General features: G+C 72.6%; 98 protein-coding genes, 2 tRNA genes and 1 riboswitch (1 of these 101 running past the window's edge). Of the genes, 62 read left to right on the forward strand and 38 right to left on the reverse strand.

Annotated features, from left to right (window positions below; translation table 11 throughout):
* Positions 1 to 244: 244 nt before the first annotated feature.
* The 5 genes from ACIRQY_RS29465 to moeZ all read left to right on the forward strand — a co-directional run bounded on the left by ACIRQY_RS29465 (position 245) and on the right by moeZ (position 7,031).
* Positions 245 to 2,053 carry a glycosyltransferase gene (locus ACIRQY_RS29465; RefSeq protein WP_403930815.1) on the forward strand — a complete coding sequence of 603 codons (1,809 nt, stop codon included), beginning with the start codon at positions 245 to 247 and terminating at the stop codon, positions 2,051 to 2,053.
* A gap of 13 nt (positions 2,054 to 2,066) precedes the next feature.
* A complete protein-coding gene (locus ACIRQY_RS29470; protein ID WP_403930817.1) occupies positions 2,067 to 3,914 on the forward strand; it encodes a hypothetical protein in 1,848 nt (615 codons plus the stop codon).
* 178 nt (positions 3,915 to 4,092) lie between these two features.
* Positions 4,093 to 5,064, forward strand: a complete 972-nt coding sequence (locus tag ACIRQY_RS29475; RefSeq protein ID WP_351781639.1) for an NAD-dependent epimerase/dehydratase family protein — start codon at positions 4,093 to 4,095, stop codon at positions 5,062 to 5,064.
* The gene (locus ACIRQY_RS29480; protein WP_351781641.1) at positions 5,052 to 5,789 is read left to right on the forward strand and encodes a spherulation-specific family 4 protein; all 738 of its coding nucleotides are present in this window, start codon (positions 5,052 to 5,054) and stop codon (positions 5,787 to 5,789) included. The genes ACIRQY_RS29475 and ACIRQY_RS29480 overlap by 13 nt, the downstream gene beginning before the upstream one ends.
* 63 nt (positions 5,790 to 5,852) lie before the next feature.
* Positions 5,853 to 7,031: an adenylyltransferase/sulfurtransferase MoeZ gene (gene moeZ, locus ACIRQY_RS29485; protein WP_351781643.1), complete on the forward strand. Its 1,179-nt coding sequence runs from the start codon at positions 5,853 to 5,855 to the stop codon at positions 7,029 to 7,031.
* Between the two features lie 99 nt (positions 7,032 to 7,130).
* Here the strand turns inward: moeZ and ACIRQY_RS29490 are convergent, their stop codons facing one another.
* Positions 7,131 to 8,708 (reverse strand): alpha/beta hydrolase, encoded by a 1,578-nt coding sequence (locus ACIRQY_RS29490; RefSeq protein ID WP_403930819.1) that lies wholly within the window; start codon positions 8,706 to 8,708, stop codon positions 7,131 to 7,133.
* A gap of 398 nt (positions 8,709 to 9,106) precedes the next feature.
* Positions 9,107 to 11,752 carry a lysylphosphatidylglycerol synthase transmembrane domain-containing protein gene (locus ACIRQY_RS29495; protein ID WP_351781647.1) on the reverse strand — a complete coding sequence of 882 codons (2,646 nt, stop codon included), beginning with the start codon at positions 11,750 to 11,752 and terminating at the stop codon, positions 9,107 to 9,109.
* 180 nt (positions 11,753 to 11,932) lie between these two features.
* On the opposite strand from ACIRQY_RS29495, the gene ACIRQY_RS29500 reads away from it, so the two are divergent.
* The 6 genes from ACIRQY_RS29500 to nudC all read left to right on the forward strand — a co-directional run bounded on the left by ACIRQY_RS29500 (position 11,933) and on the right by nudC (position 24,196).
* Positions 11,933 to 12,298 (forward strand): MGMT family protein, encoded by a 366-nt coding sequence (locus ACIRQY_RS29500; protein WP_366440184.1) that lies wholly within the window; start codon positions 11,933 to 11,935, stop codon positions 12,296 to 12,298.
* A gap of 494 nt (positions 12,299 to 12,792) precedes the next feature.
* Positions 12,793 to 16,647: a UvrD-helicase domain-containing protein gene (locus ACIRQY_RS29505; protein WP_403930821.1), complete on the forward strand. Its 3,855-nt coding sequence runs from the start codon at positions 12,793 to 12,795 to the stop codon at positions 16,645 to 16,647.
* 200 nt (positions 16,648 to 16,847) lie between these two features.
* Positions 16,848 to 17,657 (forward strand): hypothetical protein, encoded by an 810-nt coding sequence (locus ACIRQY_RS29510; RefSeq protein WP_351781653.1) that lies wholly within the window; start codon positions 16,848 to 16,850, stop codon positions 17,655 to 17,657.
* A 254-nt stretch (positions 17,658 to 17,911) separates the two neighbouring features.
* Entirely contained in the window at positions 17,912 to 21,784 is a 3,873-nt protein-coding gene (locus ACIRQY_RS29515) for a UvrD-helicase domain-containing protein (RefSeq protein WP_403930823.1), read from the forward strand.
* Between the two features lie 10 nt (positions 21,785 to 21,794).
* Complete coding sequence (locus tag ACIRQY_RS29520; RefSeq protein ID WP_403930825.1) at positions 21,795 to 23,213, forward strand: dipeptidase; 1,419 nt, start codon at positions 21,795 to 21,797, stop codon at positions 23,211 to 23,213.
* Positions 23,214 to 23,248: 35 nt separating this feature from the next.
* Positions 23,249 to 24,196: an NAD(+) diphosphatase gene (gene nudC / locus ACIRQY_RS29525; RefSeq protein WP_351781659.1), complete on the forward strand. Its 948-nt coding sequence runs from the start codon at positions 23,249 to 23,251 to the stop codon at positions 24,194 to 24,196.
* A 248-nt stretch (positions 24,197 to 24,444) separates the two neighbouring features.
* Here the strand turns inward: nudC and ACIRQY_RS29530 are convergent, their stop codons facing one another.
* Entirely contained in the window at positions 24,445 to 24,699 is a 255-nt protein-coding gene (locus tag ACIRQY_RS29530) for a glutaredoxin domain-containing protein (protein ID WP_351781661.1), read from the reverse strand.
* Positions 24,700 to 24,846: 147 nt separating this feature from the next.
* Between ACIRQY_RS29530 and ACIRQY_RS29535 the strand changes: the two genes are divergently transcribed.
* The 5 genes from ACIRQY_RS29535 to ACIRQY_RS29555 all read left to right on the forward strand — a co-directional run bounded on the left by ACIRQY_RS29535 (position 24,847) and on the right by ACIRQY_RS29555 (position 28,735).
* Positions 24,847 to 27,021: an ATP-dependent DNA helicase UvrD2 gene (locus tag ACIRQY_RS29535; protein ID WP_403930827.1), complete on the forward strand. Its 2,175-nt coding sequence runs from the start codon at positions 24,847 to 24,849 to the stop codon at positions 27,019 to 27,021.
* Between the two features lie 173 nt (positions 27,022 to 27,194).
* Complete coding sequence (locus tag ACIRQY_RS29540) at positions 27,195 to 27,533, forward strand: hypothetical protein (protein WP_351781665.1); 339 nt, start codon at positions 27,195 to 27,197, stop codon at positions 27,531 to 27,533.
* A gap of 172 nt (positions 27,534 to 27,705) precedes the next feature.
* Positions 27,706 to 28,074 carry a WhiB family transcriptional regulator gene (locus ACIRQY_RS29545; protein ID WP_384856680.1) on the forward strand — a complete coding sequence of 123 codons (369 nt, stop codon included), beginning with the start codon at positions 27,706 to 27,708 and terminating at the stop codon, positions 28,072 to 28,074.
* Entirely contained in the window at positions 28,071 to 28,394 is a 324-nt protein-coding gene (locus ACIRQY_RS29550) for a hypothetical protein (protein ID WP_351781668.1), read from the forward strand. The genes ACIRQY_RS29545 and ACIRQY_RS29550 overlap by 4 nt, the downstream gene beginning before the upstream one ends.
* A gap of 158 nt (positions 28,395 to 28,552) precedes the next feature.
* A complete protein-coding gene (locus tag ACIRQY_RS29555; RefSeq protein WP_351781670.1) occupies positions 28,553 to 28,735 on the forward strand; it encodes a hypothetical protein in 183 nt (60 codons plus the stop codon).
* Positions 28,736 to 29,187: 452 nt separating this feature from the next.
* Here the strand turns inward: ACIRQY_RS29555 and ACIRQY_RS29560 are convergent, their stop codons facing one another.
* Positions 29,188 to 30,591, reverse strand: a complete 1,404-nt coding sequence (locus ACIRQY_RS29560) for an ABC1 kinase family protein (protein ID WP_403930829.1) — start codon at positions 30,589 to 30,591, stop codon at positions 29,188 to 29,190.
* 41 nt (positions 30,592 to 30,632) lie between these two features.
* Positions 30,633 to 32,009 carry a ThiF family adenylyltransferase gene (locus ACIRQY_RS29565; RefSeq protein ID WP_403930831.1) on the reverse strand — a complete coding sequence of 459 codons (1,377 nt, stop codon included), beginning with the start codon at positions 32,007 to 32,009 and terminating at the stop codon, positions 30,633 to 30,635.
* A 287-nt stretch (positions 32,010 to 32,296) separates the two neighbouring features.
* Here ACIRQY_RS29565 and ACIRQY_RS29570 point away from each other — a divergent pair, with 287 nt between their 5' ends.
* The 4 genes from ACIRQY_RS29570 (at position 32,297) to ACIRQY_RS29585 (ending at position 36,147) form a co-directional block, all read left to right on the forward strand.
* Positions 32,297 to 32,872 (forward strand): M48 family metallopeptidase, encoded by a 576-nt coding sequence (locus ACIRQY_RS29570; protein WP_351781676.1) that lies wholly within the window; start codon positions 32,297 to 32,299, stop codon positions 32,870 to 32,872.
* A 128-nt stretch (positions 32,873 to 33,000) separates the two neighbouring features.
* The gene (locus tag ACIRQY_RS29575) at positions 33,001 to 34,680 is read left to right on the forward strand and encodes a TerD family protein (protein ID WP_403930833.1); all 1,680 of its coding nucleotides are present in this window, start codon (positions 33,001 to 33,003) and stop codon (positions 34,678 to 34,680) included.
* Between the two features lie 14 nt (positions 34,681 to 34,694).
* Complete coding sequence (locus ACIRQY_RS29580) at positions 34,695 to 35,375, forward strand: AIM24 family protein (RefSeq protein ID WP_403930834.1); 681 nt, start codon at positions 34,695 to 34,697, stop codon at positions 35,373 to 35,375.
* A 16-nt stretch (positions 35,376 to 35,391) separates the two neighbouring features.
* The gene (locus tag ACIRQY_RS29585) at positions 35,392 to 36,147 is read left to right on the forward strand and encodes an AIM24 family protein (protein WP_351781681.1); all 756 of its coding nucleotides are present in this window, start codon (positions 35,392 to 35,394) and stop codon (positions 36,145 to 36,147) included.
* A 69-nt stretch (positions 36,148 to 36,216) separates the two neighbouring features.
* Here the strand turns inward: ACIRQY_RS29585 and ACIRQY_RS29590 are convergent, their stop codons facing one another.
* Together ACIRQY_RS29590 and ACIRQY_RS29595 are read right to left on the reverse strand one after the other, a co-directional pair.
* The gene (locus ACIRQY_RS29590) at positions 36,217 to 36,741 is read right to left on the reverse strand and encodes an NUDIX hydrolase (RefSeq protein WP_351781682.1); all 525 of its coding nucleotides are present in this window, start codon (positions 36,739 to 36,741) and stop codon (positions 36,217 to 36,219) included.
* The gene (locus tag ACIRQY_RS29595; RefSeq protein WP_403930836.1) at positions 36,738 to 38,216 is read right to left on the reverse strand and encodes a zinc-dependent metalloprotease; all 1,479 of its coding nucleotides are present in this window, start codon (positions 38,214 to 38,216) and stop codon (positions 36,738 to 36,740) included. Before ACIRQY_RS29595 ends, ACIRQY_RS29590 begins: the two co-directional genes overlap by 4 nt.
* A gap of 222 nt (positions 38,217 to 38,438) precedes the next feature.
* Between ACIRQY_RS29595 and ACIRQY_RS29600 the strand changes: the two genes are divergently transcribed.
* From ACIRQY_RS29600 to ACIRQY_RS29615, 4 genes are all read left to right on the forward strand, one after another.
* Positions 38,439 to 39,548 (forward strand): SDR family oxidoreductase, encoded by a 1,110-nt coding sequence (locus ACIRQY_RS29600; RefSeq protein WP_351781685.1) that lies wholly within the window; start codon positions 38,439 to 38,441, stop codon positions 39,546 to 39,548.
* A gap of 521 nt (positions 39,549 to 40,069) precedes the next feature.
* Positions 40,070 to 40,531: a molybdenum cofactor biosynthesis protein MoaE gene (locus ACIRQY_RS29605; RefSeq protein WP_351781687.1), complete on the forward strand. Its 462-nt coding sequence runs from the start codon at positions 40,070 to 40,072 to the stop codon at positions 40,529 to 40,531.
* A 257-nt stretch (positions 40,532 to 40,788) separates the two neighbouring features.
* Positions 40,789 to 40,923, forward strand: a complete 135-nt coding sequence (locus ACIRQY_RS29610) for a hypothetical protein (RefSeq protein ID WP_403930932.1) — start codon at positions 40,789 to 40,791, stop codon at positions 40,921 to 40,923.
* Positions 40,924 to 40,988: 65 nt separating this feature from the next.
* Complete coding sequence (locus ACIRQY_RS29615; protein ID WP_403930839.1) at positions 40,989 to 42,077, forward strand: PDZ domain-containing protein; 1,089 nt, start codon at positions 40,989 to 40,991, stop codon at positions 42,075 to 42,077.
* Between the two features lie 177 nt (positions 42,078 to 42,254).
* Here ACIRQY_RS29615 and ACIRQY_RS29620 read toward each other — a convergent pair whose 3' ends face one another.
* Positions 42,255 to 42,806 carry a PPA1309 family protein gene (locus ACIRQY_RS29620; protein WP_351781693.1) on the reverse strand — a complete coding sequence of 184 codons (552 nt, stop codon included), beginning with the start codon at positions 42,804 to 42,806 and terminating at the stop codon, positions 42,255 to 42,257.
* 136 nt (positions 42,807 to 42,942) lie between these two features.
* Here ACIRQY_RS29620 and ACIRQY_RS29625 point away from each other — a divergent pair, with 136 nt between their 5' ends.
* The 4 genes from ACIRQY_RS29625 (at position 42,943) to ACIRQY_RS29640 (ending at position 48,264) form a co-directional block, all read left to right on the forward strand.
* Entirely contained in the window at positions 42,943 to 45,846 is a 2,904-nt protein-coding gene (locus ACIRQY_RS29625) for a UPF0182 family protein (protein WP_403930923.1), read from the forward strand.
* Between the two features lie 45 nt (positions 45,847 to 45,891).
* Positions 45,892 to 45,965 (forward strand) — tRNA-Met (locus tag ACIRQY_RS29630).
* A 201-nt stretch (positions 45,966 to 46,166) separates the two neighbouring features.
* Positions 46,167 to 48,122 (forward strand): sel1 repeat family protein, encoded by a 1,956-nt coding sequence (locus tag ACIRQY_RS29635; RefSeq protein ID WP_403930841.1) that lies wholly within the window; start codon positions 46,167 to 46,169, stop codon positions 48,120 to 48,122.
* Positions 48,123 to 48,190: 68 nt separating this feature from the next.
* A tRNA-Met gene (locus tag ACIRQY_RS29640) sits at positions 48,191 to 48,264 on the forward strand.
* Between the two features lie 162 nt (positions 48,265 to 48,426).
* On the opposite strand, the gene ACIRQY_RS29645 is transcribed toward ACIRQY_RS29640, so the two are convergent.
* Positions 48,427 to 48,846: a Fur family transcriptional regulator gene (locus ACIRQY_RS29645; RefSeq protein WP_351781696.1), complete on the reverse strand. Its 420-nt coding sequence runs from the start codon at positions 48,844 to 48,846 to the stop codon at positions 48,427 to 48,429.
* 151 nt (positions 48,847 to 48,997) lie between these two features.
* On the opposite strand from ACIRQY_RS29645, the gene ACIRQY_RS29650 reads away from it, so the two are divergent.
* Positions 48,998 to 50,467 (forward strand): catalase, encoded by a 1,470-nt coding sequence (locus ACIRQY_RS29650; RefSeq protein WP_351781698.1) that lies wholly within the window; start codon positions 48,998 to 49,000, stop codon positions 50,465 to 50,467.
* A gap of 122 nt (positions 50,468 to 50,589) precedes the next feature.
* Here the strand turns inward: ACIRQY_RS29650 and ACIRQY_RS29655 are convergent, their stop codons facing one another.
* Entirely contained in the window at positions 50,590 to 50,979 is a 390-nt protein-coding gene (locus tag ACIRQY_RS29655) for a CBS domain-containing protein (protein ID WP_351781700.1), read from the reverse strand.
* 427 nt (positions 50,980 to 51,406) lie between these two features.
* Positions 51,407 to 52,216, reverse strand: coding sequence for a histidinol-phosphatase (gene hisN, locus ACIRQY_RS29660; RefSeq protein ID WP_351781702.1), 810 nt, complete (start codon positions 52,214 to 52,216; stop codon positions 51,407 to 51,409).
* Positions 52,217 to 52,364: 148 nt separating this feature from the next.
* Between hisN and ACIRQY_RS29665 the strand changes: the two genes are divergently transcribed.
* Positions 52,365 to 53,003, forward strand: coding sequence for a TetR/AcrR family transcriptional regulator (locus ACIRQY_RS29665; RefSeq protein WP_403930843.1), 639 nt, complete (start codon positions 52,365 to 52,367; stop codon positions 53,001 to 53,003).
* Here ACIRQY_RS29665 and ACIRQY_RS29670 read toward each other — a convergent pair.
* The 4 genes from ACIRQY_RS29670 to ACIRQY_RS29685 all read right to left on the reverse strand — a co-directional run bounded on the left by ACIRQY_RS29670 (position 52,895) and on the right by ACIRQY_RS29685 (position 56,363).
* Positions 52,895 to 53,218 (reverse strand): multidrug efflux SMR transporter, encoded by a 324-nt coding sequence (locus ACIRQY_RS29670; protein WP_351781706.1) that lies wholly within the window; start codon positions 53,216 to 53,218, stop codon positions 52,895 to 52,897. The genes ACIRQY_RS29665 and ACIRQY_RS29670 overlap by 109 nt on opposite strands.
* A gap of 92 nt (positions 53,219 to 53,310) precedes the next feature.
* Positions 53,311 to 54,324 (reverse strand): ribosome small subunit-dependent GTPase A, encoded by a 1,014-nt coding sequence (gene rsgA / locus ACIRQY_RS29675; RefSeq protein ID WP_351781708.1) that lies wholly within the window; start codon positions 54,322 to 54,324, stop codon positions 53,311 to 53,313.
* A gap of 3 nt (positions 54,325 to 54,327) precedes the next feature.
* Complete coding sequence (aroA, locus tag ACIRQY_RS29680) at positions 54,328 to 55,659, reverse strand: 3-phosphoshikimate 1-carboxyvinyltransferase (RefSeq protein WP_403930846.1); 1,332 nt, start codon at positions 55,657 to 55,659, stop codon at positions 54,328 to 54,330.
* Positions 55,660 to 55,679: 20 nt separating this feature from the next.
* Entirely contained in the window at positions 55,680 to 56,363 is a 684-nt protein-coding gene (locus ACIRQY_RS29685) for a M50 family metallopeptidase (RefSeq protein WP_351781711.1), read from the reverse strand.
* Positions 56,364 to 56,411: 48 nt separating this feature from the next.
* Between ACIRQY_RS29685 and ACIRQY_RS29690 the strand changes: the two genes are divergently transcribed.
* From ACIRQY_RS29690 to def, 8 genes are all read left to right on the forward strand, one after another.
* Positions 56,412 to 57,302, forward strand: coding sequence for an SOS response-associated peptidase (locus tag ACIRQY_RS29690; protein WP_403930848.1), 891 nt, complete (start codon positions 56,412 to 56,414; stop codon positions 57,300 to 57,302).
* Positions 57,303 to 57,626: 324 nt separating this feature from the next.
* Positions 57,627 to 58,259 carry an alpha/beta family hydrolase gene (locus tag ACIRQY_RS29695; RefSeq protein WP_403930924.1) on the forward strand — a complete coding sequence of 211 codons (633 nt, stop codon included), beginning with the start codon at positions 57,627 to 57,629 and terminating at the stop codon, positions 58,257 to 58,259.
* Between the two features lie 244 nt (positions 58,260 to 58,503).
* On the forward strand, positions 58,504 to 59,160 hold the full coding sequence (locus ACIRQY_RS29700) for a sigma-70 family RNA polymerase sigma factor (RefSeq protein WP_351782287.1): 657 nt from the start codon (positions 58,504 to 58,506) through the stop codon (positions 59,158 to 59,160).
* A complete protein-coding gene (gene rsrA, locus ACIRQY_RS29705) occupies positions 59,157 to 59,474 on the forward strand; it encodes a mycothiol system anti-sigma-R factor (protein ID WP_351781714.1) in 318 nt (105 codons plus the stop codon). The genes ACIRQY_RS29700 and rsrA overlap by 4 nt, the downstream gene beginning before the upstream one ends.
* 151 nt (positions 59,475 to 59,625) lie before the next feature.
* Complete coding sequence (locus tag ACIRQY_RS29710; protein WP_403930926.1) at positions 59,626 to 60,996, forward strand: HD-GYP domain-containing protein; 1,371 nt, start codon at positions 59,626 to 59,628, stop codon at positions 60,994 to 60,996.
* Complete coding sequence (locus ACIRQY_RS29715; protein WP_403930850.1) at positions 60,993 to 62,288, forward strand: HD-GYP domain-containing protein; 1,296 nt, start codon at positions 60,993 to 60,995, stop codon at positions 62,286 to 62,288. Before ACIRQY_RS29710 ends, ACIRQY_RS29715 begins: the two co-directional genes overlap by 4 nt.
* Before the next feature lie 79 nt (positions 62,289 to 62,367).
* Positions 62,368 to 63,348, forward strand: a complete 981-nt coding sequence (locus tag ACIRQY_RS29720; protein ID WP_351781716.1) for a hypothetical protein — start codon at positions 62,368 to 62,370, stop codon at positions 63,346 to 63,348.
* A gap of 67 nt (positions 63,349 to 63,415) precedes the next feature.
* A complete protein-coding gene (gene def / locus ACIRQY_RS29725) occupies positions 63,416 to 64,051 on the forward strand; it encodes a peptide deformylase (RefSeq protein WP_351781718.1) in 636 nt (211 codons plus the stop codon).
* Positions 64,052 to 64,127: 76 nt separating this feature from the next.
* On the opposite strand, the gene ACIRQY_RS29730 is transcribed toward def, so the two are convergent.
* Positions 64,128 to 64,670: an ATP-binding protein gene (locus ACIRQY_RS29730; RefSeq protein ID WP_403930852.1), complete on the reverse strand. Its 543-nt coding sequence runs from the start codon at positions 64,668 to 64,670 to the stop codon at positions 64,128 to 64,130.
* Between the two features lie 116 nt (positions 64,671 to 64,786).
* On the opposite strand from ACIRQY_RS29730, the gene ACIRQY_RS29735 reads away from it, so the two are divergent.
* Together ACIRQY_RS29735 and ACIRQY_RS29740 are read left to right on the forward strand one after the other, a co-directional pair.
* A complete protein-coding gene (locus ACIRQY_RS29735) occupies positions 64,787 to 65,332 on the forward strand; it encodes a GntR family transcriptional regulator (protein WP_403930853.1) in 546 nt (181 codons plus the stop codon).
* Complete coding sequence (locus ACIRQY_RS29740) at positions 65,329 to 66,096, forward strand: GntR family transcriptional regulator (RefSeq protein ID WP_403930855.1); 768 nt, start codon at positions 65,329 to 65,331, stop codon at positions 66,094 to 66,096. Before ACIRQY_RS29735 ends, ACIRQY_RS29740 begins: the two co-directional genes overlap by 4 nt.
* Positions 66,097 to 66,160: 64 nt before the next feature.
* On the opposite strand, the gene ACIRQY_RS29745 is transcribed toward ACIRQY_RS29740, so the two are convergent.
* The 6 genes from ACIRQY_RS29745 to ACIRQY_RS29770 all read right to left on the reverse strand — a co-directional run bounded on the left by ACIRQY_RS29745 (position 66,161) and on the right by ACIRQY_RS29770 (position 73,472).
* Positions 66,161 to 67,177: a ribonucleotide-diphosphate reductase subunit beta gene (locus ACIRQY_RS29745; RefSeq protein ID WP_403930857.1), complete on the reverse strand. Its 1,017-nt coding sequence runs from the start codon at positions 67,175 to 67,177 to the stop codon at positions 66,161 to 66,163.
* Positions 67,177 to 69,552, reverse strand: a complete 2,376-nt coding sequence (locus tag ACIRQY_RS29750; protein WP_403930859.1) for a ribonucleoside-diphosphate reductase subunit alpha — start codon at positions 69,550 to 69,552, stop codon at positions 67,177 to 67,179. The genes ACIRQY_RS29745 and ACIRQY_RS29750 overlap by 1 nt, the downstream gene beginning before the upstream one ends.
* A 131-nt stretch (positions 69,553 to 69,683) precedes the next feature.
* Positions 69,684 to 69,827: riboswitch (cobalamin riboswitch) on the reverse strand.
* Positions 69,828 to 69,869: 42 nt separating this feature from the next.
* Positions 69,870 to 70,370 (reverse strand): GNAT family N-acetyltransferase, encoded by a 501-nt coding sequence (locus ACIRQY_RS29755; protein WP_351781730.1) that lies wholly within the window; start codon positions 70,368 to 70,370, stop codon positions 69,870 to 69,872.
* Between the two features lie 86 nt (positions 70,371 to 70,456).
* Positions 70,457 to 72,079, reverse strand: coding sequence for a monocarboxylate uptake permease MctP (mctP, locus tag ACIRQY_RS29760; RefSeq protein WP_403930861.1), 1,623 nt, complete (start codon positions 72,077 to 72,079; stop codon positions 70,457 to 70,459).
* On the reverse strand, positions 72,076 to 72,330 hold the full coding sequence (locus ACIRQY_RS29765) for a DUF3311 domain-containing protein (RefSeq protein ID WP_351781734.1): 255 nt from the start codon (positions 72,328 to 72,330) through the stop codon (positions 72,076 to 72,078). Before ACIRQY_RS29765 ends, mctP begins: the two co-directional genes overlap by 4 nt.
* A gap of 161 nt (positions 72,331 to 72,491) precedes the next feature.
* On the reverse strand, positions 72,492 to 73,472 hold the full coding sequence (locus ACIRQY_RS29770; RefSeq protein WP_351781735.1) for a LuxR C-terminal-related transcriptional regulator: 981 nt from the start codon (positions 73,470 to 73,472) through the stop codon (positions 72,492 to 72,494).
* Positions 73,473 to 73,696: 224 nt separating this feature from the next.
* On the opposite strand from ACIRQY_RS29770, the gene ACIRQY_RS29775 reads away from it, so the two are divergent.
* A complete protein-coding gene (locus ACIRQY_RS29775; RefSeq protein ID WP_403930864.1) occupies positions 73,697 to 74,629 on the forward strand; it encodes an aldo/keto reductase in 933 nt (310 codons plus the stop codon).
* 352 nt (positions 74,630 to 74,981) lie between these two features.
* Here the strand turns inward: ACIRQY_RS29775 and ACIRQY_RS29780 are convergent, their stop codons facing one another.
* Positions 74,982 to 76,157 carry an endonuclease/exonuclease/phosphatase family protein gene (locus tag ACIRQY_RS29780; protein ID WP_403930865.1) on the reverse strand — a complete coding sequence of 392 codons (1,176 nt, stop codon included), beginning with the start codon at positions 76,155 to 76,157 and terminating at the stop codon, positions 74,982 to 74,984.
* A gap of 123 nt (positions 76,158 to 76,280) precedes the next feature.
* Here ACIRQY_RS29780 and ACIRQY_RS29785 point away from each other — a divergent pair, with 123 nt between their 5' ends.
* The 7 genes from ACIRQY_RS29785 to ACIRQY_RS29815 are packed head-to-tail and all read left to right on the forward strand — an operon-like array spanning position 76,281 to position 84,205.
* On the forward strand, positions 76,281 to 77,324 hold the full coding sequence (locus ACIRQY_RS29785; RefSeq protein ID WP_403930867.1) for a glycosyltransferase family 2 protein: 1,044 nt from the start codon (positions 76,281 to 76,283) through the stop codon (positions 77,322 to 77,324).
* Positions 77,321 to 78,559 (forward strand): lysylphosphatidylglycerol synthase domain-containing protein, encoded by a 1,239-nt coding sequence (locus ACIRQY_RS29790; RefSeq protein WP_403930869.1) that lies wholly within the window; start codon positions 77,321 to 77,323, stop codon positions 78,557 to 78,559. The genes ACIRQY_RS29785 and ACIRQY_RS29790 overlap by 4 nt, the downstream gene beginning before the upstream one ends.
* Positions 78,546 to 79,946, forward strand: coding sequence for an aminotransferase class III-fold pyridoxal phosphate-dependent enzyme (locus tag ACIRQY_RS29795; RefSeq protein ID WP_351781744.1), 1,401 nt, complete (start codon positions 78,546 to 78,548; stop codon positions 79,944 to 79,946). Before ACIRQY_RS29790 ends, ACIRQY_RS29795 begins: the two co-directional genes overlap by 14 nt.
* Positions 79,940 to 80,962 (forward strand): NAD-dependent epimerase/dehydratase family protein, encoded by a 1,023-nt coding sequence (locus tag ACIRQY_RS29800; protein ID WP_403930871.1) that lies wholly within the window; start codon positions 79,940 to 79,942, stop codon positions 80,960 to 80,962. The genes ACIRQY_RS29795 and ACIRQY_RS29800 overlap by 7 nt, the downstream gene beginning before the upstream one ends.
* A gap of 11 nt (positions 80,963 to 80,973) precedes the next feature.
* A complete protein-coding gene (locus ACIRQY_RS29805) occupies positions 80,974 to 81,954 on the forward strand; it encodes a UbiA prenyltransferase family protein (RefSeq protein WP_403930872.1) in 981 nt (326 codons plus the stop codon).
* 32 nt (positions 81,955 to 81,986) lie between these two features.
* A complete protein-coding gene (locus tag ACIRQY_RS29810; protein WP_403930874.1) occupies positions 81,987 to 82,994 on the forward strand; it encodes a glycosyltransferase family 2 protein in 1,008 nt (335 codons plus the stop codon).
* On the forward strand, positions 82,991 to 84,205 hold the full coding sequence (locus ACIRQY_RS29815) for an endonuclease/exonuclease/phosphatase family protein (protein WP_403930876.1): 1,215 nt from the start codon (positions 82,991 to 82,993) through the stop codon (positions 84,203 to 84,205). Before ACIRQY_RS29810 ends, ACIRQY_RS29815 begins: the two co-directional genes overlap by 4 nt.
* 246 nt (positions 84,206 to 84,451) lie before the next feature.
* Here the strand turns inward: ACIRQY_RS29815 and ACIRQY_RS29820 are convergent, their stop codons facing one another.
* From ACIRQY_RS29820 to ACIRQY_RS29835, 4 genes are all read right to left on the reverse strand, one after another.
* On the reverse strand, positions 84,452 to 85,201 hold the full coding sequence (locus ACIRQY_RS29820) for a BTAD domain-containing putative transcriptional regulator (protein ID WP_403930878.1): 750 nt from the start codon (positions 85,199 to 85,201) through the stop codon (positions 84,452 to 84,454).
* Positions 85,202 to 85,226: 25 nt separating this feature from the next.
* On the reverse strand, positions 85,227 to 85,487 hold the full coding sequence (locus ACIRQY_RS29825; protein WP_351781753.1) for a hypothetical protein: 261 nt from the start codon (positions 85,485 to 85,487) through the stop codon (positions 85,227 to 85,229).
* Between the two features lie 73 nt (positions 85,488 to 85,560).
* Complete coding sequence (locus ACIRQY_RS29830) at positions 85,561 to 85,782, reverse strand: hypothetical protein (RefSeq protein ID WP_403930880.1); 222 nt, start codon at positions 85,780 to 85,782, stop codon at positions 85,561 to 85,563.
* Between the two features lie 455 nt (positions 85,783 to 86,237).
* Positions 86,238 to 87,002, reverse strand: a complete 765-nt coding sequence (locus tag ACIRQY_RS29835; RefSeq protein WP_351782293.1) for a GntR family transcriptional regulator — start codon at positions 87,000 to 87,002, stop codon at positions 86,238 to 86,240.
* A gap of 284 nt (positions 87,003 to 87,286) precedes the next feature.
* Between ACIRQY_RS29835 and ACIRQY_RS29840 the strand changes: the two genes are divergently transcribed.
* The 4 genes from ACIRQY_RS29840 to ACIRQY_RS29855 all read left to right on the forward strand — a co-directional run bounded on the left by ACIRQY_RS29840 (position 87,287) and on the right by ACIRQY_RS29855 (position 92,143).
* Positions 87,287 to 88,585 carry an extracellular solute-binding protein gene (locus ACIRQY_RS29840; RefSeq protein WP_403930882.1) on the forward strand — a complete coding sequence of 433 codons (1,299 nt, stop codon included), beginning with the start codon at positions 87,287 to 87,289 and terminating at the stop codon, positions 88,583 to 88,585.
* Positions 88,586 to 88,722: 137 nt separating this feature from the next.
* Entirely contained in the window at positions 88,723 to 89,745 is a 1,023-nt protein-coding gene (locus ACIRQY_RS29845; RefSeq protein WP_403930884.1) for a carbohydrate ABC transporter permease, read from the forward strand.
* Positions 89,742 to 90,608, forward strand: a complete 867-nt coding sequence (locus ACIRQY_RS29850) for a carbohydrate ABC transporter permease (protein ID WP_403930886.1) — start codon at positions 89,742 to 89,744, stop codon at positions 90,606 to 90,608. Before ACIRQY_RS29845 ends, ACIRQY_RS29850 begins: the two co-directional genes overlap by 4 nt.
* 8 nt (positions 90,609 to 90,616) lie before the next feature.
* A complete protein-coding gene (locus tag ACIRQY_RS29855; RefSeq protein ID WP_403930888.1) occupies positions 90,617 to 92,143 on the forward strand; it encodes a glycoside hydrolase family 3 protein in 1,527 nt (508 codons plus the stop codon).
* A 95-nt stretch (positions 92,144 to 92,238) separates the two neighbouring features.
* Here the strand turns inward: ACIRQY_RS29855 and nagB are convergent, their stop codons facing one another.
* Positions 92,239 to 93,024, reverse strand: a complete 786-nt coding sequence (gene nagB, locus ACIRQY_RS29860) for a glucosamine-6-phosphate deaminase (protein WP_351781763.1) — start codon at positions 93,022 to 93,024, stop codon at positions 92,239 to 92,241.
* Positions 93,025 to 93,700: 676 nt separating this feature from the next.
* Between nagB and ACIRQY_RS29865 the strand changes: the two genes are divergently transcribed.
* Positions 93,701 to 95,167, forward strand: coding sequence for a histidine kinase N-terminal domain-containing protein (locus tag ACIRQY_RS29865; protein ID WP_351781765.1), 1,467 nt, complete (start codon positions 93,701 to 93,703; stop codon positions 95,165 to 95,167).
* A gap of 218 nt (positions 95,168 to 95,385) precedes the next feature.
* Here the strand turns inward: ACIRQY_RS29865 and ACIRQY_RS29870 are convergent, their stop codons facing one another.
* Complete coding sequence (locus ACIRQY_RS29870) at positions 95,386 to 95,643, reverse strand: WhiB family transcriptional regulator (RefSeq protein ID WP_003953983.1); 258 nt, start codon at positions 95,641 to 95,643, stop codon at positions 95,386 to 95,388.
* Positions 95,644 to 95,961: 318 nt separating this feature from the next.
* Positions 95,962 to 96,930 carry a diacylglycerol kinase family protein gene (locus tag ACIRQY_RS29875; protein ID WP_351781767.1) on the reverse strand — a complete coding sequence of 323 codons (969 nt, stop codon included), beginning with the start codon at positions 96,928 to 96,930 and terminating at the stop codon, positions 95,962 to 95,964.
* Positions 96,931 to 97,037: 107 nt separating this feature from the next.
* Between ACIRQY_RS29875 and ACIRQY_RS29880 the strand changes: the two genes are divergently transcribed.
* A complete protein-coding gene (locus ACIRQY_RS29880) occupies positions 97,038 to 97,454 on the forward strand; it encodes a hypothetical protein (RefSeq protein WP_351781770.1) in 417 nt (138 codons plus the stop codon).
* A 140-nt stretch (positions 97,455 to 97,594) separates the two neighbouring features.
* On the opposite strand, the gene ACIRQY_RS29885 is transcribed toward ACIRQY_RS29880, so the two are convergent.
* From ACIRQY_RS29885 to ACIRQY_RS29895, 3 genes are all read right to left on the reverse strand, one after another.
* Entirely contained in the window at positions 97,595 to 98,614 is a 1,020-nt protein-coding gene (locus ACIRQY_RS29885) for an RNA polymerase sigma factor SigF (RefSeq protein WP_403930889.1), read from the reverse strand.
* Positions 98,611 to 99,024 carry an anti-sigma regulatory factor gene (locus ACIRQY_RS29890; protein WP_351781772.1) on the reverse strand — a complete coding sequence of 138 codons (414 nt, stop codon included), beginning with the start codon at positions 99,022 to 99,024 and terminating at the stop codon, positions 98,611 to 98,613. The genes ACIRQY_RS29885 and ACIRQY_RS29890 overlap by 4 nt, the downstream gene beginning before the upstream one ends.
* 519 nt (positions 99,025 to 99,543) lie before the next feature.
* The gene (locus ACIRQY_RS29895; RefSeq protein ID WP_351781774.1) at positions 99,544 to 99,804 is read right to left on the reverse strand and encodes a UBP-type zinc finger domain-containing protein; all 261 of its coding nucleotides are present in this window, start codon (positions 99,802 to 99,804) and stop codon (positions 99,544 to 99,546) included.
* 39 nt (positions 99,805 to 99,843) lie between these two features.
* Between ACIRQY_RS29895 and ACIRQY_RS29900 the strand changes: the two genes are divergently transcribed.
* The gene (locus tag ACIRQY_RS29900) at positions 99,844 to 101,439 is read left to right on the forward strand and encodes a Na+/H+ antiporter (protein WP_403930891.1); all 1,596 of its coding nucleotides are present in this window, start codon (positions 99,844 to 99,846) and stop codon (positions 101,437 to 101,439) included.
* Here ACIRQY_RS29900 and ACIRQY_RS29905 read toward each other — a convergent pair.
* Both ACIRQY_RS29905 and ACIRQY_RS29910 read right to left on the reverse strand, forming a co-directional pair.
* Positions 101,415 to 102,380 (reverse strand): 1-aminocyclopropane-1-carboxylate deaminase/D-cysteine desulfhydrase, encoded by a 966-nt coding sequence (locus tag ACIRQY_RS29905; RefSeq protein ID WP_403930892.1) that lies wholly within the window; start codon positions 102,378 to 102,380, stop codon positions 101,415 to 101,417. The genes ACIRQY_RS29900 and ACIRQY_RS29905 overlap by 25 nt on opposite strands.
* Positions 102,381 to 102,606: 226 nt before the next feature.
* Positions 102,607 to 103,197, reverse strand: coding sequence for an N-acetylmuramoyl-L-alanine amidase (locus tag ACIRQY_RS29910; protein ID WP_351781780.1), 591 nt, complete (start codon positions 103,195 to 103,197; stop codon positions 102,607 to 102,609).
* Between the two features lie 271 nt (positions 103,198 to 103,468).
* Between ACIRQY_RS29910 and ACIRQY_RS29915 the strand changes: the two genes are divergently transcribed.
* Together ACIRQY_RS29915 and ACIRQY_RS29920 are read left to right on the forward strand one after the other, a co-directional pair.
* Positions 103,469 to 104,881 (forward strand): family 2B encapsulin nanocompartment shell protein, encoded by a 1,413-nt coding sequence (locus tag ACIRQY_RS29915; RefSeq protein ID WP_403930895.1) that lies wholly within the window; start codon positions 103,469 to 103,471, stop codon positions 104,879 to 104,881.
* Between the two features lie 103 nt (positions 104,882 to 104,984).
* On the forward strand, positions 104,985 to 106,028 hold the full coding sequence (locus ACIRQY_RS29920; RefSeq protein ID WP_403930897.1) for a family 2 encapsulin nanocompartment cargo protein polyprenyl transferase: 1,044 nt from the start codon (positions 104,985 to 104,987) through the stop codon (positions 106,026 to 106,028).
* Between the two features lie 97 nt (positions 106,029 to 106,125).
* On the opposite strand, the gene ACIRQY_RS29925 is transcribed toward ACIRQY_RS29920, so the two are convergent.
* On the reverse strand, positions 106,126 to 106,701 hold the full coding sequence (locus ACIRQY_RS29925) for a TetR/AcrR family transcriptional regulator (protein ID WP_403930899.1): 576 nt from the start codon (positions 106,699 to 106,701) through the stop codon (positions 106,126 to 106,128).
* A 135-nt stretch (positions 106,702 to 106,836) separates the two neighbouring features.
* On the opposite strand from ACIRQY_RS29925, the gene ACIRQY_RS29930 reads away from it, so the two are divergent.
* Together ACIRQY_RS29930 and ACIRQY_RS29935 are read left to right on the forward strand one after the other, a co-directional pair.
* Entirely contained in the window at positions 106,837 to 107,418 is a 582-nt protein-coding gene (locus ACIRQY_RS29930) for a dihydrofolate reductase family protein (protein WP_403930901.1), read from the forward strand.
* A gap of 130 nt (positions 107,419 to 107,548) precedes the next feature.
* Positions 107,549 to 107,977 (forward strand): DUF6304 family protein, encoded by a 429-nt coding sequence (locus ACIRQY_RS29935; RefSeq protein WP_351781790.1) that lies wholly within the window; start codon positions 107,549 to 107,551, stop codon positions 107,975 to 107,977.
* 277 nt (positions 107,978 to 108,254) lie between these two features.
* Here the strand turns inward: ACIRQY_RS29935 and snpA are convergent, their stop codons facing one another.
* Positions 108,255 to 108,899 carry a snapalysin gene (gene snpA, locus ACIRQY_RS29940; protein WP_351781792.1) on the reverse strand — a complete coding sequence of 215 codons (645 nt, stop codon included), beginning with the start codon at positions 108,897 to 108,899 and terminating at the stop codon, positions 108,255 to 108,257.
* Positions 108,900 to 109,085: 186 nt separating this feature from the next.
* Here snpA and ACIRQY_RS29945 point away from each other — a divergent pair, with 186 nt between their 5' ends.
* From ACIRQY_RS29945 to ACIRQY_RS29955, 3 genes are read left to right on the forward strand one after another with little or no spacing between them, the layout of a single operon-like run.
* Positions 109,086 to 110,054: a LysR family transcriptional regulator gene (locus ACIRQY_RS29945; protein WP_403930904.1), complete on the forward strand. Its 969-nt coding sequence runs from the start codon at positions 109,086 to 109,088 to the stop codon at positions 110,052 to 110,054.
* A complete protein-coding gene (locus ACIRQY_RS29950) occupies positions 110,051 to 110,515 on the forward strand; it encodes a GNAT family N-acetyltransferase (RefSeq protein ID WP_403930905.1) in 465 nt (154 codons plus the stop codon). Before ACIRQY_RS29945 ends, ACIRQY_RS29950 begins: the two co-directional genes overlap by 4 nt.
* A gap of 46 nt (positions 110,516 to 110,561) precedes the next feature.
* Positions 110,562 to 110,933, forward strand: a complete 372-nt coding sequence (locus ACIRQY_RS29955; RefSeq protein WP_403930907.1) for a hypothetical protein — start codon at positions 110,562 to 110,564, stop codon at positions 110,931 to 110,933.
* 313 nt (positions 110,934 to 111,246) lie between these two features.
* Here ACIRQY_RS29955 and ACIRQY_RS29960 read toward each other — a convergent pair whose 3' ends face one another.
* On the reverse strand, positions 111,247 to 113,438 hold the 3' portion of the coding sequence (locus ACIRQY_RS29960) for a CHAT domain-containing protein (RefSeq protein ID WP_403930909.1). It continues 22 nt past the right edge of the window; the window shows 2,192 of its 2,214 coding nt (coding positions 23–2,214); its start codon lies off the right edge, out of view — the gene reads right to left on this strand; it ends in the stop codon at positions 111,247 to 111,249.

Here is a 113,438-nt window from a genome sequence, read left to right on the forward strand (position 1 = left end):
CCCCCCCCCCCCCCCCCCCCCCCCCCCCCCCCCCCCCCCCCCCCCCCCCCCCCCCCCCCCCCCCCCCCCCCCCCCCCCCCCCCCCCCCCCCCCCCGCCCCCCCCCCCCCCCCCCCCCCCCCCCCCCCCCCCCCCCCCCCCCCCCCCCCCCCCCCCCCCCCCACCGCAGTCTCCGCTTACGTTCGTCCCGCTGCGAGTCGCCTGACCGGAGGCGGCCGCCGTCAAGGGAGATCGGGGGTGCACACGTGCGGATCGGACTGCTCACGGAGGGTGGCCACCCGAACGCCACGGGTGGCTACGGACGCTGGTGCGAACGGCTCGTACGCGGCCTCGGGCAGCACCAGTTCGACCTGTACGCCCAGGGAGCCCCCGGCCGCACCTCGCCGCTCCCGCCGAACGCCCGCCTCGTCCGCACCGCCCCCTCCGCCGCCCCCGGGACCGACCCGGCGGCCGGGAACCTCCTCGAACGGACCGCGTCCGGCGGCCGGGCCGCCCGCCGCGCGTACGGCCGCCGCGACCGGCACCGCTTCACCGAGGCCCTCCACCTGCTCGCCACCGGCCTGTGCGCGGAGGAGACCGGGGGCGCGCGGGACGGCGGAGAAGCAGGGGACGGCGGAGAGCGGGACGGCGGGTACGCCGGGGGCGCACGGCACCTCGGGGAAGCCCGGTACGCGGGGGGCGCGCAGCCTCTTCACCAGGCCGGGACCGCGACCCGGTACCCCGGGGAAGAGGCGCCGGACGCCCCCGAACCCGCCTTCGCCACCGGGCTCCACGCCCTCGCCGACCTCGCCCGGGAGCGCGGCGGACTCCCCGGCGCGCTCCGCTCCGACGACGCCGTCCGCGTCCTGGAAGCCGCCTGCCGCGCCCCCGGCGCACGCCGGGGCGCGGCCGCCGCCGCACTCCCCGACCACCTCGCCTTCGCCGAGCACCTCGCCCACGTCCTGCGGCCCCTCTCCTTCGACTGGTACGACGAGGACGCACTGGGCGCCGCCGACCTCTGCCACGCCACCGCCGGAGGCACCACCGCCCTCCCCGGGCTCCTGGCCAAACGCTTCTTCGGGACCCCGCTCCTCGTCACCGAGTACGGCGTCCCCCTCCGCGCCCACTACCTCTCCACCGAGGGCGCGGGACACTCCGCGCCCCTGCGCACCCTGCTCGCCGCCCTCCACGGCGGGCTCTCCGCCGAGGTCTACCGGCGGGCCGACCTCCTCACCCCGGGCAACGCCCACGCCCGCCGCTGGCAGGAACGGTGCGGCGCCGACCGGGCCCGCGTCCGCACCGTCCACCCCGGACTGCCCGCCGACCGCTTCGCCGAGACCGGCGAGAACGAGGAGAGCGGCGACCCGGCCACCCTGGTCTGGGTCGGCCGCGCCGAACCCGCCAAGGACCTCGTCGGCCTGCTGCACTCCTTCGCCGAGATCCGCTCCCGACAGCCCGACGCCCGGCTGCGGATCGTCTCCGTGCCCGTACGGGACCCCGGCTCCGCCGCCCACCTCGCGCACTGCCGGGGGCTCGCCGCCCGGCTCTTCCCCGACGAGGCACCCGGCGCGCACGCCGTCGGCGAGAACCCGGTCTCCTTCGCGGAACTCGGCGGCCCCGAGGCCCCCACCCTGGAGGACACCTACGCCTCCGGCGCGGTCGTCGTCCTGTCCAGCGTCGTCGAGGGCTTCCCCGCCGCACTCGTCGAGGCCATGTTCTGCGCCCGCGCCACCGTCTCCACGGACGTCGGCGCCGTCGTCGAGATCATCGGCGGCACCGGTCTCGTCGTCCCCCCGCGCAATCCACGGGCGTTCGCCGACGCCTGCCTGGCGCTCCTCCGCGACCCCGACCGCCGCCACCGGCTCGGCGCCGCCGCCCGCGCCCGCGCGCTCGAACTCTTCACCGTCGAACAGAACCTGGCCGCGTTCCGCGGCATCTACCTCGAACTCCTCTCCCACGCGCCGGTCCGCCGCCCCCGGGACGGCGTGCTCTTCGCCCACCCCGCCGAGGCGCACGTACCGGGCAGCTGGGCGCACCGGACCGTGACCGCGGGGACAGGAGCCCCCGATGCCTGAAGGAGGCACCCCCATGCGCGGCTCCGCCGCCCCCACGAGCCCCGGAGCCTGGGACGCCCGCTCCGAGGCCCTCCTCGGCACCCCCGCCCCGCCCCACGGCGCCGCCGGGACCCACGACCGCCGCGGCGCGGAGAACCCCCTGGACACCACCCCGTCCGGGATAGCCCCGCCCCCGGCACGGACCGCCCCGCCCTCCGGACACCACCCGCCCGCCCCGACCCACCCCCACGAACACCCCGCACACCCGGCGCCCGCCACCGAGCGCCCGCCCGCGCCCGCCCCGCCGACCGGCACCACGCCCGCGCTCCCGGCCGCCGCCGCGCACCCGGCCGCCGCCCCGCGCCGCGCCGCCGTGCCCGCGCTCCCGGCCGGTGGGCCGTCCGCGCGGGGCCCCCGGCCTGAGCCGACCCGGTCCGCGCATCCGGCCGACGCAGGGTCCGTGCCCCCCGCCGAGGCCCGGTCAGGTCCGGGTATCCGGCCCGGCTCGACCACCTCCGGGTATCCGGCCGATGCCGTGCCCGCGCCCCCGGCCGACAGTTCGCGCGCGCCGGGCGACCCACCCGCGACGGCCCCGTCCGTACCCGCGATGCCCCCGTCCGCGCACGCGACCGGCACCCCGTCCGCGCCCCCCGCCGACGCACCGTCCCCGCCGGGCCACCGGCCCGGACCGGCCGTCCGTCCCGGCCCCGCTCCGGCCGGGCGCCCCGCCGCCGTCGAGCCCCCGCCGGGCCACCGGCCGGACGCGGCCGGGTCCGGCCGTCCCGCCGACGCCCCGCCCGCGCGTCCCGCGACGACGCGGCCCGTTCCCCACCCGGCGCCCGCCCGCCCCCGGCAGGGCCCCGCCGATCCCGTCAAGGTGCTGCTGCACCGGCAGCGCGAGCTCTGCGCGCGGGCCGTCGACCCCCTGGAGATCGCCGCCGGACTCGAAGCGCAGGGCTTCACCGACCGCACCGCCGCCCGATTCCGGCACCGTGACGTGTTCGCCCTCGCCGAAGAGCTCTACGCCCGTGTGCCGCAGAGCGACGAGCCCCCCGCACCCCCCGCGCCCGAGCCCCCCCGCCCCGACGCCTGGCTCCTCGGGGCCCTCGCGCCCGGCGCCGCCGCCGCCCTCACCTGCACCGGCCTCGCCCTCACCGACGGCCCCGCCCGTACCGCGACCGGCGCCGCCGGAGCCCTGCTGCTCACCGGAGCCCTCCTCCTCACCGCCCGGCGCGGCCCCTTCCGCGCCCCCGGAGGCCACCGGGTCCCCGCAGCCCCGCTCTGGACCCTCTGGCTCCTCGCGTACGCGGTCGGCGGCGACGGCCTCCTCACCGCGATCCTCAGCGGCGGACCCGACGGCCCCTGGGAGCTCAGCACCGGCCCCCTCCTGGGCCTCGCCCTCGCCGTCGCCCCCGCCGCCTGGTGCGCCCGCCTCTTCGCGGACCGGGCCCGCCGCCGCGTCACCCGCAGCCGGGGCCTCGCCGACTTCGCCGCGGGCATCCGCCCCCTGCTCGTCGGCACTCTGACCCTCCCGCTCCTCGCCCTCACCGCCCTGCTCACCCTCACCGGCTTCAGCCCCGGCGCCCTCGCCCTCGGCGCGCTCCTCCTGTTCGCCCGGCTCCTCACCGCACACGGCCACCCCGGGACGGCCGCCGCCGCCCTCGCCGCCGCCTGCGCCGCCGAGGCGCTCGCCCTCACGAGCGTCCTCGCCTCCCGCCTCCCCCTCCCCGGCTTCGACGCCCTCGCCGCCCCGGTGCGCGCCGTCGTCGACGCCTGGGGTCCCGGGGCCGTACCCACCCTCGTCTGCGGCGCCGCCGCGCTCGGCCTGCTGGCCCACGCGACCGGCTCCCTCGTCCGGGCCTCGGCCCACGCCACCCGATGACCACCGCACGGAAGGCCCGGCGACCACGGCGACCACCACCCCGCGGAACCACCCCCCGCCCCCACGGAGCCGACGCCGCGGGCACACCCCGTCACCCCTCTCACCACCCCGCAAGGAGACCGAAGACCATGACCCCTCAATCCCCAGCACCGGCCGGTCGGCACGAAGGGGCCGCACGATGAGGGTGCTACTGCTCGGAGCCAACGGCTTCATCGGCCGCTTCGTCGCCGACCGGCTGCTCGCCGACCCGGCCGTACACCTCACCGCGCTCGGCCGGGGCGACGACGCCGATGTGCGTTTCGACCTCGCCTCGGGCAGCCCCGGCGCGCTCACCCGCTTCTTCGACGCCGTCCACCCCGGAGTCGTCGTCAACTGCGCGGGCGCCACCCGGGGCGGCGCCCGCGACCTGACCCGGCACAACACCGTCGCCGTCGCCACCGTCTGCGAGGCCCTGCGCCGCAGCGGCTGCGGCGCCCGGCTCGTCCAGGTCGGCTGCTCCTCGGAGTACGGCCCGAGCCAGCCGGGCTCCTCGACCGCCGAGGACGCCGTGCCGCGCCCCGGCGGCCCGTACGGGGTGTCCAAGCTGGCGGCCACCGAACTCGTCCTCGGCTCCGGGCTCGACGCCGTGGTCCTGCGGGTGTTCTCCCCGGTCGGCCCGGGGACGCCCGCCGGTTCGCCGCTCGGACGGCTCGCCGAGGCGATGCGCCGGGCCATGCAGGCGGGCGACGGCGAGCTGAAGCTCAGCGGTCTCGGGGTGCAGCGGGACTTCGTGGACGTCCGGGACGTCGCCCGGGCCGTCCACGCCGCCTCGCTCTCCGCCGCGCAGGGCGTCGTCAACATCGGCACCGGCCGCGCGGTCCGGCTCCGGGACGCCGCCGGGGTCCTCGCCCGGGTCGCCGGCTACTCCGGCAACCTGCACGAACTGGACGCCCCGCACGGCATCCCGCAGCGCCCGATGATCGGCGCCCCCCGCACCGAGGGGACCATCGCCGACCAACTGGCCTCCGCGCCCTACCCGTACCCCGACGGCTGCGGCCCCTGGCAGCAGGCCGACGTGCGGACCGCCCGGGACCGGCTCGGCTGGCGGCCCCGGATCAACCTGGAGGAGTCGCTCGCGGACATCTGGATGGAGGCCGCGTGCCGCATCTGACGGCGACCGGAGCCGTCCAGGCACTGGGGGTGGGCGTGCCCGGCTACGCCCACCCCCTGCTCGCCCCCGTCGAGTGGGGCGAGCTGACCCGCCCGGGGACCCCGCTGCACTGGGCCGTGCTCAATGTCGCGGACGGGCCGGGCAGCCGTCCGGACCCGCACTGCCTGGCCGCGGCGGGACGCGCGCGCAACGCCGGGGTACGGGTCCTCGGGCACCTGGACGCCGCGTACGGCTCCCGGCGCTTCGGGGAACTGGTCTCGGACGCCCAGCGCTTCCTCGACTGGTACCGGGTGGACGGCTTCTACCTGGACCGCTGCCCCTCCGGCCGACCCGACCTGGGCGGGGTGCGACGGCTCACGGCGACCCTGGAGGCGCTCCTCGGGGGCACCTCGCACCTCGTCCTCGGGCACGGCACCCACCCGCACCCGGGGTACGCGGAGGCGGCCGACCAGCTGGTGACCTTCTCCGGCGCCTGGGCGGACTACCGCTGGTCGCAGGTGGCGGAGTGGACGGCGGAGTACACGGAGGCCACGTTCGTCCACTTCGTGCACGGCGTCCCGCGCACACATCTGGAGGAAGCGCTGCGGATCGCCCGCTGGCAGGGCGCCGGGACCATCTTCTTCACGGACCGGACGGGGCCGCCGGGACAATCCGCCCCATTCCACTCGCTGCCCGGCTACTGGGACGAAATCGTCTCGCGGATCGGACCGGGTGTCTCGGAATGAGAAGGGGCGTGGCAGTGTTACGGGGAGAACAACCGTACTGACATACCGACAACCGGAGTCCCCGTGTCGCTGCCACCCCTGGTCGAGCCGGCTGCCGAGCTCACCGTAGACGAGGTCCGCAGGTACTCACGCCACCTGATCATCCCGGACGTCGGGATGGACGGGCAGAAGCGGCTGAAGAACGCCAAGGTGCTCTGTGTCGGCGCCGGTGGGCTCGGCTCCCCGGCGCTGATGTACCTGGCCGCCGCCGGCGTGGGCACGCTCGGCATCGTGGAGTTCGACGAGGTCGACGAGTCGAACCTCCAGCGCCAGATCATCCACAGCCAGGCCGACATCGGCCGTTCCAAGGCGGCGTCGGCGCGCGACAGCGTGCTCGGCATCAACCCGTACGTGAACGTGGTCCTGCACGAGGAGCGGCTGGAAGCCGACAACGTGATGGACATCTTCGGTCAGTACGACCTGATCGTCGACGGCACCGACAACTTCGCCACCCGCTACCTGGTGAACGACGCCTGCGTGCTGCTGAACAAGCCGTACGTCTGGGGCTCGATCTACCGCTTCGACGGCCAGGCGTCCGTCTTCTGGTCCGAGCACGGTCCCTGCTACCGCTGCCTCTACCCGGAGCCCCCGCCGCCGGGCATGGTCCCGTCCTGCTCCGAGGGCGGCGTCCTGGGCGTGCTCTGCGCGTCCATCGGCTCCATCCAGGTCAACGAGGCCATCAAGCTCCTCGCGGGCATCGGCGAGCCCCTCCTCGGCCGTCTGATGATCTACGACGCCCTGGAGATGCAGTACCGCCAGGTGAAGGTCCGCAAGGACCCCGGCTGCGCGGTCTGCGGCGAGAACCCGACCGTCACCGAGCTGATCGACTACGAGGCCTTCTGCGGCGTCGTGTCCGAGGAGGCCCAGGAGGCGGCGCTCGGCTCCACGATCACTCCGAAGCAGCTCAAGGAGTGGATCGACGACGGCGAGAACATCGACATCATCGACGTCCGCGAGCCGAACGAGTACGAGATCGTCTCCATCCCGGGCGCGCGTCTGATCCCGAAGAACGAGTTCCTGATGGGCACCGCCCTCCAGGACCTCCCGCAGGACAAGCGGATCGTCCTGCACTGCAAGACGGGTGTCCGCAGTGCGGAAGTCCTCGCCGTGCTCAAGTCCGCGGGCTTCGCGGACGCCGTGCACGTCGGCGGCGGCGTGATCGGCTGGGTCCACCAGATCGAGCCCGGGAAGCCGGTCTACTAGACCGCGCCCCGGAAACCGGCCCACCGGCCGGTGCTGCGCAGGGCCCGGACCTCCCCGTGGGGTCCGGGCCCTTTTGCCGTCCCCGCGCGGGGCGGCGGGCTACGAGGAGCAGACCGTGTCGGCGGCGGGGACCTTCCCGTCGAGGAGGTAGGCGTCGACCGCCTTCTTCACGCACGCGCTGCCGCTGTTGTAGGCGCCGTGCCCCTCACCCTCGTACGTCAGCTCCACGCCCACGCCCGGCCCCAGCGCCTTCACCATCGACCGGGCCCCCTCGTACGGCGTCGCCGGGTCGCCGGTGTTGCCGACGACCAGGATCGGCGCGGAGCCCGGCGCCGACACGTCCGGGTGCTCCCACGTCCCGGCCACCGGCCACGAGGAGCAGCTCGCCAGGGCCCAGCCCATGAAGTCGCCGAAGACCGGCGAGGCCTCGCGGAACTGCGGCAGTCGCTCCTTGGCCTGGTCGAGGGTGTAACGCTCCTTGTAGTCGACGCAGTTGATGGCGGCGTTCGCGGCCTGGATGTTGCTGTACGAGCCGTTCTGGCCGCGCCCGTTCATCGAGTCCGACAGGGCGAGGAGCAGGGCTCCGTCGCCGCCGTCGGCCGCGTCGAGCCCCTGCTCCAGATAGGGCCAGAACTCCTTCGAGTACAAGGACTGCGCGATGCCGTTGGTGGCCTGGGTCTGGGTCAGCTCGCGGTCCCCGATGCCGGGGATCGGCTTCTTGTCGAGGGACGCCAGGAGGTCCGTCACGAAGGACTCGACCTCGGCGACGGACGTGCCGGGCAGGGTGCACCGGTCGCCGCGGTCCACACAGTCCTGGGCGAAGTTGTCCAGGGCGAGCTGGAAGCCCTTCGCCTGTCCGAGGGCGCCCGCCTCCACGCCCGCGTCCGGGTCGACGACGGCGTCGAAGACGGCGCGGCCCACGTTCTTCGGGAACAGATGGGCGTAGACGCCGCCGAGTTCGGTGCCGTACGAGATGCCGAAGTAGTGGAGCTTCGCGTCCCCGAGGACCTGGCGCATCAGGTCCATGTCCCGGGCCGCGTTCTCGGTGCCGACGTGCGGCAGGGCCGGGCCCGAGTCCTTCCGGCAGCCGTCCGCGTACTTCTTCTGCGCGTCCGCGAGGGTCTTCTCCTCCGCAGCGTCGTCGGGGGTGAAGTCGAGGGCGTAGTACGCGTCCAGCTCCTTGTCGGTCAAGCATTCGACCGGGTCGCTGCGGCCGACCCCGCGCGGATCGAAGGAGACCAGGTCGTAGCGCCCGCGCAGGGTCTCGTAGTCCTTGGCGAAGGAGGGCAGCCCGGTGAGGCCGGAGCCCCCGGGCCCGCCGAAGTTGAAGACGAGCGAACCGATCCTCTGGTCCTTGTTCCTGGCGCGGGCCCGGATGAGGGCCAGCTCGATCGTCCGGCCCTCCGGCGCCGACCAGTCGAGCGGGGTCTGCAGGAAGGAGCACTCCCAGGCGGTGTTCCCGGGCAGCGGGGAGGGCGCGGGTCCGCCGCCCTCGGCGGCCGACGGCGCCGGGCAGGGGTTCCAGGACAGCTTCTGCGAGGCCAGCGCGGACAGTCCGCCGCTGCCGGCCGGGTTCGACGGTTCCGCCGCCTTGTCCCCGCCGTCCGAGCAGCCGGTGGCGAGCAGCACGGTGGTGGCGGTGAGCAGGGCGGCGCGCTGGGCGGCGGAGATCGGCATGGGTCCATGGTGGGCCGCCGTCCCCGGACCCGCTCGGGACGGAGGTCCAAGTGGGCGAGGGCGACGGCGACGGCCCGGCCCGGCCTGACCCGGCCGAGCCCCAGCCCGGCCGGGGCTAGGGCCCGTCTGACCATTCCCGCCTGCCTCACGACGCCATGCACGCACTCTCGGCGCACCGGCCCCAGACCCACGTACGTCCAGTACGCGGGCCTGGGGCCAGCACGCCGAGAGCACGCACCTGACGCCGCGCGGCCGCCCTGCGGGCGACGACGGGAATGGTCAGACAGGCCCTAGGGGACCCGGCCGGGTGGCATCCGGCGCCCGGGACCGGTCCGTCCGGTGCTCGCGGCCCGTCCGGGGAGTGTCCCGCGGCCGGGACCTGTCCGGGTGGCGTCCGGCTACAGCGCCTCGCGCTTGGTCAGCCAGTTGAAGCAGATCCACCCCGGGAGCACCGGGAGCCAGAGCGTCAGCAGGCGGTACAGCAGCACCGCCGGGGTCGCCACCTCGATCGGCAGGCCCACGGCCACCAGACCGAGGGTGAGCGCCCCCTCGACCGCGCCGATACCGCCGGGTGTCGGCGCTGCCGAGCCCAGCGCGTTGCCCGCGAGGAAGACGACCGCCACGCTCGCGTAGCTGACCGTCGCCGTCCCGTGCCCGAACGCCCGGATCGAGGCGTCCAGACAGAACACGAAGGTGGCGGTGAGGAGCAGCATCCCCCCGATGCCGGTGAGCAGCTTCATCGGCCGTTGGAGCACGTCCAGCATGCGCGGCACGACGCCCGCGAACAGCGACCGCAGCCGGGTCGAGACGAACTTGCGCATGAACGGGATGGCCGTCACCACCAGGACGAGCACCGCGACCGTCAGCAGACCGGCGATGACCGTCCGGGAGGGGGTGAACGACTGCGACTTCTCCGTCCCCGTCAGATAGCCGAAGGAGAGCAGGAGCAGGATGTGCGCGCCCAGGCCGAAGAGCTGCGAGGCGCCGACACTGGCGACCGCGAGTCCCGGGCGGACGCCCGCGCGCTGGAGGAAACGGGTGTTCAGGGCGACCCCGCCGACCGCCGCCGGAGCGACGATCTTCACGAACGAACCGGCGACCTGCGCCACCACCGTCCGCCGGAACCCGACCCGCTCCGGCACGAAGCCGAGCAGGCTCATCGCCGCCGCCACATAGCTGAGCGCGGAGAACAGCACCGCCGCCGCCACCCACCGCCAGTCGGCCTCGCTGATCGTCGACAGCGGCGTCCGGGCGATCTGGGACAGCAGGAAGTACGCGGCGACCGCGCCCGCGATCAGACTGAGCAGCGTCTTCGGCTTGATGCGTTCCAGCCGTACGGGTTCCACCGGGGCCTGCGGGCGGATCAGCAGCACCTGCTGCCGGATCTGGGCGAGCAGGTCCTCCTCGCGGGCCTCGTCCAGCGCGGTGTCCAGCGCCTTCTTCTCGGCCTTCTTGTCCGCCTTCTTCTCGGCCTTGGTCTCCGCCTGCACGGCGGTCCCGCTCGTGGTGGCCTCGGCCGCGTGGACCTTGGCCAGCTCCCGCTCGTGCTTGGCCGCCTCCGAGGCGGCGAGCACGGCCTCCCGTTCGCGGGCGGACCGCTCCCGGGCCAGCTTCCGCAGGGTCGCGCGCGTGGCGCGGCTCAGCGCGATCGGCTGGAGCAGCGGCAGACAGTCGGCGACGGCGTCGGGGCCGAGCACCTCGACGGCGGCGGCGACCGCCCGGCCCGCCCCGACCCGCAGCCCGAGGGTGGTGAGCAGCTGGGCGATGTCCATCCGCAGGACCAGATCGCCCGCCGCGATCTCGCCGCCGCGCAGATCGGTGAGGATCACCCGGCCGTCACGGTCCACCAGGATCGCGTCCCCGGTGAGCCTGCGGTGGGCGATCCGGCGCGACTGGAGCGCCCGCACCTGCCGGAAGGTGCTGTGGACGAGCTCGTCGGTGATCTCGTCGTCGTCGAGCGAGTCCAGACAGCGCCCGCCGGTGTGCTCGTACACCAGCATCACGGCGTCCGGGCCGAGCTCCGAGGTGGCGATCAGCTTCGGCGCGTTCGCCCCGGCGGCGATGGCCGCGTACGCGAGGAGCGCCTCCTGCTCCAGGGCCTGGCGCAGCGAGACGATCGAGCGGCGGGTGGTGATCGTGCGCAGGCTGATCCGCTGCCACGCGCGGTAGAAGAAGCCGTGCGCCTGCTGTTCCCGGTCGACGACGGTGACGTCGAGCGGGGGGCCGTCCTCCAGGGTCACGATGTAGCGGCGGCCCCGGTCGCCGTTGTCGGCGGAGTCGGTCGTCCCTTCGGAGCGCAGCGCCGTCACCGGCCGGAAGCCGACCCGGCGCAGCCCCGCGAGCAGGGTCTGGCCGGTGGGCCGGACGTTGGGTGAGCCGACCGCGTAGAGCGTGCCGTACGCCACGGTCCAGCCGATCAGGACGGTCAGGATGATGGAGAGGGCGGTGGTGTACCCGGCCACCAGCATGGTGAAGGCGTCGAGCAGCAGCACCGCCCAGAGCAGGACCCGCCAGCGGGGTCTGCGGGCCATGCCGACGGCGGTCATGTAGGCGATGACCGGCGCCAGGTAGTTGTGCACCGGGTCGGTGAGCCCGCCGCCGGACTGCGGCTGGGTCAGCGCGTCCTGGATGGTGCCGGGCGCCGCCTGGGCGACCCAGAGATCGGTGGCGAGGGTCACGCCGTGCGCGAGGACGGCGGCGAGGACGCCGTCCGCGATCCGCAGCCCGTCCCGTTTGATGAGCCGTTCGATGGCGAAGGCGACGGGGACGAGCAGGACGGCGATGGAGGAGACCAGACCGGCGATCTTGACGAAGACGTCGGGCGCGCCGACGGCCCCCTTGTTGATGTCCTCCTCGAGGCCGGAGGTCGTCGCGTGGGCGAACGCGGCGACGGCGATGACGAGCCCGATCGCGAGCAGACCGCCCAGCAGCCGCATCAGGTCGGAGGGCCGGTGGACGCGGGCGGCGAGCAACGGCTCGTCGCCGGAGACCCGCTCGGACACGTCGGACCGGTCCTCCTCCGGAGGCTGAGTGTCCTGGCCCATCACCTTGTCCGTCCCTGCGCGTGCGTCGTGTCGGCCTTGTTCATCCGCGCGTACGCGTTCGTGCACTCGTTCGTGTACTTGTCGCTCTTGATCTCGTATCACCAGTCACCGCCCGCACGATGGTGGCATGAAGAGCCGCTGCGCGGAGGCATCAGGGCCATGTCGGTGGGGTGAGGCAGGATGGGGCGGATGAGCATGGAGGAACCCGTGGGGGAGACCGGAGAACTGCCCGAGTACGCGGAACGGGTGCTCGACGTCGCCGACGGCATCCCGCCCGGCCGGGTGATGACCTACGGGGACGTCGCCGAATGGCTGGGCGAGGGCGGGCCCCGTCAGGTCGGCCGGGTCATGGCCCTGTACGGCGGGACGGCCCCCTGGTGGCGGGTGGTCCGCGCGGACGGCACCCTGCTCCCCGGGCACGAACTGCGGGCCCTCGGCCACTACCGCGAGGAGGGCACCCCGCTGCGCGGGGCGGGCCCGGCGGCCGAGGGGCACGTGCCGAGGATCGACATGCGGCGGGCCCGCTGGGACGGAACTCACACCTGAGCGGCCCGGCCGGGCGCCCGCACGGCGGACCGGCCACGGAGTCCGCGCCCCGGACCGCGGACCGCACCTCGCCCGCGCCCCGTTTCGCGTACCGTCGAGGTTCGCGTCCTCCGGGACGACGCCCGCGCCCGCCGGGGCGGACGGCCCGGCTGCTCCGGCGGCCGGTACGTCCTCCGGGGCGGGCCGTGCGTCTGTCACGGTGGCCCGCGCCTCCGTCAGGGCGGGCCGCGTGCCCGCCGGGGCGGTGCGCGCGTCCACCGGAGCGGGCCGTGCGTCCGCCACGGTGGTCGGTGCGTCCGCCGAGGCGGGCCGCGTGCCCGCCGTCGTGGTCCGTGCGTCTTTCCGGGCGGTCGGTACGTCCTCCGGGACGGCCACCGCGGCTGCCGGGAGGGTCCGTACGTCCACCGGGACGGCGGGCCCGCGGACGCGACGGCCGACCGGGGCGGACGACCGCCTCACCCGCACCACCACTCCCACCAGGACCGGCGACCCACGTGAGTACCTCCTCGACCACCCGGCGCGTACCGCCGTACCAGGGACAGCCGTACCCGGGGCCGGGACGGCAGCGGACCCCGGGCGCGTACCGACTGGTGCGCACCACGCCGGCCCCGAAGGATCCCCCTCAGCTGGACGCAGCCCAGCGCGAAGTGGTTGACCACACCGCCGGACCGCTCCTCGTCCTCGCCGGACCCGGCACCGGGAAGACGACCACCCTGGTCGAGTCCGTCGCCGCCCGGGTGGAGGGCGGCGCCGACCCCGAACGCCTCCTCGTCCTCACCTTCAGCCGCAAGGCCGCCGTCGAACTCCGCGACCGCATGGCCGCCCGGCTCGGTGGCCGCCGCCCGCCGCAGGCCACCACCTTCCACTCGTACTGCTACGCCCTGATCCGCGCCCACCAGGACGCCGAGCTCTTCGCCGAACCGCTCCGGCTGCTCTCGGGCCCCGAGCAGGACCTCGCGGTGCGCGAACTGCTCGCCGGTCACATCGACCTGGAGAAGGCCGGGCTCGGCAGCATCCGCTGGCCCGACGAACTCCGCGCCTGCCTCACCACCCGGGGCTTCGCCGACGAGGTGCGGGCGGTCCTCGCCCGCTCCCGCGAACTGGGCCTCGGGCCCGACGCCCTCGGCCGCTTCGCCGAGCGGGTCGGCCGCCCCGACTGGAAGGCCGCCGCCGGGTTCCTCGCCGAGTACCTCGACGTCCTCGACCTCCAGGGCGTCCTCGACTACACGGAGCTGGTGCACCGGGCCGTCCTGCTCGCCGGGACCGTCGCGCTGCCCGCGTACGACGCCGTGTACGTCGACGAGTACCAGGACACCGACCCGGCCCAGGTCCGGCTGCTGCACGCGCTCGCGGGCGCCGGGCGCCGGACGGTCGTCGCCTTCGGCGACCCCGACCAGTCGATCTACGCCTTCCGGGGCGCCGACGTGAACGGCATCCTGGACTTCCCCGAGTCCTTCGGCGGCGGCGGTCCCGGGGACGTCCGCGTCCTGCGCACCGCGCGCCGCTCCGGAGCCGCCCTGCTCGGCGCCACCCGGCAGCTCGCCCAGCGGATGCCGCTGCACCGGCTCCCCGCCGACAAGGTCCGCGCCCACCGGGACCTCGCGCCGGTCCGGGACGGCGGCCGGGCGGAGGCGTACACCTACCCCACGGCGTCGGCCGAGGCCGAGAACATCGCCGACCTGCTGCGCCGCGCCCACCTGGAGGACGGCGTCCCCTGGCAGGACATGGCCGTCCTCACCCGCGCCGCCGCCGCCCTCCCGTCCCTGCGCCGCGCGCTGACCTCGGCGGGCGTTCCCGTCGAGACGGACGCGGCGGACACCCCCCTCCGCCACGAACCGGCCGTCGCCCCCCTGCTCCTCGCCCTGCGCGCGCTGGCGACCTCGGACCCCACGGGCTCCCGGCCGGGAGCCGGGGAATCCGCCGCAGGCCCGGGAGCCGCGGGGGGAACGGGCTCCGGCGAGGTGCCGGGCCCTCCCGGAGCCGAAAACGGCGGTACGGGCTCCGCCGGGGGCACGGTCACGGACTCCGCCGAGGGTCCGGGCTCCGCCGGAGCGGCCGTAGGCGGTACGGCTACCGGAACGGTCGGCCCGGCGGCCACCGAGGCCACCGGAGACACCACCGCGTCCGGCCCGGTCAGCTCCAGCCCGGTCAGCTCCGACACGGCCGGGTCCGATGCGGCCGGGTCCGACGGCCCGGCAGCCCCCGGGGCCCACGGCGGCCCGGCCCCCGACGGCGGCCCCGTCGGACCGGACGGAGACCCGATCCCCGGCGGATGCGCGGACTCCGGCGCGGGTCCGGCCCCGGCCGCCGGAGCACCGGCCGACTCCGGCGCGCCCGACGACACCGCTGGGCCGGGCGACCCCGGCGTGCCCGACGACACCGCTGGGCCGGACGGTCCCGTCGCGTCCGACGGCACCCCCGGTCCCGCCCGGTCCGTCGCGCCCGTCGCGCCCGGCGGCACGGGCGGGACCGCCGGATGGCTCCCCGTCGAGACCGCGCTCGAACTGCTCGCCTCGCCGCTCGCCGGGGTGGACCCCGCCGATCTCCGACGGCTCGGACGGGCCCTCAGGGACGAGGAGCGGGCCGCGGGGAACAAGGTTCCGCCGCCCTCCGACGTCCTGCTCGCCCGAGCCCTCGCCGAGCCCGAGCGGCTCGTCGCGCACGACCCCTCCTACGCGCGGGGCGCCCAGCGGCTCGGCGACCTGCTGCGCCGCGCCCGTACCCTCCTCGACGGCGGCGGCACCGCCGAGGAGGCCCTGTGGGTGCTGTGGAACAACACCCCCTGGCCCGGCCGCCTGGAGCGCGCCGCCCTCCGCGGCGGACCCGCGGGCCGCAACGCCGACCGCGACCTCGACGCCGTCTGCGCCCTCTTCGAGACCGCCGCCCGCGCCGAGGAGCGCGTCGGCGGCCGGGGCGTCCTCAACTTCCTCGAAGAGCTCGACGCCCAGGACATCGCCGCCGACACCCTCACCCGCCGCCACACCCGCCCCGACGCCGTCCGGCTGATGACCGCCCACCGCTCCAAGGGCCTCGAATGGCACCTGGTGGTCGTCGCCGGGGTCCAGGAGGGCCTCTGGCCCGACCTGCGCCGCCGGGGCTCCCTCCTGGAGGCCGACCGCATCGGCCGCGACGGACTCGCCGAGCCCCTCACCCCCGGCGCCCTCCTCGCCGAGGAACGCCGTCTCTTCTACGTCGCCGTCACGCGCGCGCGTGACCGGCTCGTCGTCACCGCCGTGAAGGCCGCCGCCGAGGACGGCGACCAGCCCTCCCGGTTCCTCACCGAGCTGGGCGCCGAACCCAAGGACGTCCCCGGCCGCCCCCGCCGCCCCCTCGCCGTCTCCGCCCTCGTCGCCGAACTGCGCGCCACCACCGTCGATCCGGCGGCCTCGCCCGCGCTCCGCGACGCCGCCGCCACCCGGCTCGCGGAGCTGGCCGCGCTCACCGACGACGACGGCCAGCCCCTGGTCCCGGCCGCGCACCCGGACCGCTGGTGGGGCCTGACCGAACAGACCCGCGCCCCGGCCCCGCTGCGCGACCGCGAGCAGCCGGTGGCCCTGTCGCCCAGTTCCCTGGAGAACCTGGTCACCACCTGTTCCCTCCAGTGGTTCCTGGGCCGCGAGGTGAAGGCCGACGCCCCCGCCACGGCCGCCCAGGGCTTCGGCAACGTCGTCCACGTCCTCGCCGACGAGGTGGCCTCCGGCCGCACCCCCGCCGACCTCGACGTCCTCATGGCCCGCCTGGACTCCGTCTGGGACGCCCTCGCCTTCGACGCGCCCTGGAAGTCGGCGCAGGAGAAGGCCCACGCGCGCGCGGCCCTCGAACGCTTCCTGAGCTGGCACGTCACGGACCGGGGCGGCCGTACCCCCGCCGCCTCCGAACACGGCTTCGACGTGACCCTGGCGGCGGGGGAGTACGAGGTCCGCATCCGCGGCTCCATGGACCGCGTCGAGACCGACGAGCAGGGCCGCGCGTACGTCGTCGACTTCAAGACCGGCAAGTCCGCCCCGACCCGCGACGAGGTCGCCCGGCACCCGCAGCTCGCCGTCTACCAGCTCGCCGTCCGCGAGGGCGCGCTCGACGGGGTCCTCGACGGGCCGCGGCCCGAACCGGGCGGCGCCGAACTCGTCCAGCTGCGCCAGGGCGCCCCGAAGAAGGAGGGCGGCGACGCCCTGCCGAAGGTCCAGGCGCAGGAGCCGCTCGCCGGGGAATGGGTCGGCGACCTCCTCGCCCACGCGGCGGGCCGGGTCCTCGACGAACGCTTCACGCCCACCACCGGACAGCACTGCGCGACCTGTTCCTTCCGGGCCTCGTGCAGCGCCCGCCCGGAGGGCCGCCAGGTCGTGGACTGACCCGGCCGGGCCTCCCGTACGGTACGACCGGCCCCGCCGGGCACCTCGTGCGGTACGACCGGCCTTCGCCGGACCGCCGCCCGCCCGGGTCCGGTGTCCGGGTGTCTGGGCGTCTGGGTGTCCGGGTGTCCGGGTCGCGGGCCCGCCCGCCCCGGGAGACCCTGGTGGACAGTGCTCGGGGAAACCGCGAGGAGGCTCGCATGGCGTCCCACCGAAAGCTCCGCGCCGCCGCCGTCGTCTGCGCCGTCGCCGTCCTGACGGGTCCCGCACCCGTGGCGGCCTGGGCGGCGACGGGCGGCACACCGGCCGCCGCACCGACGGCGGTGGCACCGTCGCCCGACCCGTTCGCGGGGCTCACCGCCGACCAGATCGGCGACCGGGCGGTCACCGCGACGCAGTCGGCGACCTCCCTGCGGATGACCGGCCGCCTCGTCGCCGGCGGCCAGCCGCTCGACATCGACTTCGCCGTCGACAACCACGACGAGTGCACCGGCACGATGAGGGTCGGGGGAGGCACCGCCGAACTCCGCAAGCTCGACGGGATCACCTATCTGAAGGGCGACGCCGCCTTCTGGCGCACCTCCATGACCTCGCAGGGGATGGCACCGGCCCAGATCGACGCCACGATCGAACTGGTCAAGGGCCGCTGGCTGAAGATCACCCCCGGGCAGCAGGGCAGTGCCGACCTCGGCGGGGTCTGCGACCTGAAGGGGCTCCTCGCGGACCTCGGCAAGGACAAGGCGGGACGCCAGGGCCTGACCCGGGGGCCCGACGCCGAGGTCGGCGGCACTCCCGTCGCCACCCTGGTGAAGAAGAACCCCGGCGGGGAGACCACCACCGTCTCCGTGTCCCGCGAGGGCGCGCCGTACATCCTGAAGACGGTGAAGGCGGGCGGCGCGGAGCCCGGCACGCTGGTGCTCTCCGCCTACGACCAGCCCGTGAGGGTGGTCGTCCCGCCCGCCTCCGAGACGGTGGACCTGGCAAAGCTCGGCCAGGGCACCTCGGCCTGACTCCGACCCTGACCCTGTCCCCGACCTGACCGCGATCCCGACCTGACCGCGATCCCGACCCCAGGCCGATCCGGTCGAGGCGGGCCGGGCCGGGTCGGGCCTGGCCGGGTCGGACCGGGATCGGGAGGCAGCCCGCGCGGCCCCGGTCCGGCCCGACCGGGTGCCCCTGGCACCTCCCGGCCGTCCCCGGTCCGGCCCGGCCCGTGTCCCCGCCCGCGCCCGTGTTGTCCGAGGTCCGCGTTAGCCTCTTTGGGGTGACCTCACGCATCACCGATCCCGAGCAGCTCAAGGAGCTCCTCGGCATCCCCTTCACGCCGGAGCAGACGGCCTGCGTCACCGCGCCGCTCGCCCCGCAGGTCGTCGTGGCCGGAGCGGGCTCGGGCAAGACGACGGTGATGGCCGCCCGGGTGGTCTGGCTGGTCGGGACCGGGCAGGTCGCCCCCGAGCAGGTCCTCGGCCTCACCTTCACCAACAAGGCGGCGGGCGAGCTGGCCGAGCGCGTCCGCACCGCCCTCGTCCGCGCGGGCGTCACCGGCCCCGGCACCTCCCCGGCCCCCGGCCTGCCGCCGGGCCCCGCCGGCCCCTCAGGACCCGCCAGTCACACCGAACCCGCCAGTCCCACCGGGCCGACCGGCCCCTTCGGACCCGTCAGCCCCACCGGACTCGGCGGCCCCACGGTTCCCCCCAGCCCCTTCACGCCCCCCGGCCCCCCGGCCCCACCGCCCGGCCCCCCGGCCGCACCCCCCGGCCTCGACCCCGACGCCGTCCCCGGCGAGCCCCGCATCTCCACGTACCACGCGTTCGCCGGGCAGCTCCTCACCGACCACGGCCTCCGCATCGGTCTCGAACCCAGCTCCCGGCTCCTCGCCGACGCCACCCGCTACCAGCTCGCCGCGCGCGTGCTGCGCGAGGCGCCCGGCCCCTACCCGGCCCTCACCCGGTCGTTCCCCACCCTCGTCACCGACCTCCTCGCCCTCGACGCGGAGCTGGCCGAGCACCTCGTACCGCCGGACCGGCTCAGGACGTACGACTCCGAGCTGCTCACCGCCCTCGCCGACGCCCGGCTCAGCAACGCCGAACTGCGCAAGGTCCCCGACGCCGCCGCCGCCCGCCGGGAGCTCCTCGGCCTCGTCGTCCGCTACCGCGCCGCCAAACGCTCCCGCGACCTCCTCGACTTCGGCGACCAGATCGCCCGCTCCGCCGAGCTGGCCACCACCCGCCCCGAGGTCGGCGAGATCCTCCGCGCCGAGTTCCGGGTGGTGCTCCTCGACGAGTACCAGGACACCTCCGTCGCCCAGCGGCTGCTGCTCTCCGGACTCTTCGGCCAGGGCCCCTCCGGCGGCCCCACCGGGCACGCGGTGACCGCCGTCGGCGACCCCTGCCAGGCCATCTACGGCTGGCGCGGCGCCTCCGTCGCCAACCTCGACGACTTCCCCGAGCACTTCCCGCACCGGGACGGCAGCCCCGCCGACCGCTACTCGCTCTCCGAGAACCGGCGCAGCGGCGGCCGGCTCCTCGACCTCGCCAACGGCCTCGCCGCCCCCCTGCGCGCGATGCACGCGGGCGTGGAGGCGCTGCGGCCCGCGCCCGGCGCCGAGCGGGACGGCACCGTACGGGTGGCCCTGCTGTCCACTCACGCCGAGGAGATCGACTGGCTCGCCGACTCCCTCGCCCACCTCGTCCGCACCGGCCGCGAACCCGGCGAGATCGCCGTCCTGTGCCGGACCGCCACCGACTTCCCCGCGATCCACGCGGCCCTCGTCGCCCGGGACGTGCCCGTGGAGGTCGTCGGGCTCTCCGGACTGCTCCACCTCCCCGAGATCGCCGACCTCGTCGCCGTCTGCGAGGTCCTCCAGGACCCGGGGGCCAACGCCTCTCTGGTCCGGCTGCTCACCGGCCCCCGCTGGCGCATCGGCCCCCGCGACCTCGCCCTCCTCGGCCGCCGCGCCCGTCTCCTCGTCCACCGGGGCGGCGAAGGGCCGGACCCCGAGCAGCGGCTCGCCGCAGCCGTCGAGGGCGTCGACCCGGCCGAGGTCGTGTCCCTCGCCGACGCGCTCGACACCTTCCTGGACTCCGGCGGCGCGGCCGACGACGGCCTGGCGTTCTCCACCGAGGCCCGGGTCCGCTTCGCGCACCTCGCCGCCGAGCTGCGCTCCCTGCGCGGCTCGCTCGCCGACCCCCTGATGGACGTGCTGCACCGGGTGCTCGGCGCGACCGGCCTGGAGGTCGAGCTGTCCGCCTCGCCGCACGCGCTGGCCGCCCGGCGCCGCGAGACCCTCGGGCACTTCCTCGACGTCGCCGCCGGTTTCGCCTCGCTCGACGGCGAGGCGAGCCTCCTCGCCTTCCTCGGCTTCCTGCGGACCGCCGTCCAGTACGAGAAGGGCCTCGACAACGCGCTGCCCGGCGGCGAGAACACCGTGAAGGTCCTCACCGCCCACAAGTCCAAGGGCCTGGAGTGGGACGTCGTCGCCGTCCCCGGTCTGGTCACCGGCCAGTTCCCGAGCGCCCGCGCCCGCGAGTCGTGGACCTCCCAGCCGCAGGTCCTCCCGCACGCCCTCCGCGGCGACGCGCCCACCCTGCCCGGCATCGACAGCTGGGACGCCAAGGCGCTGACCGCGTTCAAGAACGAGATGCGGGACCACCAGCACACCGAGGAACTGCGCCTCGGCTACGTCACCTTCACCCGCCCCCGCTCCCTCCTGCTCGGCTCGGGCCACTGGTGGGGACCTTCGCAGAAGAAGCCCCGGGGCCCCTCCGACTTCCTGACCGCCCTCTACGAGCACTGCCTGGCGGGCCACGGCGAGATCGAGGAGTGGGCGGACGAGCCGGAGCCGGACACGGAGAACCCGACGCTGGCGGACGCGGACCGCGACCGGGCCTGGCCGCTGCCGCTGGACGAGGAGTCGTTCCGGCGCCGTCGGGCCGCGGCGGACCTGGTACGCGACCGGCTGCGCACCCTCACCCAGGGAACCGGAGCCCCCGGCCTCCCGGCCGCCGCCCCCGGGAATCCCGTACGGGACGAGGACCCCGCCCGGCCGGACGAACCCCGCTGGGACGAGGACCCCGCCTGGGCGGACGAGCCCCGCTGGGACGAGGAGCCCGTAGGGGAGGAGGACGAGGAGACCCTCCCCGAGGACGCCCACGCGGACGCGGTGCCCGCCCCCCGGGACCCGGCCCCGCCGACGGAACCGCCCCCGGGCACGCCGCCCCCGGAGCCGTACACCGCTCCCCGGCCCCCGGAGCCGTACGCCGGTGGCGCCCCCGGGCACGCGTCCGGGGCCGTCCCCGAGACCTCTCGGGGAACCCTCAGGGACACCCCTGAGCGCGCCCCCGGGCACGCGCCCGGGGACGCCCTCGACGCGCCCCCCGGCCTCACCCCCGAGGACGCCCGGACCGTCGCCTCCTGGGACCGCGACCTCACCGCCCTCACCACCGAGCTCCGTCGCGCCCGCGCCACCAGCCGGGACGTCGTGCTCCCCGCGTACCTCTCCGCCTCCCAGGTGCTGCGGCTCGCCGCCGACCCCGACGGCTTCGCCCAGGAGCTGGCCCGGCCCATGCCCACCGCGCCCCAGCCCGCCGCCCGCCGGGGCACCCGCTTCCACGCCTGGGTGGAGTCCCGGTTCGAGGAGCTGCCGCTGCCGTTCCTCGGCCCCGAGGAGCTGCCCGGCGGGGAGGACTTCGCGGGCGAGCCGGAGATCCTCGACGAGCGGGACCTCGACGAACTCAAGGAGGCCTTCGCCCGCACCCCGTACGCCCGGCGCACCCCCCACCGCGTCGAGGTCCCCGTCCACCTCACGCTCGCCGGCCGGGTCGTCCGGGGCCGGATCGACGCCGTCTACCGGGACCCCGAATCCGGCGCGTACGAGATCGTCGACTGGAAGACCAGCAGACACCGCACCGCCGACCCCCTCCAGCTCGCGCTCTACCGGCTGGCCTGGGCCGAACAGCACGGCCTCGCCCCCGAGGACGTGGCCGCCGCCTTCGTGTACGTGCGCACCGGCGAGGTCGCCCGGCCCGCCCGGCTGCCCGGCCGCGCCGAACTGGAGGCGCTGCTGCTCGGCACGGCACCCCCGGACGGCGCCGCGGACGCCCTCCTGAGGAGCGGGGCACCCCCCGGCGCCGGATAGGCTCGGGGGTATGAGCGAGACCCCGGACAGCGCCGTCCACGCCGTACGCACGTACATCGAGCAGCACCGTGCCGCCTTCCTCGACGACCTCGCCGAGTGGCTGCGCATCCCCTCCGTGTCCGCCCAGCCGGACCGGGCCGGGGACGTACGGCGCAGCGCCGAATGGCTCGCCGCCGCACTCACGGAGACCGGCTTCACCACCGCCGAGATCTGGGAGACCGAAGGGGCCCCCGCCGTCTTCGCCGAATGGCCCTCCGACGACCCGGAGGCGCCGACCGTCCTGGTCTACGGCCACCACGACGTGCAGCCCGCCGCCCGCGAGGACGGCTGGCGGACCGAGCCCTTCGAGCCGACCGTGATCGACGGCCGGATGTACGCGCGCGGCGCCGCCGACGACAAGGGCCAGGTGTTCTTCCACACCCTCGGCGTCCGCGCCCACCTCGCCGCCACCGGCCGCACCGCCCCCGCCGTCCACCTCAAGCTGCTCGTCGAGGGCGAGGAGGAGTCCGGCTCCCCGCACTTCCGCGCCCTGGTCGAGGCCCACGCCGAGCGGCTCGCCGCCGACGCCGTGATCGTCTCCGACACCGGCATGTGGTCCGAGACCACCCCCACCGTCTGCACCGGAATGCGCGGCGTCACCGACTGCGAGATCGAGCTGTACGGCCCCGACCAGGACATCCACTCCGGTTCCTTCGGCGGCGCCGTCCCCAACCCGGCCACCGTTGCGGGCCGGATCGTCGCCGCCCTCCACGACGCCGACGAGCGCGTCGCGATCCCCGGCTTCTACGAGGGCGTGACCGAACTCACCGAGGCCGAGCGCGCCCTCGTCGCCGAGCTGCCCTTCGACGAGGCGGCCTGGCTGCGCACGGCGAAGTCGCACGGCACCCTCGGCGAGGCGGGCTTCACCACCCTGGAGCGGGTCTGGGCCCGCCCCACCGCCGAGGTCAACGGCATCGGCGGCGGCTACCAGGGCCCCGGCGGCAAGACGATCGTCCCGGCCTCCGCCCAGCTCAAGCTGTCGTTCCGGCTGGTCTCGGGACAGGACCCGGACAAGATCGAACTGGCCGTACGGGACTGGCTCGCCGGACTCGTCCCCGAGGGCATCCGGTACGGGATCGTCTTCGGCGCCCCGACCCGCCCCTGTCTGACCCCGCTCGACCACCCCGCCCTCAAGGCGGTCGCCGGGGCGATGAGCCGCGCCTTCGACGGCGCCAAGGTCCGCTACACCCGCGAGGGCGGATCGGGACCGGCCGCCGACCTCCAGGACGTCCTGGGCGCGCCCGTCCTCTTCCTCGGCATCTCCGTCCCGTCCGACGGCTGGCACGCCCCCGACGAGAAGATCGAGATCGGTCTCCTCATGAAGGGCGTCGAGACGACCGCGCACCTGTGGGGCGACCTGCCCGCCGCCCTCCGCACCGCCGCGCGCTGAACCCACACACCGATCCGGGGGAGTTGGAAGCACCTGTGAGCCCATTGAAGAACGTGCCGCCGGACCGCCCGATCTCGCTCACCGCCCCGAGCGGCATCGACCGCTCCGCCCACCACCGCCTGGACGAGGCGTGGCTCGCGGCCGCCTGGAGCCACCCCACCACCCGGGTCTTCGTGGTCTCCGGGGGACAGGTGCTCGTCGACGACCTGCCCGACGGCACCACCGCACTCGTCATGACCCCGGCGTTCGAGGCGCCGGTCACCGAGACCCACCGCTACTTCCTGGGCACGGACGCCGACGGCGTCTCCTACTTCGCGCTCCAGAAGGACTCCCTGCCGGGCCGCATGGACCAGTCGGCCCGCCCCGCCGGGCTGCGCGAGGCGGGGCTGCTGCTCTCGGACCGCGAGGCGGGCCTGATGGTGCACGCCGTGGCCCTGGAGAACTGGCAGCGCCTGCACCGCTTCTGCTCGCGCTGCGGCGAGCGGACCGTGATCGCCGCCGCCGGGCACATCCGCCGCTGCCAGGCCTGCGGGGCCGAGCACTACCCGCGCACCGACCCCGCGGTGATAATGCTGGTCACCGACGAACAGGACCGGGCGCTCCTGGGCCGCCAGGTGCACTGGCCGGAGGGCCGTTTCTCGACCCTGGCCGGTTTCGTCGAGCCGGGCGAGTCCATCGAGCAGTCGGTGGCCCGCGAGGTCTTCGAGGAGGCGGGCGTCACGGTCGGCGAGGTCGAGTACATCGCCAGCCAGCCCTGGCCGTTCCCCTCCAGCCTGATGCTCGGCTTCTTCGCCCGCGCCTCCTCCGCGGAGATCACCGTGGACGGCGAGGAGATCCACGAGGCCCGCTGGTTCTCCCGCGAGGACCTGACCGCGGGCTTCGAGTCCGGCGAGGTGCTGCCCCCGTACGGCATCTCGATCGCCTCCCGCCTGATCGAACGCTGGTACGGCAAGCCGCTCCCGAAGCCGGGCGACCTGGTCTGAGCCGCCGGTCCGGGCCCCGGCGCGCGCGAGGGGGCCCCGGGCGGGCGGGGAGGCCAGGACCCCCGGAGCGGGCGAGGAGGCCCGGCCTCCGGGCCGTGCTCCGGTTCCGGACACGGAAAGAACCCCAGGCCGGTGGCTCGCGCCCCGGCCGGGGGTTCTGTCACGCCTCCCGCGCCCGGTGAACCGGGGGGACGGCGTACCCGAGGGGACCGACGCGTCCCGAGGGGCCGTCCGGAAGAGGGATCGGGTCAGGCGGCGAGAGCCTGCTTGACCTGCGCCAGGCTCGGGTTCGTCATAACCGACTCGGTACCCGAGGGGGCGACCACCAGCAGCGTGGGAACGGTCTGGTTGCCACCGTTGGCCTTTTCGACGAACGCCGCCGAATCGGGGTCCTGCTCGATGTTGATCTCGGTGTACGCGATGCCCTCGCGCTCCATCTGGCTCTTCAGCCGACGGCAGTAGCCGCACCACGTGGTGCTGTACATCGTCACAGTGCCCTGCATGGCGAGGCGCTCCTCTTGGTTCGCTGACGGGTGCCAGAAGAAGAACGTACGCCGTGTCCGTCCCATTCCCGGCATTCGTATGACCGGCGGTGCTCCCCTGTGGACAAGCCTCCGCGTCCCCCTCGCCGGACCTGGCAGCATTGGAGGGTGACAGCAGCAACGCACTCCACTCTGTTCCCGCAGGTCCCGGAGACGGCCGACGCGGTGCTCGACGGGCTCGACCCCGAGCAGCGCGAGGTCGCCCTGGCCCTGACCGGCCCGGTGTGCGTGCTGGCGGGAGCCGGCACGGGCAAGACGCGGGCGCTCACCCACCGCATCGCCTACGGGGTGCGCTCGGGCAGACTCCAGCCCGCCAGCGTGCTGGCCGTCACGTTCACCAACCGTGCCGCGGGCGAGATGCGCGGACGGCTCCGGCAGCTCGGCGCGGGCGGCGTCCAGGCCCGCACGTTCCACTCCGCGGCCCTCCGCCAGCTCCAGTTCTTCTGGCCGAAAGCAGTCGGCGGCGAGCTGCCCCGGCTCCTTGAGCGGAAGATCCAGCTGGTCGCCGACGCGGCGGCCCGCTGCCGCGTCCGCCTGGACCGCAACGAGCTGCGGGACGTCACCGCGGAGATCGAGTGGGCCAAGGTCACCCAGACCGTCCCCGCCGACTACCCCGCCGTCGTCGCCAAGGCCCTCAGGGACGCCCCCCGCGACCCGGCCGAGATCGGCCAGATCTACGCGCTGTACGAGCAGCTGAAGCGCGACCGCTCGGTGATCGACTTCGAGGACGTGCTGCTGCTCACGGTCGGCATCCTCCAGGACCGGCACGACATCGCGGACCAGATCCGGAGCCAGTACCAGCACTTTGTGGTGGACGAGTACCAGGACGTCTCCCCGCTCCAGCAGCGGCTGCTCGACCTGTGGCTCGGCGAGCGGGACAACCTCTGCGTGGTCGGCGACGCCAGCCAGACGATCTACTCCTTCACCGGCGCCACCCCCGACCACCTGCTGAACTTCCGCGCCCGCCACCCCGGCGCCACCGTGGTCAAGCTCGTCCGCGACTACCGCTCCACCCCGCAGGTCGTCCATCTCGCCAACGGTCTGCTGAGCCAGGCCCGCGGCCGGGCCGCCGAGCACCGGCTCGAACTGATCTCACAGCGCGACCGGGGCCCCGAGCCGGTCTACACGGAGTACGCCGACGAGCCGACCGAGGCCGAGGGCACCGCCCGGCGCGTCCGGGACCTCATCGCCGCCGGGGTCCCGGCGGGCGAGATCGCCGTCCTCTACCGGATCAACGCCCAGTCCGAGGTGTACGAGCAGGCCCTCGCCGACGCCGGGGTGCCCTACCAGCTGCGAGGTGCCGAGCGCTTCTTCGAGCGCCAGGAAGTACGGGAGGCGGGCATCGCCCTGCGCGGCGCGGCCCGCGCAGGCGGGAACGACTCCCTCCTCGACGACGCCGAGGACCTGCCCGCGCAGGTCAGGGCCGTACTGTCCACCAAGGGCTGGAACAGTCGGCCGCCCGCGGGCTCCGGCGCCGTCCGGGACCGCTGGGAGTCCCTCGCCGCCCTCGTCCGGCTCGCCGAGGACTTCGCCCGCGCCCGGCCGGGCGCCACCCTCTCGGACCTGGTGGCCGAGCTCGACGAGCGGGCCGCCGCCCAGCACGCCCCGACCGTCCAGGGAGTGACGCTCGCCTCGCTGCACGCGGCCAAGGGCCTCGAATGGGACGCGGTCTTCCTGGTCGGCCTCACCGAGGGAATGCTCCCCATCACCTACGCGAAGACCGACGAGCAGATCGAGGAGGAGCGGCGCCTGCTGTACGTCGGCGTCACCCGCGCCCGGACCCATCTGACGCTCTCCTGGGCGCTCTCCCGCTCCCCGGGCGGCCGGGCCTCCCGGCGGCCCAGCCGCTTCCTCAAGGGGCTGCGGCCCGGCTCCGGCTCCCTCGGCACCGTCGCGTCCGGCGGCTCCGGCTCCTTCGAGCGGGGCACCACCGTCCGGCGCGTGCCGCGCGGCCCGGTCCTGTGCCGGGTCTGCGGGGCGACCCTCACCGAGGCGGGCGCCATGAAGCTGCTGCGCTGCGAGGACTGCCCCTCGGACATGGACGAGGGCCTCTACGAGCGGCTCCGGGACTGGCGCTCCGAGCAGGCCAGGGAACTCGGCCAGCCCGCCTATTGCGTGTTCACCGACAAGACGCTGATGGCCATCGCCGAGCGGGTCCCCGCCACCGACGGTGAGCTGTCGGTGATCTCCGGTGTCGGCACCCGCAAGCTGCACCGCTTCGGCGTCGATGTCCTGGCCATCTGCGCAGGTGAGGAGGGTGGAGCGGGTGCCGACGAGGACTGATGAAAACTCATCGGAAAAATAGTTTGCGCCTGCCCCGTCAGGCCCCATAGGTTCTTAACCACGGAAACAGCGGCTTCTTCGAAGCCCTGTGTTCGTGGTGTACTTGTCCAAATAAACATGAGGGCCCGGCTCGCACCCGAGTCCTCCGAGACGCCGAGAGGAGGCGAATTGCAGTGATCAGCTTCATCGACCAGACCAGCACCGCCGGCTTCGTCAGCACGGCCAAAATGACCGATCGCTCGGTCGTCTCCTCCTGCACGCTCGGCTTCTCCGGCTCGGCTCTCATCGCCACCGGTCTGCCCGTCGCCACCCTCCCCGTCACCGGTCTGTCCGGTCTCGGTGTGGCTGCCGCTCGGGTCCTGCGGGATGAGCGACCGACCAAGGCACGGGAAGCAGCGGGCAAGGCCACGGCCTATGACTTTGCGGCGACCGGTGCCGGAAACCAGCAGTTGACGCAGCACCACACAATGTGGGCCTTCCGTGGGCTCGAACCCTGGAGTGATCCAGTCTGATCCATGATCAGACCGGCGCCTTCAGGGCCGCGGAACCCCACCCGGGATCCGCGGCCCTTCTGTTTGTCCCCGAACGGGGACGACGCCACGAAGACGCCTCGGGGAAGCACCGCCCGGTACCAGCCGAAACCCCGGCCAACAGGCCGGAACGACCAGACGAGGAAAGAACACCGTGCAACTCGAAGCGCACGCCCCGTCCGTACCGCCTTCCGAAACGATCCCCCAGACCGGCCTCACGGAGGACCACGCTTTGACCCCCCTCACCGCGCTCACCGCGCTCGACGACGCCATCGAGAACCTCGGCGTCCCCGTTCCGTGTCGCGCCTACGACCCCGAGGTGTTCTTCGCGGAGTCCCCGGCCGACGTCGAGTACGCCAAGTCCCTCTGCCGGACCTGCCCGCTCGTCGCCGCCTGCCTGGCCGGTGCCAAGGAGCGCCGCGAGCCCTGGGGTGTCTGGGGTGGCGAGCTGTTCGTCCAGGGCGTGGTTGTCGCCCGCAAGCGGCCCCGTGGCCGTCCGCGCAAGAACCCGGTCGCGGCATGAACGCCACCGGAACCATCGACCGTCCCCTCACGCACGATCCCCAGAAGCAGGCCCCGATGACCTCTTCCACCAGCGAGCCCGCCGGCTCCGCCACCCCAGCCTTCTCTCCCTCCGCCGCGCCCGTCGCGCGTCAGAACAGGACCCGTGAAATGCAACTCATCCCAGAAGCCTTGGCTCGTGCTCATATGCATGAGCGACAGCGTGAGGCCGACGCGCAACGTCAGGCCGTGCGCCTGATCGCCGCCCGGCGCATGCAGCGTCGCGCGGAGCGCGTCTCGCTCCGTGCCCGCCGCGCGCTGGCCATGGCCGTCATGCACTGAGGCCGCCCCCCGGAGTGACCCGCCCGACGGCGGCCCTCCGGACGCGTCCAGCAGATCCCGCGCCCCTCGGGGGCGCCCCATGGGGGCCGGTCCGAACGGACCGGCCCCCGCGGTGCGTTGTCGGGGCGGTCGCTCTCCGCCGGGCTATCGTCACCAGGGTGAACGACGTCCGTACCCCCGAGGACCCCCTCGTCTGCGCGCGCTGCGGCAGGACCACCGACAGCCTGCCGCTGACCTGGACCTGTTCGGTGGAGAACGGCCGACGCGCCTACTTCTGCGAGGACTGCGCCCGCGCCAACATCCGGTCGATCGAGGGCCGTCTCGACTCCACCTGGTGGTGAGCCCCGGGTCGGCCCCGGGACGCCGGAGTCATGCGGCCGCGCGGGTCATGTGCGGGCCGCCGCCCTGAGCCGGGGCCGCCGTGCGAGAAGAACAACCCCGGCTTCCCCCCCCGCCCCTCCCTCCCCCTCCCTCCCCTTCCTCTCCTTTCCTTCTCCTCTCTCCGGTCCTGGCATCGGTCCCATTGCGGGGCCGGTCCACGGAGAAGTGCCCCGTATACGCGGTGCGCGGCTCGACGCCCCGGGACCGAGCACCGCCGTAGGAACGCGCGTCTCGACCCAGGTCCGGCACGTCACGATGAGCGGGACCACTTGCCCACCGTCGTCACGGCCGAACTCCGCCGGTCCAGCCCCAGCCTGTCGAGCCCTGCCCTCCGAGCCCCGTAAGGAACGTCCCCGCCATGCCGGAAGACCAGCCGGTCCATGATCTGGGCGGGACGGTCGCGGAGCCGTTCTCAGGACGGCTTCTCCTCCGTCGCCGTGGCCGCGGGGGTGCTGGGGGTGGTCGCGGTGGCGGTGCCGGGGGTGACGAAGCCCGGTAGCCACTCCTCCAGTTCGTCCCGCAGGCGGACCGTCGCGCCGAGCTGGCACAGCACCCCGATGGTGCTCAGCGTCACCCGGTGTATCAGCAGGTACGACGGCGGCAGGTTCAACTGCTTGCCCAACTGGTGGGCGGGGGAGCGGGGGTCGGCGATCCGGGCCGCCTGGGCACGCATCCAGCCCCGGGTGAAGCGGAAGGACTCCGCCTCCGCCGGTTCGATGATCGGCAGCAGGTACTCCAGGACCGCGTCCGGATCGAGCGCCACGGACTCCTTGACGAAGCCCTCCGCCCGTAGTGACGCGTAGACGCCCTCCGCCTCGCCCGCGAGCGTCAGCCGCAGACAGTGCCCGATCGTCTCCGGCAGCCCGCCCGGCAGCCGGTCCACCGTGCCGAAGTCCAGCACGCCGAGCCGCCAGTCCGAGGGACCCGCGTCCTCGACGTCGCCCGGCAGCAGCCGGAAGTTCCCCGGATGCGGATCGGCGTGCAGCAGCCCCGTGCGCGCCGGGCCCGAGAAGAGGAAACGGGCGAGGAGCTGCCCCGCCCTGTCCCGCTGCTCCGGCGTGCCGTCCGCGATCACCTCCGCGAGCGGGACGCCCTCCATCCACTCGGTCACCAGGACCTGCTCCGCCCGGTGCACCACCGCGGGCACCCGCACATCGGGATCGTCCGAGAACTCCTCCGCGTGCCTCTGCTGCGCCGCCGCCTCCAGGCCGTAGTCCAGCTCCTCGGACACCCGGTCCCGCATCTCGGCGATCAGCGGCTTGATGTCCATGCCGGGGATCAGCGGGCCGAGGAGACGGGCGAACCGGCTCAGCTGCGTCAGATCCGAGAGCAGGGCCTCCCCGGCGCCCGGATACTGCACCTTGACGGCGACCTCGCGCCCGTCGTGCCAGACCGCCCGGTGCACCTGCCCGATGGAGGCGGCGGCCGAGGGCTTGTCCTCGAACTCCAAGAACAGCTCCCGCCAGCCCTCGCCGAGCCGCTCCTCCAGGACCGCGTACACGGTTCGCGTCGGCATCGGGGGCGCCGCGTCCTGGAGCTTCGTCAGCGCCGCCCGATAGGGACCGGCGACCTCCTCGGGGAGGGCCGACTCGAAGACGGAGAGCGCCTGCCCGAACTTCATGGCCCCTCCCTTCAGCTCGCCCAGGACCTTGAACAACTGCTCGGCCGTGCGCTGCTGGAGCTCGCGGGCGACCAGCTCGGCCGATCTCCCGCCGATCCGCTTGCCCAGACCCCAGGTGGCCCGGCCCGCGAAGCCGAGCGGCAACGCGGCCAACTTGGCGGTCCGGGTGACCGCCTTCCGGGGAAGATCAGACATACGCCCCTCCAAAACCCAGACTGCCGTGCCGCGCAGAGCCGTTACCCCGCCATTGTGTCCTGCGTCCCTCCGGCCGACGAGGTGCGCTCCCCCTCCATCACCCGTGCCGCCCCACACGGGCAGGCCGGATGCGGCCTCAGCCGCTCCGCCCGCCACTCCAGCAACGGCAGTGACGTCTCCCAGCGGGTGCCCGTGCTCGCCGGGAGGTCCCCGTCCAGGAACGCGAGCGCGTGCGCGGCGGCCAGTCCCGCCACCGCCGTCGCCAGCCCCAGATCGCAGGCGGGCAGCGGCTGCGGGGCGCCCGAGCGCCACTGGGCGAGCAGCCGGGGCCAGTCGGGTTCCCCGTCCGTCCGGCCCTCCTGGAGACAGCGTGCGCAGGCCGTGCCGCCCGGCAGCACGAGCGGCCCGACCGCGCCCGTCGCCTCCAGGACCCCCGCGTAGAGATGGGGGGTGCCGGTGGCGATCAAGGGACCGGCGGCGACCGGATCGGGGACGTACGCCCCGAGCCCGTCCCTCGGTGTCACTACGACGAGTGACAGCCCGGCCCCGTCGACACCCTCACCCGGTCCATGGCCCCGCCCCGCCGCACCACGGCCACGCCCGGAGCCACCACCACGCCCCCGGCCACCACCACCTCCCTGGTCGCGGCCGTACTCCCGGCCACGACCACCGCCACCGCCACTTCCCTGTCCCAGGCCACCGCCGGGCATCGGGTCACCGCCGTACCCCTTGTCACCGCCGCGCGCCTTGTCACCGTCCCGCCCCGGGCCCCCCGGCCCGGGGCCGTCGCTCCCACCCGGGCCGACCCGCAGCCCCGGCCTTCTGCGCCACCGGCCGACCGAGCGCCGGGCGGCAGTGGCCCGTCGCTCGCCCACCGACTCGTCCGGCAGTCCGCCGGGGGAGGTCTCCCAGGGCTCGACCCGACCCGAGTCCAGCACCTCGACCGTGCCCACGCCCGCCGCCGACAGCAGGGCCGCCACCGTCGTCCCCACCCGCCCCGCGCCCCTGACCTGGACGCGCAGCGCCCGCCGGGCCGCCAGCACCCGTACCGCCCGTCCCGGCTCGGGATGGACCACGGACAGCGAGGCCAGATCGGCGCGCAGCGGATCGAGGGCGGTGTCCCCGGGACCGGCCGCCGGTCCGGGCCTGCCGGGCCTGCCGTGCGCCGCGTCGGCGAGCAGCCCGGCCGACCGCAGCCGCCCGAGGAGGGCGTCGAGGTGTCCGTCCGGCAGACCCCGCGCCCGTGCCTCGGCCCGCAGCAGTTCCACGCCCCGGGTGCCGTCGAGGAGCCCGAGCACCGCCGCCGTCTCCGGGGCGACCGGATCGAGCACCACCGCGTGTGCCGGGGTGACGCCGAACTGGACACGGCGCAGCCCCCGCCAGGCCCGCCGCAGCGCCGGTTTCACCATCGGATGCATTTCCCGCCCCCGCCTTCGTTCCGTACCCGCATATTTCATGATCGACATCGGTTCTCTCGCCGTCCGGACCGAGAATGCCCCGCCGCCGCGAACCGTGCGGAAAGTTGTCCACAGGGCAGGGGGATTAGTCATTCGAATGCGCCCGGTACCCGCTGCGGAACAGCCCCGTATCGGCCCCGGACCGTTCAGGAAACCGACCCGGAACCCACCCGGAACCGACCCCGACCCGACCCGGAACAACCCCCGACACAGGACTTCCCGCGTCGGCAGCGGGTAACGTCGGGACCGTGCCCGCCGACCCACAGCGCAGCGTGACCGAAGAACCGCACCGAGGTGCGGGGCCGAGCGCGGTCGAGGTCCGCAGAAGCGCACGCCGGAGGAGAACCGTCTCGGCCTACCGCGAGGGCGACCGGACCGTGGTGCTCATCCCGGCCCGGATGTCCGAGGCGGAGGAGCGCCGCTGGGTCGGCGTGATGCTGGACAAGCTCGCCGCCCGGGAGAACCGGGGCGTCCTCGGGGACCGCGAGCTGACCGAGCGGGCGGGGCACCTCTCGGAGCAGTACCTGGAAGGCCGGGCCCGCCCCGGCTCGGTGCGCTGGGTCACCAACCAGAACAGCCGCTGGGGCTCCTGCACCCCCGCCGAGGGCAGCATCCGGCTCTCCCACCGGCTCCGGGGCATGCCCGAGTACGTCGTCGACTACGTCCTCCTGCACGAGCTGGCCCATCTGCTCGTCCCCGGGCACGGACCGGAGTTCTGGCAGCTCCTGGACGCCTATCCGCGCACCGAGCGGGCCCGCGGCTACCTGGAGGGCGTGGCCGCCGCCGACCGTCTCCCGCACCCGCCGGACGCGCACGAGGAATGAGCTTCGGGGCCGTTCCGGGAATGTTTCCCGATTCCGTACCGAAATCCATCGGCCCTGTCTGGATGTCGTACCCAGCGGTTAGCCTGGCGCGAGCACACAGCCATTCGGGATGGGGGACGGTCTAACGCATGGCCAGGGAATTCCAACGCGGCCACAAGGCCAGGATCAGCGATCTGACCGCGGGGACGGATCTGTACGTCGGCGTCCAGATCTCGGCACCCGGACTGACCTTCGACATCAGCTGCTTCGGGCTCGACGCCGAGGAGCGGCTCTCCGACGACCGGTACTTCGTCTTCTTCAACCAGCCGAAGACGCCCGAGGAGTCCGTCCAGCTCCTGGGTGCCCAGGCCGGTGACACCGAGTCCTTCCGCGTCACGCTCGACCGCGTTCCCGCGCACGTCCACAAGCTGTCCTTCACCGCGACCGTCGACGGCGCGGGCCAGATGTCCCAGATCGGCCCCGGCCACCTGCGGATCGTGGCGGGCGGCGAGGAGGTCGCGCGGTACGCGTTCACCGGCTCGGAGTTCTCCACCGAGCGCGCGGTGATGCTGGGCGACTTCTACCTCAAGGACGTGTGGCGCTTCGCCGCCGTGGGCCAGGGCTTCGACGGCGGTCTGGACGCGCTCCTGCGCAACTTCGGCGGCGAGGTCGCCGAGGAGGAGCCCGCCGCCGAGCCGCAGCAGCCCCCGGCCCCCGGCTTCGCCCCGCCGCAGGGCGCCGAACCACCCGCCTTCGCGCCGCCCGCCTTCGCACCGCCACCGGGACCCGCCCCCGCACCCCCGGCACCCGCCCCCGCGTTCGGCGCGCCCGCCGCGCCGCCCGTGCCCCCGGCTCCCGCACCCCCGGGACCCGTGCCGCCGGTCCACACGGCACCCACGATGGTGGCCCCGCTGGTGCACGCGCCCGTCCCGCCGCCCGGCCCGGCCCCCGCCCCCTACGGGCAGCCGCCGGGAGCTCCTTCGTACGGCCAGATCCCCGGACAGCCCCCGGGCCAGCACTCCGGCCAGTTCCCGGGACAGCAGCCGCCCGGCGCCTACGGGCCGCCGCAGGGCCAGCCCCCCTACGGGCAGGCCGTCCCCGTCCCGTACGGGCAGACCCCGGCGCACGGGTCCCAGCCCGGTGTCCCGGGGGGCGTCCCGGCCGGTGGCGCGGGCCTCGCCGCCGCCCTCGCGCCGTACAAGGAGACCGCCACCGGCGCCCGCTGGACCCCGCAGAACCAGCAGCTCATGCGGGTCGACCTCGGCACGGGCGGCTCTCCCGTCCTCGCCCGCCAGGGCTCCATGGTCATGTACCAGGGCAAGGTCGACTTCGGCTACAAGGGCGCGGGCTTCGCGGGCCGGATCGTCGGCAACGCCACGGGCCAGGAGATGCAGCTCATGCGCTGCACCGGCCGAGGCCAGGTCTTCCTCGCGGAGGAGGGCTCCCACCTGCACCCGATCGAGCTCCAGGGCGACGCCATCTGCGTCTCCGCGGAGAACGTCCTCGCGTTCGACGAGTCCCTCCAGTACGAGGTGCGGCGCATCGAGGGCCACGGCATCCCCGGCGGTGCCCTCTTCACCATGCAGTTCCAGGGCACCGGCACCGTCGTCGTGAAGACCCACGGCCTCCCCGTCGTGCTGCCCGTCACCCCGACCACCTTCGTCGACAGCAACGCCGTCGTCGCCTGGTCGGCCGCGTCCCAGGTCATCCTCTCCAGCCAGGTGCGGCTGCGCCGCAACGCCTACCCCGGCCACAGCGGCGAGACCGTGAACCTCCAGTTCCGGGGAGCCCCCGGCAACTTCGTCGTCGTCCAGCCCTACGAGGTCTGAGGGAGCCCGAAGACATGAACCAGCAACTCGCGGGCTACGCCCCGACCCCCGTCGTGGCCCGGATGGAGAACCACGGCCAGGCCATGCTCAAGGTCGCCATGGCCTCCGGCCAGGACCTCTACGCCAGGACCGGCTCGATGATCGCCTACGAGGGCTTCATCACCTACGAGCCCAACCCGCCCGCCGTCCGCCAGGTCGCCCAGCAGTGGATCACCGGCGAGAGCACCCCGGTCATGAAGTGCTCCGGAGACGGACTGCTCTACCTCGCCGACTACGGCGCCGACGTCGTCGTGGTCAACCTCCAGAACGACTCCCTCTCCGTCAACGGCACCAATGTGCTCGCCTTCGACGCCCACCTCCAGTGGGGCGTCGAGCGGGTCAAGGGACTCGCCAAGATCGCCGGCCAGGGCCTGTTCAACGTCACGATCACCGGCACCGGCTGGGTCGCCCTGACCTCCCGGGGCACCCCGGTCGTCGTCGACTGCGGAAGCGGCGAGGACGAGACGTACGTCGACCCCGACGCGCTCGTCGCCTGGTCGCCGTCGCTCAAGGTCAAGGGCAAGCGCAGCTTCAAGGCGTCCTCGCTCATCGGGCGGGGCAGCGGCGAGGCCTACCAGATGGCCTTCTCCGGCCAGGGAATCGTCGTCGTACAGCCGAGCGAGGACAGCACCGACCGCCTGCGGGCCCGGGGCTGAGGGAAGCGAGAACACCATGCAGAGCCCGCTCTTCCACCACGCCGAGCAGCAGAGCCAGGAGCGGTACGTCGTCCAGAACCCGCAGCTCCTGCGGGTCAGCCTCACCGGACAGGACGACGTCCTCGCCCGCAAGGGCGCCATGGTCGCGTACCAGGGACTGATCGACTTCGACGGCGAGTACCAGACCACGAACCAGCGACAGTCCCGCGCCGGCACCGGCGAGGGCCTCGACCTCATGCGTTGCTCCGGCCAGGGCACGGTCTACTTCGCCAACCTCGCCCAGCACGTGCACGTCGTCGAGGTCGAGCAGGAGGGCCTCACCGTCGACAGCGCCTATGTGCTCGCGCTCGACTCCACCCTCCACACCGAGGTCATCGCCGTCGACAGCCAGTACGGCGTCTCCGGCACCGGCAAGTACCAGCTCAACATCTCGGGCCGGGGCAAGGTCGCCCTGATGACCTCGGGCCGGCCTCTGATGATGCACGTCACACCCGACAAGTACGTCAGCGTCGACGCGGACGCGATCGTCGCCTGGTCCACCGGACTGCGCGTCCAGATGCAGGCGCAGACACACAGCTCCAGCGTCCGCCGCAGACGCGGCGACACCGGCGAGGGCTGGGAGCTCAGCTTCCTCGGCCAGGGCTTCGCCCTGGTCCAGCCCAGCGAGGTCATGCCCCCGCAGCACATGGCCACGGGCCAGGGCGTCGCCGCCCAGTTCGGCGCCGGACAGCACGGCTCCCACGCCCAGAACCAGAACAACGCCTGGAACTGACCGCTCCGGAGACAGGAGTGCGGGGCGGTCACCACGGCGACCGCCCCGCACCCCCTCACCCGTCCGGCCTTACGGGAGCCGGGCCAGCGTCCCTTCGAGCAGCCGCAGCACCGAGGTGTCCGCCACCTCCGCCACCTCGTCGTACGCGAACCAGCGCAGGTCCAGCGACTCCTCGCTGATCCGCTCCGCCGCACCCGCCGGGGCCAGCGCCGCGTACTGCACGTCCAGGTGCCAGTGGCAGGGCGCCGGGATCGGATGCCGGTCGAGCCGCACCGGACCGCCCGGCAGCAGCGTCAGACCGTCGATCCCCGACTCCTCGGCCCCCTCACGCAGCGCCACCGCCTCCAGCGACACATCACCGGGCTCGCAGTGGCCGCCCATCTGCAGCCACAGACCCAGCTTCTTGTGCAGCGTCAGCAGCACCCGCCGCCGCGACGGATCGACCACCAGCGCGCTCCCGGTCAGATGACCGGCCCCGCACGGCTTGTACATGCCGTCCGGGTGCTCCGCCAGATGCCCCAGATACAGCTCACGCAGCTCGGGCTGGCCCTCGTACTCCTTCAGCACCCGGACCGCGTCGTCGTACAGGCTCACTTCGCGCCGTCGCCCTTGCCCTCGTCGCCGTCACCGGAGGCACCGCCGTCACCGGAGGGACCGCCGTCGCCGGAACGGCCCTCGGCCGCCTCGCCCAGCATCTTGTCCAGCTCGGAGAAGTCCAGGTGCTCGCGGTGCACGAACCCGTCCGGGTCGTCCAGGTCCGTGGCCGTCGGCAGCATGTCAGGGTGCTCCCACAGCGCGTCCCGGCCGTCCACCCCGCGCGCGTCGGTCAGCGACGCCCACAGGCGCGCCGCGTCCCGCAGCCGCCTCGGCCGCAGCTCCAGACCGATCAGCGTCGCGAAGGTCTGCTCGGCGGGACCGCCCGAGGCCCGGCGCCTGCGCAGCGTCTCGCGCAGCGCGTCAGCCGAGGTCAGCCGCGACTTGGCGGCCTCGTGGACCACCGCGTCCACCCAGCCCTCGACGAGCGCCAGCGCCGTCTCCAGACGGGCCAGGGCCGCCTTCTGCTCCGGAGTGTCCTCCGGCTGGAACATGCCCTGCTGGAGCGCCTCCTGCAACTGCTCGGGATGCGTCGGGTCGAGCTGGCCCACCGCCTCCTCCAGCTTCGAGGTGTCGACCTTGATCCCCCGCGCGTACCCCTCGACCGCGCCGAACAGGTGCGCCCGGAGCCACGGCACGTGCGCGAAGAGCCGCTGGTGGGCGGCCTCGCGCAGCGCCAGGTAGAGCCGCACCTCGTCGGACGGCACGCCCAGGTCCTTGCCGAAGGCCTCGATGTTCAGCGGGAGCAGCGCGGCGCGCCCGGCCGGGCCCAGCGGCAGACCGACGTCGGTCGAACCGACGACCTCACCGGCCAGCGCGCCCACGGCCTGCCCGATCTGCTGGCCGAACATGGCACCGCCCATCGAGCGCATCATGCCGATCAGCGGGCCCGCCATGGCCTGCATCTCCTCCGGCAGGACGTCGCCCATCGCCGCGCCCACCCGCTCGGCGACCGGGTCCACGAGCTGCTGCCAGGCGGGCAGGGTCGCCTCGACCCACTCCGCGCGGCTCCACGCCACCGCCGTGCCCGCGCCGGAGGGCAGCGGGGTGACCTCGTCGAGCCAGAGGTCGGCGAGGCGCACGGCCTCCTCGACAGCGGACTTCTCGGCCGGGCCCACACTGGCGTCCTTGACGCCGTCGGACGTGCCCTGGGCGACCACCTGGCGGGCGATCTGCTTGGCCATGTCCCAGTTCACGGGACCGCCCTCGTAGCTGAGCATCTGCCCGAGCTGCTGGAAGGCGGCACCGAGATCGTTGGGGTTCAGGGAGCCGAACATCGCCGCGAAGGGGTTGTCCGCGCCGCCGGGCCCGCCCATGCCCGGCACTCCGCCGAAGCCGAACGGGTTCGCGCCGAACGGGTTGCCGCCCTGGCCTCCGGACCCCTGGCCACCTCCGGCGGGGTCCTTCTTCTTGCCCTCGTCGCCGTTCTCCGGCTCCTCCGGCGGAAGGCCGAATCCGAATGGGGTGTCACTCACGGGTTTCCTCGGCTCGTAGGGCCGCCGGCCTCCTGCCGACGGCGACTGCCCGACCGGGGTCCATCCGTCACTCCGGACGGGCCCCGCACACCACCAGCGTAGACATCCGAGCCGGATTCGGGCTCGGTGCTCCGCCGGGACGTGCCCTGCGGCAGGATGGACGCCACCTGGTCCGTACGCGTCATGCCCGTACGTACTGAAGACAACCGCTGGAGACGCCCGGTGAGTTCCCCAGATCCACAGGTTCGCGGAGCGCGAAACCCCTCAACCCGGTCCGCCGTGCGCGGCCCCGTCGTCGCGGTCACCGGCGCCGCGTCCGGCATCGGTGATCTGCTGATCAGACGGCTGGTCGCGTCCGACGAGGTCAGGAAGGTCGTCGCCGTCGACGAGCGGCGGGGCGAGGTCGCCGAAGCGCACTGGCACGTCCTCGACGTACGGGATCCGGCCATCGCGGAGAAGCTGCGCGGCGCGGACGTCGTCGTGCACCTCGCCGTCGACCTCGACCTGGAGACCGACTCCGCCGCCCGGACGGCCTACAACGTGCGCGGGACGCAGACCGTGCTGACCGCGGCCGCCGCCGCGGGTGTCCACCGGGTCGTCCTGTGCACCTCCGCGATGGTCTACGGGGCCCTGCCCGACAACGACATCCCGCTCTCCGAGGACGCCGAGCTCCGGGCGACGGCGGAGGCCACCGGCGTGGGCGACCTCCTGGAGATCGAGCGGCTGGGCCGCCGCGCGCCCCGCGCGCACCCCGGGCTCAACGTCACCGTGGTCCGCCCGGCCGTCCTCGTCGGCGGTACGGACACGGCGCTGACCCGCTACTTCGAGTCGCCCCGGCTGCTCGTCGTCGCCGGGTCCCGGCCGACCTGGCAGTTCTGCCACGTCGAGGACCTGGTGAGCGCCCTGGAGTACGCGGCCTTGGAGAAGGTCGACGGCGAGCTGGCGGTCGGCTGCGAGGGCTGGCTGGAACAGGAGGAGGTCGAGGAGCTGTCCGGCATCCGGCGCATGGAGCTGCCCTCGGCGGTCGCGCTCGGCGCGGCGGCCCGGCTCCACCGGATCGGCCTCACCCCGTCCCCGGCGGGCGACCTCGCCTACACCATGCACCCGTGGGTGGTGAGCGTCGGACGGCTCCACGACGCCGGATGGCGTCCGAAGTGGACGAACGAGGAGGTCCTCGCCGCGCTGCTCGCGGAGGCGGCGGGCCGTCACACGGTCGCGGGCCGCCGTCTCGGCCGCAAGGACGCCACGGCGGCGGGCGCGGCGGGTGCGACGGTGGCCCTGCTCGGCACGGCGGCCCTGGTCCGCCAGATGCGGAAGCGGCGCGGGATCTGACCGGCCCTCCAGCCTCTGATCGGCCCGACCCTTCGACCCCCGATCGGCCCGGCCCTCCGGCACTCGATCGGCCCGCCCCCCGCCCCCCGGCCCCCGGTCGGCCCGGCCCTCCGACCCCTGATCGGCCCGGCCCTCCTGCCCCCGATCAGCCGGGGACGGCCGTACGCGCACGCGTGAGGCCCTTTTGGCGGGCCGGTGGCGCCCGGGGGACCTAACGGGGCGAGTGGCCCCGGAGGGGCCGTCCAGGCCCGGCGGAGGACTCGCCCCGCCCCGCCGTGCGGTGCGGGCCCGTCGGCCCGCGCGCGGCGAGCTGCGTCCCGTACGGCCACGCGCGTGGCCGGAACCGACGCACGGCCACGCGCGCGTCACGCGGGCCGACCGGGCCGCCGCCGCGAACGTCCCCCATCGGATCCGTACGCTCCGTGGCCCGGCGCGATCTGTAGAACCCTCCGAGGCGCGCCGCCTACCGCAGGTCGAAACCGCTATTCCGGGATGTCGGACCGGTGCGGCACGATGGGCGCATGGGACCGAAGCATGACCACCCCGGCGAGCTGGCCGCCGCCGACCCGATCAAGCTCCTCGCGATCCGGGAGACGCCGCTCTCCGTGGACGAGGTGTTCCGGGCGGTCGGTGACGACGCCGCCGGTGGTACGACGCTCTTCGTCGGCACCGTCCGCGACCACGACGGCGGCGCGGACGTCGACGGGCTGGGGTACTCCTGCCACCCGAGCGCCGAGGCGGAGCTGCGGCGCGTCGCGGAGAAGGTGGCCGCCAACCATCCGGTGCGGGCGCTGGCCGCCGTCCACCGGGTGGGCGAGCTGCGCGTCGGTGACATCGCGGTCGTCGTCGCGGTGTCCTGCCCGCACCGGGCCGAGGCCTTCGAGGCCTGCCGCAGGCTCATCGACGACCTCAAGCACGAGGTGCCGATCTGGAAGCACCAGACGTTCTCGGACGGTACGGAGGAGTGGGTCGGGGCCTGCTGAGCCCCACCGGGCGGCTGCCCCGCCGGACCCCGGACGGGCAAGCCGACGCGCCGACACGACGTAGCCGAACGCCCGATTTGCGTAACCGGCCCCCACGCGCGAGCGTTGACCCCACAGATGACACAGTCTGCTGATCAACTCACTGGGGATGGGAGGTCGGGATGGCAGCGCTGGCCTGGTTGCTGATTCCGCTTTTCGCAGTCGTCGGCGCGGCGATATGGGGAAGCTGGGCTTCGAGGAACAAGACCATAGGTGACGTGGCCGAACTCGCCGGCTACGCCCGCTTCCGGGACGCGATGGAACGCTCCCACGCCACGACCTCCGAGGCCCCCCGGCCGGAGCGCGAACCGGCCGCTACGGCCGCCCCCGCCCCCACCTCCGCCCCGGGCTGACACGGGCCCTCCGTACGGCCCCGCCCCACAGGTGCACCCACAGACGAGTCCCGTACTGTCGTTCCATGCCACGCCGCACCGCGACGATGCTCGCCTCCACCCTGGTCCTGATCTGTCTGCTCATCGCGGGCGTTCTGATCCCGGTGCCGTACGCGGAGATGAGCCCGGGACCCACGGTCAACACCCTCGGTGACGCCAGGGGAGAGCCCGTCCTGAAGATCTCGGGACACAAGACCTACCCGACCGACGGTCACCTCAACATGACGACGGTCCGGGTCACCAGCGCGGACTACCGGATGAACGCCGTCGAGGCCGTCTACGGCTGGCTCGCCCACGACAACGTGGTGGTGCCGCACGACACCCTGTACCCGGACGGCAAGACCGAGCAGCAGTCGACCCAGGAGAACGCCGAGGAGTTCAGCCAGTCCCAGGAGAGCGCCAAGGTGGCCGCCCTGAAGGAGCTGGACATCCCCGTGGTCTCACGGGTCGTCGTCGGCGCTGTGGTCAAGGGTTCGCCGTCCGAGGGCAAGCTGCACGCCGGGGACGTGATCAAGGCCGTCGACGGGGTGCCGATCACGAAGCAGGCCGATGTTGCCCGGGAGGTCGTCAAGCGGAAGCCCGGCCAGGACGTCGAGTTCACGATCGTCCCGGTGAAGGAGGCGGCCGCCGCCGAGAAGGCGCGCAAGGAGCCGACCGTCACCCGGAAGGTGGTCATCAGGACCACCACGTCGGAGGAGGGCGACCGGGCCGTCGTCGGCATCCAGGCGGGCACCGACCACGTCTTCCCGTTCACCGTCGACATCAACCTCGCCGATGTCGGCGGGCCCAGCGCGGGTCTCATGTTCGCCCTCGGGATCGTCGACAAGCTGACCCCGGAGAGCCTCACCGGCGGCCGGTTCATCGCCGGGACCGGCACCATCGACGACGACGGCAAGGTCGGTCCGATCGGCGGCATCGACATGAAGCTCGTGGGCGCGCGCGCCGCGGGCGCCCAGTACTTCCTCACCCCGGCCGACAACTGCGAGTCCGCGGCGGCCGACACGCCCGACGGCCTGACCCTCATCAAGGTCGACACCATCGACGACGCCAGGAAGTCCCTGGAGAAGCTCAGGGACGGCGACACGAAGGCCCTGCCGAGCTGCTCGAAGGGCTGACGGAGGACCGGGGCCGCGATCCGCCGCCCACGGTCACGGGACGGGACCCGTGGGGGACGGATCCCCCGCCGAGAGGTCACGCCGGAGGGCCCAGAGGGTTCATAGGGCAGAGGGTTCAGAGGGAGGGGGCTCCCGGCCGGGTCGGCCGGGAGCCCCCTCCCGCGTGACGGTCCCGGGTCAGGACTCGAAGGTCGCCGTCAGTGCCTCGGCGAGGCCCGGCACCAGGTCGGGGCCGGTGAGGACCTCGGTCGCGCTGTCCTTCTCACGGAGCCGGATCGCCGCCTCGCGGGCGCCGCTCCGCAGCACCGCGACCGTCATGCGGACCTCCTGCCGGTCGGGGTGGCCGGCCACCCACTTGGCGAGCTGCTTCTCGGTCAGGCCCTGGGGGACCTGGGCCTCCGCCGACGGCGGCAGCATCAGCCGCTCCACCGTCATGGCGCAGCCCACCACACCGGCGGGCCAGGCGATCGTGCCCAGGAACTCGTCGAGGGGCTTTCCGCGGGGCAGCTTGTCCTGCTCGATCGGGGTGTAGGCGGTGGCGTCGTCGCCCAGCCCCAGCTGGGAGGCGAGCGCGGGTTCCTTGGCGCGTAGCCGCGCGGTGTCGACAAGGGCGAAGAGGCGGGCCGGCTGGTCCCAGCCGAGGCCCGCCGCGTACTCGTCGATCTCGAGGACCGCGCGGGTGAGGGGGCTCGCTGCCATGGCCGGGCCGGAGGGGGAAAGGTTGGACATGACCAATATCCTGCCTCCTCCACCCCGGAACACGGGAACTAGGTAAAGCCTCAGTAAGTTGCATCAGTGGGCTCTACGATCGCGGGGCCTGCTTTTCAGACGCATCAACATCGAGGGGCGCACGTTGGCTTTCCAGATGCCGGACCGGGGCGGTAGGCCGTCCGGGCCGAGGATGAGAGTCGGCCGGCCGTCCCGGCGGGCCCGCACCCTGCTCATGACTCTCGGGGTGCTGGCCGTCCTGGCCATGGCGTTCGTGATGTTCGCCGGGTTCTGGACGGACTGGCTCTGGTACCGCTCGGTCGAGTACTCGTCCGTGTTCACCACCATGCTGTGGACCAAGATCGGCCTGTTCGCGGTCTTCGGGCTGCTGATGGGCCTCGCCGTGGGGCTGAACATCTGGCTGGCGCACCGGCTGAGGCCGCCGCTCAGCGCGATGTCGCTGGAGCAGCAGAGCCTCGACCGGTACCGGATGGGTCTCGCCCCGTTCAAGAAGTGGGTGCTGCTCGCGGTCACCGCCCTGGTGGCGCTGATCGCCGGTGCCTCCGCCTCGGGCCAGTGGCGCGCCTGGCTCGTGTGGGTCAACGGCGAGCGCTTCGGCCAGAAGGACCCGCAGTTCGGGCTCGACGTGGCGTTCTACGCCTTCGACCTGCCCTGGTACCGCTTCCTGCTGTCCGTCGGCTTCGCCGCCGCCGTCCTGTCGCTGATCGCCGCCGCGGTCACGCACTACCTGTACGGCGGACTGCGGATCACCAGTCCGGGCGCGCGGGCCACCGCCGCCGCCACCGGGCACCTCTCGGTGCTGCTCGGCGTCTTCGTGTCGCTGAAGGCCGTGGCGTACTGGCTCGACCGGTACGGCCTCGCGGTGAAGTCCAGCGACTTCAAGGCCACCGGCAACTGGACGGGCCTGCGGTTCGTCGACGCCAACGCGTACCTGCCCGCGAAGACCATCCTGTTCTGCATCGCCGTGATCTGCGCCCTGCTGTTCTTCGCGACGCTCTGGCGCCGCACCTGGCAGCTGCCGGTCATCGGCTTCGGCCTGATGGTGCTCTCGGCGGTCCTGATCGGCGGGCTGTACCCGGCGATCGTGCAGAAGTTCCAGGTCCAGCCGAACGAGCAGGCCAAGGAAGCGCCGTACATCCAGAAGAACATCGACGCGACCCGCCAGGCGTACGCGATCGACGGGACGAAGCTGGAGAACTACTCGGGCAAGTCGACGGTCAAGGCCAAGGACAAGCTGCGGGCGGACGCCGACACGGCGGCCAGCTACCGCGTCCTCGACCCCAACATCGTCTCGCCGACGTTCCAGCAGCTGGAGCAGAAGCGGAAGTACTACCAGTTCCCGATGACCCTGGACGTGGACCGCTACCAGGGCAAGGACACCGTCGTCGGTCTTCGTGAGCTCAACATCAAGGGCATCCCGAAGCGGAACTGGATCAACGACCACTTCACCTACACCCACGGCTACGGCGCGATCATGGCCTCGGGCACGCAGACGGACGCCAACGGCTCCCCGGTCTTCACCGAGTCCGGACTGCCGACGACCGGCAGCCTCGGCACGTACCAGCAGCGGATCTACTACGGCGAGAAGACCGACCAGTACTCGATCGTGGGCGGCCCGCAGAAGGAGCTGGACTACGAGGACAACGGCGAGAAGACCACCAGCTACAAGGAGAAGAGCGGCGTCAGCCTCTCCAACACCTTCAACCGCGCCGCGTACGCGGTGGCCTTCAGTGAGCCGCAGATCCTCTACTCCGGGGCCATCGGCGAGGGCTCGCGGATCCTCTACAACCGCACGCCCAAGGAGCGCGTCGAGGCGGTCGCGCCGTGGCTGACCATCGACGGCGACGCCTACCCGGCGGTCGTCAACGGCAAGATCCAGTGGATCGTCGACGCCTACACGACCAGCAACGGCTACCCGTACGCCTCGCGGACCACGCTCGGCGACACCACCGCCGACTCGCTGACCGTCGGCAACCAGCAGCGGGCGGTGGTCGCGCAGCAGAACCAGGTCAACTACATCCGCAACTCGGTCAAGGCCACCGTGGACGCCTACGACGGCACGGTGAGCCTGTACCAGTGGGACACCCAGGACCCGGTCCTCAAGACCTGGATGAAGGCCTTCCCCGACACGGTCAAGGCCAAGTCGGAGATCGGCGCCGACCTGATGCAGCACCTGCGGTACCCGCAGGACATGTTCAAGGTCCAGCGCGAACTGCTGACCCGCTACCACGTCACCGACCCGGCGCAGTTCTACAGCGGCTCGGACGCCTGGCAGGTGCCGGACGACCCGACCAACAAGGACGGCAACGCGGTCCCGCCGTACTACCTGAGCATGAAGATGCCCGGGGACACGGCGCAGCGGTTCTCGCTGACGACCACGTTCACGCCGAACGGACGGCCCAACCTCGGTGCCTTCATGGCGGTCGACGCCGACGCCACCAGCAAGGAGTACGGCCGGCTGAGACTGCTCAGGGTCACCGAGGACGTGCCGGGTCCGGCACAGGTGCAGAGCAAGCTGAACGGTCTGCCGTCGGTGGCCACCTTCGTCCGGGACATGAAGGGCGCCGACTCCGACATCCAGTACGGCAACCTGCTCACCGTCCCGCTCGACGGCGGCTTCCTCTACGTGGAACCGGTGTACGCGCAGGGCCGCAACGCGCTCTACCCGCTCCTGAAGAAGGTCGCGGTGTCGTACGTGGACGCGGACCAGCCGGCGGGTGACACGACCAAGGACACCACGGTGTTCGAGGACAACCTCACCAAGGCGCTCAACGCGGTCTTCGGGGTGGAGGCGCCCACCACACCGCCCACCACGCCCACGACCCCGCCGGGCACCACCAACCCGCCGCCGCCCGCCACGGGCGACGCCGCGCTGAAGCAGGCCATCGCCGACGCGCAGAAGGCGTACGACGCGGGCGAGGCGGCCCTGCAGAAGCAGGACTGGACCGCGTACGGCAAGGCCCAGGAGGATCTGCAGGCCGCGCTCCAGCGGGCAGCGGAGGCCGGGGCCAGCCTCAAGACGACCGGATCGGGCGGCTGACCTGAGGTTTTCCACCCCGCGTCCGTGATACTGTGGTGTCACCGACGCGGGGTGGAGCAGCTCGGTAGCTCGCTGGGCTCATAACCCAGAGGTCGCAGGTTCAAATCCTGTCCCCGCTACTCAGAGGACGAGGGCCCGGATCCATATGGATCCGGGCCCTCGTCGTGTGTCGAGACGCGAGGGGGCGTGAAGGGCGGCGGGGAAGGGCGAGTTGGTGTGAGTCGTGTTTGACTTGTCTCTCTGTGGGCATGTCGACAAAACGCTGAGTGACCTCACTGGCTGCGGTATACCAGGTGTGCTCGGGTGTGGGTGGTGCGACGATGGTATTTATGGGGGACAGGGCAACTCTGTTGGAGACAGGGCGGTTTGTGCAGCGGCACGCCAGGAACGCCGCAGACGAGATCATCGAGGCAGCGAGGGCCGTCGATGCGATCCTCGACACCGCCACCCCGACCGATGCCGACACCGAGAACGAGACCGAGACCGAGGCCCGTCACCGACGCGCCGCCGAGAACGGCGACGTCCCCGCGATGAGCGCCCTCGGAGCCCTGCTCCTGCGCCGGGGCGACCTCGACGGCGCCGAACCCTATCTGCGCGGCGCGACCTCCGAGGGTGACCGCGCCGCCGCCAACAACCTCGGTGTCCTGCTGCACCAGCGGGGATACGCCGAGGAGGCCGCGGGCTGGTGGCGGGTCGCCGCCGTCGCGGGCTCCGCGCCCGCCGCCCACGCCCTGGGCCGCCACCACCGCGAGCGCGGCGACGAACCCGCCGCCGAGTACTGGCTCCGCCAGGCCGCCGAGCAGGGCCACGCCCTCGGCGCGTACGCCCTCGCCGACCTCCTGGAACACCGCAGCGACGTCGGCGCCGAGCGCTGGCTGCGCGCCGCCGCCGAACAGGGCCACCGCGAGGCCGCCTACCGGCTCGCCCTCGCCCTGGAGCGCCGCGACACCGAGACCACCCGGGGCCCGCACGACACCGGCACCCGGCTCAGGGTGCCCGCCGCCGCGGTCGCCCCCGGCGCCACCGCGCCCGGCCCCGCCCTGCCCGCCACCGTCGAGCCCGCGGGCGGACCCACCGAGGCCGAGCAGTGGTTCCGGCAGGCCGCCGCGCGAGGCCACCGCAGGGCCGCGCTCCACCTCGGCGCGCTCCTGGAGCACCGGGGCGAACTCAAGGAGGCCGGCCGCTGGTACCTCAGCTCCGCCAAGGAGGGCGAGGCCAGGGCCGCCTGCGCGCTCGGCTTCCTCCTCCGTGACGCGGGCGACGAGGAGAGCGCCGCCGTGTGGTGGCTGCGCGCCGCCCAGGACGGCGACGGCAACGCGGCCAACGCCCTCGGCGCGCTGCACGCGGCCCGGGGGGAGCAGCAGACCGCCGAGCGCTGGTACCGCGCCGCCATGGACGCGGGAGACGTCAACGGGGCCTACAACCTCGGACTGCTCTGTGCCGCCCAGGACCGGATCCCGCAGGCCGAGCAGTGGTACCGCAGGGCCGCCTACGCGGGCCACCGCGAGGCGGCCAACGCCCTCGCGGTGCTGCTGCTCCAGGCGGGCGACGCCAACGGCGCCGAACCCTGGTTCTCCAAGGCGGCCGAGGCCGGCAGCGTGGACGCCGCCTTCAACCTGGGCATCCTGCACGCGGGCCGGGACGACGACCGCACCGCCCTCGTCTGGTACGAGCGGGCCGCCGCCGCCGGACACACCGAGGCGGCCCTCCAGGTCGGCATCGCCGCCCTCAGGGACGGCGACGAGCGGACCGCCGAGCGGCACCTGCGGTGCGCGGCGGGCGGCGGCAGCGCCGAGGCCGCCTTCCGGCTGGCCTCGGTCCTCGACGCCCGTCGGCCCGAGCCCGGCCCCGCCGTGCTCGGCGCGCCCCAGGACGAGAAGAGCGAGTGCGAGGAGTGGTACGAGCGGGCCGCCGAGCAGGGCCACCGGCGCGCCCAGGTGCGGGTCGGGATGCTCGCCGCCGGGCGCGGTGACCTCGCCGAGGCCGCCCGCTGGTACCGCGAGGCCGCCGAGGCGGGCAGCCGCAACGGCGCCTTCAACCTCGGACTGCTCCTCGCCCGTGAGGGCAGCGAGCGCGAGGCCGCCCTCTGGTGGACCAGGGCGGCCCGGGCCGGTCACGGCCGCGCCGCGCTCCGCCTGGCGCTGCTCGCGGCCCGCCGGGGCGAGCTGACCGAGGGCCGCCACTGGTGCGCCCGCGCGGTGGAGCTGGGCCCGGCGGAGGTCGCCGAGCGGGCGGCCCGGCTGAGCGAGGCACTGCACCAGGAGCTCACCGCGTGACGGCCGGGTGCCCCTCGGCAATGGATTTGCGCTGGTCGCGGGGCGTCCCGTAGAGTCGGGTCTACCGACGCGGGGTGGAGCAGCTCGGTAGCTCGCTGGGCTCATAACCCAGAGGTCGCAGGTTCAAATCCTGTCCCCGCTACTCAGTAGCACCGAAGGCCCGGATCCAGTCACTGGATCCGGGCCTTCGTCGTGTTCCGGTGCGCCCGAGGTCTTTCGGGAGCGGCTCCGGTGTGTGCGGACGGGTGCGTACGCGGAAGGCCCCCGCCGTGGCGGGGGCCTTCCGTCGGGAACGCGGGCCGGGTCAGGCCGTGGTCGCGCAGCTCGGGCAGATGCCCCGGTAGGTGACCTCGACGTTCGAGATCGTGAAGCCGAAGCGCTCGGTGGCGGGCAGGTCCGCCAGTGGGTCGCCGCCCGGGTGGACGTCACGGATCGCGCCGCAGCGGGCGCAGACCAGGTGCTGGTGGGGCCGGTGCGCGTTGGGGTCGTAGCGCTTGGCGCGGCCGTCGGTCGCCACCTCGATGACCTCACCGAGGGAGACCATCTCGCCCAGCGTGTTGTAGACGGTCGCGCGCGAGATCTCGGGCAGTCGCGTCACCGCGCGCGCGTGGACCTCGTCGGCGGTCAGGTGTACGTGGTCCCCGTCGAGCACTTCGGCCACGACGCGCCGCTGCGCGGTCATCCGCCAGCCGCGTCCGCGCAGTCGTTCCAACAGGTCACTCATGAGGGCCAGCCTAACAGTCGTGGAGTTCCACTCCGAACAGGTGTGACTTTGGAAGCTCACTTGACTTAGACAATGTCCATTGTAGGATCGAGAACGGCAACGGCCGAGATCCCTCTCCCGGGACCGGGCCGCAGGACAGGACACGCAGGACATGACGTCGGAGGCGCACGTGACGCAGGGACCGCTCACCACGGAGGCCGGCGCGCCGGTCGCCGACAACCAGAACAGCGAGACGGCGGGCGTCGGCGGGCCGGTCCTCGTCCAGGACCAGCTCCTCATGGAGAAGCTCGCCCACTTCAACCGCGAGCGCATCCCGGAGCGGGTCGTCCACGCGCGCGGGGCGGGCGCCTACGGCACCTTCACGCTCACCCGTGACGTCTCGCGGTGGACGCGCGCGGCCTTCCTCTCCGAGGTCGGCAAGGAGACCGAGACCTTCCTGCGCTTCTCCACCGTCGCGGGCAACCTCGGCGCGGCCGACGCCGTGCGCGACCCGCGCGGCTGGGCGCTGAAGTTCTACACCGAGGAGGGCAACTACGACCTCGTCGGCAACAACACCCCGGTGTTCTTCATCAAGGACGCCATCAAGTTCCCCGACTTCATCCACACCCAGAAGCGCGACCCGTACACCGGCTCGCAGGAGGCGGACAACGTCTGGGACTTCTGGGGCCTCTCCCCGGAGTCGACCCACCAGGTCACCTGGCTGTTCGGCGACCGGGGCATCCCCGCCTCGTACCGTCATATGAACGGCTACGGCTCGCACACGTTCCAGTGGAACAACGAGTCCGGCGAGGTCTTCTGGGTGAAGTACCACTTCAAGACCGACCAGGGCATCAAGAACCTCACCCAGGACGAGGCCAACCGCCTTGCGGGCGAGGACCCCGACTCGCACCAGCGCGACCTGCGCGAGTCCATCGAGCGCGGCGACTTCCCCACCTGGACCGTGCAGGTCCAGATCATGCCCGCGGCCGACGCGGCGGACTACCGCTTCAACCCGTTCGACCTCACCAAGGTGTGGCCGCACGAGGACTACCCGCCGATCGAGATCGGCAGGCTGGAGCTGAACCGCAACCCGGAGAACGTCTTCGCCGAGGTCGAGCAGTCCATCTTCAGCCCGGCGCACTTCGTGCCCGGCATCGGCCCGTCCCCGGACAAGATGCTCCAGGGCCGCCTCTTCGCCTACGGCGACGCCCACCGCTACCGCGTCGGCATCAACGCCGACCACCTGCCGGTGAACCGCCCGCACGCCACCGAGGCGCGCACCCACTCCCGTGACGGCTTCCTCTACGACGGCCGCCACAAGGGCGCGAAGAACTACGAGCCGAACAGCTTCGGCGGTCCCTTCCAGACCGACCGGCCGCTCTGGCAGCCGGCCGCCGTCTCCGGCCTCACCGGCGACCACGCCGCCCCCTCGCACGCCGAGGACGACGACTTCGTGCAGGCGGGCAACCTCTACCGCCTGATGTCCGAGGACGAGAAGAGCCGCCTGGTGGCGAACCTGGCCGGCTTCATCGCCAAGGTCTCCCGCGACGACATCGCCGAGCGTGCCGTCGACAACTTCCGCAAGGCGGACGGCGACTTCGGCAAGCGGCTCGACACCGCGGTCCAGGCCCTGCGCGGCTGAGAGCGCCTGCCGTGGAGGAAGCGGACCGGACGCCCGTACGGCGTCCGGTCCGCTTCCGCGTTTCCGCGCGCGCCTTCACCCCGGACCGGGTACGGGCCCGCCAAGGTGCGTCCGCGCGCGGCTCAGCCCGCCACGCTGTGCACCGGGGCCCAGCAGCGGATGATGTCGCGCACGGAGACCATGCCGACGGGTCCCCGGTCGTCGAGGACGACGAGGTGGCGGAAGCCGCCGTGGGTCATCGCCTCGGCCGCCTCCGCCAGCGTCCAGCAGGGCGCGGCGAAGACCACCTCGTGGGTGGTGTGGGAGCCCGCGGTCTCCCGGTCGGGGTCCTGGTCCAGGGCCAGGGAGCGGAGGATGTCGCGCTCGGTGAGGATGCCGAGGCCGCCCTCGTCGGCGTCGAGGACGACGGCGGCGCCGACGCGTCGCGCCGCCATCAGCCGGGCGGCCTGCCGGAGGGTGTGGGCGGGGCCGATGGTCAGGACCACGGTGCTCATGGCGTCACGGACGAGCATGGGCGGAGCCACCTCCTTGGTGCGGCCCGCGAGGAGAGGCCCGGCGCCCGAGGCGCCCGACGGGAACCGCACAAGTTCACAAGCGGGGGGACTCCCAGAGTCGCACCGGGGGAGAAAGCCGACAAGGGGGCACGTGCGGCACCACCGGGGGTGCCCGTGGCGCCGTGCGCGCCGGGCGCGCGGAACGACTCGGCGCGCGCCTGCGGGGACCTGAGCGCGGGCCGGTCCGCGTCTGCGGAGGCCCTGGGCGCAGGACGGTGCGGGCGGTACGGGGGAGACCCGTGCCCCGGCCCCGTGCCCCGGCCCCGCGCCCGCCCGCCGTGCACCGACTCGCGCGCCGCCGCGCCGCTCCCCGCGCCGCCCTTCGCGGGGCGGGATGTCGGCCCGCCCAGCGGATCCGGCTCGGTGGAGCGCCGTACGCCCGGCCTCAGTCCGCCGCGGGCTCCTGGTTCAAGTAGCTCAGCAGTTCGCCGTGGAGCAGGCCGTTCGAGGCCACCGCGTTGCCGCTGTGGGGGCCGTGCCGGCCGTCGAGGCCGGTGTACGTGCCGCCCGCCTCCTGCACCACGACCGCCACCGCCGCCATGTCCCACAGCGACAGCTCCGGCTCCGCGCAGATGTCCACCGAGCCCTCCGCGACCATCATGTACGGCCAGAAGTCGCCGTAGGCCCGGGTCCGCCAGCAGGCGCGCGTGAGGTCGAGGAAACCGTCGAGGCGGCCCTGCTCCTCCCAGCCGCTCAGCGAGGAGTACGCGAAGGAGGCGTCCGCCAGGGACTCGACCTTCGACACCCCGATCCGGCTCGCCGACGCCAGACTCCGCCCGGTGTACGCGCCGAGGCCCTTCGCCGCCCACCAGCGGCGGCCCAGGGCAGGGGCCGACACCAGGCCCACCACCGGCTGGAACCCGGTCTCCCCGGCCTCCATCAGCGCGATCAGGGTCGCCCAGACCGGCACCCCGCGCACATAGTTCTTCGTTCCGTCGATCGGGTCGATCACCCAGCGGCGCGGGCCCGTGCCCTCCACGCCGTACTCCTCGCCCAGGATCGCGTCGCGCGGCCTGGCCCGCTGCAGCTGCCCCCGGATCAGCTCCTCGGCCGCCTTGTCGGCCTCGCTCACCGGGGTCATGTCCGGCTTCGTCTCCACCCGCAGGTCGAGCGCCTGGAAGCGGTCCATGGTGACCGCGTCGGCGGCATCGGCGAGGACGTGGGCGAGACGCAGGTCATCGTGGTAGTCGGCCATGTCCGGCACTCTATCGCCGTGCGCCCGGCGCCCGGCGAACCGTCCACGGCCGCCCCACGACCCCTTGACAGCGCCCGCCCGGCTGCCGACGCTGGGGCGCGGAGCCGCGTACGGAGACGTACGGGAACGTTCGGTCCGGGAGGCGAGCATGCCGACTGCCCGCGAGGCCCTGCTCGACGCGGCGCTTGCCGCTCTCGCGCACCGGCCCTGGTCCACCGTGCGGATGGCCGATCTGGCCGCCGCCGCCCGGGTCTCCCGGCAGACCCTCTACAACGAGTTCGGCAGCAAGGAGGGCCTCGCCCGCGCGCTCGTCCGACGGGAGGCCGACGCCTACCTCGTGGGCGTCCGGCGGCTCCTCACCGCCCCCGCGCCGCCGGAGCGGAACCTGGTGGACCTCGCCGAGTGGATCGTGACCCGGGCCGCCGCACGCCCGGTCCTGCGGGCCCTGCTCACCGGCGCCTGGAGCGAGCGGCTCCCCGCGCCCCGCCCGGCGAGACCGGGGGCCCGTCCGGCGGCCGCCCCCGCCCAGCGGCGGGCCGACGAGGGCCCGCCCGCCCCCGGCGAACTGGTGGCGGCGGCCGTCGCCTGCGCGGGCGAGGAGTGGGCGGCGGGCTGCGAACTGGCCGTCCGGCTCGCGCTCAGCCATGTCGTCGCACCCGAACCGCCCGGCGCGGACGGTCAGTGGGTGGAACCGGACAACTGGAGCCCGATCACCCCGAGGATGACCAGCGTGATCGAGACGATCTTGAGCGTGGAGACCAGGTCGCCGAGGAACACCATGCCGTAGATCGCCGTCCCGGCCGCCCCGATCCCGGTCCACACCGCGTACGCCGGACCCACGTCGAGCTTGCGCAGCGCCACGGTCAGCAGCCCGAAGCTGCCGAGCGCGAAGGCCGCGAAGGCGACCGTCGGCCACAGCCGGGTGAATCCGTGCGAGAGCTTCAGACAGACCGCGAACCCGGTTTCCAGGATCCCCGCCACCACCACAAGCAGCCACGCCATCGTCAGTGCCTCCCACGCCGTCGGTGACTGCTTCGTCGCACTTGGTGCGATTATGCACTTACCGATCGCGGCAGCACGTAAACGTGGAGGGGTCAGTCGCCCTCGCGTCGCTCCCGCGTCGAGAGCAGCCGCCGCAGCGACACGAGCCGCGCCGGATCGGCATGCCCCTCCGCCACCCACGCGTCGAGGGCGCAGTCCGGTTCGTCGTGGCTGCACGCGCGCGGACAGTTCTCCGTGCCCGGTACGAGGTCGGGGAAGGCGAGGATCACCCGGGACGGGTCGACGTGGTGGAGCCCGAAGGAACGCACGCCCGGGGTGTCGATGACCCAGCCGCCCTCCTCGTCGTCCAGCGGCAGCGCGAGCGCGGAGGTGGTCGTGTGGCGGCCCCGGCCCGTGACCGCGTTGACCACACCCGTGGTCCGCCGCCGGTCCGGTGGCACCAGCGCGTTGACCAGCGTCGTCTTGCCGACGCCCGAGTGCCCCACGAAGGCCGTCGTCCGGCCCTTGAGGTGCTCGTGGACCCGCTTGGCCGCGACCCCGTCCACGAACTCGTCACGGGTGGTCACCACGTACGGCACGCCCAGCGCCCCGTACATGTCCAGGAGCGCGTCCGGCGCCGCCAGGTCCGACTTGGTGAGGACCAGCAGCGGGCTGAGACCACCGTCGTACGCGGCGACCAGACAGCGGTCGATCAGCCGGGGGCGCGGCTCGGGGTCGGCGAGCGCGGTGACGATCGCCAGCTGGTCGGCGTTGGCGACGACCACCCGCTCGTACGGGTCGTCGTCGTCGGCCGTGCGGCGCAGCACCGAGCTGCGCTCGCCGATCCGCACGATCCGGGCGAGGGTGTCCTTCTCGCCGGAGAGATCGCCGACCAGCGAGACCCGGTCGCCGACGACGGCGGCCTTGCGGCCCAGCTCGCGGGCCTTCATCGCGGTGATCGGCCGGTCGTCCACGAGGCAGGTCAGCCGCCCCCGGTCGACGGTGAGGACCATGCCCTCGACGGCGTCCTCGTGCTTGGGGCGGATCGTCGTCCGGGGCCGGGTGCCCTTGCGGTTGGGCCGCTGGCGGATGTCGTCCTCGTCGGTGTTCTTGTTGTAGCGCCGCATGGTTCAGACCCCGAGCATTTCGGTCCACATCCCCGGGAAGTCCGGCAAGGTCTTCGCCGTCGTCGCCACGTCCTCGATCTCCACGCCCTCGACCGCGAGCCCGATGACCGCGCCCGCCGTCGCCATGCGGTGGTCGTGGTAGGTGCGGAAGACACCGCCGTGCAGCGGGCGCGGGCGGATGTGGAGACCGTCCTCGGTCTCGGTCACGTCGCCGCCCAGCTCGTTGATCTCCTTGGTGAGCGCCGCGAGCCGGTCCGTCTCGTGCAGCCGCAGATGGGCCACGCCCCGCAGGACCGAGGGGGAGTCCGCGAGGGCCGCGACCGCCGCGATGCCGGGCGTCAGCTCGCCGACCTCGCCCAGGTCCACGTCGATGCCGTGGATCCGGCCCGTGCCGGTGAACGTGAGGCCCGCCTCGGTCAGCTCGCAGGAGCCGCCCATCGCGGTGAAGATCTCCCGCAGCGCGTCGCCGGGCTGGGTGGTCCGCGCGGGCCAGTCCGGGACCGTCACCCGGCCGCCGGTGATCAGGGCCGCCGCCAGGAACGGCTGCGCGTTCGACAGGTCCGGCTCGACGACCAGGTCCCGGCCGCGCAGCGCGGACGGCGTCACCCGCCACACGTCCGGCTCGCCGCCGTGCTCCGGCTCGTCGACCATCGCGCCGACCGCGCGGAGCATGTCCACCGTCATCCGGATGTGCGGCATCGACGGCAGCCGGGTGCCCACGTGCCGCACCTCGACGCCCTGGTTGAAGCGGGGGGCGGAGAGCAGCAGGGCGCTCACGAACTGGGAGGACGACGAGGCGTCGATCTCGACCGTACCGCCGTCCAGACCGCCGGAGCCGTGCACCGTCAGCGGCAGGGCGCCCCGGCCCCCGTCGTCGACGCGGGCGCCGAGCACGCGCAGCGCGTCGATCACCCCGTGCAGCGGGCGCTCGTGGGAGCGGGGGTCGCCGTCGAAGCGGACCGGGCCGTCGGCGAGCGCCGCGACCGGCGGCAGGAAGCGCATCACCGTACCGGCGTTGCCGACGTCGACGGAGGCCGGGCCGCGCAGCGGGCCGGGCACGATCCGCCAGGCCTCGCCGGTGCCGTCCGGGCCCACGCCCTCCTCGATGCCGACGCCGAGGGTGCGCAGCGCCTCGGCCATCAGCAGGGTGTCGCGGGAGCGCAGCGGGCGGCGCAGCCAGCCGGGCTCGGCGGCCAGCGCGGCGAGGACCAGCGCGCGGTTGGTGACCGACTTGGAGCCGGGCACGGTGACGGTCGCGTCGACGGCGCCGCGCGCGTACGGGGCGGGCCAGAGGTCGGTGGGCGGGTCGGTGTGCGCGGGGGTCACTGCGGTCATGGGCTCACTGTACGGGGGTGTCAGAGACCCAGGAGCCAGCGCCCGCCGCCGATCAGGGCGGAGATCGCGACCACGTGGAAGAAGAGGAGCCACACCCCGGCGGGCACCTGGGTGAGCCGCGCGAGCTGGTCCGCGTCCGAGTCGGGCGCGCCGCCGTGCCGCCGTTTCGCCTGGAGCTCGAAGGCCGGGCGGACACCGCCGATCAGCAGGAACCACACCACCGCGCAGGCGAACGCCGACCGGACGTCGGGGGAGCCGAGCCAGGAGACGAGGAGGAAGGCGCCGCCGGTGAGGAGGACGGTGAGCACGCCGTACGCGTTGCGGACCATCACCAGGAGGGCCAGCAGCAGCGCCGTCGCGCTCCACAGCAGCAGCGTCACCCGGTGGGTGCCGATCAGGGCGGCGCCGCCGAGTCCCAGCAGGGGTGCCGCCGGATAGCCCGCGGCCAGGGTGAGGACCACGCCGAGTCCGGTCGGACGGCCCCGGGTCACGGTCAGTCCGCTGGTGTCCGAGTGCAGCCGGATCGCTTCGAGGCGGCGGCCGGTGGCCAGGGCGACGAGCCCGTGGCCGCCCTCGTGGGCGATGGTGATCGCGTTGCGCGCGGGCAGCCAGAGGCCGCGGATCACGGTGACGGCGAGGGCGGCGGCACCGGTGGCGATCACCAGCCATTCGGCCGGGGCGGCCTGGATACGGAAGGGGTCCATGGTGCGGGCCGCTCCTCTGGGGTCGTGGATCGTGGCAGTGTGGCACGTATGTGCGGAAGGTATGCGGCCAGTCGGCGGCCCGAGGACCTCGTCGACCTGTTCGGCATAGAGCCGGGCGTCCCCCCGGCGCGGACGGCACCGGGGACTCGGGGGACTTCGGGGACTCGGGGGACTTCGGGGACTCCGGGGAGGGAGCCGGAGGAGACCCTGGCCCCCGACTGGAACGTGGCCCCCACCAAGGAGGTCTGGGCCGTTCTGGAACGTCCTCTGAAAGACGCGGGAGAGCCGCGTCCGGTTCGCCAGCTGCGGGTACTGAAGTGGGGCCTGGTGCCGTCCTGGGCGAAGTCCCCGGAGGGCGCGGCCCGGATGATCAACGCGCGCGCGGAGACCGTCGGGGAGAAGCCGTCCTTCAAGCGGGCCTTCGCCGCCCGCCGCTGCATCCTGCCCGCCGACGGCTACTACGAATGGGTGACCGGGGCGGACGAGCGGGACCTGGAGGTCGAGGGGAGGCGGAAGCGAGCCCGGAAGCAGCCGTACTTCGTGACCCCCTCGGACGGCTCGGTCTTCGCGATGGCGGGGATATACGAGTTCTGGCGCGACCCGACGCTCCCCGCCGGGCACCCCGCCGCGTGGTGGGCGACCTGCTCGGTGATCACCACGGAGGCGGAGACCGGCCCGCTGGGGGTCGCCCCCGCCGAGGGCCCGCACTCGCTCGCCGAGATCCACCCCCGGATGCCGCTGATGCTCACCGAGGACCGGTGGGACGCCTGGCTCGACCCGGCGCGCACCCACCCGGAGGAGCTGCGCGGACTGCTGTCCCCGCCGCCGGGGGGCCTGATGCGGGCCTACCCGGTGTCCACCGCCGTCAGCAACGTCCGTAACAACGGACCCGAACTTCTGACGGAACTGGAGGGCCCGGAGGAGGCCACGCTGTTCTGAGCGGCCGGTCCGTAGGGCGTGGTCCAGGGGCCCCGGGCCCGTACCGCACGGCGGGAGGCTCGGCAGCCGGGCACGTACGGCAGACGGTCCGGTACGCGGCCGAGGGCGCGGCGGCCCCGGCCCGTACAGCGGCGGCCCCGGCCCGTACCGCAGGCGGTCCGGGGCCCCGGCCCCGTGCCCATCCCGTGCCCGTCCCCGGTCCGCCCCCGGGCCCGTACGGCCCAGGGTTCCGGAGCCGCCCGCGGAGTCGTCGCCGCGCACCGCCGTCCCCGCCCGCCCGCGCGGCAGGATGGGCCCGTGAGCACCGAAGACGCCCCGCGGGGCATGACACGGACCGAGACGGTTCCCACCGACGCCGGGGACGCCCGCGTCACCTGGTACGAGGGGGCCGACCCCTGGACGGTCCTCGCCCTCGGCCACGGCGCGGGCGGCGGGATCGGGGCCCGTGACCTGGCGGCCCTCGCGGCGGCACTGCCCGGCGGGGGCGTGACCGTCGCCCTCGTCGAACAGCCCTGGCGGGTCGCGGGCAAGAAGGTCGCCCCCGCCCCGAAGACCCTCGACACCGGCTGGCGCGGCCTCTGGCCCGCCCTCGCCCGGCCCGGCCTCCCCGTGGTCGCGGGCGGCCGGAGCGCCGGAGCCCGGGTCGCCTGCCGCACCGGCCGCGAGCTCGGCGCCCGCGCCGTCCTCGCGCTGAGTTTCCCGCTCCACCCGCCGGGCCGACCCGAACGGTCCCGCGCCGGTGAACTCCTCGGCACCGGCCTGCCGACGCTCGTCGTCCAGGGCGGCAACGACCCCTTCGGACGCCCCGCCGAGTTCCCGGACGGCCCCCACCGCCTCCTGGAGATCCCGTACGGCGACCACGGCTTCGCCCTGCCCAAGAAGGCCCCCCTCGGCCAGGAGGAGGCCATGGGGCTGCTCGTGACCGGAATCACCGAGTGGCTCTCCGCGGCCCGCTGAGGCCCGGGGAATGCCGGACGGGGGGGCGCTGTTGTTCGGGGCGTCGGTGTGAGAACGAAGACAAGAGGGAGTCCGTCGCATGGGTTCGACCATCTGCCCGGAGCGTGCGAAGGCCGCTGACCTCGACTGGACAGTGCTGACCTCGCCCAAGAGCGGCCCGATTCGGGCGGCGGGCGGAGCGGTTCCTCGTCTATCCTCCGAAACGAGCGGGTCCGCCCTCGGACTCGCCGCCGCGCTGGAGGAGGTGGGTCCGGTCACCGGTACCGACACAGGGACCGAGGAAGGCCCCGAGGAGACGACCGCGGAGCGCAACGCGCGCTTCGAGCGGGACGCCCTCGGCTACCTGGACCAGATGTACTCCGCCGCACTGCGGATGACGCGCAACCCGGCGGACGCCGAGGACCTCGTGCAGGAGACCTACGCCAAGGCGTACGGCTCCTTCCACCAGTTCCGCGAGGGAACCAACCTCAAGGCGTGGCTCTACCGCATCCTCACCAACACCTTCATCAACTCGTACCGCAAGAAGCAGCGCGAGCCCCAGCGCAGCGCCGCCGAGGAGATCGAGGACTGGCAGCTCGCCCGCGCCGAGTCGCACATGTCGACCGGACTGCGCTCCGCCGAGTCCCAGGCGCTCGACCACCTTCCCGACTCCGACGTGAAGTCCGCCCTCCAGGCGATTCCCGAGGAGTTCCGCATCGCCGTCTATCTCGCGGACGTCGAGGGCTTTGCGTACAAGGAGATCGCGGACATCATGGGGACTCCCATCGGTACGGTGATGTCCCGACTGCACCGGGGCCGCCGCCAGTTGCGCGGAATGCTGGAGGACTACGCCCGCGACCGCGGGCTCGTCCCCGCGGGCGCCGGGGAGTCGTCGCACGATCTGAAAGGCTCGGGCTCATGAGCTGCGGAGATCCGCACGAGACGGATTGCTCGGAAGTCCTCGACCATCTCTACGAGTTCCTCGACCACGAGATGCCCGACAGTGACTGCACCAAGTTCGAGGTGCACTTCGAGGAGTGCTCCCCCTGCCTGGAGAAGTACGGCCTCGAACAGGCGGTGAAGAAGCTCGTCAAGCGCTGCTGCGGCAGCGACGACGTCCCCACCGACCTGCGGGCCAAGGTGATGGGCCGGATCGACCTCATCCGCTCCGGACACCTCGTCCCCGAGCAGGAGATCGCGCCGATCGTCCCCACGACCCCGGCCACCCAGGAGTAGGACCCCGCGCACCCGCACCGACCGAGGGCCGCCGTGACACGATCACGGCGGCCTCGTCCGTACATCGGCTTGTATCACCCGATGGTGCGAACTCCTCGCCACAGGCCCGCCACGGGCCGCCCCGGTCGCTACCGTGACGGGGATGATCGGCGTGAAGGCCATTCCACGAGCGGCCCGCGTGTACATCGGCTGCGCCCTGCTCGGTACCGGGGCCTGCGTCCTGCCCGCACTCCGCCCCGGCGCCACCACCCCGTGGGGCACGGTCGCGCTCCTCGCCGCCCTGTACGCGCTCTGCGAACTCCCCGCCCGCTGCCGGGTCCTCGGCCGCGGCCTCGGCGGCCCGCTCCCCCTGGGCACCGGCTCCTTCTTCCCCGTCCTCCTCGCCGCCGCGCTCCTCCTGCCGCCCTCCGCCGCCGCGCTCACCGCCCTGCCCGGGAGCCTCCTCGCCCGCGTCGACGAACCCCCCGCCACCCCCCGCCGCGTCTGGCGGGCCGCCGCCACCAGCCTCGCCGTCTACGCCGCCGCCCACACCGCCACCACTCTGAGCTGCGGAAACGCCCTCGGAGGGGAATACAGGGCCCCCGACCTGCCCTATGCGCTGCTGCCCGCGACCGCCGCCTCGCTCAGCTTCTGCCTGGTCCTCACCGCCCTCGACGGCGGCATCCGCGCCACCGCCGACGGCCTCACCGCCCGCGCCGCCTGGCGCGGACTCCTCGGCCGGGCCCTGGCCCCCCACACCGTCCACGGCCTCGCCGGACTCATGATGGCCGTCCTCTGGCGCAGCTCGTACGGGCCCGTCGCCGCGCTCTTCGTCCTGCTGCCCATGTACATCTCCTGCTGGGTCTTCACCCAGTACCACCGCGAGCGCGCCGCCCACCAGGCCACCATCCGCGCCCTCGTCCAGGCCGTCGACATCAAGGACCGCTACACCCGGGGCCACAGCGAACGCGTCGGCCACGCCTCCTTCCTCATCGCCCGCGAACTCGGCATGTCCGAGGACCGCCTCGACACCGTCCGCTTCGCGGGCATCCTCCACGACGTCGGCAAGCTCGGCGTGCCCACCCGGGTGCTCCGCAAGGACGGCCCGCTCACCCCCGAGGAACGCCGGATCATCGAACTCCACCCCGAGTACGGCCACGAGATGGTCCGGGGCATCGGCTTCCTCGGCGAGGCGCGCGCCGCGATCCTCCACCACCACGAACGCATGGACGGCAACGGCTACCCCTACGGGCTGCGCGGCGAGGAGATCCCCGAGTACGCCCGGGTCGTCGCCGTCGCGGACTCCTTCGACGCCATGACCTCCACCCGCTCCTACAGCCGCGCCCGGCCCGTACCCACCGCCGTCGCCGAACTCGAACGCTGCGCCGGGACCCAGTTCGACCCCCGGATGGTCGCCGCCCTCGTCCGCGCCCTCGACCGCTACGGCTGGCGGCCCGCCGTCACCTCCGACGAGACCGCCCCCGAGGGGAACGTGCCACCCCCGCGCGACCCCGCCACCCCCCGCCCCAAGGAGCGCGCGTGAGACGCCCGCCCCGCCCGCGCCCCGGCGCCGTCACCCTCGGCGCCGTCCACGGCGCCGCACTCCTCCTCGGCCTCGCCGCACTCGCCTCCACCCTCTGGTACGGCGTCGACGAACCCCACAACGCCCTCGCCTTCGGCGCCCTCGTCACCCTCGGTGAACTCGTCCGCTGGGGCGCCGCCCCCACCCCGCCCGACGAGCCCGAGGAACGGGAACCCGCGCCGCTGGCCGCCGCGGGCGCCCTCGCCTACGCCCTGCTCGGTGCGAGCGCCGGGACCGAGACCACCCACGACGTCCTCCAGATCGTCGCCGTCGTCACCGCCGCGGGCCTCGCCGGGATCGTCCCCCACATCGCCCTGGGCCGGGACCCCCGCCCCGACCACCTCGCCCGCCGCGTCCTCACCGTCGGCTTCGCCGCCCTCTGCTTCCAGCCCCTCTACAACACGGGGACCGCCGTCACCCACCTCGGCCAGGGCCCCCGGTACGCCCTCTTCCTCCTCCTGCTGCTCGTCCTCACCGCCCTGTGCGACGCCGTGCTCGCCGCGCTCCTGCTCCGGGCCCGTACGGGATTCCCTTACGGGCCCCTCCTCCGCGACGAACTGCGCGCCCTCCTCGGCATCGGCTCCGCCGTCTGCGCCACCGGCGCCGTCATGGCGCTCGGCGTGGCCGCCGCCGGACTCTGGGCGCTGCCCGTGCTCGCCGTACCGCCACTGCTCACCCAGGTCTCCTTCCAGCGGTACGCGGCGGTCCGCACGGTCAACCGGCAGACCATCGCCTCCCTGGCCCGCGCCACCGAGATCGCCGGCTGCACCCCGCCCGGCCACGCCCACCGGGTCGCCGCCCTCAGCGCGGCCGTCGGACGCGAGCTGGGGCTCTCCGGCGCCGAGCTGACCGTCCTGGAGCACGCCGCCCTCATGCACGACATCGGACAGCTCTCCCTGGTCGACCCGGTCGCGGGCGGGGCCACCGCGCTCCTGCCCGCCGAGGAGCAGCGCAGGATCGCCCTCCTCGGCGGTGAGGTCGTCCGCAGGACCGGGGTCCCCGGGGCCGTCGCCGTCGTGGTGGAACGGCAGGCCGACCCGTACCGCGAGCAGCCGCTGCCCGCCCGGATCGTGCGCGCGGTGAACGCCTACGACGACCTCGCGGGCGACGGGCCCGCGACCGCCGCCCTCGACGCCCTGGAGCGGCTCAGGCTCGGCACCGCCCGTGACTACCACCCGGAGGTCGTCGAATGCCTGGCCAGGGTCCTGGCCCGGGGCGGAGCGGCTGGGGTGACCTCGGCCGTCCCTGGGTAACCCATGGGTAATGAGCGCGCGTCCGACCGGGCATGGTTGGATGCGAACAAGAGGGTGAAGCGACCGGCAGGCGGGAATCGTGAAGATCTTCGGGAAGGTACGGCATCGGCCCTCCGCCTCGTGGCGGCAGGCCACCGACCGCGCGTTCACGCTGATCGGCGACGGCCGGTACGAGGACGCGGGAGCGCTGCTGACCCGCGCGGCGGATCTGGAGCCCTGGCTCTCCGAGTCCTGGTTCAACCTGGCGCTGCTGCACAAGTTCCGGCACGACTGGGAGCAGGCGCGGGCCGCCGGGCTCCGCGCGGTCGCCCTCCTCGACAAGGAGACCGGCGCCCCGGACTGGTGGAACGTGGGGATCGCGGCCACCGCGCTCCAGGACTGGCCGCTGGCCCGCCGCGCCTGGCAGGCGTACGGGCTGAAGGTGCCGGGCTCCGCCGCGGGCACCGGCGAGCCCGCCGGGATGGAGCTGGGCAGCGCCGCCGTCCGGCTCTCGCCGGAGGGCGAGGCGGAGGTCGTGTGGGGCCGCAGGCTCGACCCGGCCCGGATCGAGGTCCTGTCCATCCCGCTGCCGTCGTCCGGGCGCCGCTGGGGCGAGGTCGTCCTGCACGACGGGGTGCCGCACGGCGAGCGGAGCACCGCCGCCGGGCCCTCCTACCCGGTCTTCGACGAGATCGAGCTGTGGGCGCCGTCGCCCGTCCCCACCTGGGTGGTGCTCCTGGAGGCGGCCACCGAGGCCGACCGGGACGCCCTGGAGCTGCTGGCGGCGGAGGCGGGCTTCGCCGCCGAGGACTGGTCGTCCTCGGTACGGCTGCTCTGCCGCGCCTGCTCGGAGTCGACGATGCCGAGCGCCGAGGGCGAGGGCGAGCACTCCGACCCGCACGACCACAGCGAACCGGGGCACCCCGGGCCGCTGGGCCACCGCTCGCCGGGCGAGCTGTGGGTGCCGGAGCGCGAGTGCGGCATCGCGGCCCCGCCGGGCCTGGTGCGGGGACTCCTGGACGGCTGGGCCGCTGACAGTCCCGACAGCCGTGAATGGCGGGATCTCGAAGAGGTCTGCTGAGCGTCCGCCGCCGGGCCCGTAGGCTGTCCTCCGACGGAATCGGGTTTTCAGAAGGGCGCGGCCGGACATGGCGCAGCAGGAGACGGACGAGCAGACGCTGATCAACGACGGCTATGTCGTGGACACGGAGGACTGCGAGGCGCGTGAGCTCGCCCACCGCGAGCGCGGCACGGCCCGCCCGATCACGGTGGTCGGGAACCCGGTGCTGCACAAGGAGTGCAAGGACGTCACCGAGTTCGACGACTCGCTCGCCGCGCTGATCGACGACATGTTCGCCAGCCAGAAGGCCGCCGAGGGCGTGGGCCTGGCCGCGAACCAGATCGGCGTGGACCTCAAGGTCTTCGTCTACGACTGCCCCGACGACGAGGGCGCCCGGCACACCGGCGTCGTCATCAACCCGGTCCTCCAGGAACTCCCGGCGGAGCTGCGGGTCCTGGACGAGTCCAACGAGGGCTGCCTCTCGGTCCCGACGGCCTACGCGGAACTGGCCCGCCCGGACCACGCGGAGGTCCACGGCCAGGACGCCCAGGGCAACCCGATCAAGGTCAGGGGCACCGGCTACTTCGCCCGCTGTCTCCAGCACGAGACGGACCACCTGTACGGCTACCTGTACATCGACCGCCTCTCCAAGCGCGACCGCAAGGACGCCCTCCGCCAGATGGAAGAGGGCACCCCGCGCTACGAGACGGTCCCGAACGCCTGACCTTCTTCCGGTACGTGGAAGGGCCCCGCACTCCTCGGAGTGCGGGGCCCTTCCCGTATCCGGAGGGACCGTGCCGTCAGTGCTGTGCCTGGACGACGTTGCCCTGGAACTCCTTCCGGCTCGTGAGGTCGGCCTCGGCATCGGGAAGTTCCGGCACCTCGGAGAGCCCTGGGCTCTCGCCGGGACGCGCATCGAGTGCCGAAGCGACCTTGAAGCTGCTCCAGACGGTCTTGCCGACGACGTGCTCGTCCACACCGAAGTCATCGGCCAGGGCCGTCACCAGACGAAGCCCCCGACCGCCGTCGTCGTCCGTTCCCGCCCACACGACCCGCGGATGCCCTCCACCGCTGTCGCGTACTTCGATGCGGACCGTCAGCTCATCCCTCACCAGTCTCAGGGAGAACTCACGTCCGGCCGGGACCCCGTGAGTCAGAGCATTCGTGGCGAGTTCGGAGACACAGAGTCGGATCTCCTCCCGACGATCCGTGACTTCCCACTGCGCCAGAGCCTCAAGCGCGAAGGCTCTCGCCGCCGGAACGGAGCTGCGTGCGCGAGGGAAACGCCGTTGCCATGACAGAGCCATGGTGACCACCGCCTTGATCCTGGGCTGTACGATCACGAGGATCTTATCGCTATTCGCGAAAAGCGGCAAGAATGCTCTGTGTGGGCTTCTGGAGTGCATCGCTTAACGTGTAAAGCAGTAAGGTCGAACAGGTAGTCGCACGGGAGGACGTCATGAGTACGAGGACCTGGGTCAGTACCTCCATGCCGTACCTGACGCCGCAGGGCGGTGCGGGCCGGTCGGACGCGTGGGCCGCCGAGGCTGCCGCCCGAGGCGGCGTGGGGAGCCAGCGCATCGTCCACGCTGGTGAGGTGCCGGCCTCGGAGGCCGTCGCCGCGCTGCTCGGCGTGGCCGACGGGGCACCGGTCGTCGTGCGGCGCAGGGTCATCGAACTTGACGGTGAACCGTGCGAGTTGACCGACACCTACTACCCTGCGGACATCGCGCGGGGCACTGGGCTCGCCGAGACGCGCAAGATCCGTGGAGGTGCCGTCGCACTGCTCGCCGAACTCGGGCACATCGGCGTGCGCGTGTGTGAGGACGTGACCGCACGAATGCCGGACACCGACGAGCGGGAAGCACTGCGGATGGGACGTGACGAGCCGGTCATCAACCTCGCGAGGGTGACGTACGACAGCCGGGACCGGCCCGTCCAGGTCGACATGATGACGATGCCCGCGCACCGACAGCGACTCCGCTACGAGACCACGATCGGATGAGCGTGCCCGACAACGAAGACCGGCGGTCGCTGCACGAGCGGATCGCCGCCGACCTGCGCGACGAGATCATGAGCGGCGATCTCGCCCCCGGCGACAAACTGCCCTCCACCGTGCACCTCAAGGCCCGGTTCGACGCGTCCAGCGCCACTGTGCAGAAGGCCTTGCAACTCCTCAAGGGTGAACGGCTGGTCGTCGGGCGGGCAGGTGCCGCGGTCACTGTCCGAGAGCACCGTCAGCGGACCGTACGCCCCGCCGCCTTCATGGCTCCGGCCGCTGCCGGGGAACCGTACCGATGGCTCACCGAAGCCGCGCGCCTCGGTGCGAGGCCACACAGCACACTGCTGGAGGTCACCGAGGCCAGGCCGCCCGCCGACGTCGCCGACCTCTTGGGCCTGGAGGGCGGCGAAACGGCGCTTCTGCGCCGCCAAGTACTCTCGATCGACGACGAGCCCGCCGAACTCGTCATGTCCTACTACCCTTTGGACATCGCCCGCTCCACTCCGCTCATGGAGAACCGCAAGATCAAGGGCGGTACCCCGACACTCCTCGCCGCCCTGGGCTTCCCGCCCCGGCTCAGTGTCGACCGGGTGTCGGCGCGCGTCCCGACCCAGGACCAGTACCGGGCCTTGAAGCTGCCGAGCGACCTCCCCGTACTTCGCACGCTCCGTGTCGTCCACAGCGACGACGAACGCCCCATCGAGGCCACGGTCATGGTCAAGGCCGGGCACCTCTACGAAGTGCAGTACGTGTTCACACCGGAGTGACACGCGCGTACGCGAAGGGCCCCGCACTCCTCGGAGTGCGGGGCCCTTTCCGTGGGGTCCGGGACTAGAAGTCCTCGTCCAGGTCCACCGAGCCCTCGACCGCCACCTGGTAGGCGGACGGGCGGCGTTCGAAGAAGTTGGTGAGTTCCTGGACGCCCTGGAGTTCCATGAAGGCGAACGGGTTCTCGGAGCCGTAGACCGGGGGGAAGCCCAGGCGCTGGAGGCGCTGGTCGGCGACGCACTGGAGGTACTCGCGCATCGACTCGGTGTTCATGCCGGGCAGGCCCTCGCCGCACAGGTCGCGGCCGAACTGCAGCTCCGCCTCGACGGCCTCCTTCAGCATGTCCGTGACCTGCTGCTGGAGGGCGTCGTCGAAGAGCTCCGGCTCCTCCTTGCGGACGGTGTCCACGACCTCGAAGGCGAAGTTCATGTGCATCGTCTCGTCACGGAACACCCAGTTGGTGCCGGTGGCCAGGCCGTGCAGCAGGCCGCGGGACCGGAACCAGTACACGTACGCGAAGGCGCCGTAGAAGAACAGGCCCTCGATGCACGCGGCGAAGCAGATCAGGTTCAGCAGGAAGCGGCGGCGGTCGGAGGCCGTCTCCAGCTGGTCGATCTTCTCGACCGAGTCCATCCACTTGAAGCAGAACTGCGCCTTCTCGCGGATGGAGGGGATCTCCTCGACCGCGTCGAAGGCCGCCGCGCGGTCCGCCGGGTCGGGCAGGTACGTGTCCAGGAGGGTCAGGTAGAACTGGACGTGCACGGCCTCCTCGAAGAGCTGGCGCGAGAGGTAGAGCCGCGCCTCGGGGGAGTTGATGTGCTTGTACAGCGTCAGGACCAGGTTGTTCGACACGATCGAGTCGCCGGTCGCGAAGAACGCGACGAGCCGGCCGATCATGTGCTGCTCGCCCGGGGTGAGCTTGGCGAGGTCGGCGACGTCCGAGTGGAGGTCGACCTCCTCGACCGTCCAGGTGTTCTTGATCGCGTCCCGGTAGCGCTCGTAGAAGTCCGGGTAGCGCATCGGGCGGAGGGTCAGCTCGAAGCCCGGGTCGAGGAGGTTCTTCTGTTCGTCGGTGCTCATTACTGGCAGGCCTCGCAGGACTCGGGGTTTTCCAGGGAGCAGGCGACCGCGTCGGGGTCGGCGGCCTGCTGGACGGGGATGGTGGCCGGGGCGGCGGCCGACGCCTGGGCGGCGCGGGCGATCCGGGTGGCCGGGCGGGAGCGCAGGTAGTACGTCGTCTTCAGGCCCTGCTTCCAGGCGTACGCGTACATCGACGACAGCTTGCCGATGGTGGGCGTCTCCAGGAACAGGTTCAGCGACTGCGACTGGTCCAGGAACGGGGTCCGGGCGGCGGCCATGTCGATCAGGCCGCGCTGCGGGATCTCCCAGGCGGTGCGGTACAGCTCGCGCACCTCGGCCGGGACCCAGCTGAAGCCCGCGACGGAGCCGTTGGCGTCGCGCAGCGCCTCACGGGTCGGCGCGTCCCACACGCCGAGCCGCTTCAGCTCGTCGACCAGGTAGGAGTTGACCTGGAGGAACTCGCCGGACAGCGTCTCGCGCTTGAACAGGTTGGAGACCTGCGGCTCGATGCACTCGTAGACACCGGCGATCGACGCGATGGTCGCGGTCGGCGCGATGGCGAGGAGGAGGCTGTTGCGCATCCCGGTGACGGCGATCCGCGCGCGCAGCGCCGTCCAGCGCTCCGGCCAGTTCAGCTCCACGTCGTAGTGGTCCGGGTGCAGCACGCCCCGGGCGGTACGGGTGGCCTCCCAGGCGGGGACCGGACCGTTGCGCTCGGCGAGGTCGGCGGACGCCTCGTACGCGGCGAGCATGATCCGCTCGGCGATCCGGGTGGAGAGCGCGCGGGCCTCGGGGGAGTCGAACGGCAGCTTCAGCTGGAAGAAGACGTCCTGGAGGCCCATCGCGCCCAGGCCCACCGGCCGCCAGCGGGCGTTGGAGCGGCCCGCCTGCTCGGTCGGGTAGAAGTTGATGTCGACGACCCGGTCGAGGAAGGTGACGGCCGTGCGGACGGTGGCGTCCAGCCGCTCCCAGTCGATGCCGCCGTCGACGACGAACGAGCCGAGGTTGACCGAGCCGAGGTTGCAGACGGCGGTCTCGCCGTCGTCGGTGACCTCCAGGATCTCCGTGCAGAGGTTGGAGGAGTGGACGGTGTGACCGGGCAGGGCGGTCTGGTTGGCCGTCCGGTTCGAGGCGTCCTTGAAGGTCATCCAGCCGTTGCCGGTCTGCGCCAGGGTCCGCATCATCCGGCCGTACAGGTCACGGGCGGGCATGGTCTTGCGGGCCAGCCCGGCCGCCTCGGCCTTGCGGTAGGCGGCGTCGAACTCCTCGCCCCACAGGTCGACCAGCTCGGGGACGTCCGCCGGGGAGAACAGCGACCACTCGGCGTCCGCGTTGACCCGGCGCATGAACTCGTCCGGGATCCAGTGCGCCAGGTTCAGGTTGTGGGTGCGGCGCTGGTCCTCGCCGGTGTTGTCGCGGAGCTCCAGGAACTCCTCGATGTCGGCGTGCCAGGTCTCCAGGTAGACGGCTGCGGCGCCCTTGCGGCGACCGCCCTGGTTCACGGCGGCGACGGAGGCGTCGAGGGTCTTCAGGAACGGCACGATGCCGTTGGAGTGTCCGTTGGTGCCGCGGATCAGCGAGCCCCGGGCGCGGATGCGGGAGTACGAGAGCCCGATGCCGCCGGCGTGCTTGGAGAGCCGCGCGACCTGGTGGTAGCGGTCGTAGATGGAGTCCAGCTCGTCCTGCGGGGAGTCGAGCAGGTAGCAGGAGGACATCTGCGGGTGGCGGGTGCCGGAGTTGAAGAGCGTCGGGGAGGACGGCAGGTAGTCGAGGCGGCTCATCAGACCGTAGAGGGCCGCGACCTCGTCGAGGGCGCGGGCGCTCTCGTCCTCGGCGAGACCGCAGGCCACGCGCAGCATGAAGTGCTGGGGGGTCTCGATCACCTTGCGGGTGATCGGGTGGCGCAGCAGGTAGCGCGAGTAGAGGGTGCGCAGACCGAAGTAGCCGAAGCGGTCGTCGCCCGCCGGGTCGATCGTCGCGTCGAGCCGGTCGGCGTGGGCGGCGACGAGGTCGGCGGTGCGGTCGGCGATCAGGCCCTCGCGGTGGCCGACGGCCACGGACGAGGAGAAGGCCACGGAGCCCTGGGAGGCGGCCTCGTCGGCGATGGTGATCGTCAGGAGCCGGGCGGCGAGCCGGGAGTACGCGGGGTCCTCGGCGATCAGCCCGGCGGCCGCCTCGGTGGCCAGCTCGCGCAGCTCCGCCTCGTCCGCGGCGGCGCTGCGGCCGCGGAGCGCGGCGGCGGCGACCTTGCCGGGGTCGGTGTCGGGGAGGTCGGCGGTGAGGGCGGTCAGGGTCCGCAGCAGTACGGTCCCGGGGGCGTCGCTCTCGATCGCGGAAGCCTCGGCGGTCACCGGATGGGCGGGCGCGATGGTCACGTGGGGGCTCTCCCTCGCTCGGCTCGGGGCCGCGGCGGGAAGGCGGGCGGGCGGCTCTCCGGGCAGGCCGGGCGCGCCGCGTCCACCGGCCCATTCCGCGAGGCCCGGACGTCTGTGGCACCCGGAACGGACGGACCGGGCGCACCGCCGGCAGGTCTTCGGACTCACATCGTGCGGACGTCGTATCCGTACGAAGTACACCGTTGCGGGACAGTTCCGGATTCGCGCCGGATTCCCCTGCGTCGACAGCGAGGACGAGCATACATGTGGGGGGCGCCGCTTGCGGCACCCCCCACATGTTGTGTCGCGCCGTGGCCTCAGAACTCCAGGGCGTAGGTGCGCAGGAGGTGGTCGGAGACCGGCGCCCAGTCCCGTTCGGGGGTGCGGACGAAGCCCATCCGTTCGTATATCCGGTGGGCGGAGACCATGAGGTCGGCGGTGGAGAGCACGAGCCGGACGCAGCCGGGGAGGGCCCGCGCCCGGTCGGCGCAGGCCCGGACGAGGGCCTCCCCGACGCCCCTGCCCCGGGCGTCCGGGGCGACCACGAGCATCCGGAACTCGGCCTCGCCCGCGACGGCGATGTCCGCCCAGGGGGTGTCGCCGGGGGCGAAGGTCACTCCGCCGACGATCCGGCCGTCGGCGTCGACGGCGACGAGCACCTCGGCCTCGCGGGCCCGCCGCGCGGTGTCGCGGAGCACGTCCAGGTAGAAGTCGTCCTCGCCGTGCAGCAGCAGCCCGTCGTTCAGATAGGTCAGCCCGGTGAGGTCGCCGAGCTCCGCGTGTTCCTCGGGCCGTACCGCCCTGATCGTGAAGTCCATGGAGGCAGTGTGCCTCCCCGGGGGCACGGGGGAGGGGCCCGGGTTCCCCTCGCGGGAGTCCCGGGCCCCTCGGGCGTGGCGGCGGGTCAGTGGCTTCCGGCGCCGACCGGCGGGAGGTCCTTGACGCCGCGGTCGCCCGCGTCGGCCGTGTAGTCGCCCGGGGAGGTCTGGTCGACGCCCTCGGGGGCCTTGAGGGCCTTGAGGACGAAGGTGAGGACCACGGTCACCACGAGGTTGAGGACGAAGGCGGTGAGTCCGATGTAGCCGATCTCGCCGATGCCGGGTATCGCCGCGGAGGAGCCGCCGAAGTGCTTCTGGGTGGGGCTGGCGACGCCGTACGCGGCGACCGTGCCGTAGACCATGCCGACGGCCCAGCCGCCGAGCAGCGCCCAGCGGTGGAACCAGCGGGTGAACAGGCCGCCGACCAGGGCCGGGAAGGTCTGCAGGATCCAGATGCCGCCGAGCAGCTGGAAGTTGATCGCGACGGTCTTGTCCATGGTGAGGACGAAGGCGAGGGCGCCGACCTTGACCAGGAGGGAGACCAGCTTGGAGACCTTGGTCTCCTGGGCGGGGCTCGCGTCCGGTCTGATGAAGTCCTTGTAGATGTTGCGGGTGAAGAGGTTGGCGGCGGCGATGGACATGATCGCGGCCGGGACGAGCGCGCCGATGCCGATGGCGGCGAACGCGACGCCCGCGAACCAGTCGGGGAACATCGTCTCGAAGAGCTGCGGGATGGCGAGCTGGCCGTTCTTCACCTGGATGCCCGCGGCGATGGCCATGAAGCCGAGCAGCGCGAGCAGGCCCAGCATCAGCGAGTACAGCGGCAGGATGGTGGTGTTGCGGCGGATGACCTCGCGGCTCTTCGACGACAGCGTCGCCGTGATGGAGTGCGGGTACATGAAGAGCGCGAGCGCCGAGCCGAGCGCGAGCGTCGCGTACGTCCACTGGCCCGCCTCGCCGGGCACCAGCGTGCCGCGCGGCTTGTCGGTCGCCGGGTTGGTCTGCGCGTACGCCTCGCCCGCCCTGGCGAAGATCTCGTCGAAGCCGCCGAGCTTGATCGGGATGTAGATGATCGCCACGGCGATGACGATGTAGATCAGGGTGTCCTTGACGAACGCGATCAGCGCGGGCGCGCGCAGCCCCGAGGAGTAGGTGTACGCGGCCAGGACGCCGAAGGCGATCAGCAGCGGCAGGTCCTTGATGAACCAGTGGGTGGTCTCGCCGCCGCCGAGGCCCATCACGTCCAGGACCGCCTGGATGCCGACGAGCTGGAGCGCGATGTACGGCATGGTGGCGAGGATGCCGGTGACCGCCACCGCCAGGGAGAGCCCCTTGGAGTCGAAGCGTCCGCGCACGAAGTCCGAGGTGGTGACGTACCCGTGCTTGTGCGAGACCGACCAGAGGCGCGGCAGGAAGGTGAAGATCAGCGGGTAGACCAGGATCGTGTACGGGACGGCGAAGAAGCCGGCCGCGCCCGCCGCGTAGATGGCCGCGGGGACGGCGACGAAGGTGTACGCGGTGTAGAGGTCGCCGCCCAGCAGGAACCAGGTGACCCAGGTGCCGAACGAGCGTCCGCCCAGGCCCCATTCGTCGAGGCTGTTCTCGTCCTCGGCCTTGCGCCAGCGCGCGGCGAGGAAGCCCATGACCGTGACGGCCACGAAGAAGAAGATGAAGACGGCGAGTGCGACGCCGTTCACGCCGTCCTTCATCGCGCGTCACCTCCCTTGCGGGCACGCTGGTCGTTCTGCCACAGCTTGTACGCGATCATGGTGAGCGCGGTCGAGACGACCACCCAGAGCATCTGGTACCAGTAGAAGAACGGGATGCCCCCGAGCAGGGGTTCGGTCTTCGCGTAGGACCCCACCCAGAGCATCGCCACGAACGGCGCGATCAGGCAGAGCGCGATCACCACCCGCAGGGGGGTGATGGTCGGTTGTTTCCCTTGTGTCTCTTCCGGCATGGCGATTCCGTCCCCTCACTGATCACCTCGGCAAGTGCTGGGGAAATCTAGGGGACGCCTCCGGTCCCACGGAACCCCTGTCCGTATAACGGAAGGGACTCCGTGGCGGCCGGGTGCGCCGGCCCCCGGGCCGGGCGAGGGCCGTGACGGGGGGCCGGGGTTCAGAGCCAGCCCTCCTTGGTGGCGCGGACTCCCGCCTCGAAACGGCTGCGCGCGCCGAGCCGGTTCATCAGGTCGGAGCTCATCCGGCGCACGGTCCGCAGCGACACCCCGAGGCGCCGGGCGGCGATGTCGTCCGTGCAGCCGATCCCCAGCAGCATGAGCAGCTCCCGCTCCTGCGGGGAGAGCGCGTGCTCGTCGCGGCGCGGGGCCTCGCCGAAGGGGGTGCCCGCCTCCCACAGCCGGTCGAAGAGCACCACGAGCGCGTGCACCAGACCGGGACTGCGGACCTCCAGGGCGCCCGCGCGGCCGTCCTGGGGGTCGACCGGGACGAGCGCCGCCTCGCGGTCCACGATCACCATGAGCATCGGGACCACGGGCACGGTCCGCGCCTCGCCGCCCAGGTCGCAGTACCAGCGCACGTACTCGGCGGTCGGCGGGTCGTTGCGGAAGCTCTCCTGGTAGATCGACCGGATCTTCACCCCGCGTTCCAGGGCGAGTTGGTCGAGCGGCTGGCTCGCGTCCATGGTGTCGGGGAGCTGGGCCCCGCCGGGGAGCAGCGAGAAGCATTCGGTGCGGGCGTTCGCGGCGAGGTCCTCCAGACGCTCGCGGACGTTCTCCAGGCCCGTCACCCGGTGCACCACGTCGTGTCGCGCCGCGCCCCTGGTGTGGTCGGCGTACGTGGTGAGGATGTCCGCCACGGTCCGCTGGGCGCGTTCGACCTGGCGCCGTCTCCGGCTCAGATCGGCCTCGGCGCGGGAGAGCAGGAACGAGAAACCGACCTCGGGGTCGAACGGAAGGGCTTCCCCCGGTCCCTCCATGGCGACGAGCCGTGCCTCCGCGAGGCGCCCCAGTGCCTCGCGGACCTGTTCCTCCGGCCAGTCGAGCGTGCGGGCCATGTCCGTGACCCCGTACTCGGGCCGTTCGAGCATGAGCCGGTACAGGGTCTCGGCGGACCGTTCTATGCCCAGAGCCTCCAACAAGGTGACTTCCCCCCGGAATAGTCCCGTGTGTGCCGCTGACGCTCGGTGCCTGACCGCGCGGCCCCTGTGATCGTAGGCGGCGGATCGGGTCTAGGCCTAGACCAATTGACGGGCTTGGTCAGGTACGGAGTTCAGCCACCGGCTGTCCGGTCGAAGCCCTGTGCAATCCGGCCAGGTGATCCAGGATGGTCTAGTCCAACGGAACTTCGAGAGGCACTGTATCCATGGCGATCCCGCAGCGCACCCTTGTCCTCGGCGCCCTGCTGTTCGGTACGACCGTCGACGAGGCCACCTCGTTCGCCGTCCTCGACCGCTTCACCGAACTCGGCGGCACCGTGATCGACACGGCCAACAACTACGCGTACTGGCTCGAAGGCGGTACCGGAGACGAGAGCGAGGCGACCATCGGCCGCTGGCTCGCCGCGCGCGGCAACCGCGACGGCATCGTCCTCTCCACCAAGTGCGGCGGCCGACCGGCCTCTCCTGGCGCCGCCGAGATCGAGGGCCTCTCCGAGAAGGCCATCAGGAGCGCCCTCGACGACAGCCTGCGCCGTCTCGGCGTCGACCACGTCGACGTCTTCTGGTCCCACGTGGAGGACCGCAAGGTCCCGCTCGCCGAGACCGTCGACGCCCTCGCGAGCCTCGTCGAGGAGGGCAAGGCGGGCCAGCTGGGCGTCAGCAACCACGCCGTCTGGCGGGTCGAGCGCGCCCGCGCGCTCGCCGGGGACCGCCCGCGCTACACCCACCTCCAGTACCGCCACTCCTACCTCCAGCCCCGCTTCGACAAGCCCCTGCCCTCCACGGCGCACGTCCACGTCACCAAGGAACTCCTCGACTACACCCGCAGCGAGGGCGACCTGACGGTCTGGGCCTACAGCGCGCTGCTCTCCGGCGGCTACACCCGCCCCGAGGTCGGCCGCCCGGACGCGTACGACCACCCCGGCACCCCCCCGCGCCTCGCGGCCCTGCACGAGGTCGCCGGGGAACTCGGCGCGACCGTCAACCAGGTGGTGCTCGCCTGGCTCCTCGACGGTGAGCCCGGCGTCCTGCCCATCGTCGGCGCGAGCCGGGTCGAGCAGGTGGAGGAGGCCATGGGCGCACTCGCCCTCACCCTCGACCCCGACCAGCGGCGACGACTCGACGAGGCCGGTTCCTGACGGAACGGACGTCTGACGGGCGAGGGGCGGACGGGGGTTCCTGACGGGCCGGGGGGCCGGGGTCCTCGCGGGCCGGGTGAGCCGTGGACGGGGGCTTGGTGAGCCGGGTGAGCCGTGGACGGGGGCTTGGTGAGCCGGGTGAGCCGGGTGAGCCGTGGACGGGGGGCCTGGTGGGCCAAGTGCGGGCCGGACGGCTCGCACCCCCCGGCCGCCCTTCACTCGTGGTTCCTCAGGCGCGCCCTTCACCCCGCTGTTCCCCGGGCGCCCTTCCCCCGCCGTCCCTCGCCCGCCCCCGGCCGTCCCTCGCTCGGCCTGGCCCTCCCGCCCCTCGTCCCTGGTTCCTCGTTCCCGCTCACCCCGCCGGGGAGACCAGCAGCTCCTGGCCCTTGTGGTCGGAGAGGCCCGCCGGGGAGACGAGCGCGTACCGGTGCACCCGCAGCCCCTCGTCCGTGAACGTCCAGTCGATCCGCCACAGCGCCGCCCCCGCCACGCCCCAGGTGCCCGGCAGGAACGACGACGAGGCCGGCAGGGCGTCGCGGAACGACTCCCGCAGCCCCCGCAGATCCCCCATGGCCGGGGTCGTGTTGAAGTCCCCCGAGATCAGCAGCGGACGCGGGTTCGCGCGGGCGTCCGCGAGCAGCGCCGCGTAGTGCTCCCGGCGCACGGCGTCCGTGTCACGGACCACCCGGTAGAAGTCCGGGCTCAGCGGGCTGCGCTCGATGTCCAGCTGCACCGGCATGTGCACGTTGTAGAACGACACCACCGTCCCTGCCACGTCCACATCGGTGCGCAGCACCTTGTTCCACTCGAAACGCTCCCGCCACGGCGCCGAGTCCGCCGGCGCGGGCCCCGGGCCGACCGGGGGAGCGGCGACGACCGGATACCGCGACAGCGTGACCAACTCCCCCCGCGCCACCAGGTGGTAGCCGGGGAACTCCGCCCGCAGCCGGTCGAGCCGGTCCGTCTCCCGGTGCGTGCCGTCCCAGGCCAGGTGCTCCTGGAGCAGATAGACATCGGCGTCCTTGGACCGCAGGAAGCGGTGGAACGCGTCCGGGTCGTCGGTGGTGTCCCAGTAGAGGGTGTTCCACGAGAAGACCTTGAGCGCGTTCGCCGGGGCCGGACCCGGACCCCCTCCGGGGAGCAGCGCGCCCCAGTGCAGCCCCGCCCGCCCGACGCCCGCCAGCAGCACGGCGGCCAGGACGGCGAGCAGCCACCGGCGGGCCCGGCCGCCGGTCAGACCACAGGCCAGGGCGGACAGCAGGAGGGGCACCGCGACGAAGGCGGGCGGCGGCATCAGGTCCGGCAGCAGCCAGGGCCACCACCGTCCGCTCAGCAACTGTCCCAGGACCACCAGCAGCGTCCAGGCCGCCGTCGCCCCCACCAGCGCCCGGGCGGCGCGGGTCCGCGCCCGCCCGGCGGGGGTGGGCGCGGAGGGCCCCGGGTCGTTCCGGAGGGCCGACGCGGGCGAGGTCTCGGGCACGTTCTCACGGACGCCGACAGGGGCGCCGGGGCTCAGGGGGAGGTTCACGACCGGGAACGCTAGCAGCGCCCAACTCCTCTTTGCTGCAGCATGGTTGACATTCTCGAACTGCGAGAAGACGCGATACGCGATCGATACTCCGCCAATACGCGGACCCGGTGTGCTCCTCCCATGACGCAAACCGTGTCGGTCGTCATACCGGCCTACAACTCCGCACGCACCCTCGACGCCTGTCTGAGATCCGTCCTCGCCCAGACCCACCCCGTCCACGAGGTCATCGTCGTCGACGACGGCAGCACCGACCGGACCGCCGAGATCGCCGCGGCCCACCCGTGCGTCCTGATCGGCGGCGCGGGGAACCGCGGTGTCTCCGCCGCCCGGAACGCGGGCATCGCCGCCGCCACCGGGGACGTCCTCTTCTTCCTCGACTCGGACGAGGCGCTCACCCCGGACTCGGTCGCCAACGCCCTGGAGATCCTGCGCGACGACCCGGACTGCGGCTGCGTACACGGTGTCATCGCCCCCGAACCGCTCTTCGACGACGGGCCCGTCGAGTGGTACAAGACGCTGCACGCCTACTGGTGGCGGGCCCGGGGCGCCGGAGTGGTGGAGACCGCCTTCTTCGCCCAGGCGGCCGTGCCGCGCGAGGTCTTCGACCGGCTCGGCGGCTTCGACGAGCGACTGCGGGACTCCGAGGACCTGGAGTTCAGCGACCGGCTCGCCCCGCACTACCGCATCATCCTCACCGAGCGGGTGATGGCACGGCACGACGAGGAGCACCGGCTCGGACCGCTCCTCTCGGAGACGTACCGCCGGGCCCTGCTGCTCGTCCCGGCGCTGCGCTCGGCCCGCCGGGGCGGCCGGAGCAACCTGACGGCCAACACCCCCGCGTCCGTCCTCGCGGCGGCCCTCCTCCTCGGCTCCCTGCCGCTGGCCCCGCTCGGCCTGCTGCCGTCCGTGCCGACCCCCGCCGCGACGGCCCTCGCCGCGCTCCCGGCGGCCGGACTGCTCGCCTTCTGCCTGGCCAACCTGGGCCTGCTCGGCTTCGTGGCCCGCCGCAAGGGCGCCGCCTTCGTCCCCTTCTTCACCGGCGTCCACCTCGCCGCCCACACCGCGCTCCTCGCCGGTGCGGCCCGGGGAGCGCTCGGCACGCTCCTCCCCGCCCGGCCCGGCACCGGCGTCCGGCGCGCCCCCCAGAAGGCGGCGGCACGATGACGGTCTGGGTACGCAGACTCCTCACCCCGGTCGTCGTGGTGGCGGCCCTCATCGGGGTCTTCTTCCTGCTGCGCGGTGAGGGCCCCGCGGTGGCCGAGGCGTTCGCCCGCGCCGACGCCGTCCCCCTGATCGCCGCCTCGGTCGTCGCCAACGTCGTGGGCCTCGTCCTCGCCGTCCACGCCTGGCGGGTGCTCATCCCCGGCGACCATCCCATCCGGGGACTGCGCGCGGCGAAGATCTACTTCCTCGGCCAGCTCAGCAAGTACGTGCCCGGCCGGGTGTGGGGGGTCATCACGCACGTGGCGCACGGCAGGGAGGCCGGTGTCCCCGGCGCCCAGATGACGTCCGCCTATGTGCTGAGCCTGGCCCTCACCCTGCTCACCGGCGCCGCCGTCGGCCTGGTCGCGGCCCCCGCCGCGCTCCCCGGCCACTGGATGTGGCTGTGCCCGCCCGCGCTCCTCTTCCTCGCGGGCGTCGTACGGCCCGCGCTGATCACCCGGCCCGTCACGGCCCTCGCCCGGCTGGTGAAGCGGCCGGTCGTACCCCCGCCCGACCGGGCCGTCCGCAGGGCCGTACTGCTCGCCGTCGCCTCCTGGACGGCCTCGGGACTTCACCTGTGGTTCCTGCTCCTGGCCGTCGGCGCACCGCCCCTGGCGGGGTTCGGCGCGGCCGTCGGAGGCTTCGCGCTGGCCACCGTGATCAGCAGCCTGGCCCTGATCGTCCCCGACGGCTGGGGGGTGCGCGAACTGACCCTCACGGCCGCCCTCTCCACCGTCCTGCCCGGCGGCCTGGCCGCCGCCGCGGCCATCGCCAGCCGACTGGTGTGCGTCGTCGCCGAACTGACCAGCTCGGTGGTGGTCCTCGCCTGGTCACGGGCACGGGCCGCCCGGCAGAGCCGTACGGCCACCACCCCCTCTGAGCCCCCCACGACCGACACGGCCCCGGCGGCCCCACCCGCCGCGGCACAGCACCGCACGACCGTCACGACGGCAGCCCCCACGGCCGACACGACGGAACCCCCCACGACCGTCACGACGGAACCCCACCCGACCGATACGGCCCCGGCGGCCCCACCCGCCGCGGTCCCGGTCTCCGAGGCGCCGACCGCCACTCGTCGCTCCCGCCGCACGGCCCCCGCCCCCGCCCCCGACCCGCTGTCCTTCCCCGCCACCCTCGTCGCCCCGCTGACCCGCACCACCGCCCCGATGGGAGACCCCACCCGTGTACACCCTTGACGACGCCGAGAAGCTCCAGATCGACGAGGTCCACGACCTCTACCGCAAGCACGTGAACAAGAGCCAGGTCTCCCTCATGACCTCGTTCGGCTTCGGACGCGAACTCGTCCGCAGCGCCGAGGGCGCCTACCTCACCCTCGACGACGGCAGGCGGATCCTCGACCTGACCGGCGGTGTCGGCGTCCTCAACCACGGCCACAACCACCCCCGCATCCTCGCCGCCCGGGAGCGCTTCGCCCGCGACCGGCGCATGGAGGTGCACAAGACCTACTTCTCGCCCTATCTCGCCGCCCTCGGCCACAACCTCGCCGAAGTCCTGCCCGGCGACCTGAACATGGCGTTCCTGCCGAACTCCGGCGCCGAGGCGGTCGAGGGCGCCGTGAAGCTCGCGTACAAGTTCCACAACGGCAAGAGGAACACCGTGCTGCGCGCCGACTGCGCCTTCCACGGCAAGCTCCTCGGCTCCGGCGGACTGACCGGCCAGGCCCAGTTCGGCTTCCCCACCATCCCCGGGGTGGACACCTTCCGCTACGGGGACCTCGACTCCGTCCGCAAGGTCGTCGCCGCCCACCGCGGAGACGTCTACGCCCTCCTCATCGAACCGTTCAGCGCCTCCACCATCCAGTGGTGCTCGGAGGAGTTCCTGCGCGGGCTGCGCGAGATCTGCGACCGGGAGAAGATCATCCTGATCTTCGACGAGATCTACACCGGCTGGGGCAAGACCGGCAGCCTCTTCCACTTCATGCGCTACCCGGGCCTCATCCCCGACGTGCTCACCACCTCCAAGTCCTTCGGCGGCGGCAAGTCGTCCATCTCCGCCTTCGTCGCCCGCGAGCCGGTCTTCCGCAAGGCGTACGACAACCTCGGCGACTCCCTGATCAACTCCACCTCCACCACCTACTACGGCTTCGGCGAGGAGTGCGCCACCGCCCTCGAAGCCGTCAACATCGCGATGGAGGACGACTATCCGGCCAGGGCCCGCGCCCTCGGAGCCGTACTCGAACCCGGGCTCGAACGGCTCGCCAAGCAGTACCCCGACGAGATCGGCCGGGTGGCCGGAGCCGGAGCCCTGTGGGGCGTCTTCATCGAGGGCGGCCCCCGCATCCTCGACCTGGTCGCCAAGCTCGCGCCCGGCGGCATGGCCCGCGATCCCCGGTTCAAGACCAAGCTCGTCACCTGCGCCGTCATCAACGCGCTGTACGAGGACCACGGCATCTTCACGTACTACACGCTCAACGGCGCCAACCCCCTCATCATCGGCCCCTCCCTGGTCACCGAACCCGAGGAGGCCGAGCGCGCGATCGACGCCCTCGACGACGTCCTCGGCCGCGGTCTGACCGGTCTCGTGGCCCGTTTCATCAAGCAGAAGGTGAGCTCCCAGTGGTGATCACGATCACCGGCGCGGCCGGCATGCTCGGCTCCCGCCTGGCCGAAAGGCTTCTCTCCGAGGGTCACGAGGTGCGCGGTGTCGACCTCAGGTCCGGCCCCGGCGTCGTGCTGACCGGCGACATCCGCGACCGGGAGCTCATGGACCAGGCCCTCGACGGCGCCGACGTCCTGGTCCACGCCGCCGCCGCCCTGCCCAGCTACCCCGACGAGCAGATCCGCTCCATCATCATCGGCGGCACGAGGAACGTCTTCGAGGCGGCCGCGGCCGCCGGCACCCCCCGGGTCGTGCACATCTCCTCGACCGCCGTCTACGGGCTGCCCACCATCGTGCCGACCCCCGAGGAATACCCCCGCGAACCCGTCGACACCTACAGCCGCGCCAAGGCGGCGGCCGAGGAGATCGCCGAGCGGTACCGGGCCGAGGGCATGTGCGTCCCGATCCTCCGGCCCAAGACCTTCGTCGGCCCCGGCCGCATGGGCCTGTTCTCGATGCTCTTCGAATGGGCCGAGGAGGGACGGAACTTCCCCGTCCTCGGCAAGGGCAACGTCAAGATCCAGATGTTCGCCGTCGACGACCTCGTCGACGCCGTCGTCACCGTCCTCACCGCGCCCGACGACATCGCCAACGACACCTACAACCTCGCGGCGGCCGAGTTCGGCACCATCCGCGAGGACTTCCAGGCCGTCCTCGACGCCGCCGGTCACGGCAAGCGGGTCATCGGACTGCCCGCCCGCCCCGCCCTCGGACTGCTCAGCCTCCTCCAGCGGGCCAAGCTCTCACCGGTCTACGGCCGCCTGCTGCACAAGCTGATGGACGACTCCTACGTCAGCATCGACAAGGCCAAGGCCAAGCTCGGCTTCACCCCCCGCCACTCCAACGCCGACGCCGTGCTGCGCACCTACGAGTGGTGGCGCACCGCCCGCCACACCGCCCCGAAGGCGGGGGCCACCGGCCGGACGAGCCGCGACCCGTGGAGCCAGGGCCTGCTGTCCACCGCGAAGATCTTCTTCTGAGAGGCGCTGCCATGACCCAGCTCACGGGGCACACCAGTGCCCAGGCCCGGAGCACGGCCAAGGTCCAGACCCCTGCCAAGGTCCAGACCCCGGCCAAGGTTCCGGCCCCCTCGCCGCCCCAGCCCCAGGCCCCGACGAAGAAACGGCGGCTGCCCGCCCCGATCGCCCTCCTCCGGCCGGGCCAGTGGCCCAAGAACCTGCTCGTCGTACCGCTGGCCCTGCTCGGCGGCCACTTGGACGCCACGACCCTGATCCGGGTCGGCACGGCCCTCGGCGCCTTCATCCTCGCCTCGTCCCTGGTCTACGTCCTGAACGACATCGCCGACGTCGAACGGGACAAGCGCCACCCCGTCAAGCGCCACAGACCGCTGGCCTCCGGCCGGATGAGCATGACCTCCGCGGTGGTCACCGCCCTCGTGCTGGCCGCCCTGCTCGCGCCCGCCCTGCTCGTCCTCGGTGCCGGGTCCGCCCTGATCGTCCTGTCGTACCTCGCCGTGAACGGCGCGTACAGCTGGAAGCTCAAGCACCTCCCGCTGCTCGACGTCTTCGTCGTCGCCACCGGCTTCGTGCTCCGCCTCCTCGGCGGGTACGAGGCCGCCCGAAGGCCCGTCGAGATGTGGCTGGTCCTGACCGTCCTCGCCTGCTGCCTCGTCCTCATCCTGGGCAAGCGGCGGCACGAACTGAGCGTCTCCGGCACCGGGCACCGGCCCGCGCTCGTCGGCTACTCGGCGCACTTCCTCGACCTGGTCCTGGTGCTCTGCTCGGCCCTCACCCTGTTCGGCTACCTGCTCTACCTGCGCACCGAATCGGGCTTCGGGGAGTACTCCCTGCTCACCGTGGTGTGCGCGCTCTTCGCCCTGTTCCGCTACCTCCAGATCGTGATCGTGGACGGCGGCGGGGGAGAGCCCGTCAAGACGCTGCTGCGCGACCGCGTGATGCTCGTCAACTCCGCCGCCTGGGGCGCACTCCTCCTCCCGCACATCGCCACCTGACCCCCGCCCCTCCACCACCACCGAGGAATCCCATGTCCGCACCCCTCGTCTCGGTCGTCATCCCGATGTACAACGACCGGCCCACCATCGACCTCTGCCTGCGCTCCGTGCGCGAGCAGAGCTACCCCCACATCGAAGTGATCGTCGTCGACGACGCCAGCACCGACGGCTGCGCGGACATCGCCGCCACCCACCCCATCCAGCTCGTCCGCGTCAAGGAGAACGGCGGCCCCGGCTCCTCCCGCAACGCGGGCGTCCGCCGCTCCCGGGGCGAGATCGTCTTCTTCCTGGACGCCGACCTCACCATGCACCCGGAGGCCGTCGCGCAGGCCGTCGCGCTCTTCGACGAGAACCCCACGTACGGCGCGGTCTTCGGCATACCCGACAAGGAGCCGCTGTTCGAGGAAGGGCTGGTCGGCCAGTACCGCATCCTCCAGTACCACTACTGGCGCAAGAGCGCCGAAGGCCTGGTCAGCGGCGGTTTCTACGCCCTGGGGGCGGTCCGCAGGGCCGCCTTCATGGAGGCCGGCTGGTTCAACACGGCGCTGCGGCAGACCGAGGAGATCGACCACGCGGAGCGGCTGGCCGCCCGCTGGCCCATGCTGCTGACCTCCCGCATCAGGGGACGGCTCTCCGACGAGGACCGGATGCGGCCCCTGCTGCGGAAGGCCTTCGTCCGCAGCAGGCTGCGGGTGCCGTTCTACTTCGACCGGGGCCGCGCCATGCAGGGCATGGAGACCGGCGGCCGGGCCGTCGCCTCCGCGCTCGGCGGCCTCGCCGTCGCCGCCGTGCCGTTCGCGCTCCTCCACCCGGCCGCCCTGCTGGTCTCCCTGGCCGCGCTCCTCGGCTCCGTCGCCGCCGACTTCGGGCAGTACCGCTTCTCGCTCCGCGAGCGGGGCTTCTTCTTCACCGCCTTCTTCACCGGGGCCCACGCCCTGGTGAGCACGGCGGTCGTGACGGGCCTCGCGGCCGGTCTCGTGCAGTACGCGGCCAGTCGCCGCTTCCGGCACATGTACCAGCCGCAGGAGAGCCTGGCATGACCGCAGCGACCGCCCCGCCCGCCGACCCGATGGCCCCGGAACCGACGACGGAACCCCCTCATCAGGAGGTCCCCGGCCGTTCGCGCCGTATCGTCCGCCTTCTCAGGCTCTGGTACGGCAGGCTCCTCCTCGCCGTCGCGGTGCTGTGGTTGCTCTACGCCACGGTCCGTGTGCTGGCCAGCGCCCGCTGGCACTGGTCGCTCGTCCTCGAGATCGCGCCGCCGCTCTTCCTGCTCGCGATCCCGGCCGTCCTCCTCGTCGCGGGTGCCGCCGCGTGCGGGCGCCGCCGCCTCCTGACGACCGGAGTCTCCGGGCTCGCGCTCGCCCTGGCGCTCACCACCGGATCCGGTCTGAACTGGCCCGCCCTCTGGCGCGACCAGGGGCCGGTGCCGTCCGGCGCGTTGCGCGTGGTGTCACTGAACACCCAGTACTGGGGGAAGGCCGCGGGCACCGACCGCGTCTACGCCTATCTGCGCGAGCACCCCGCCGATGTGTATCTGCTCCAGGAGCACGTCGGCTGGACCGCCGGCCTCGGGGAGGCCGGTTACTGGCGGATCGACGACGACGAGGAGCTGCGGCGGCAGTTCCCCGGCTACCACATCGCACGGCGGGGCGAACTTCTCACGCTCTCGCGCTTTCCGGTCCTGGCACAGAGCACTGTGGGACTGCGCAGGCCCACGGCCCCGGGAGGGCGGCCCGACTTCGGCGAGGAGTTCCACCGGGAGAAGGTCCTCAGGACCGATCTGGCCGTCGGCGACAAGGTGCTCAGCACCTACAACGTGCACCTCACCGTGCCGATGGCGCTCGACAACCTGAACCCCTTCTCCGGGTTCGACTTCGACACCTACTTCCAACGCAAGTTCGCCTGGCGCGAGGCGGAGATGCGGGCCCTGGAGCGGGACCTGGCGGCCAACCCCCATCCCACCCTGATCGCCGGGGACTTCAACACCACGGCTGCGAGCCGGTCGCTGGACGGGCTGCGCGAGCTGTCCACGGACCTCACTCCGATCAGCACCGAGTTCCTGCCGTTGAGCTGGAAGTACGCGGCTCTGGGGGAGTTCGAATGGGACAGCGTGCTCAATCAGCGCCTGCCGTTCTTCCGCCTGGACTGGGCGTTCACGGCGGGCGGGGCGAAGGCACACCGGTACGCGTTCGTCCCGGCGGACGGGCTGTCCGAGCACCGGATGCAGGACCTGCGGATCACGCTCTGAACCCGGCCGTGACGCGGGAGGGCCAGCCGGGGACGGCCGGGCGGGGCGACGGGCGACCGGGCGACGGCTGGGCCGGGCGACGCTGGGCGACGCTGGGCGGGCGAGGGGCGAGGGGCGAGGGGCGAGGGGCGAGGGGCGAGGGGCGGCCGGGCGACGGGCGGCCGGGCGGTCAGCCGCTCTGGCGCCCAGCCGCTCATCAGACGCTCGGCCCCCAGCTCCAGCCCCCAGTGCCCAGCCCTCGGGAGTTCAGGCGCTCAGGCACTCGCCGAGCAGGATCGACCGCTCCAGGTCGCGCAGCCGGGGGCCGGGCTCGATGCCCAGCTCCTCGACGAGGGTCACCCGCACGCGCCGGTACGCGGCCAGCGCCTCGGCCGTCCGGCCCGCGAGGTGCAGGGCCAGCATGAGCTGCCCGTGCAACTGCTCCCGGAAGGGGTAGGTCGCCGTCAGCGCCAGCAGCTCGCCGATGACGTCCCCGTGGCGGCCGAGGGCGAGTTCCAGTTCGAGCCGCTCCTCGATCGCCCGGATGCGCAGCTCCTCCAGGCGCCGTATCCCGGGGTCCAGGGCCCGGCTCGTCTGCCCGGCGAGGACGGGCCCGTCCCACAGGGCGAGCGCGTTGCGCAGTTCCAGGACGGCCTCGGCCCGGCGTCCGCTCCCCGCGAGGAGCCGCGACCGCTCCATCCCGGACTCGAACACGGCCGCGTCGAGGTCGTGCGGTCCCAGGCGCAGGCGGTAGCCGTAGGAATGGGTCTCGATCGTCCCCGGCGCACCGGCGAGGGCGAAGGCGCGGCGCAGGGTGGAGACGCAGATGCGGATCTGGGTGCGGGCGCTGGCCGGAGGGCAGGAGCCCCAGACGGCCTCGACGAGACCGTCCACGGAGACGGCCCAGTCGGCTTCCAGCGCGAGGGCGGCCAGGACGGTCTGGGTCCGTCTGCCGCCCAGGGTCACGGGACGGTCGTCGACGGTGGCGCGGAGGGGGCCCAGGATATGGACGTACACGGCTGAATTCCCCGTTCGGAAGGGTTCACAGGAGTCTGCAGTCGGCGATGCCGTAGCCCTCGAACTCGGGCGAGCGCCCCAGCATCCGCAGACAGATGCCCAGAGCACGTCCGACGGCCTCGAGTTCGTCGTGGCAGTCGAGGCAGAGCGCGACCCGGACGGAGTACTCCGTCACCAGTGCGCGGGCGGTCTCGACGGGATCCGTCGGATCGAGGGCCCGGTACAGGGCCGCGAGTACGCCGCTGGGGCTGAGGCGTGCGGTGCCCGCCGCGGCGGCCGCGGACATCGAGATGCCGATGAGGAAGATGGCGGGTCCTGCGGTAGAGGGGGACGGTCTCGTGACGCGGTGGAGGCGCCGGTCAGCCCCACGAGAAGCCGTCGGAGGGGCTGGCGGACGGAGTCGGCAGACCGGTCGGCGCGGGAAGGGGGGCGGCGGCCGGGTCGGCGGCGGTCTGCGTCCGGGGGGCGCCGTCGGCCGGGGCGGCGGAGACGGACGGTCCGGCGGTGGCGAGGAGGGCGCCGGCGGCGACGAGCGGGGCGGCGACGGCGGTGAGGACGAGACGGCGGGCGGACGAGCGCATGGCGAGTACCCCTCTGACGGGTTCGGGATTCGGTGGAATGTGTCGATTGCCCCTCAGTGGGGCCCTTTCGACATGTTCAAGAATGCTCGAACGGGGGCGGACTGTCAGTGGTTCACGGGTGGCAGCAACCGCCCGGTCGTTTGGCGCCACCTCGGGGGTGGCTGCCGGGAGCGCCTCTGACCAGCGCGTTCATCGGGGGTGTCACGTTGCTGCCGTCCGGAAGGGGTCGGGGCGTGACAGGGACGGCACGGGTCGCCGGGGCGCCGGGAGGGCCCGGGGACGGGGAGGGCGGAGAGAGCAGGGAGAGCAGAGAGAGTGGGGAGAGCGGGGAGAGCAGGGAGAGCCTTGGGTGCGGCGACGACGCGCAGCGGGGCCCGCCGGGCCGGAACAGCAGAAGGGAGGGGGCCGCCGATGTCTCGGCGGCCCCCTCCCTCACGCGCGGGTGCGGCGTTAGCTCAGTCGTTGGGTCGCTTCAGGCGCGCCACGAACTTGTACCGGTCGCCGCGGTAGACCGACCGGACCCACTCCACCGGCTCGCCCTGGGCGTCCAGCGAGTGGCGGGAGAGCATCAGCATCGGCAGGCCGACGTCCGTGCCGAGCAGTCCGGCCTCGCGCGGGGTGGCGAGGGAGGTCTCGATGGTCTCCTCGGCCTCCGCGAGGCGCACGTCGTACACCTCGGCGAGGGCGGTGTACAAGGAGGTGTACTTCACAAGGGAGCGGCGCAGGGCGGGGAACCGCTTCGCGGAGAGATGGGTGGTTTCGATCGCCATCGGCTCACCGCTCGCGAGCCGCAGCCGCTCGATGCGGAGCACCCGTCCGCCGGCCGTGATGTCGAGCAGCCCCGCGAGGGTGTCGTCGGCAGTGACGTAACCGATGTCGAGGAGCTGCGAGGTCGGCTCCAGGCCCTGGGCGCGCATGTCCTCCGTGTAGGAGGTGAGTTGCAGGGCCTGGGAGACCTTGGGCTTGGCGACGAAGGTGCCCTTGCCCTGGATGCGCTCCAGGCGGCCCTCGACGACCAGCTCCTGGAGGGCCTGGCGCACGGTGGTGCGCGAGGTGTCGAACTCGGTGGCCAGCGTACGCTCGGGCGGGACCGGGGTGCCGGGCGGCAGGGTCTCCGTCATGTCGAGCAAATGCCGCTTCAGTCGGTAGTACTTGGGCACGCGCGCGGTACGGATCGGTGTCCCGTTCTCCGTCTCCGTGCTGCCCGCGTCCGTGGCCATGGCCTGCCTTCCCGACTCCTGTGCTGCTGCCGTCACCGGCTCCTCCGTCTGTCGCGGCTCACATGGTGGCACGGACCGGTCACGGGTCGTCGCCCTCCCTCAGGTGTCGGTCCGATAACGGACGCGACTGCCCTTCTTATACACCCTTGACACCCCTAAAGGTCTAGGCCAAGCTCCGGGTACTGGTCTAAACCATTAAAGACCAGGTCCCAGCCCCACGAGCACTACCCGACGTATGTCTTCGCGCGGTGGGCAGGGGTTGCAGCATCCCTGAGGAGGGTGGCGTGAAGCGCAAGCTCATCGCGGCGATCGGCGTCGCGGGCATGATGGTCTCCATCGCAGCGTGTGGCGGTTCCGACAGTGACAAGGGCAAGGACGGCGCCAAGCCGTCCGCCGGTGGCAACAAGACGCTGACCGTCTGGGTCATGGACGGCTCCGCGCCGGACGCCTGGATGGCCGACGTGAACAAGGCCTTCGAGGCCAAGCACCCGGGCGTCAAGGTCAAGGTCGAGAAGCAGATCTGGAACGGCATCCAGGAGAAGGTCACCACCGCCCTCTCCGAGGACAGCCCGCCGGACGTCCTGGAGCTCGGCAACACCCAGACCGCGGGCTACGCGGTCACCGGCGGTCTGGCCGACCTGTCCGGCGACAAGGCCAAGCTCGGCTACGACGCCTGGAACAAGGGCATGGTCGCCTCCAACGAGCTGGACGGCAAGCTCTACTCGGCTCCGTGGTACGCCGCCAACCGCGTCGTCGTCTACGACAAGGCCGCCTTCGCGAAGGCCAAGGTCACCCCGCCGAAGACCCGCGCCGAGTGGATCGACGGGCTGAAGAAGCTCAAGGCCGCCGACCCCAAGTCGCAGGCGATCTACCTGCCGGGTCAGTCCTGGTACGTCCTCGCCGGTCTCGTCTGGGACGAGGGCAGCGACCTGGCGGTCAAGGACGGCGACAAGTGGAAGGGCAACCTGTCCTCCCCCGAGGCCGCCAACGCCATGAACTTCTACAAGGAGCTGGCGTCCTACTCGACCGCTCCGAAGGACAAGGACGAGGCGACCCCGCAGCAGTCCACCGACATCATCCCCAAGGGTGGCGTGTCGTCCTGGATCGGTCTCGGCTGGGAGGCCGGCGGCGCGATCGACGCCATGAAGAAGGCCGGCAAGACCGCCGACTTCGGTTACTTCCCGATCCCGGGCAAGACGGCCGACAAGCCGGGCTCCGTCTTCCTCGGTGGCTCCAACCTCGCCATCTCCGAGCGCTCCCAGAACAAGGAGCTCGCGAAGGAGTGGCTGGCGCTCGCCGCCGGCAAGGACTTCATGACGAAGTACGCCGCCGCCACCTCGGGCGCGCTGCTTCCGAACAGCGACGCCGCGCAGTTCAAGCCGGCCGCCGGTTCCTTCGCCGAGGCCATGGCCGCCTCCTCCGTCTCCGGCAAGGTCACCCCGGTCACCCCGGGCTGGGCCAACGTCGAGACCGCCCCGAACCCGATCAAGGACTACATGACCAAGGTCCTGAAGGGCGAGGACGCCAAGAAGGCCGGCGAGGCCGCCGACAAGGTCATCAACGAGCGCATCAACCAGCAGTAACCCGTAGCCCGATGGTGCGGTCGGTACCGCACCGGCCGCACCATCGGCGCTTTGCAGTGATGCAGTGACCAGCGGCCCGCTCCCCCGGGCCGTGGCTCGGTGGGCGCGGGAGCCCCAGAACCGCGAGGAATAAGACCATGACCGTGGACTCCCAGGGGACGGCGACCGCCGGTTCCCAGGACGCGCCCGGGAGGGCGGCAGGGAAGTCTCAGACTCCGCCACCCCCTTCCGGCTCGAAGGAAGTCCTTCAGCCTCCGCGTGGCAGACGTTCCCTGCCCAGCGGGGTGCTGCCGTACCTGCTCGTCGCGCCCGCCCTGTTGTCGATGGCGGTGCTGCTGCTCTACCCGCTGATCCGCAATGTGATCCTCTCCTTCCAGCAGTTGAACCGGAAGGAATTCATCACCCGCGAGACGGTCTGGATCGGCTTCGACAACTACACCGAGCTCCTCGGTGACTCCGAGTTCTGGGGCGTCGCGCTCCGAAGCGTCGCCTTCACGGCCATCAACGTCCTCCTGATCATGGCGATCGGCACGGGCCTGGGCCTGCTCCTGAACCGCCTCGGCAAGAAGATGCGACTGGTCCTCTCGCTGGCCCTGATGTTCGCCTGGGCCATGCCGATCGTCGCCTCCGTGACCGTCTTCCGGTGGCTCTTCGACGAGCAGTTCGGTGTCGTCAACTGGGTCATGCGCACGCTCGGCTTCTCCGGCTACGAGCAGCACAACTGGTTCGAGACCGGCTTCGACGCCCTCGTCATCATCCTGATCCTGCTGGTCTGGGGATCGGTGCCGTTCGTCGCGCTCAACATGTACGCGGGCCTGACCACCATCGGCTCCGAGCTGTACGAGGCCGCGAAGATGGACGGCGCCAGCGGCTGGCGCACCTTCTGGGCCGTGGTCTTCCCGAACCTGAAGTCCTTCTTCATGATCACCACGTTCCTGGAGATCATCTGGATCTTCAAGGCGTTCGCCCAGGTGTACGCCATGAACCAGGGCGGCCCCGACCGAGGCTCCGAGACCCTCCCGGTCTACGCCTACATCGAGGGCGTCGGACAGTTCCACTACGGCGTCGCCGCCGCCATCTCCATCCTGACGATCGTGATGCTCATCGCGGTCATGTCCTTCTACTTCCGCCTGATCCTGAAGGAGGAGGAGGAGCTGTGAGCACCACCACCCCGACTCCGCAGAAGCTGCGCACCAGGAAGCCGGTCACGGTCGGCGCGGTCGTGAAGAACGTCAGCGCCCTCGTCATCGCGGTGGTGTTCGTCTTCCCGGTCTACTGGATGTTCTCGTCCTCGCTGAAGCCGCAGCACGAGATCATGACCAAGGACCCCGTCTTCGTCTTCACGCCGACGCTGGAGAACTACACGACGGCGACCGGTGTCGACCTCTTCTGGACGTACGTCACCAACAGCCTCATGGTCACCATCGGTGCCGTGCTGCTCGCCCTGCTCGTCGCCCTGGCCGCGAGCTTCGCGATAGCCCGCCTCAGGTTCAAGGGGCGCAAGGGGATCGTCCTCATCGTGATGATGGCGCAGATGGCCCCCTGGGAGGTCATGGTCATCGCGATGTACATGATCTCCCGTGAGAACGACATGCTGAACAGCATCCCGATGCTCACGCTCATCTACTTCGTGATGGTCCTCCCCTTCACGATCTGGACCCTGCGCGGCTTCATCGCCGCCGTCCCGGTCGAACTGGAGGAGGCGGCCCAGATCGACGGCTGCACCCGCGGCCAGGCGTTCCGCAAGGTGATCTTCCCGCTGCTCGCCCCCGGCCTGATGTCGACCTCGCTCTTCGGCTTCATCACCGCCTGGAACGAGTTCGCGATGATCCTCATGCTGAACAAGGACAAGGAGTCGCAGACGCTGACGCTCTGGCTGACCCAGTTCCAGACCGCGTTCGGCAGCGACTGGGGCGCCACCATGGCCGCCTCGACGCTCTTCGCACTGCCCGTGCTCATCGTCTTCCTCTTCCTCCAGCGCAAGGCCGTCGGCGGCATGACCGCCGGCGCGGTGAAGGGATAACGGCTCCCATGACCACACTCGTACACGGCACCGACACGCTGACCCGTGACGCGCTCACGGTGCTCCAGCCCGGTTTCGTCGGCACCACCGCCCCCGACTGGCTGCTCCGCCGCATTGGCGAGGGACTGTCCTCCGTCGGCCTCTTCGGCCGGAACGTCGTCAGCCCCGAGCAGCTCGCCGCGCTCACCGCGCAGCTGCGGGCCGAGCGGGACGACGTCCTCGTCGCCATCGACGAGGAGGGCGGCGACGTCACGCGCCTGGAGGTCAAGCAGGGCTCCTCGTTCCCCGGCAACTACGCGCTGGGCAGCGTGGACGACGTCGAGCTGACCCGGGCCGTGGCCCGTGAGCTCGGCAGCAGGCTGGCCCGCTGCGGCATCGACCTGAACTGGGCGCCCTCCGCCGACGTCAACTCCAACGCCGAGAACCCGGTCATCGGCGTCCGGTCCTTCGGGCCGGACCCGGACCTGGTCGCCCGGCACACCGTGGCGTACGTCGACGGCCTCCAGGGCGTCGGGGTCGCGGCCTGCACCAAGCACTTCCCCGGGCACGGCGACACCAACGTCGACTCGCACGACGCGCTGCCCCGGATCGACGTGGACCTCGCCACCCTGCACGCCCGTGAGCTGGTGCCCTTCCGCGCGGCCATCGCCGCGGACACCAAAGCGGTCATGAGCGCGCACATCCTTCTCTCCGTGCTCGACCCGCACCGTCCGGCCACCCTGAGCCCGCAGATCCTCACCGGTCTGCTCCGCCAGGAGCTGGGCTACCAGGGCCTGATCGTCACCGACGGCATGGAGATGCAGGCCGTCGCGGCGACCTACGGCATCGAGCGCGGCTCCGTCCTCGCCATCGCCGCGGGCGCCGACGCCATCTGCGTCGGCGGCGGCCTGTGCGACGAGGGGACCGTACTGCAGCTGCGCGACGCGCTGGTGAACGCGGTACGGACCGGTGAACTGCCCGAGGAGCGGCTGGCCGACGCCGCGGCGCGCGTGCGCGCCCTGGCGGCCTGGACCCAGTCCCACCGGGCCAGGGGGGCCGAATCGGCGTCGGGCGCGGCAGTGCAGGAGGGGACCGCGCCCGGCGCCGACATCGGACTCGTCGCCGCCCGCCGGGCCCTGAAGGTGACCCGGGGCAAGGAGCCGCACACGCCGCTGACCAGCGCCCCCTACGTGGCCGCCTTCACTCCCGTCGCGAACTTCGCGGTGGGCGACGAGACGCCCTGGGGCATCGCGGCGGAGCTGGACCGGCTGCTGCCCGGCACGGAGACCGGCTCGTACGCCGACGACTCCTCCGTGGACGCCGTCCTCGCCGCCGCGGGGGAGCGGCGGGTCGTGGCGGTCGTCCGTGACGTCCACCGGCACCCGTGGATGGGCCAGGCCCTGGACGCGCTCGTCGCGGCCCGCCCCGACACCGTCGTGGTGGAGATGGGCCTGAACGAGGCGGAGCCCCGCGGGGCCCTGCACATCGCCACCCACGGCGCGGCCCGGGTCTGCGGTCGCGCGGCCGCGGAGGCCGTCGCCGGAACCGGCGCCTGACAGCCGCTCCGGCAGTACGCGAAGGGCCCGGCACCGAGAGGTGCCGGGCCCTTCGCCGTGACCGGGCGGCCGACCGCCGCCGGGTCACGGGCGGCTCAGATGCCCTGCCAGGCGGGCTTGTTGACGAAGGCGTGACGGAAGTAGTCCGCGAGCTTCAGCTTGGAGGCGGCGGCCTCGTCCACCACGACCGTGGCGTGCGGGTGCAGCTGGAGCGCGGAGGCGGGCACGAGCGCCGCCACGGGCCCCTCGACGGTCTGCGCCACGGCCTCGGCCTTGCCCTCGCCGGTGGCCAGCAGCACCAGGTGGCGGGCCTCCAGGATGGTGCCGATGCCCTGGGTGATGACGTGGTGCGGCACCTGCTCGATGTCGTCGTCGAAGAAGCGGGCGTTGTCCACGCGGGTCTGCTCGGTGAGCGTCTTGATCCGGGTGCGGGAGGCGAGCGAGGAGCACGGCTCGTTGAAGCCGATGTGCCCGTCGGTGCCGATGCCGAGGATCTGGAGGTCCACGCCACCGGCCTCGGCCAGCGCCTTGTCGTAGGCCTCACAGGCGGCCAGGACGTCCTCGGCGGAGCCGTCGGGGCCCATGAAGGCGTCCTCGGGGAGCCCGAGCGGCTCGACGACCTGGCGCAGCACCGTGGAGCGGTACGACTCCGGGTGGCCCGAGGGCAGCCCGACGTACTCGTCCAGCTGGGCGATCCGGGCCCGGGAGGCGTCGACCGCACCGGCCCGGACCTGGGCGGTCAGGGCGTCGTAGATGGGCAGCGGAGTCGAGCCCGTGGCCACGCCGAGCAGCGCGTCGGGCTTGCGGCGCAGGAGGCCGGCGATGCCGTCCGCGATGAGTTCCCCGCCCGCCTTGGCGTCCTTGACGATGACAACTTCCACGCTGTGCCTGCCGATCTGGTGAGGGGCTGGTGAGGGACCGTGTGGTATAGACCAATCTAAGGACAAATCTAGCAGAGGAGGGGCCTTCCCCTCGTGCCGTTCCGCCCCCCGGACGCCCCCGCCGTCCATCGTCGGACGCCGCGCTCCCCCCGGCCACTCGAACCCCGGGGGCCGCGCGGGAGGCACCCGCAGGGGCAGCGGTGAGGGTAGGGGCCAGGGGGCCCCGTAAGGGCCGGGGAGAGCGCCGCCGGGGCCCCTGAGGCTTCTCCGGGGCCCTGTGGTCCGGGGGGCCGATCCTCCCGCCGCCCCGACTCCTGGGGCCCGTCCGTCCGTCCGCCCGGCCAGCGGCCCCGGAAACACCCGCGGGCCGCGGCGCCCGACGGGACCCTCAGCCCGTCCGGCACCGCAGCCCGGAGTTTGCTCCGGCCGGGGGTGTGCGGTCCCTCGGCCGTCGTGGGAGGTCTCGGCGCAGTCAGGGCAGAGAGCGCCGGGTACCTCGTTCCGTCCTCCTGTGCGGGGAGGCCGGAGGCTCTGATGCGTTCATTGTGGACTAGACCATTCTTGTCTGTCCATCCACAGGAGCGCGGTCTTTCCCGGTCCATCCTCCAGCACGGGGCCCGGGAGATCCAGGTTCACCGCCCGTTTCCTCCACGGGTACGCTCGCACCGTGCCCTCCATGAACGACCTCGTGCGCCAGCACACCGCCCTGAGCGACTCCGACCTCGAGTGGCTCCACCTGCTGGTGTCGGAGTGGCAGCTGCTCTCCGACCTCTCCTTCGCCGACCTCGTCCTGTGGGTGCCCACCCTCGACGGCACGCGGTACGTCTCCGTCGCCCAGATGCGGCCGAACACCGGCCCCACCTCCTATCAGGACGACATGGTCGGACATCTGGTGCCGCGCGGCCGGCGCCCGCTCCTCGACGCCGCCCTCGACGAGGGCCGGATCGTCCGCGAGGGCGACCCGGAGTGGCGCGAGGAGGTGCCCGTCAGGGTCGAGTCCATCCCGGTCCGCAGGGAGGGCCGGGTCCTCGGCGTCATCGCCCGCAACACCAATCTGCTCACCGTCCGCACCCCCTCCCGGCTGGAGCTGACCTACCTCCAGTCGGCCTCCGACCTCGCGCAGATGATCGCCGCCGGGACCTTCCCCTTCCCCGGCGAGCAGGTCGACATGGACTCCTCGCCCCGGGCGGGCGACGGACTCGTCCGCATGGACGCCGAGGGCATCGTCCAGTACGCCTCGCCCAACGCGCTCTCCGCGTACCACCGGCTCGGCCTCGCCGCCGACCTGGTCGGCCAGCACCTCGGCCAGATCACGGCCGAACTGGCCCCGTCCCGGGGCCCGGTGGACGAGGCGCTGGTCACGCTCGCCTCCGGGTACGCGCCGCGCGAGTTCGAGGTCGAGGGCAACGGCGGGGTGATCCAGCTGCGGGCCATCCCGCTCAAGCCCAAGGGCACCCGGATCGGTTCGCTGGTCCTCCTCCGGGACGTCACCGAACTGCGCCGCCGCGAGCGCGAGTTGATCACCAAGGACGCCACCATCCGGGAGATCCACCACCGGGTGAAGAACAACCTCCAGACGGTGGCGGCCCTGTTGCGCCTCCAGTCGCGGCGGATGGACTCGGCCCAGGGCCGCGAGGCCCTCGACGAGGCCGTGCGGCGCGTCGGCTCGATCGCGATCGTCCATGAGACGCTGTCTCAGAACCTGGACGAGCGCGTCGAGTTCGACGAGATCGCCGACCGGGTGATCGCGATGGTCGCCGAGATCTCCCCGGGCCCGATCAGCTGTCGGCGCACCGGCCGTTTCGGCATTCTCGACGCCGAGGTGGCGACCCCGCTCTCCATGGTCCTCACCGAGATCCTGCAGAACGCCCTGGAGCACGCGTTCGCTCCCGGCGACGAGGGCGCCGTCGAAGTCACCGCCGTACGGGGTGAGTCCAGGGCCGACGCCCGGCTTCTGATCACCGTTCAGGACGACGGCCGGGGACTGCCCGAGGGATTCGATCCCAAGCGCGCCGGAAATCTCGGACTGCAGATCGTACGGACCCTGGTGGAAGGGGAGTTGGGCGGTTCCTTCGACATGCTGCCGGGTTCCGTTCGGGGCACGAAGGTCGTTCTGGACATTCCCGTGCGCTCGCAGAAGTGAGACGACCGCTCAAGTGACCGCCCGTGACGGAGAGTTCTGTCACGGGCGGTGAAGTTCTGGTCACCGAAAACCGGTCGGTGAAAAGCAGCGAGCCCCGGACCGAAGTGAATTCGGTCCGGGGCTCGAATGCTGTGTGGGTTAATGCTGCGCGCTGCGGCTCAAGTGCGGTGAATGCATACGCGATGTATGCGCCGCTCGCCTCAGGCTGTCGGTGGGCGTCAGGCGCTGGCGTTACGCGCCCGGTTGCGAGCGGCACGGCGCTTCATCGCGCGGCGCTCGTCCTCGCTGAGGCCACCCCAGACGCCGGAGTCCTGGCCGGACTCGAGCGCCCACTGCAGGCACTGCTCCATGACGGGGCAGCGGCGGCAGACGGCCTTGGCTTCCTCGATCTGCAGCAGCGCAGGACCGGTGTTGCCGATGGGGAAGAACAGCTCCGGGTCTTCCTCACGACAAACGGCGTTGTGACGCCAGTCCATGGCTGCTACCTCTCTTGGTATTACGTGCGGGTTGCTTGTGAATGTGAACGCTTTCACGAATCCCCCCGCAAGGGAAGGGCCGACTGCCAGGTGAACTGGTGTGGTCCTAAGACTTGAGGAGGGGTTCTGGCTCTCAGTGGAGGCTGGTGTTGCGGGCCGTCCCGATCGCCAAGAAGAGACTCGCAAACCTCGGCAGCGGATACAACCCCTTCCGGAAAGTTTTTTTTGATTCCTCGGTGTCGGCTAGGTCACAGCCGTACTTCTAAGGGGTGGATGCGCGCCTAAACGTTCGAGTGAAAGGACTTTGGGCCCTTCCACTCACACAATCACACGCAGTGCATTGCGTACGCCTGTGAACGTCACGCTCGTACGCAGTCCCAGGTGGTCTCCGTCCATCTGGAGAGGGAGCGGGACCTTCGAATGCAAGGTGAAGTCGGTGAGGTCGTGCAGCGTCACGGCGTGCTTGCCGCGAGGGCCCCGTTCCGGGGTCGAAGTGAGCAGCTGGGTGGCGTACCGGGCCACCGCCGGAGTGGACAGACGGTGCAGCCCGAGCACGTCGAGCGCGGTTTCGAAGGAAGCCTCCGGGGACGCGTACACCGGACGATTGCCCAGGTAGGTCCAGGGGGAGGTGTTGCAGATTATGGAGAGGACCAGATCCTCGACCGGCTCCGCGCCGGGGCGTTCCAGGGTGATCGTCCCGTGCCTGCGGTTCGGCTCCTCCAGGAACTGCCGCAGCACCTGGCGGATGTAGAGAGCGTGCGTCGATCTCTTTCCGCGTTCCCGCTGCTGTTCGACCCGGCCGATGACGCTCGCGTCGAATCCGAGGCCGGCGCAGAAGGTGAACCAGCGGGAGGGGACGGACTCGTCGTCCGTGCCGGGCGTTCCCGAGGCGAGCCCGAGGCTCACCGTCCGTGCGCGTCGTTCACGCAGCGCGTCCAGCAGCGCGCCGGTCGCCTCCACGGCGTCGTTCGGCAGTCCGAGGGCGCGGGCGAAGACGTTCGTCGAGCCGCCGGGGACGACCGCGAGGCTCGGGAGCCGGTCCGGATCGGGCCCGCCGTGCAGCAGTCCGTTGACGACCTCGTTCACCGTGCCGTCGCCGCCGAGCGCCACCACGAGGTCGATGTTCCCGGAGTCGGCGGCCCGTCTGCCCAGGTCGCGCGCGTGCCCCCGGTACTCGGTGCTGATCGCCTCCAGCTTCATCTCGCTCGCGAGCGCGTGGATGAGTACGTCACGGGTGCGGGCACTGGTGGTGGTGGCTGCCGGATTGACCACGAGAAGTGCGCGCATGAGCGCCAGGGTACCTACTCGGCGGTACCGGTCCCAGCCCGGCCCGATCCGTGGACGCCCTCGCCCGGTCGCCGCCGCCCGGTGGCGACCCCGCTACCCTGCCCTGTATGAGCAGCACGGAGCAGACCCCCCGACCTCCCCGCGTCACCGCCGCCGCGGCCGTGGCAGGCGCCGAGGGCGTCGGGCTCGTCGGCGGGGGCGTCTTCCTGCTGGCGCACGCCCTGACCTCGGACTCCGGCGACCTGCCCGGCGGCATCGTGGGCGCCCTGACCGTCGTCGCGCTCGGCCTGATCCCGCTCGTCGCGGCCCGTGGGCTGTGGCTGCTCCGGTCCTGGAGCCGGGGCCCGGCCGTGATCACCCAGCTCCTCGCCCTGCCGGTCGCCTGGCAGATGCTCCAGACCCCGGGAGTGATCCCGGCCGGGATCGTCGTCGCCGCCCTGGCCGTCACCGGTCTGGTCCTCCTGGTGAGCCGGTCCACCACCGCGTCGCTCGGCATCCGCCGCCCCGGCCAGGACACCGCCTAGCTTCCCGGCGGCCAGACCAACGGGGCGCCCGGGGTCCGGCATCGGGACGCGCTACCCGACGGAGCCGTCGGACCCGGCGCGCCCGCCGGGCCCTGCCGTCGGTGTGCGGCCCCGCCCGGTGAGTGGGAGCCGACCCCGTTCTACTCCTCCACCAGAAGCTTCTCCCGCAGTTGTGCCAGGGTCCGCGCGAGCAGCCGGGAGACGTGCATCTGGGAGATGCCGACCTCCTGCGCGATCTGCGACTGGGTCATGTTGCCGAAGAAGCGCAGCAGCAGGATCCGCTTCTCCCGAGGGGGCAGGTCCTCCAGGAGCGGCTTGAGGGACTCCCGGTACTCGACCCCCTCCAGGGCCTCGTCCTCCGAACCGAGGGTGTCCGCGACCGCGGGCGACTCGTCGTCCGTGTCGGGCACGTCCAGGGAGAGCGTCGAGTAGGCGTTCGCCGACTCCAGGCCCTCCAGGACCTCCTCCTCCGAGATCCCCAGCCGCTCCGCCAGCTCGTGCACGGTCGGCGAGCGGCCGTGCTGCTGGGAGAGCTCCGCGGTCGCCGTGGTCAGCGAGAGCCGCAGCTCCTGGAGGCGGCGCGGCACCCGGACCGCCCAGCCCTTGTCGCGGAAGTGCCGCTTGATCTCGCCGACGACCGTCGGGGTCGCGTACGTGGAGAACTCCACACCGCGCTCCGGGTCGAACCGGTCGACCGACTTGATCAGGCCGATCGTGGCCACTTGTGTCAGGTCGTCCAGCGGCTCGCCCCGGTTGCGGAAGCGCCGGGCCAGGTGTTCCACCAGCGGCAGGTGCATCCGGACCAGCCGGTTGCGCAGCTCCGCCTTCTCGGGGGAGCCCTCCGGCAGCTCGCGCAGGGTGACGAAGAGGGCGCGGGCGCCGCTCCGGTCGTGCCGGTCCCGGGCGGCGGGGGCGCCGGAGCCGTCGGCGTCGTCGCCCTCCCCGGCGTCGTCACCGTCCTCCGTCTTCTCCGCCGGGGTGCCCGTCTCCCGCGCCGGTTCCGCGTCCGCGGGGGCCCGCGGGACCTCGGAGGCGCCCGGTGTCTCGGGAACCTCGTGGTGCTGCTCGTGCTCGCTCATCTGGTCCGCCCGCTCCGTAGCGACCTCATGCGGCCGCGCCTGCTGCTCAGGGATGCCGGCCGTCGCGTCCCCGCTCCTCACGCCGGGCCTGGCCCCGCGCCGCGCTGTTTGTAGAGGCTGATCGAGACCGTGCGGTCCTCCGCCACCGACGACTCCACCTTCCCGGCCAGTGCCGAGAGCACCGTCCAGGCGAAGGTGTCCCGTTCGGGCGCGCGGCCGTCCGTCGTCGGGGCGGAGACCGTCACGTCGAGGGCGTCGTCGACCAGCCGGAAGACACAGCTGAGGACGGACCCCGGCACGGCCTGCTGGAGCAGGATGGCGCAGGCCTCGTCGACCGCGATCCGCAAGTCCTCGATCTCGTCGAGGGTGAAGTCCAAGCGCGCCGCGAGACCGGCCGTGGCCGTACGCAGCACGGACAGATAGGCACCCGCAGCGGGCAGCCGGACTTCCACGAAGTCCTGGGTCCCGGGTTCGCCTGTGATCTGGGACACCCTCACCTCCAAGGTGGCACAAGCTCATTCGGGGTCCGGGGAAAAGGGCCCCCGAACCGGGCGGTACGCAGGGGCTGCGCAGTCCGCCGTGACGCTATCGCGATCCGTCCCGCCGTGTCGCCGTGAGCCCCGCCTCCCCCTGTGGCCGGTCATCACCCATGGTAGGCCCATGGGTGCGGACGGTGGGCGGAGGCCTGTGGAAAACCGGAAACGGGCGACCGGCGGAGGGGTGACGTACCCAGCCCGGAGCCGGGTGAACCTTCGGACACCGGAATCACCGGAGGCCGTACGACCCCGATCCGGGGCTGTACGGCTCCGGTCCAGGGCCGTGCGCGTCGGGTCGGGTCGCGCCGGGATGGACCGGCCCGGACCGGCCAGCGGCCCTGGGCTCCGACAGGTCCCGGTACGGCCTCGGGCTCCGACCGGTCTCCGCCGGGACCGACCGGCCCGGGCGCGGGGGCCTCGGCCGGGGAGCCACGACCGCTCCGGCCCCTGGCCCGGCGCGGGCCCTCCCCGCTCTCAGACGATCGCGCTGTCGACGAAGCACCAGCGCCAGGACTCGCCCGGCTCGAAGGTCCGCATCACCGGGTGTCCGGTCGCGCCGAAGTGCCCCGTCGCGTGCCGCCCCACGGAGGAGTCGCAGCAGCCGACGTGCCCGCAGCTCAGGCAGAGCCGCAGCTGCACCGGATGCGTCCCGGCGGCCAGGCACTCGGGGCAGGTGGCGGCCAGCGGCGCCGGTTCGGGGCGCGGCATTTCGGCAACGTGCGGGCACTCGCTCATGATGGCCAGGTTACGTCGGGGCACAGGACGAGGGCGGGCATGGACGCACTGCAACTGGTGGCACTGGTGGCGGCGAGCGCCGCGGTCGCGGGGTTCGCGCGCAGGACCCCGGTGCCCGCACCGCTGCTCCTGGTCGCGGTCGGCCTCGCCGCCTCGTACGTCCCGGGGGTGCCCGACTACACCCTCGACCCGCACATCGTGCTGCCGCTGATCCTGCCCCCGCTCCTCTACACCGCCGCCGTCGACTCCTCGTACCTCGACCTGCGGGCCAACATCCGGCCCGTCGCGCTGCTCTCCGTCGGGTACGTGCTGTTCGCCACGGTGGCCGTGGGCTGGCTCGCGTACGTGCTCGTCCCCGACCTGCCGCTGACCGCCGCCCTCGTGCTGGGCGCGGTCGTCGCCCCGCCGGACGCGGTCGCCGCCACCGCCATCGCCCGCAAACTCGGCCTGCCCAACCGCATCACCACGATCCTCCAGGGCGAGTCCCTGGTGAACGACGCCACCGCCATCACCGCGTACAAGGTCGCCCTCGCGGCGGCCGTCGGCGAGGGCGTGAGCTGGGCCGGCGGCCTCGGCGAGTTCGCCCTCGCGGCCCTCGGCGGCATCGGTGTCGGGCTGGTCCTCATGCTCCCGATCCACTGGCTGCGCCGGAACCTGGGCGACTCCCTCCTCCAGAACACCCTCTCCCTGCTCATCCCCTTCGTCGCCTACGCGGCGGCCGAGGAGGTCGGCGCCTCCGGGGTCCTCGCCGTCGTCGTGGTCGGCCTCTTCCTGGGCCACCGCGCCTGGCAGGTCGACTTCGCGACCCGGCTCCAGGAGGAGGCGGTCTGGAAGATGGTCGCCTTCGTCCTGGAGTCCGCCGTCTTCGCGCTGATCGGCCTCCAGCTGCCGTACGTCGTCCAGGGCCTCGGGCAGTACGGCGTCGGCGAGGCGGCGGGATACGCGGCGGGGGTCTTCGTCGCGGTGGTCCTCGTCCGCTTCGTCTGGGTCTACCCGGCGACCTTCCTGCCCCGGCTCTCGGCCCGCGTCAGGGAACGCGAGCCGGGGGTGGACTGGCGGGCTCCGCTCGTCGTCGGCTGGGCGGGGATGCGGGGGGTGGTCTCCCTCGCCATCGCCTTCTCCATCCCGGTCGCCGTGGCCGGGGAGGAGTTCCCGGCCCGCAACCTCGTGCTCTTCCTCACCTTCACCACCGTCATCGGCACGCTCGTGGTGCAGGGCCTCACGCTGCCGCCCCTCATCCGCCTCCTGAAGCTGCCGGGCCGGGACAGGTACGCGGAGACCCTCGCGGAGGCACAGGCCCAGAGCGAGGCCTCGCAGGCCGCCGAGGAACGTCTCGACGCGCTCCTCGCCGACGAGCGCAACGCCCTGCCGCAGCCCCTCGCCGACCGGCTGCGGATCGTCCTCGAACGGCGCCGCAACGCGGTCTGGGAACGGCTCGGAGCCGTCAACGCCGTCACCGGGGAGACCGTGGACGACACCTACCGGCGGCTCTCGCGGGAGATGATCGGCGCCGAGCGCGAAGTATTCGTACAACTGCGCGATGCGCGCCGGATCGACGACGAGATGATGCGCACCCTGCTCCGCAGGCTCGATCTGGAGGAGGCCGCCGCCTACCGCGAGGAACTCGACGACTGAGAGCCGGGTCCGGGGCCCCCGCCGGGACCCGCTGTGGCCCCGCCCGCCCGGTCCGGCGCGCCCGTCACCACCGCCGCGAGCCGGGTGCCCGCCGGGAACGCGCCCTCCTCCGCGAGGACCGTCAGGCCGTACAGCATTTTGGCCACATACAGCCGCTCGATGGCGAGTCCGTGCCGTTCCTCGAAGTCACGTGCGAACGCTTCGAGGGCGGGGGACGTGCGCGCGTAGCCCCCGCCGTGGAACCGCTCGTCCAGCGTCCAGTCGCCGCGCGGCCCGCCGAACGCCGCCTCCTGGAGCGCGCGGACCTCCCCGCCCAGGAAGCCGCCCCTGAGGACCGGGACGCCGAGGGCCCGCTGCCCGGGGCGGAGCCCGGCGGCGAGACCCGCGAGGGTGCCGCCCGTGCCGCAGGCCACCGCGACCGCGTCGGCCGCCCCGGCGAGCTCCCGGCCCAGCTCCACGCACCCCCGGACCGCCAGCGCGTTGCTGCCGCCCTCCGGCACCACGTACGCGTCTCCCGGGGCCCGCTCCAGGAGCCCCGCGAGGACCACCGGATCGTTCTTCGCGCGGTACGTGGCCCGGTCCACGAACTCCAGCCGCATCCCGTCCGCCGCGCACCGCGCGAGCGAGGGGTTGAGCGGGCGCCCGGCCAGCTCGTCGCCGCGCACGATCCCGACCGTGGGGAAGCCGAGCAGCCGCCCGGCGGCGGCCGTCGCCCGCAGATGGTTGGAGTACGCGCCGCCGAAGGTCAGCACCGGCCGCCCGCCCGCCGCGACCAGGTTGAGCGCGAGCTTGCGCCACTTGTTGCCCGGCAGGTCCGGGTGGATGAGGTCCTCCCGCTTGAGCAGCAGCGTGAGCCCGCGCCGGGTGAAGCGCCCGTCGGCCACCGGCTCCAGGGGCGAGGGGAGCCGGGGCCGCAGACGGGAGAGGTCGGGGGCGTTCACCAGGCCATTGTCCCGGCCCACGCGCGCGCGTGCGGACCGGGACGCCCGCGCGCACGTGCGGGCGGGTCGATCGGGACGTCCCGCGTACGGGTGTGCGCGGGGTGCCGCCGCGAGGCCGTGGCGCGCCCAGGGCCGGACGTCCCGCGTACGGGTGGGCGCGGGACGTCCGCCTACGCGTGGACCGGGTGCGTACGCGTGCGCGTGCGTCGGGACCGCGCGGTCCGGCTCAGCGCAGCACCTCGGCGACGCGCTCCCGCATCGAGGCCATCGTGAACCCCTTCGGGTCGATCTTCCCCGGCTGCCACTCCAGATGCCCGATGACCGAGCGGTGCGACCAGCCGTGCACCCGGCACACCGCCGCCGCCGCCTTCGCGATGGCCTCCAGCTGGACCTTGGGCCACGGATCCTTGCCGTCCCCGAGGTTCTCGCACTCGAAGCCGTAGAAGTACTGGTTGCCGTCGGTGGTGGCGTCGTCGTCCACCGGCAGCCCCTGCTCGGCGATGACCGCCCGCAGCACGTCGGCGTCACCGAGCCCCGCGTGGTTGGCCCGCCCGAACCCGACCAGATGGACCGTGCCGTCCTTGGCGATCACACCGTGGCAGAGCGGCCCCGGCAGGGACTCGTAGCCGTCCCGGCAGATCCTGACGGTGCTCGCGGTGCCGCTGGTCACGGTGTGGTGGATCATCACACCGTGCACCGGCCCCCAGGGACCCTTGCTGTTGCGGTTGTGGGTGGACCAGTCGCCGACCTGGACGACCGTGAGGCCCTCGGCGCGCAGCGCTTCGAGGAACCTGCTCGCGGACATGGGTGCGGACATGACCGACTCCCTTCGGAGAACGGGTGGGCTTCCGGGGTGACCGGAACTTCCGGAGTACCGGATTCCGTCAATCCGCCGCCAACCGTTCGGACCGTGTGCGAGCCGATCCGGACAGCTTCCGGAGGGACGGCAGGGGCCCCGTTGTTCGGAGGGAAATCGAGTGACATGCCCCGAAGATGATCGAACAGTCCCACCCGAACGTGTAATGGCGGCCGCACGCTCCGTGCTGAAAGGCTTCGTCTCGCAACTCAGTCATACGAGAGGGAGTTCCATGTCCGTTGGTTCGGTTGGCGACGAGGTCCTCGCGGAGCAGGCGCCGCAGCAGAGTCTCGGCACCGCCGCCGCGCGGAACCTCGCCACGACCACCAAGTCGGCGCCCCAGATGCAGGAGATCACCTCCCGGTGGCTGCTGCGGGCACTGCCGTGGGTCCAGGTGCAGGGCGGTACGTACCGGGTGAACCGCAGGCTCAGCCACTCCGTGGGCGACGGCCGCGTCACCTTCGTCCAGACCGGAGAGCGCGTCGCGGTCATCCCCGCCGAACTCGCCGAGCTCCCCGCCCTGCGCGGATACGAGGACGAGGAGGCGCTGGCCGAGCTGGCGACCCGCTGCCGCCAGCGGGAGTACGCGGCGGGCGAGGTGATCGCCGTCGCAGGTCAGCCGGCCGACCGGGTCCACCTCCTCGCCCACGGCCGCGTCGAGCAGATCGGCGAGGGGCCGTACGGGGACGAGGCCGTCATCGGCGTCCTCGCCGACGGCGCCTACTTCGGCGACGACTCCCTCGTCGACCCGGACGCCGGGTGGCAGTGGACCGCCCGCGCCGCCACCGCCTGCACCGTCCTGGAGCTCACCCGGGACGACGTGCGGAACCTCGCGGACCGCGCCGGTTCCCTCGCCGCGCAGCTCGCGTCCGTCGCGGACCGGCCCGAGCGGCGGACCAACACCTACGGCGAGGCCGCGATCGACCTCTCCGCGGGTCACGTCGGCGAGGCGGTCGTCCCGCACACCTTCGTCGACTACGAGGCCGCGCCCCGCGAGTACGAGCTGAGCGTCGCCCAGACCGTCCTGAAGGTCCACAGCCGCGTCGCCGACCTCTACAACCAGCCGATGAACCAGACCGAGCACCAGCTGCGGCTCACGGCCGAGGCGCTCCGCGAGCGCCAGGAGCACGAGCTGGTCAACCACCGGGAGTTCGGCCTCCTCGCCAACTGCGACTACGAGCAGCGCATCCAGCCGCACGCGGGCGCCCCCACCCCGGACGACATGGACGAGCTGCTCTCCCGGCGCCGGGGCTCCAAGATGTTCCTCGCGCACCCCCGGGCCATCGCCGCCTTCGGCCGCGAACTCAACAAGCGCGGTCTGGTGCCCGAGACGATCGACCTCGACGGCAACCGCATCCCGACCTGGCGCGGTGTCCCGATCTACCCGTGCAACAAGATCCCGGTCTCGGACGCCCGTACGACCTCGATCATCTGTATGCGTACGGGCGAGGCCGACCAGGGGGTGATCGGTCTGCACCAGACCGGTCTGCCGGACGAGATCGAGCCCGGCCTCTCCGTCCGCTTCATGGGCATGGATGAGCAGGCGATCATCTCCTACCTGGTCACCGCCTACTACTCGGCGGCGGTCCTCGTCCCGGACGCGCTCGGCGTCCTGGAGAACGTCGAGGTCGGGCGCTGGGGCTGAGCCGACGGCGTCCGGGCGCGGGGGCCGAACCCTCCCGCCCCCGGACGCCGGGCCCGTCGCCCGCAGCACCGCCCCGGAGGATACGAAGGAAGTGACCGTGACCATGGCCAGCGCGGATACCGTCACCGACGGTCAGGGGGCCGTGCGGCTCCTGGACCGGACGCGGACCGCTGTCAATCCCGCATTGCGCTCGACCGTCGAGACCCTGCCCGGACCCATGCGGCGGGTCGCGATGTACCACTTCGGCTGGGAGCACGCCGACGGGACACCGGCCGCCGAGCAGCCCGGCAAGGCCATCAGGCCCGCCCTGGTCCTCGCCGCGGCCCGCGCCCTCGGCGCCGAGGAGGGCCGGGCGGTGAAGGCCGCCGCCGCCGTCGAACTGGCGCACAACTTCACCCTGCTCCACGACGACATCGTCGACGAGGACGTGACCCGCAGGCACCGCCCCACCGCCTGGACCGTCTTCGGCGTCCCCGACGCGCTGATCGCCGGTGACGCGATGAACGCGCTCGCGCTGCGGCTGCTCGTCGAGGATCCGCACCCCGCCTCGGCCGCCGCCGCCGCCCGGCTCGCGGCCTGTGTCATCGAGCTCTGCGCCGGACAGCAGGCGGACTGCGCCCTCGAACGGCGCGCTCCGGTCGAGGTCACCCTCGACGAGGTCCTTGCGATGGCCACGGCCAAGACGGGCGCCCTCCTCGGTGCCTCCTGCGCCATCGGCGCGCTCTACGCGGGCGCGGGCGAGGAGGAGGTCGCGGCGCTCGACGCCTTCGGCCGGGAGGCCGGTCTCGCCTTCCAGCTGATCGACGACCTCATCGGCATCTGGGGAGACCCCGACCGGACGGGGAAGCCCGCCGGGGCCGATCTGGTGGCCCACAAGAAGTCGCTGCCCGTGGTGGCCGCGCTCACCTCGGGCACCCCGGCGGGGGAGGAACTGGCGGAGATCTACGCCCGCCCGGTCCTGGACGAGGCGGCGGTCCGGGCGGCGGCGGACGCCGTGGAGCGCGCCGGTGGGCGTGACTGGGCGCAGGCCCAGGCCGCCGAGCGGATGGGCCGGGCCGTCGAGTACCTGGCGCGGGCGGTCCCGGACCCGGCGGCGGCGGGCGATCTGCTGGCCCTGGCGGAGTTCGTCACCCGCCGCACCCGCTGAGCACCCGCCGGGGCCGTTGAACAGCTCCCGCACCCGCTGGAGACCCCGCCGCACCCGCTGAACACTCCCCGGGCCAGCCTGCCCCCCGGCCCGGGGCTCAGGACTCCGGGACCAGCCGGGCGACGACGATCCCGACGAGTTCGTCGAGGTTCTGATCGCCGTGCAGGTCCGGGACGGTGAAGTGGTCGAACAGCAGCCCCGTGAGGGCGAAGTAGAGCAGCCGGACCGTGTCCGCGTCGCCGGGCATACCCGCGTCGAGATGGATGCGGATGTTCAGATCCAGGTCGGAGCGGAGCACCTTGGTGAGCTGGGTGCGCAGCTCCGGCCGCCGTACGGCCTCCAGGCGCAGCTCGAAGAGGCCGAGATAGCAGGTGCGTTCGGCGGAGAGCCGCCGGACCATCCAGCGCATCAGCTCGCCGACCAGTTCCTTGCCGGGGGCGGGGAGCAGCGCGGTGTCGATCGCGCCGGGCGGCGGGGTCAGCCGTACGAAGATCCGGTCGGCGACCTGGGAGAGCAACTGGTCCCGGTCGGTGAAGTAGTTGGACGAGGTGCCCGTGGGGACCCCCGCCCGGGCGTCGACCGCCCGGAAGGTCAGCCCGCGGGCACCTTCGTCCGCCAGTGCCTCGATCGCGGCGTCGAGCAGGACCGTACGCCGTTCGGGGTTCCTCGCCATGTCTGCGTACTCCTCGGAGGGAAAAGGGACTTGGGAAGGGAGTCCCGGAAAGGGTCTTGCGTAACCACTACAGGTGAAGCACTATAGCTGTCGTGGTTGCGGATGCGGCCATGCTCCCCGAGGAAGAGGACCGGTTTGCGCAAGCTCACCTACTACATCGCCTGCACCATCGACGGCTTCATCGGTGACCCCGAGGGCGATGCCACGTCCATGTTCGGATACGTGGACCCCGCGTACATGGGTTTCATGAGCGCCGAATACCCCGAGACCATCCCCACGCAGGGCCGGGAGGCCTTCGGGATCGACGCCGACAGCAAGCACTTCGACACCGTCGTCCAGGGGATGCGGTCGTACCAGCTCGCCCTCGACATCGGCGTCACCAGCCCCTACAACCATCTGCGCGAGTTCGTCGCCACCCGCTCGCTGGCCGAGTCGCCCCACCCGAACGTGGAACTGATCGCCGACGACCTCGTCGGCCGCGTCCGCGAACTCAAGGCGGAGGAGAGCCCCCTGGGCATCTACCTCTGCGGTGGCTCCGTCATCGCCGGGGAGCTCATCGAGGAGATCGACGAACTGGTCATCAAGACCTACCCCCAGGTCTACGGCACCGGAACACCCATGTTCGGCGCGGGCTTCGAACCCCGCGACTTCGCACTCGGCGAGGTCCGCACCTTCGACAACGGCGTGCTCGTCCGCACGTACACCAGGAAGCGCTGACCCGGCGCGCGGTGGGGGCGCGGAAGCGACGTCCCCGCACCTGACCGGCACAAACGGCGAGACCGGGAGAAGTCCGGCCACCAGGTGGCCGGGCGCGCGCCGGAGCCGGTCATACCGCTACAGTCCGCGCATGTCATCGGAGTCGTCGGAATCGACGGAAATCTGGACCGGCTGGTACCGGGACCGCAGCGGCGCGGAAGCCATCGTCATCACGGCCGACGGGCGGCAGGTCGCCACCCGGATCAGGGGAGTCGAGTACAAGGGCGAGGGCTTCTCCTCGCTCACCGCGCCGGACGAGGGCGGCCGCCCCCTCACCGGCTGTGTCCTGGAGTGGGACCTGTCCCTTCCCGTCGCCCTGGACGGCGCGTCCCAACCCGCCACGCTGAGCTGCCTCCTGACGCTCGGTGAGCGCGCGGACCTCAGCCTGACCCTGCACTACGGCGGGACGTCCTTCGAGGCGTGCGTCGCCGGGGGCGACTTCGAGGGGGCGCTCGGCCGGGTCCGCGGTCAGCTCCCGGAGGGCGCGGACTTCACCCGGAGGCTGCTGCAGGCGGCCTGAGGGCCGCCCCGGTGGCCGTACCGCCGCGCCCCCGTGCGCGGTCCGGTCGACGGCCGCCAGGTCGCGGTCCCGCACCCGGGCGGGTGCGTAGCCGGCGGATGTGAGGTCACCCGTGAACGACGACGGCGGCGCCCCGGGGAGGAGGCGCCGCCGCTTCGTGTCAGTGACCTGTTCCGGTCATCCTCAGCCGGTTCTTGTCAGTTCCAGCCAGCTCTGACCAGTTCTGGCCCGTCCTGGCCGGAACTGGTCGTTGCTGGCCCGTGCTGGCCCCTGATGGTCAGTTCTTGAAGGCGGAAGCGAGCCCGTAGCGCCACAGCTGGTCGACGCGGGCGCGCTCCGTCGCGTTCGGCTGCGCGTTCTGGCAGGACGTGCCGGGGCCGCCGCCCGACATCAGCTCGCTGCACGGGCCGCTGTAGCGGTCCGGCAGCCCGAGGACGTGCCCGGTCTCGTGGGCGGTCACCCGGGTCGAGTTGTACTGCTGGTTCTGCCGGTAGTCGAGGAAGATGTAGCCGTTGCCGTGGCCGTCGGTGCTCGCGTACGAACCACGGGAGTCGTTGCCCTCGTAGTACGTGAAGTCCGGGTTGCCGCCCTCGACGAGACGGACGTTCACCACCGAGCTGTTCCATATCTGGGTCGAGCGCGCGATCTGGGTGCGGAAGCTCGGCGCGTTGGCGGCGCTGTAGACGACGGTGACGGCCGCCGCGCCGGGAGTGGCGGCGCGCTTCTCCGCCACCGACTTCACCACGGCGTCGAAGAACGCCTGGTTGGCCTTGGCCTCGGCGGCCGAACCGGCGTACGCGACGACGGCCCTGTCCACCTTGACGGTGTCCGCGGCGGACGCCGGGGCCGCGCCGAGGGTGGCGGCGAGACCGAGACCGAGGGTGGCGGTCAGTACGGAGGTGAGGACCTTGGGGTGACTCATGGGGGGCTCCTCGTGTTGGGGTCGGGAGCGAGTGTGGAGCGCGCCGGGGGCCGCGCGGATGATGTCAACCGCTGATAGCCCCACCGCATCACCTGCACAACTCCTCCCCAACTACCTTGAAATCCAAGGTGATTGAGCGGTTCCGGGTATCTGGTGCGACTCAGGCGGCCGCCCTACCCTCGGGGCATGGAGCTGGAGGTGAGACACCTGCGCGCGCTCTGCGCCATCGCGGACACGGGGAGCCTGCACAAGGCGGCCCGTCAACTGGGCATGACACAGCCCTCGTTGACCACCCAGCTGCGCCGCATCGAGAACTCCCTGGGCGCCGAACTCTTCTCCCGGGGCCGCACCGGCTGCCGCCCCACCCCCCTCGGCCGCTCCCTGCTCAGCCGGGCCCGCCCCCTCGTCGCCGACATGGCCGAACTCGTCGCCGAGACCCGCGCGGCCGCCGCCCGCGCCGAAGGACCGGGACTGCGCGTCGGCTCCACCGCCAGCCGGGCGCTCCCCGGCTGGCTCCGCCGGCTCCGCCAGCGGCTGCCGGGCACCGACGTCGGCCTCCGGATGGACGTCTCCGCGAACGCGCTGCTGCGCACGGTCGCCGCGGGCGGGCTCGACGTGGCGTTCGTGCACGAGGTGGAGGGCAGCCCGTTACGGGTCCCCGAGGGCATCGAGGGGCGGGTACTGGTCGACCGGGAACCACAGTTCATCTCCATGGCCCGCCACCACCCGGCCGCCGCCGGGCCCGTCGTGGACCTCACCGACCTGGCCACCGACCACTGGATGGTCGACCCGACCGTGGACGGCGAATGGGACGGCCTGCGCAGGGTCCTCGGCGCGGCCGGCATCGACCCCCCGCTGCTGCACGGCGACTACCACACGGCCGCGTCGATGGTCGTCCTCGGCGAGGCCGTCGCCCCCTGCCAGCCGACCTCGGGCCCTCGCGAGGACATGGCCATCCGGCCCCTGCGCGGCGACCCACTGGCCGTCCGCCTGGTGCTGTACGCCCGCCCTGGGGCGCCGCTGGACATCCTTTACGGGGAACTCGCCGCCGCCTACCGGGAGGTGGCGCTGCGCGCGGCCCCGTACCGGGACTGGCTCTGCCGACAGGGGACGACGGTGGGCGGCTGGGCGGGACCCTGCATGATGACGGCATGACCGAACACACACCGGTACGGCCGGCCCGCCCGGAGGACCTGGCGCGGATCGTGGAACTCGTACGGGAGCACACGGCGTTCGAACGGGCGGCGCCCCCGCCGCCCGACCTCGCGGAACGCCTGAGGGGCCTCCTCTTCGACACCCCGGCCCCGCGCCTCGGCTGCCTGGTGGCGACCGCGGGGGACACGGTCGTGGGCTACGCGACCTGCGCCCCGGAGATCTCGACCTGGGACGGCGCGGAGTACCTCCACATGGACTGCCTCTACCTCACCGAGGCCGCCCGCGGCCACGGCCTGGGCCGCTCCCTGATGACGGCACTCGCCACGGAGGCCACCCGCCGGGGCCTCACGGAGATCCAGTGGCAGTCCCCACCCTGGAACGAGAACGCGATCCGCTTCTACGAGACCCTGGGCGCGACCCCGAAGGAGAAACGCCGCTACACCTGGCGCCCGGGGGCCTGAGGCCCGGCCGGGGCGGGCTGTCAGAGGCCCCTGCTATCCATGTGTCATGGGGTTCTTGGTGCTCGTCGAGGGCGACGCGGGGGGATGGAAGGTCGACTGGGAGGCGCTCACGGAGGTGATCCGCGCCCACTGGCCGGACGTCCGGACCGACCGGACGGACCGCAGCGAGGTACGGAGCGTCATCTGGGAGATGGAGACCGAGTGCGGGTGGGGTGAGGCGTACCTGCACGCGGACGGGACCTGCCTGTACCTGGACGTCTGGGAGAAGGAGGCGATCCGGCTGGCCACGGCCTTCCGCCATCTCACCCCGCCGCACCTGCGCCTGGTGTTCTGCGACGAGGGCTACTCGTACGACGTCCGTGTCCCCGCCGGGACGACGGAAGAGGAGCTGGCGGAGCTGGTGAGGGCGGCGGCCTGAAGCCCGAAGCGACCGCCCCCCGCCCTGACCGCAGCCGTCGCCCGCCGGAAACGACCGCACCCGGACCGCCATGGACGCCGTGCTCGGCGGCCTGCGGACCGGGTGCGGAACGAGAGACACCGCGGTCGGAGGAACCACGGGCCGGAGAGGCTCGGATCAGGCCTTCTTCGTCTCCTAGTAACGGGGCGGGCCGGTGACCTGCGGGGATGATGGCCGCAGGTCGCCGACCTGGTCTTTTGGTGTTGGGTGGCGATGGGCTGTGACGGTCGTGATCGGGTGTCCTGCGGACTGTGTGCGGACTGCTGTGTTGCGTTTAGAGCGGCAACTCGGGTCCTGTGTGGGGCCGCCGTGGTTCAGGGCGCAGGCGATAGCTCTTCACACGGTTCGCCACGTGCCCCAGGTGGACGCGCTCAGGGCGGCCGACAAACAGGTAGAACATCGACTCTGGCACATAGCCGGGTCTACGGAACCAGTTCCGAACCTTGGAGCCCATGCCCATGTCGTCCGCGATTTCGGCCAGCACGCGCTCGGTGTCCTCGTAGATGCGCCCCCTCCGGAGGCGCCCCTTGGATCTGTTCATCATGAAGTCCGTCAGTACCGGGATGCTGCTGCCGCGGTCCTTCATGGCCCAGTTCTGCAGTGACCTGCTGGCGCCCAGGATGTCGTTGACGGCGTTGCTGGCCTGCACGTAGTGCCACACATCGAGAAGCGTTGCAAAATGACCCGGGTGCTTCAGTTCCTCGAGTACGTTCGCGAGGAAGCGGACCATGAGCATTGCGTTGCGGTCGACACGCACCGGGACCTGTGTGCCAAGTACGGCGAGCACGCCTTCGCGGAGTAGCAGGTCGGTCACGCTGACCGCGCCAGCGCCCCTGGGAGCGACATGGCAGGCGCTGAGCATTACGACGGGAGGCGCATTCCCGGGGCCGAGGCCGAGTTCCAGGCATAGCTCATCGCCGATGACGAGTCCGGAGACGTTGCCCCTGAATGAGCCGTGCGCGCTGATGATCAGAAAGTCCGGGCGGTACTCGGCGACAGCGTGGCGGAGTGCATCCGGGGTGAGTGTTTCGACCTCATCGATCTTGAGCGCGTCGCCCGCTGCCTGGGCGGCCTCTTTCGCGACCTTCCAGCCCTGGCGCGAGAGTCGGCCCACAGGGTCACTGGTAGGAATGCATTCCGCGATGAGGACCCTCACTCTGCCGTTGAGGTTGACGCTTGAGGGCGTGTCGGTCTCGTGCTGGAGAGTGCGGATCAGCGGGGTAAGCGGGCGGTAGGTAAGGGGCAATCGTGCGGTCAGCGGGGAGGTGTCGCCGGGCAAGGTCAGGAGTCCGAGGGGGAAGTTGGAGAACACCGTTAGCTGCGATGCCCGCTTGATCAGCTCGACGACGTCCTCGCTCCAAATGGAGCTGGCGGCTGCGTCGAGACGGGCCATCAGACTGCGAACGCTGGCGGGATTCTCGTTGCCGATGAAGTGCCGTTCCAGTTCGGCCAAAGCCACGAAGGCATCCCTGGGGACGGGCGGCATCATCAGCCCGAGCCCGTTTGTGGCAACGGCGTGATGTGTCGCAGCGAACTCGATGGCGGCATCTTCTACCGCACTGTCGGAACGCTCGTGAAGTGACACGGACCAGACGTTCGGCTCGACTTCGCTGCTGAGAGGGGAAATTTGGCTGCGCAGTTCACTGCTGTATGCCGTGCGCGAGTAGGCGACAGCAACTCCTGGTAGCGCGAGAGTCAATGGGAATCTGATACTTCTACTTCGCGCTTCTTCGTCTAGTGTGCTCTCGAAGCGTTGTTCGGCGACTTCTCGCTGTGTTTCCTCACTTTCCAGCCGAGAGATCGTAGCGAGGAGGATCTGCCCGTGCACCGCTCGCAGGACCAGCCCGTCGGTGCCACTATCCGGCGAAGGCTCGGCGAGGTCGCTGGCCCGTCCCATCTGCCTTGCGAGCCTGCGGTGGGGCAGTAGGACGGGAGCAAGATCTAGGCGTCGAGTCAAGGTGAGTACGTTCGATAGCGGCTCGCTGTCCGGGATGAAGTGATGGTGGATTGCCTTCCACTGCGCCGTGAGGCTTTCGTCGCTCAGGGCCGCGTAGCCCACTGGAGGCAGGGCGAAGTTCATCGCCTTGGAGCGCTGCCGGGCCTCTTCCAGTAAGTCGTCCGGGCACACCACTAGTGTGCGGTGGAGCCCACGGAAGAATCCATCGACGTACCTTGCGTCGAACACGTCAATCGGTAGGAGCAGGATGTGATGGTCGAGCTTTAGCTGCTGGGCCGCTTTGAGGATCCTGGCTGGTGTGTCAACGAGGTCGCTGAGGGTGCTCGGAAGGTGCACGGTGTACCAGAGCCCCGGGAGTGCGGCAGCAGCGGCTCGGGATATTCCATGGGGTACGGTCACATCCCTGTTCGCGGCTTCGTCCAGCTGTTCCGTGGTGAGGGGCGAGTACGCCGCCGGATTGGTTCCGCCGTTCTCGGCACGGCACAGGACGACATAGCCGAGCGGCCGCT

This window comes from Streptomyces sp. NPDC101490, from assembly GCF_044767145.1.
GTDB lineage: Bacteria > Actinomycetota > Actinomycetes > Streptomycetales > Streptomycetaceae > Streptomyces.

Excerpts from the sequence above, each read along its gene's own strand:
- ACIRQY_RS29470 (WP_403930817.1), top strand. The coding sequence starts at position 2,067 with ATGCGCGGCTCCGCCGCCCCCACGAGCCCCGGAGCCTGGGACGCCCGC.
- ACIRQY_RS29475 (WP_351781639.1), top strand. The coding sequence starts at position 4,093 with ATGAGGGTGCTACTGCTCGGAGCCAACGGCTTCATCGGCCGCTTCGTC.
- ACIRQY_RS29490 (WP_403930819.1), bottom strand. The coding sequence starts at position 8,708 with ATGCCGATCTCCGCCGCCCAGCGCGCCGCCCTGCTCACCGCCACCACC.
- ACIRQY_RS29495 (WP_351781647.1), bottom strand. The coding sequence starts at position 11,752 with ATGGGCCAGGACACTCAGCCTCCGGAGGAGGACCGGTCCGACGTGTCC.
- ACIRQY_RS29500 (WP_366440184.1), top strand. The coding sequence starts at position 11,933 with ATGGGGCGGATGAGCATGGAGGAACCCGTGGGGGAGACCGGAGAACTG.
- ACIRQY_RS29510 (WP_351781653.1), top strand. The coding sequence starts at position 16,848 with ATGGCGTCCCACCGAAAGCTCCGCGCCGCCGCCGTCGTCTGCGCCGTC.
- ACIRQY_RS29520 (WP_403930825.1), top strand. The coding sequence starts at position 21,795 with ATGAGCGAGACCCCGGACAGCGCCGTCCACGCCGTACGCACGTACATC.
- ACIRQY_RS29530 (WP_351781661.1), bottom strand. The coding sequence starts at position 24,699 with ATGCAGGGCACTGTGACGATGTACAGCACCACGTGGTGCGGCTACTGC.
- ACIRQY_RS29550 (WP_351781668.1), top strand. The coding sequence starts at position 28,071 with ATGAACGCCACCGGAACCATCGACCGTCCCCTCACGCACGATCCCCAG.
- ACIRQY_RS29560 (WP_403930829.1), bottom strand. The coding sequence starts at position 30,591 with ATGTCTGATCTTCCCCGGAAGGCGGTCACCCGGACCGCCAAGTTGGCC.
- ACIRQY_RS29565 (WP_403930831.1), bottom strand. The coding sequence starts at position 32,009 with ATGCATCCGATGGTGAAACCGGCGCTGCGGCGGGCCTGGCGGGGGCTG.
- ACIRQY_RS29575 (WP_403930833.1), top strand. The coding sequence starts at position 33,001 with ATGGCCAGGGAATTCCAACGCGGCCACAAGGCCAGGATCAGCGATCTG.
- ACIRQY_RS29580 (WP_403930834.1), top strand. The coding sequence starts at position 34,695 with ATGAACCAGCAACTCGCGGGCTACGCCCCGACCCCCGTCGTGGCCCGG.
- ACIRQY_RS29585 (WP_351781681.1), top strand. The coding sequence starts at position 35,392 with ATGCAGAGCCCGCTCTTCCACCACGCCGAGCAGCAGAGCCAGGAGCGG.
- ACIRQY_RS29605 (WP_351781687.1), top strand. The coding sequence starts at position 40,070 with ATGGGACCGAAGCATGACCACCCCGGCGAGCTGGCCGCCGCCGACCCG.
- ACIRQY_RS29615 (WP_403930839.1), top strand. The coding sequence starts at position 40,989 with ATGCCACGCCGCACCGCGACGATGCTCGCCTCCACCCTGGTCCTGATC.
- ACIRQY_RS29620 (WP_351781693.1), bottom strand. The coding sequence starts at position 42,806 with ATGTCCAACCTTTCCCCCTCCGGCCCGGCCATGGCAGCGAGCCCCCTC.
- ACIRQY_RS29625 (WP_403930923.1), top strand. The coding sequence starts at position 42,943 with ATGCCGGACCGGGGCGGTAGGCCGTCCGGGCCGAGGATGAGAGTCGGC.
- ACIRQY_RS29635 (WP_403930841.1), top strand. The coding sequence starts at position 46,167 with ATGGTATTTATGGGGGACAGGGCAACTCTGTTGGAGACAGGGCGGTTT.
- ACIRQY_RS29645 (WP_351781696.1), bottom strand. The coding sequence starts at position 48,846 with ATGAGTGACCTGTTGGAACGACTGCGCGGACGCGGCTGGCGGATGACC.
- ACIRQY_RS29650 (WP_351781698.1), top strand. The coding sequence starts at position 48,998 with ATGACGTCGGAGGCGCACGTGACGCAGGGACCGCTCACCACGGAGGCC.
- ACIRQY_RS29655 (WP_351781700.1), bottom strand. The coding sequence starts at position 50,979 with ATGCTCGTCCGTGACGCCATGAGCACCGTGGTCCTGACCATCGGCCCC.
- hisN (WP_351781702.1), bottom strand. The coding sequence starts at position 52,216 with ATGGCCGACTACCACGATGACCTGCGTCTCGCCCACGTCCTCGCCGAT.
- ACIRQY_RS29665 (WP_403930843.1), top strand. The coding sequence starts at position 52,365 with ATGCCGACTGCCCGCGAGGCCCTGCTCGACGCGGCGCTTGCCGCTCTC.
- ACIRQY_RS29670 (WP_351781706.1), bottom strand. The coding sequence starts at position 53,218 with ATGGCGTGGCTGCTTGTGGTGGTGGCGGGGATCCTGGAAACCGGGTTC.
- rsgA (WP_351781708.1), bottom strand. The coding sequence starts at position 54,324 with ATGCGGCGCTACAACAAGAACACCGACGAGGACGACATCCGCCAGCGG.
- aroA (WP_403930846.1), bottom strand. The coding sequence starts at position 55,659 with ATGACCGCAGTGACCCCCGCGCACACCGACCCGCCCACCGACCTCTGG.
- ACIRQY_RS29685 (WP_351781711.1), bottom strand. The coding sequence starts at position 56,363 with ATGGACCCCTTCCGTATCCAGGCCGCCCCGGCCGAATGGCTGGTGATC.
- ACIRQY_RS29690 (WP_403930848.1), top strand. The coding sequence starts at position 56,412 with ATGTGCGGAAGGTATGCGGCCAGTCGGCGGCCCGAGGACCTCGTCGAC.
- ACIRQY_RS29695 (WP_403930924.1), top strand. The coding sequence starts at position 57,627 with ATGACACGGACCGAGACGGTTCCCACCGACGCCGGGGACGCCCGCGTC.
- rsrA (WP_351781714.1), top strand. The coding sequence starts at position 59,157 with ATGAGCTGCGGAGATCCGCACGAGACGGATTGCTCGGAAGTCCTCGAC.
- def (WP_351781718.1), top strand. The coding sequence starts at position 63,416 with ATGGCGCAGCAGGAGACGGACGAGCAGACGCTGATCAACGACGGCTAT.
- ACIRQY_RS29735 (WP_403930853.1), top strand. The coding sequence starts at position 64,787 with ATGAGTACGAGGACCTGGGTCAGTACCTCCATGCCGTACCTGACGCCG.
- ACIRQY_RS29740 (WP_403930855.1), top strand. The coding sequence starts at position 65,329 with ATGAGCGTGCCCGACAACGAAGACCGGCGGTCGCTGCACGAGCGGATC.
- ACIRQY_RS29745 (WP_403930857.1), bottom strand. The coding sequence starts at position 67,177 with ATGAGCACCGACGAACAGAAGAACCTCCTCGACCCGGGCTTCGAGCTG.
- ACIRQY_RS29755 (WP_351781730.1), bottom strand. The coding sequence starts at position 70,370 with ATGGACTTCACGATCAGGGCGGTACGGCCCGAGGAACACGCGGAGCTC.
- mctP (WP_403930861.1), bottom strand. The coding sequence starts at position 72,079 with ATGAAGGACGGCGTGAACGGCGTCGCACTCGCCGTCTTCATCTTCTTC.
- ACIRQY_RS29765 (WP_351781734.1), bottom strand. The coding sequence starts at position 72,330 with ATGCCGGAAGAGACACAAGGGAAACAACCGACCATCACCCCCCTGCGG.
- ACIRQY_RS29775 (WP_403930864.1), top strand. The coding sequence starts at position 73,697 with ATGGCGATCCCGCAGCGCACCCTTGTCCTCGGCGCCCTGCTGTTCGGT.
- ACIRQY_RS29785 (WP_403930867.1), top strand. The coding sequence starts at position 76,281 with ATGACGCAAACCGTGTCGGTCGTCATACCGGCCTACAACTCCGCACGC.
- ACIRQY_RS29790 (WP_403930869.1), top strand. The coding sequence starts at position 77,321 with ATGACGGTCTGGGTACGCAGACTCCTCACCCCGGTCGTCGTGGTGGCG.
- ACIRQY_RS29805 (WP_403930872.1), top strand. The coding sequence starts at position 80,974 with ATGACCCAGCTCACGGGGCACACCAGTGCCCAGGCCCGGAGCACGGCC.
- ACIRQY_RS29810 (WP_403930874.1), top strand. The coding sequence starts at position 81,987 with ATGTCCGCACCCCTCGTCTCGGTCGTCATCCCGATGTACAACGACCGG.
- ACIRQY_RS29815 (WP_403930876.1), top strand. The coding sequence starts at position 82,991 with ATGACCGCAGCGACCGCCCCGCCCGCCGACCCGATGGCCCCGGAACCG.
- ACIRQY_RS29825 (WP_351781753.1), bottom strand. The coding sequence starts at position 85,487 with ATGTCCGCGGCCGCCGCGGCGGGCACCGCACGCCTCAGCCCCAGCGGC.
- ACIRQY_RS29830 (WP_403930880.1), bottom strand. The coding sequence starts at position 85,782 with ATGCGCTCGTCCGCCCGCCGTCTCGTCCTCACCGCCGTCGCCGCCCCG.
- ACIRQY_RS29835 (WP_351782293.1), bottom strand. The coding sequence starts at position 87,002 with ATGGCCACGGACGCGGGCAGCACGGAGACGGAGAACGGGACACCGATC.
- ACIRQY_RS29845 (WP_403930884.1), top strand. The coding sequence starts at position 88,723 with ATGACCGTGGACTCCCAGGGGACGGCGACCGCCGGTTCCCAGGACGCG.
- ACIRQY_RS29855 (WP_403930888.1), top strand. The coding sequence starts at position 90,617 with ATGACCACACTCGTACACGGCACCGACACGCTGACCCGTGACGCGCTC.
- ACIRQY_RS29865 (WP_351781765.1), top strand. The coding sequence starts at position 93,701 with ATGAACGACCTCGTGCGCCAGCACACCGCCCTGAGCGACTCCGACCTC.
- ACIRQY_RS29870 (WP_003953983.1), bottom strand. The coding sequence starts at position 95,643 with ATGGACTGGCGTCACAACGCCGTTTGTCGTGAGGAAGACCCGGAGCTG.
- ACIRQY_RS29875 (WP_351781767.1), bottom strand. The coding sequence starts at position 96,930 with ATGCGCGCACTTCTCGTGGTCAATCCGGCAGCCACCACCACCAGTGCC.
- ACIRQY_RS29880 (WP_351781770.1), top strand. The coding sequence starts at position 97,038 with ATGAGCAGCACGGAGCAGACCCCCCGACCTCCCCGCGTCACCGCCGCC.
- ACIRQY_RS29895 (WP_351781774.1), bottom strand. The coding sequence starts at position 99,804 with ATGAGCGAGTGCCCGCACGTTGCCGAAATGCCGCGCCCCGAACCGGCG.
- ACIRQY_RS29900 (WP_403930891.1), top strand. The coding sequence starts at position 99,844 with ATGGACGCACTGCAACTGGTGGCACTGGTGGCGGCGAGCGCCGCGGTC.
- ACIRQY_RS29910 (WP_351781780.1), bottom strand. The coding sequence starts at position 103,197 with ATGTCCGCACCCATGTCCGCGAGCAGGTTCCTCGAAGCGCTGCGCGCC.
- ACIRQY_RS29915 (WP_403930895.1), top strand. The coding sequence starts at position 103,469 with ATGTCCGTTGGTTCGGTTGGCGACGAGGTCCTCGCGGAGCAGGCGCCG.
- ACIRQY_RS29920 (WP_403930897.1), top strand. The coding sequence starts at position 104,985 with ATGGCCAGCGCGGATACCGTCACCGACGGTCAGGGGGCCGTGCGGCTC.
- ACIRQY_RS29925 (WP_403930899.1), bottom strand. The coding sequence starts at position 106,701 with ATGGCGAGGAACCCCGAACGGCGTACGGTCCTGCTCGACGCCGCGATC.
- ACIRQY_RS29935 (WP_351781790.1), top strand. The coding sequence starts at position 107,549 with ATGTCATCGGAGTCGTCGGAATCGACGGAAATCTGGACCGGCTGGTAC.
- snpA (WP_351781792.1), bottom strand. The coding sequence starts at position 108,899 with ATGAGTCACCCCAAGGTCCTCACCTCCGTACTGACCGCCACCCTCGGT.
- ACIRQY_RS29945 (WP_403930904.1), top strand. The coding sequence starts at position 109,086 with ATGGAGCTGGAGGTGAGACACCTGCGCGCGCTCTGCGCCATCGCGGAC.
- ACIRQY_RS29950 (WP_403930905.1), top strand. The coding sequence starts at position 110,051 with ATGACCGAACACACACCGGTACGGCCGGCCCGCCCGGAGGACCTGGCG.
- ACIRQY_RS29955 (WP_403930907.1), top strand. The coding sequence starts at position 110,562 with ATGGGGTTCTTGGTGCTCGTCGAGGGCGACGCGGGGGGATGGAAGGTC.